Source organism: Mycoplasma sp. (ex Biomphalaria glabrata) (genome assembly GCF_001484045.1).
Lineage (GTDB): Bacteria > Bacillota_I > Bacilli_A > Mycoplasmatales.
Window position 1 is genome coordinate 68,783 of the sequence record NZ_CP013128.1, and the last position, 92,500, is coordinate 161,282.

Sequence of the window (92,500 nt, forward strand, 5' to 3'; positions counted from 1 at the left end):
TTAATAGAAGCAGGAGGAAGTGTTTGTATATGCGCAAGCATGTTTGCTTTTAGGTCAGCAAGAGATAACATTGAAGTTCCTTGGGGACCAAATCAAGTAGTTAAATTATTTAAATCATTACCGATTGCGTAACCATAATAATTATCAAAATAATTTTGCAAAATTGTGTCTATTGTGTTAGCTTTTTGTGTTTCAGATCAAATCTTATAATTTAATAGTTCACCAAGAGGTTCAACTACATCACCATTTTTTGAAAATAAACTTTTCAAATAAGAAGAAACAGTTGAATAATCTTTACCATCATTTATAATGATATCACTTTGAAGTAATTGTGTTTTGAACAAATTATATAATTCATCAACTGTTCCTGGTAAATCATTTGTAAAATTTCCATCATGATTAAAAAATAGCGCAATATGTTTAGCCCCCGCAAAAACTTCTGTTCCTGATGAAAAATCAATTTCATATCCAAAATAGAAGTTTTTTAATAGCGACAAAATATTAATTAAATCTAGCTTTGCCGATTCAATTTGTTTACCCATAAAGACATTTAAATCTCCATCAATAATCCCTTTTAAATATGTATAAATATGGTAAGCATTTTCTTCGCCATCTCGAGTTTCAGATTGAATAATTTTATCTATCGCATCATTACTAGATAAAGGTGTTTTCTCATCATTTTGAAAAAATCCATCTAGAATCGATTTTGGAACATCACTACTTCCGTAACCTCAATAACTAGTAATGATATCATTGATAATAGTATTTACATTATCTTCTAATTTATTGTTTTGTTCATCAATGAAATCATTCATATCTTGGGATGCGATTTCATCTAAATTTGAAAATCACTTGTTTAGTTCATACTGTAATGGAAAATTATCGATTCCTTGTTTTGCAACTACATTCCCTTTAAAATTAGTAAATAAAGTGCTAATATCTAACTTTTCGCCATCTGTTACACCACTTAAAATTGTTTTTGTGATTAATGAGGTGGTTTCGGATATATATCCATAATAATTTCTTTGAATTTTATTTAAAACAGATGTTCAAATAGTTTGTAAGTTATCATTTTGATCTTTTATAAAATCTTTTATTGCTTGAGAATCTTCAGTTATTTGTCCAATAAAAGTTTTAACTTCTCATTGCCCGGCTATGTTTATATCATTTGTTAGAAAATTGTTTTTAAAATATTCCAATAAAGTACTTGCATCTAATTCTTCATCCAAATTTTGTCCAGCTAAAAAATACTTGTATATATAATTATCAGTCATTGTTTCTGTTGCTGAGAAACCATATCAAGAATTGGAAATTAAATTAACAATTTTCTCAAAATCGTTATTTAATTGAATGCTTTGATCAAAAATAAAATTTTCAACATCGCCACCGTTAGCTGTTAAATTATCTATAAATTGAGATGTAAGATATTTTTCAGGGTATCCAGGTAAGCGATTTTCTATCGAATCCTTAAATTTTTGCAACATTACCGATTTATCGATTTGCGAACCAAAAACGTGCCCTTCAAAAAGTGTTTTAGCAAAAAAATTATTTGACAAGGAAGATGAAGGATTATAACCAAAATAACCTCAAATTAAATTAGATATTATTGTCCCAACAAAAGTATTAAAATGTGCCACTTGATCGTTTGCAAGTTCTTTCCCTTGGTCTATTATTTGTGATAAAAATGATGCTGTTGCATGCATTACTGGAAAATCAGTCTTTTTAGCAACAACTTCGGCTTTAAAATTAAGAACTAATTTTGCAATGTCAATCGATGTATTTGGAGAATGACCAGCTAGAATAAACTTTAAAATAACATTATTAGATAGCGAATCTGAAAAAGCAAAACCATAATATTCTGAAATAATTGGAGTCAAAATTCTAGTAAATTCAAGAGTAATATTACTATTTTGGTTATCTTTAAATTTTTGTATTTCTTGTTCGTTGATTGCTTCCAAAAGTGCTTGGATTTGATGTAATGAAGTAATTCCTGTCGGTAAACTAGATTTATTAATTGTAGAAATAATATTTGATGATGATAATTCTAAATTTTCAGAATAGTTAGTTAGTAATTCGTCTATTTTACTAATTGTCCCAGTTTCTCCTGATTTCGAAATTCAACCATAGTAATCATTTTTTACTTGACTAACAATCGATTCAATCTTATTTGTCAATTGAGTTAATTGATCATCCTTTCATGTGACAAAATTTTCATTATCTTCTTTTTTAAATTGTTCTAAAAACGTTTTTGTTGCTCAAATTCCAGGAAAATCTGATTCACTTAATGGCGGATTATCTTTAAAATTTTGAATTAAAATCGTTGCACTCATTTGATCACCGATATTTAAATTTCCAAGTATATCATTAGTTAGTTTATTTTGAATTGAACTTTTAAATCCGTAATAATACTGCTCTAAAAAACTAACTATTGTTTCAAAATCGCTTTGTAGTGATGTATATTGTAGTTTTGCAAAATCTGAAAAATGTTGATTTCTAGAAACAGAATATTTTGTTTCACTAGCAATTCACGTATAAAACGAATTAAAATAGTTGTAAAAAGATGCATCATGACTAAATTTTGCAATAAACTCGCTTCTCGTAATAATTTCAGAACTTCCTCTAAAAAATTGACTAACATCATATGTACTTTGTGTAGCTGAATCAGGATAACCTAAAAAATTCTGTTTCAAGAAAGTATCATAAAAGTCATCGACAACTGCATCAAATGAAAGCGTATTTATACCTTTAAAATGTTCAAATTCCGTTGTGTAATCAAAGGTAAAATTTTCATTTTTAGCATCTTTCCCAGCTCAACTTGAAACATCCATGCTATTTCATGTTCTTGCATTATACAAAAAGTTAAATACTGTTGTTTGATCGTATTTTGATTGTTTCATAATTTCGATTCAAGAAGATATCAGTTTATCAACATTATCAAAATTGTTACGGTTTGTTTGGTCTATAAATAAATTTCAATACTCGTCAAATTGTGCATTTGTATCTTTAAAACCATAATAAAATGTGCTAAATTCATTCTTGATTTTTTGATAGTATCAACTTAATTGATTTTTACCCCAGTCACGATATTCATTAAGTGTATTTTCAATATCACTACTAGGTGCTGGATTTAAATATTTTTCTAAAAATCTCGTTGGAGTTCCTGATCTCAATTCATTTCTTCATTCATCAATCGCTTTTTGTAGTCCTTGTAGCGGATTTGTAACATCATTGTCGTCTAATACATAAAATAAACCATTACTTCCTGATAATATGTATGCTGGAAACATGTTTTTTAAATTATTTTCGTTATATCAACCTCATTGATGACCGGTTGTAGTTTCCTCTATTGTAGAAATTCACTTCACATAAGTATCAGCAATAATTTTTTTAGCAGCATATTTTTGAATAGAAATAAAATTATTTATAGTTGTGAAATATTCTTGAATGTCAACACTCTCTGGTAAATTACTTTTTGCAGCACTCTCTAATTCTAAAATTGTCATTGGCGCAAAAGTATAATCTCCTTTTTTGCCAATTCATTCAGCTACTTTTTCAATAGATGTTTTTTGTTCAGTGGTTGCATCATTATTGTATACATCCGTCAAATCAATAAAAAATAAATTTTGAGTTAAAAAAGAAGAAAACTTATCTAAAATAGCTGCCTGAAAGGTTTGAAATCGCTCTTGTTTAAAATTATCTAAATTGTGACTATTAACAACCATCTCAACACCAGTTGTTACTACGTAATTTAATTTTCAATTAGTAAATTGATTTGATTTTTTAAATAGATATCCTTCAGTATTTCAATTGTAATAAGATAAATTAGTAACGTCTTTATTTACAACATTAAAAGCGAAGTAATTTGTTCTGTTTGGTAGTTGAGAGGCTGAAAATGCATCGTCTTTTTTTATGCCATTTGGAATCATGTAGTATGTTTCATTGAAACCTCTAAAAAAATTCAAAGTAACATTAACTCCGCCATAAAAATCAAATTGTGGATTGTCTTTTGGAAATTTTAAAACGTTCGAAATAGTTGCATTGTTATCGCTGTCTACAAAACCGATTTGCAATTTAGCATCATCTCCGCCATCATCACCTAAATTCACAAAAACTAGACCATCTGTGGTTTTAAATAATCAATAACCGCGGGCATAAGGTAGTGGTTCAAAATCAACTTTAATCGGTTTAATATCTCCTTTATCAAATAAATTTGTTCATCCTAATAATGGATATTCTTTCCCGCCTTTATTAAGGTACTCATGTTTCGGAGTGGCAAAACCATCACCAAAAACTAAATCCCTTGTTCCCGGATATCAACCTGGTTCAGATGAAGAAACATTTACATTATTAATTTCCGTTTTATGTCAAAATTGATTTAAAACGTCAAAGTTTGTCAATTCTCAAACGCGAAGATTAGCGTTATTATCATCAAGATAATCAAAAACACTTAAATAAACTTTCAAATTATCACCAGGAATAGTTGTTAAATGAATATTTCTAAAATTTGCAGTGCTGATCCCTCCTAGAGCATCATTAAGATTAAAAGTGGAAAAACTTCCACTTTTTATATTGGTAACACCAACAGTTCACTCACCAGTACCATATTGATGATCAGTATTTCATAATCTAGAAAAAGTGATTAAATTTTCTCCAATAATATGAGGTTTCAATAAAACACTTTCGCTAACATCATAACCAAGATTAATTTTTTCACTAATCAATGTTAAAACTTTTGTTTCTCGATTAATAGAATAAGATGTAAAAGTATTATAATGTGCTTTGCTTGTTGCAATGTTTCAATAAGGAACAATTAAATAATCTTCATTTTGAACACTAGTATAACCAGCATTATCATAAGTGGTTTCTGATGGATTATCGAAATTACTTTTAACATGACCAATAAATGGGTTGGTGTCATAATGCGTAATTGGATTTTGACCAGTTACATAATCATAACTACCTCCGGAAGATGTTGGACTCAATAAATTAGAATTAAATTTTTGAGAAAAATAATTTTCTTTTTCATCAGAAGTTGAAGGTGTATTTGCATTCCCGATCGGTTCTAAAGCGGAAGTTGTTATAGTCGATAATAGTGTTAATAATTTTAATTTTTTATTCATAAAATCCTCACTTGATATATGTAATTTACATTAAAATTAAACAAAAATGTGAGTATACACTTTATTTTTTTAAGATAAGCCTTTATATATCTACATTAATTATAGCAATTCAATAATTCTAATACTTATAACAAAAAAAATAACGCTTAGCGTTATTTTTATATTCACTACTTATCTAAATTTTTTGATAATTTGGCATTTTTTATTTTTTTAATGCGTTTAATTGATAAGAAGATAATTGGTCCGATAATAGTTATAGTTGATAATGCTACTAAAACTTTGACTCAAATTGGCGTTGAAGAAATGTTGTTTATTGTTTTGGCCAATGGTGCTTTAAATAATTTTTTTTCTTCTGGTTGATTTGCTAAACGGTTAATTACTTCATCTATTGTTTGAGTTGTTTTATCAAATTGTGGACTCATAATACTAATATTAGAACGAACTTCATGTCCAGTAATTAAATCATTACCCATTCCAATTTGAATAAATAAATCATTAACAACTTTTGTTGTTTGATGAAAAATGTTAACACTTTTTAATGTATTGATTCCTCATTCGACCGGTAATGGTAATGTGCTTGAACCGTCATAATCTAATGATAAATTAGAAAAACTAAACATTAATTCATCATAATTAATTACTGATACTGTGCTTTCAGAACTATCGTTGTTTGTAAAACTTTTATTAATAGTGATTTTTTGAGCCAAACTATAAGCTGGAGTTCCTGAAGAAATATCTGCTACTGCAAACAACATTTGGTCATAATTAGATTTACCATCAGATTTCATCATTTTATATGTAAATTGTTGCGTTCCTTTTGTTATAACAAGAGTCGGACCATATTCTTTATCATCATCTTTAGATGTTGCTGTAAATTTAATAGAATCAATATCCCCATTTAATATATATTCTCCCGTTTGTATATTAACGATAGAAGCCTTCATTTGAGAATTTGTTAAAAGTGACGGGGTAGATGGTTCAAAAAATAATTGTAACGGCATTCCGTATTCTGCAAAAAACATAAAATTATGTTTTGTAGTAACATCATTTCAATCTGCACCTTTGTCTCCTTGGAATGAAGAAAATCAATTCGATGTTATATCGTTTAAATCAGCTAATGAAGTTTGTTCCCCTGCTTGATTTAAGAACGCAGCAAGTGCTTGTTTTGCTAAGTTACTATCTTGATAATTAAAACGACTATTAGGTTTTGCTCCTCATGTAGTATCCCCTTCTTCTTCACTTAATAAATTAAAAATTTCTTCTTGGCGAGTAAATCCTGGTTTAGTTAGTGAAGCATCTTTATCAGACATTTCAGTTTGTTCACTTTCAAAATTTTTTAATTCGTCAGTGAAAAATTTTCAAGCATCATAGCTCAATCGGTACAACGCATCAATGCTCGGAATTGCCATTTTTGTGAAAGTTTGTTCATCAAGCAATGATATTGCTAGTTCGACATCAATTTCAAATTTATCTGGATTAATTTTTGTACCAGGGAAATTATTAAATTTTAAAGGTGAACCATTAAATGAAGTAAAATACCCTTTTCAAGAATTAGCATATTTATTTGCCAAATCTTCCAAGTAGTTACGGAAAATATTTGTTTGCTCAGTTTGAAAATTAGCTAAATTGGTTCTATAAATGGAAATTAAATTAGCTTCTCATGTTGGGGTTGTTGATGTATTACGAGATCCACTTAAAAATAATTTTAGAGCTTCTTTATCAAATACTTTAGAAGTTACTCCTTCTCAATTTTGAATAAGGACACCATTTTCAATGGCTTCATCTCCACCGAGAGATTTGTAAGACAATTTATTACCATTTACATCATTCGTAAAACCGCGAAATGATGTTTGATATTCAGTAATAATTTGATCTAAATCCGCTTCATAAGCATTTTTCTCTTTATTTATAAAACTATCGTTACCTACCGTCAATCGATCAGTAAGCATTCCAATTGCGCTATTTCGTAGCCATTTCCCGTTAACCGCACGATTAGGATCTTGATAGTGCCCAACATCGTCTTTTAAAGTTTTAACTGACTCATTTAATGACCAGTTAAAGTTATTATTTAATGTCTTCGTTAATCCTGGTAAAAACGTTTTATTAATTTCATCTTGTGATGTGTAACCGTAATATGCATCTTGATAATCACTAATTAATGAAAATATATCGTAAGTTAATTCATCTACTTGATATAATGCGAATTCAAAAGCTGGTGATTCAATATTTTGAGTAAAATATGGTTCTAAAATATTTTTAAAAGTTTTTCCAGATTGCAAATCACTAGCATGGTTTTCATCTAATGAACTAAAAATTTTATAAGTTGATGTATCTTTACTTGATCAATCATTATAAATTCAAGATGATGTGTCTCATATAGCATCAGGATTTTGACTATTTTGTCATGTTAAATATATTTTAGCATTAGTTGAAATCTCTAAATTAGTGTTATAACCAAAATAATTATTCTTTAAAAAATCATTAATTAAATTATCGTTAATATTAGCAATTAATGCATTCATTTGCTCGTTTTTAAAATTGGTTAATCCTGATTCGCCATATTTAGTTTGAATATGGTGTGCTTCTCAAATGTTAGTTTTACTATCTTTGACAATTGAATTAGTAATTTTATCACGCACTTCTATAAAATTTCAACCACGATTGAAAATTTGACTTGTTGTTTCTAGCTCAAGTTCTGAAGATATTTGATAACCCATATATCACTGGTTGTAATAATCTACAATTGATTGAAGAACTCTTAACATTTCACTATCTTGAAAGGTTTTGAAATCTATTAGATTCTTAGAACTTAACCCAAAATCACTAACATATTCACTTAGTAACTTTTGCGAATCATCAAATGCTTTTTGTCGCGCAGTGTTAAGATCTCTTGTTGTTATAATTTCATTTCAATTGTTATTAGCATCATTGTAAGTAACGAAAAATCAATTTCCTGTGTAACCCGTGAAACCTAAGTAATTATCTCTTCACAATTGATTAATTTCACTTATTTTTTGGGTTGCCATTTTAAAATCGCGACCCAATATTGTAGTTTCATCACTCGTTCCTAACTCTTTTAAAAATTCTTGAAGCGAAGAATTAATTTTTTTCAACGGCAATGTTTTAATATAATTATTTAAATTTGTTAAAATATCTTCTAATTTAATCATTCCGTTATTTGGTAAACCAAATCATAATTTTAATTTTAATAGGTCATCACCGTTTGAAAATCCTGAGTAATTATCAAAAAAGTCTTGAGCTAGAGAATTTAAAATGCTTGTCAATTTTGGTTCAGCTCAATTTTTGTAACTTTTTAATTCATTCTGCGCCTCATTTTCTCCGCTAGAATTACTATATAAACCACGCAAAAAATCTGCAACAGTATTGCGCTTTTCTTTGTCTTTAACTATTTCGCTATGCATAATTTGAGTTGTAAATAATGACACAAATTCCTCAAAATCCGTTGGTAATCCATCAGTTTGAGTATCTTTTTCATAAAAGAAGTAAGAAATTTTCATTGAACCCGCAAATACTTCACTCGGGGCGGTAAATGATGTCATTTCAAACCCAAAATAATATTTATTTAGCAATTGAAAAATTGCCAGCAAGTCGTTTCTCAATTGCTCTGTTTGCCCTGTTACAAATGATTTTAGTTCGACAGTCAATTGTTCTTCATTTAAGAATGAAAAAACACTATATATTCCTTTATCACTATCACATTTTTCTCGAATTATATCCATTGTTTCTTCAATTGTTAAATATTCCTGACGATCTTCAGAAAAAAATAAACTATAAAATGATTCCGGTATAGACACTTCTTTATAGCCTCAATTATTTTCTTTTACGGAATTTATAATTTTTGTAACATCGTCTTCAAATTTTTTGTTTTGTTCTTGTTCGAATTGATCAATTTTAGAAATGTCTCTATTAATATAAAGTTCAACTTCATATAATCTAGGAAATCAATTTCCACCAGATTGGATGACATTATCAATAAATTTTGCTAATAAACCATCCAAATCAATATTTTCTAAATTAGTTCCATTAGGTAAACCTAATAATATATAATTATTTGCTCAAAAATTTGTTTCACTAATATAACCTAAATAATATTTCTTAATTTTGGTGATAAGATCATTAAACATTGATTTAAGATCCTGTTTTTGGAAGTCAATAAGTGTAGTTACATGTTCACCTGATTGAGTTAAATTATCGAAAAATGCTTTAACATGATATCTTCCTCCGATATATTCTGCCATCGATCAACCGATATCTGTAATTTCTTCTGATATGTTTTCTAACATATATTTTGACAATACTACTGGATCTAATGCTTGACCTCACGTTCACCCCATCATAGCATAAACCCCAACTTCATTTCATTCATCAACAAGTACTCCTTCATTCATTAGAATCCTAGGGTTAAAACCATAAAATCAAGGGCTAATTCAAGAAAAAAGTGTTGTCATACGTTCAATAGTTTTATTCAATTGATCATTAAATAAAATTTTTGCAGAGGCATCCTTATCAAGGGTTTTTAAAAAATTATTAATTTTTCATGGTTGCGGTAGTTCGACATCCCCATTTTGATAATTCTCCTTGTATTTTTCGATAATATATTTAGAATCTAAATTTTCATTTTCTTGACGTCCATTAAAAATAAATCGTAAAAATTCATCACTTTCAATTACAGATTGCGATGGAGCAAAGCCAAAATAATTTTGTTTAAATAAATCTAAAATCTTATCAAGAGAAGTGTTAAATAAATTTTCTTGATCTATAAAGAATCATCGAATGTCCTCGGAATCTATACCTTCAACCAATGTTTTTAATTCTCATAATCCATTTAAAGTTTTAGGTAACTTCTCCTTAGAAATTGATGAGAAAATATTTTCAGCTGTAAGCTCGTCCCCTGAATTAAAGTTAAAAAGTAATTTACCCAGTAATGCTGGAAGAGCTTCTTCTAATTCTGACGAATTTGGAAATCCATAATAATAAAACCCTTTTGTACCATCAATAATTTTTTGTAAATCACTAATAATTTGATCTTTTTGATCTTTTTTTCATTCTTCTATTGAAGATGTATGCGTGTTTAAATTATATTTTATAGCGTAAGCATTGCCAGCAGAATTTTGAAAATAAAAATCTCTAATAGTATTGGCATCTAACTTAGTTTCTTCAGCAGAACCACCAAATAGTGATCGTATAAAGTCATTGTTAATAGTGCTTTTGTATCCGAAATAGTAATCTTCAACCGAATTGACAATTGATACAATATTAGCTCAGAACATATCATATTGCTTTTGCATCATTTCAACTAACGTATCTCCAACAGCTTGAACAGTACTATCTATATAGAATTTTCCTTCGAATTTTCCTTCGGATTTTTCTAAACAAAGTTTCCCAAAGTTGTTGTTAAAAAATTCAAAAGTCGCTTTCCCATTAACAAAATTTTTAATCATTCATTCACGGTTGTAAACAGGTTCGCCACTAGAATAATCTATAAATGAATCTATGTTAATTGACCCAATTTCGGCACCATATCCGAGGTAATTGTGTTGCAAAAACCATTCAAAAATATTCAACATTTGGTTAAATCAATCTAATACAAAATCCTTATAAAGATTTAATTTACTTGTATATTCGAAAATATACTGTTCTAAGGTCGCATCCTTACCAGCAATTTTACTTGCCGGAATGTTTTCTCAAACTTCTGCTTTTGATAATGATTCTAATACAGTCATATTTTCATACGATGCTTCACTCATCATATTGCTTCATTTATTTAAAAGCTCTTTTGAATCAGTAATAAGAAGTCCGTTGTTTAAAAATTTTTCTAAAATTAAATTATTCTCATATGGATCATCAACACCATAATAGAAGCCTTTGAATTCATCCAAAATTCTATTAGAATACCACTCAAATTGTTTAGTACCTAAAGTTTTATATTCATTATAAGTATTTTCAATATCACTACCCGATACAGGTTCTAAATATGCATCTAATAAGCTTTGAAATCTAATCGGTGTATTAGTTGCTAGCTTATTTTGAAATTCCGATACTAATTTTTGTAAACCTTCTTTAGGGTTTTCAAGATCGGTATCTGTTTTGTCATATATTAAACCTTTTTCGTTATCTATAACGTATGCTTGAAACATATTAGTTAAATTATTTTCGTTATATCAACCTCATTGATGACCTGTTCCATTTGCATAACCTTCAATAGATATAATTCATTTATTATAAGTTAATTGCAATAAGTTTTTGGTTAAGGTTGCTTGAACTACTGCAAAGTCTTTGATTATCTTATCAATATCAGCATCAGTTACATTCATCGATAAATTTCTTTCAACAGCATCTGTCATTTCTTCAATAGTCATCGGAGCAAATGAAAAATCACCATCTTTACCAAGTCATTTTGCTAAATTTTCGATGCTTGCTTTTTGTTCTTCAGTCGCTAAATTAGCGTAAAATGATGTCAAGTCTACAAAATATAAATTTTTTGATAAAAATGACGTTAGTTTGTCAATTAATGATTCTTGTTGAGTACGTCAATGCTTTTGCGAAGCAATACTAGCTGCGTAATCTGTGTCGACAGTTATCAAATCTGAACCAAATGATGCAATATAATTTAGTTTAGAATTTTTAAAACTATCACTATTCTTAAAAATATTATTACCAGCATTATAATCATAAGAATTTAAGTTTGAAATAACTCCATTAGCGTAATTAAAACCAAAGTAACGAGTTCCTTGTGATAAAGATTTTATATCCCCGCTATCATCCTTTACTCCGTTTGGGATTAAATAATAAGTACTTTTATAACCTTTCACCATAGTAAAAGTAATTGATGTCCCATCATAAAAATCATACTTGCCATTACCTTTAGTTCCTGTTAGAAATGAAAATTTTGCCGATGGAGTTGTTTTATTGTTACTATCAATAGTTCCTAATTTTAAACTAGCATTCCCTTTTCCATCATCACCTAAATTAACTGTTACTATCCCTTCATCTGATGGGAACAATCAATATCCCTTAGAATTACCATATTCGGCGTAATCAAAATCAATTGGTTTAATTTGGTTTTCTTCTAATAAATTTGTTCAACCAAATAAAGGTTTATTTTTATCTTCTTTGGTTGAATATTTGTGTTTTGGCGTAGCATAACCATTTCCAAAAATAAGATCAGTTGTCTCAGAAAGAATTCCTGCCTTTCCTGAGATATCCAATTCGTTTATTGATGATAAAGCATGACTAGTATTTCTAGGGTTAAAATTACTTATTTCAGATACTCGCAATTTTCCTAAATTTAATTCGTTATATTCATATAACGCTAAATAATAAGTAGGACTAGATAGATCTTCATTAGTCATAATGTAAAGATTACGGAAATTAATTGTACTTTCTCCGATAGAAGCAGCAAGAGAATATGTCGTAAAATCCCCTGTTTTAATGTTTGTCACCCCAACACTTCATTCTCCAAGACCGTATGGATTTTCAATATTTCAATCTCTAAAAAATGTTACAAGTTCCTCGCCAACTAATTGCGGAGGAAGAATTACTTTATTTGTAACATCATAACCTAATTTTGTATTACTACTTAAAGTAGATAATTGTTGAGTATTTGAATCAATTGAGTAAGCAGCAAAAGAATTGTAATAAGGTCGTTTCGTTGCAGTACTTCAATAAGGAACAACTACATAGCTATCGTTTTGAATAGTGTTAAAACTTCCATTATCGAAAATTTTTGCTTTGGTGTTGTCAAACGTAGATGGAACATACCCCGTGAAAGGTGAGGAAATTGTTTCTGTTGTTGGTGTTTCTGAAGAAATTAAATCGTATCCTCCACCAACTCATTCTTTTAAATTGCCATTTTTTGATTGCAATTGTGTATTTTCTTGTGATTTCTCGTTAATTTGAGTTTGAGCCAAATCGCTAATTGGTTCAGCTGCTGTTGTTGCTACTGTCGAAAAAACTGTTATTAATTTAATCTTCTTATTCATTTAATTCCTATTCTAATTCGCTAAATAATTTTCTTATGTTCAACTATCGTTAATTACACAAAAATGACAAATATTTTAGCTTTTTATTTACATATATTTATAATTATAGCAATTGTAATTTTTAATACTTTTTTTAAACAAAAATACTTTATTTTCTATTATTATCTATCTTTTAGTGGTTTTATTTTTAACTTGTGATTTTGTAGAGGGTTTTGATTTTGTATTTGACTTCCTGATTCTTTTTTTAACTTGTGATTTTATAGAGGATTTTGATTTTGTATTTAATTTTTTGATTCCTTTTTTAACTTGTGATTTTGTAGAGGATTTTGATTTTGTATTTGATTTTTTGATTCCTTTTTTAACTTGTGATTTTGATGCTTTTTTAAAATTTTTAGGTGCCGATACTTTTTTAAAGTTTTTAATTTTTACGATTTTATTTTTTTTATATTTGCGAATTAAAACGTAAACTAAAGGTATTCCAATAAAAGTTACAAATAAAACTATGGTGATAGGTATAACCCAAATTGGAAAACTAGATTGTGTATTGGTAATTGGATTGATTGGTGAAAGATTATTTGGCAACTTACTAATTAATTCATTAATTGAATAATTTTCATTGTTAAATTCTGAGTCAGAAATATTAACATTGCTACAAATTTTTTCTTTACTAATTTGATCGTAACCAACCATTATTTTAATAACAGAATCGTAAATAAATTTGGTAGCACTATGATATGCAAAAATATTTTCAATTTTATTTTCATTTTTAACATTCTTAACAAATTTATCCATAAAATTGGGTGAGATATTTGAAAAACTAAAATTTTCTAAATCATATTCGATGACCGCTAAAGAACTTTCAATACTATTTTCGGTTTCAGAATTTTTCATAATTGTAATTTTTTGAGCTTTAGTATAATTAGGAGTTCCGTTTGTAAGATCGGCAACTGCAAATAAAACTTGTTTAAATTGTCCACCTTCAGTTGAAGGAATTAATTTATAAATAAATTGTTGCTTATCTTTTGTGATTACTATAGTTTCATCATAAACAATATTGCCATCTTGTGAACTCGGCAAAAATGAAATATTATCGATCTTCCCTTTCAAAAGATATTCATTTGTATTAATATCCAAAATACTAGTTAACAGTTGTTTAGGTTTTAATGGGTCATAAAATAATTGCAAAGGGATGCCGTATTGCGCAAGAAAAGTAAAACTGTGATTTAAATTAATGTTTCCCCAATCAGCTCCATCCCCACCAGCCGTTGATGAATATCAATTTAGATCTATATTATTTAACCCTAACAAGTTTGGGTTAAATTGAGAAAAAAAATTCTTTAATGTGCTTTTTACAATTGAATCATCAGTGAAATTTCCACGATAAGTAGGATTTGTTGATCAAGATTTATTAATTTTTTCATTTTGTAAAAAATTGAAAATATCCAATTTTCGAACAAATCCCTGATCAATTATTCCAACATCTTGCTTTAATATCTCATATTGTTCTTTTTCGTAATTTAAGAGATTATTCATATATTTTTCTCAAACGTCGTAACTTAATCGATATTTTGCAGTAGGAATAGGAGTTTTTTGCTGATTATATGTTTCCTGATCAAAAATAATTGCCGCTTTATCTATATCAAATGTTGGTTTATTGCTTGTAAAAGTTCAAAATGGCAAGTTAGGGAAATTTAAAGATGTCCCGTTATTGGTTGCGACGTACCCTAAAGAGAATTTGTAATACTGATCGGATACCATTAGTAGAAAATTACGAAATATTTGCGTTTGTTCATTCTTAAATAAACTTATATTATTACGATAATTTTTAATAATATCAGCTTCTCATTTTATGTTTGGAATCCCACTATTACGATATTGCTTTACAAATGTTTTGAAAGAATCTTTATCAAAGATAGATGAACTAACATCAATCGCTTTAGAAATAAAAACTCCATTAGTTAAAGCGTCATCATCCCCAAGAGTTTTGTATGTTAATTTATTTCCATTAACGTCATTCATAAAACCGCGAAAAACACTTTTATACTCAGAAATTATTTTTGTCAAGTCGTTATCAAAAGCAATTTTTTCTTTTTGACTAAAATTATCCGTTTCACTAGTAAGTTTTGCTGTAATTGTAACTAATGCGTTATTATATAATCATCGACCATTACTTAAGCGATTATCATCTTGATAATAACCATCGTCCAATTTTAAAGTGTTAATTGTATCATTCAAATTTCAATCATATAAGTCATTAGATATCTTAACTAAACCAGGTAAATATGTTGAATTAACTACTACTGGGTTCGAATAACCTAAGTAAGCTTCTCGATATCTAGATATTAGTTTAGTTATATCAATAGATAAAGCTTGTAATTGAAAATTAATAAATTGTTGCCCTATGGAATCACTAGTAATAAGAATATACTCATCAATTGCGTTTTTAAACGTTCTCCCTTTTAATAAATTATTATTATGTTCTTCATCTATTGATGTGAAAATTTTGTATGTTGAAGTATTTTGATTTCCTCAATCACCGTCTATTCAATTGGTTATATTTCATATTGCATCTAGTTTATTGCTATTTTGTCAACTCAAAATTTTTTGAATATTTAACGGAATAGCCCCTCCAAAATTGTAACCAAAATAGTTATTCTTGAATAAACCACCAATTAGATTATCATTAATATCTAACACAAGAGCATTCATTTGTTCATCGCGAAAAGCATTTTGTTTGGTATTAGAACCATAATTCGAATCAATGTAGTTAAATTCTCACAATGAAGTGTTTTTATTTTTAATGATTGAACTAGTAATTTTGTTAAAGACTTCATCATATTCTCAGTTATAAGATTTTTGATTTAATTTTTCTAACCCATTGCCTAATGATATTTGATAACCCATATATCATTGGTTATAAAAATCTACAATCGGTTGCAATAGTTTTGATATTTCACTTAACTGATAATTTTTAAAATTTATTAAATTTTGAAATTCGTTTTTGTAACTTTGTAAGGTTTCTTTTAATGTTTGTGAATTATTAGTTACTAATTTTTTAATTTGATTAACATCCTCACGAGTTGTCGGATTTTTTCAATTATCAATTCGTTCATCATATGTTAAATTAAATCATTCTCCAGCATAATTTTTAACACCATAGTAATTGTTTCGTCACATTTGGTTAATGTTTTCAACATCTTTAATAATCAATATTAATTCTCTTCCTAAAATAGTATTGTTATTTGGTGTTTCATCAATAATTCCTAACTCCGTAGCAAAATTATCCACAGAATTTTTAATTAAACTAGCATTAACATTAGATAGTGCGTAGTTAAGCATATTAATTTTTAATTCATTAAAATCTATGACCTCATTATCTTTTACACCAAATCATAATGATAATTTAGCTAAATCTTCACTTGATGCATAACCATAGTAATTATCATAATACGCTTTAGCAATTGGTCCAATTTTATATTGCAGCTGTGAAATTGATCAATTTTTATATTTTTCTAAATCTTCACGTGGAGTTAAATTTTGACCATCATTAATGTATAAACTAGTAAGATAGTCGCTTATATATTGGTATTCTTCGCCTTCTGCTACTAATAAATCCAACTTTAATTCTGTTTTTAAATTTTCAAATATTTCATCAACTGATGAATTAAGTTGATTTGTCATATTTTTCGATTTATAAAAAAAAGAGGCAATTTTTTTAGCACCGGTAAAACTTTCGCGTGATAATGTAAAGTCATACTCATAACCAAAATAATACTTTTGCAACATCGTTAGAACATCAGTAATTTTACTTTTTATTGATTCACTTGTATTTGGTGATAAATTTCCATCATTTTTAGAAGTATTAACTACCAATTTTTCTTTTATTATCGAATTTTCAGACAATGATTGATGTTGAAAATCATTTTCGTCTTTTTGGATTGGAACATTCAATAGGTTCTCAATAGGGTCTAATGCTGTTGTAGTTAGTGTTGAAAATAATGCAAATAATTTCATTTTTCCACTCATCAAAACCTCCGTTTTTTAAATTTATAATTTAGATAAAATTAGTAAATTATGCTGCAAAATATCAATTTTTCCCTATAAGATTATTATAACAATTGTAATTTTTATATTTTTTTAAAGGAAATAAAAAAATAACGCTAAGCGTTATTTTTTATTTTTGAATAAAGATTTAGTAATTCCTTTTACTTTTGATTTAGTTATTCTTTTAGGATTTTTTACTTTAATATTTTCGGTAGAAAATCTTTTAACCGTTTTATTTGTAGCAGTTCTTAATCTTAACTTACGAATAATTAAATAAGCAAGTGGGCCAACAACTGTTAAAACACCCACAACAATAATAAGTGGCATAATTCAATTTAAAGGTCCAGATCCAGTTTCGATTGGAGGGGTTGGAGATGGTAAACGACTAATTACTTCATCTATTGATAACACCTTGTTTCTATTATCTGGGGACATAATTGCAATATTAGAGCGTAATTTTCTTTCACTTTCTAAATCGCTACCGATACCCATTTGAATATAAATATCACGAACAGCTTTAGTTGTTTGATGCAAAGTTGCCAAACTTTCTATCTTATTCACACCTGATTCAGATTGAGCTTGTAAATCAAAGGTGCCATCATAATTTGGAGAAAAATTAGATAAACTAAAAGTTGTTTTGTCATATGTTATATTAGCCAACGAACTTTCAATAGTTGTTGGAGTGTCTAGGTTTTTGGCTATTGTGATTTTTTGTGCTAAATCATAAACTGGTGTTCCTGTTGAAATATCCGCTATAGTAAATAATAATTCATCAAATGGGTTTCTATTGTTAGAGGAAATTATGCGATAGTTAAATTCTTGATTACCTCTTTTTATAATTAAGGTAGGTCCATAAATTTGATTTCCTTCTTGTGATGTTGGTAAAAATTCAATTGAATCAATTTCACCATTAATTAAATGTTGCCCTGAATTTAATTCAATTAGCGAAACACGCATTTTTCCAAGTGATTCACCTGGTTCATAAACAATTTGTAATGGCATTCCGTATTGTGCAAAGAATAAAAATGTATGACGAGCATTAGGATTATTTCAATCTGTACTATCAGGACCTTCAGTCAATGAATATCAATTTGACGTAATGCTATTTAAATCTGCAATCGATACTGGGTTCCCTGTCTTATTTAAAAATTGAACTAACGCTTCTTTTGAAGCATTAAGATGACTATAATCTCCACGATAAGTTGGTTGTGTTTTTCAATTTTTATTGCTTTCAGTTTCGTTTAAGAAATCGAATATTTCTGTTTGGCGAATAAAGGGGATTTCATTTGAAGCAAGATCTTGATTAATCAATTCAATTTGCTCATTAGCAAAATTTTGAACATTGTCATCATATTTTTTATATATTTCAGAACTCAAACGATATAGGGCTTTTGAAGCATTTGGAGTTTCCATGTTATTATAAGTTTCTTGATCTAGAATACCTATCGTTAAATTAAAGTCGATTTGCGTACCTGTCGGCCCCATTGTTCATCCCGGTAAATTTGGATATTGTAATGGTGTTCCATTAAATGTTGCAAAGTAACCTTTTGAAACTGCATTATATTTAGCCTGAACAGATTCCAAGGAGTTTCGTAAAATTTGCTCTTGCTCAGCTTTAAAATTATCGCGATCGTTGTCATATCCACTTAAAATATTAGCCTCTCATATTGTATTTGTAATTGATGTATTGCGCATTCCATGAAGATAATTTTCGAAAGCTTGTTTATTAAATATTTCAGTTGTTACATCGATTGCTTTAGATACAAATACTCCATTAGCAATAGCATCATCTCCACCTAATGTTTTATAGCTTAATTTATTTCCATTAACATCATTCATAAAACCACGGAAAATTTTTGTATAGTCCGATATGATTCTTGCAATTTCTGCATCATATGCTGCTTTTTCTTTTGCTACAAAATTATCCGGTTCTTGATCAATTTTTTTAGTTATTGAATCAACTGCAGTATTATGTAATCATTTCCCATTCGTGTGGCGATTAGCATCTTGATAATTTCCAGGATCACTTATTAAAATTTTTATTGCATCCTCAATACTTCAATTGTAATTACCATTAGAAGTTGGCACTAAACCTGGTAAATAATTAGAATTTATTACTTCAGCTGAAGTGTACCCAAAGTATGCTGTTTGATATCTTGAAATTAATGAAGTTAATTCTATTGACAATGCTTGCAATTGAAAGTTACTAAACTCTGCACTAATTGTTCCTATTTTCTTTGTGATATAGTCGTTAAAAACATCTTTAAAACTTTTTCCTTGTTGTAAATTAGAATGATGATTCGCATCTATAGAATTAAAAATTTTATAAGTTGAAGCTGTTGTGCTAGCTCATGCATCAGATCCTCAATATGTAGTATCTCATATTGCATTAATTTCTGTGCTATTTTGTCAATCTAATATCATTTGAATATTACTTGGGATGCCAGCTCCGAAATTATATCCAAAGTAATTATTTTTTAAGAAATTGTTAATAAAATCATCATTTATCGAAGTAATTAATGAATTCATTTGTTCTGAACGAAAACTATTTTGTTTAACGTTTCCATCATATATTGAACGAATATATTGCGCTTCTCAATTTTTAGTTTCGCTATCTTTTATAATGGAATTACTAATTTTAGCAAATACATCAGCATAATTTCAACCAGTCGATAATGATGGATCTGTTTTTTCTAATAAATACGTTTCAGTTGTATTATATCCCATATATCATTGATTATAGAAATCAACAATCGGTTGCAATAGTTTTGACATTTCCGATTCTTGATAAGCTCTAAAATCTAATAAATTTTGGTCGCCTATTCCGAAATCTGCAGCAAAATCCTTAATGAACTGAGATTTTTCAAGAGCCACTGTTCTTAGTGAAGCGAAACCGGCATGAGTTGTTATATCCTTTCAGTTATTTTCTTGTTCGTTAAAAGTTTCCTTGAATCAATTCCCTGTATATCCAGTTAAACCGTAGTAATTGTTACGTCACACACGACTAATGGCATTAATATCATCCATTGCAGCTTTAAAGTCTCTACCAAGAATCGTTCCATCTATTTCAGAATCCTGTCCTGTTCCTAATATTGTAGATAAATCACCAATCGCTGTACTAATTAATTTGACGTCTAATGTTTGAATATAAGACATAGCAACCACTAATATTTCATCAATTGTTAAAAATTTTTCTTGCGTACCAAATCAATTTTTTAAAGTTAACAAATCGTCACCAGTTGCATATCCATAATAATTATTAACATAATTTTCTGCAATCGATCTAAAAACTTCACCAAACTTTTCTTTCTGATAATTAATAAAATTTTCTACAAAACCTCCGCCGTCTAACATTGAATACAATTTAGCCATTACAGAAGTATAATTAGGTGATTCCTTACCATCATATGCAGAATCGTCTCAAGTGCTTCCTTGAATATTTTGAAGTCAAGTTGCTAGCATTTCATCTATTGAAGTAGGAAGTTCTAATGTTGTACCGCCAAAAGAATTAAAATCGTTTTTGAAAAACGCAAAAATGTATCTCGCTCCTTCGAAAACATCAGTGTCTTCATCATTCGGTTTTGAAATTTCTCAATTTTGAGTAAAATTAAAACCTCAGTAATACTTAATTAAATAACTAAAAATATTTTCAATTCTCGAACGAACTTGCGATATTCCCCCATCGATATATTGTTTTAAATCCTCTTTAAATTTCCCCGTATTTAATTTATTATAAATGTTATCTCCTTTAAATAAGGAATTAGATGCATCCACAGTACTACTTCACGCATCTTCAAACGATTTAGGGTTTAATACTGCTTCTCAATTTGAACTATAGTCTTCTGGAAAGTTAAATCACAGTTCTATGTATTCTTTACCAATATTATCCATAACTCTTCAATTATATTTAATAATTTCCTGCATTATTTGAGCAATAGTATCGATACCAGCATTATTTTGAATATCTATAAACATTTGAATTTCAGTAGTTAAATTAAGATAATTATCTAAAATTTCAGCTATTTTGAACATAGGTATTATTCCATTATTTCCACCTAACTCTGCCATATTCTTTTTAAAACGTTCAAATGATGAAACTGATTCTAATGCAGAACCAGACGGAAGACCTGTAAGTAAAAGAATACTTAGATTACCATTAGGCAATTTGATGTCATTAATTGAATATCCATATCAATATTGCTGAATTTTTGAGAAAAATGCATCTGAGTTTCAAATTTCTTGAAGTTTTTTCTCTTGAAAATCAGAAATAGATGTGAATATTTTTTCATCGTTAATAGTGTTTTTTAGATAAGGAGCAACATTTCAAATTCCTTCTAGCGTCGGGATGTCAGTTGGAAAATTTTTCAAAAAGTTATCTATAACAACTTTTGCTGATCAATCGTTAAGTTCATGATAAATTCCATATCTAATAAGAAAATTACTATTTAAGTCGCCTTCATTACTCATATCAAAGCCATAATAATTTAATTTCAATTTATTTATTGCATAATTGAAATCCGCTAATAATTGGTTATATTGATCATTAACATAATCATCTAAGTCTGAACTATTTAAAAGCTGAGTTAAAAACCTCCCTATTTGAACTTTTTTTGGGTAACCCGCTTTACCCTCTTCAAAACCATTTTTAAAATAAGATGACACTTCTGTTATATCTATCTTTGTACCTGGTTTATGACCATATAAAATTACTTGCACTATAGCACCATTTTTAACTGCCTCACCTTGAGGTAAATATCCAAAATATCCTTTTTCAATTTTGTTAATAATTTTTTCTAGACCTAGTTGAATTTGTTTAACTTGTTGAGAATTAAATAAATCAATATCTTTTTGACCTATATCATTAACATACGATTTTAATCCAAACAATCCAGACAAGTCCTTAGGTAATTGATCTATTTTAAATGTAGCAATAATAGCGTCCGCATCTAATTCTACTCCTAAAGGATAGTATCCTAACAAATAATCTATTTTTGAAGCTGAAGAATCGTCACTTGGTAAAATTCAGCCATAGTAACGATCTTTAACTGAATCAATTATATTTTGGATGAATGGTTTTAATTGATTTTTTTGATCATCTATTCATGCCTTTGTGTCTGGATTTTGCGGATCTTTAAATTTTTCAATTAATGATTTAGTTCCATAACGTCCTAAAAGTAAATTAAGTTCTATTGGTTGATCTGTTTGAAAATAGGCATCGGCTAAAACATTGGAATCTAAAGAAGAGTCAACAGCTAATGTTGGAAGCATATATTTGGTAATATTATTTCCAGCTAAACTAGCATATCCGTAATAATTATTTTCAATTAAATGAATAAATTCCGCAAAATCTGCAATTAATGAAGTTTTCTGACTAGTTACTCAATCATTAAATTGTGCTGTTCTTTGTATATCGTGTCTTCCAGACCCAGGTGTTCATGAATAAAATTTACTAAAATGAGTGTACACTGTTCCAGCGTTATGAGGAAACGATACAATAAAATCAGATTTTTTCATAATTAAAACTGGATCTCCTGAAAAATACATAGATACATCTAATTTTTCAGAAGTAGATTGATCGCCATAACCTAAATATTCTTTTTGTAAGAAGTTATCATATAAATCATCAATAACGGCATTAAAAGAATTAATGTTAATATTTTTAAAATCTAAAAATTCATTCGTGTACTCAAAAGCAATTTGTTCTACAGCAGCATCCTTACCTACAAGTTTGTCTATAGATAAATTTGCCCAAATTTTAGAATTAACAAAAAAATTAACAACTGATTTTCCATTAAAAGCGGCATCATTCATTACTACTTTTCATTTCTCAACCATTTGGTCAATCGAACCAAATAACTCGTGGCTAGTGTCTTGTAAAAAATAATTTCAAATAATATCATTTGTTTGATTTAAATCTGAAAAACCATAATAAAAAGTGTTAAATTCAGAATTAATTTTTTGTCTAAATCAATCTAATTGATTTTTATTAAATGATTTAAAATCAATTAAAACTTGTTCAATTATGCCTCCAGGAGTTGGATTAATGTATTGGTCTAAGAAATTAGTAAACGAAATTGGTGTTCCAGCTGCTAATTTTTTCTGAAATTCAGTTATTAATCTTTGTAATCCGACCCTTGGGTTTTTTAAATTTGTATCAGTATTATCAAATATCAAACCATTATCTGCATCAATAATATACGCCGGAAACATTAAAAATAAATTTTGTGGATTATATCAACCTCATTGATGACCAGTTCCATCTGTCGTTTCTTCGATTGTAACTGTTCAATTATTGTATGCATTTTTTAATGAGTTTTGGATTTGTAAAGATTGAACGTCAATGAAATCGTTCATAATTTGAGTTAATTCAAGATCTGTGATTGCTGTTGAAAAATTAGCAATTAATGCTGTTTTTATCTCATCTATAGTCATCGGAGAAAATGTATAGTTTCCACTTTTTCCTAATCACTGAGCCATTTTTTCAACTGCCAATTTTTGAGAATTGTTTGCAGAGTTGTTATATACATCCGTTAAATCGACAAAATATAGGTTTTGTGATAAAAACGAAGTTAATTTGTCAATTAGTGAATTTGCTTGTGTACGGAAATGTCTTTGAGTTATTGTAGATGATGCTAAACGAATATCCGATGTTAAAATATCTGATCCTGTGGAAGTTATATAATTAATACGAGAACTTGAAAAGTTTTGACTATCTTTAAATAAACCATTTGCATCATTATAGTTATAAGAATTTAAGTTAGTAATATTAGGGTTCTCTATATTAAAAGCAAAATATTGTGAACTAACTGGTAATGATGAGATATCTGGAGTATCAGATTTAACTCCACTAGGAACCAAATAATAAATATCATCATCTCCTTTAAAAAAGGAAAACGTAATAGCAGTTCCTTGATAAAAATCAAAATTTCCATCCGTTGTGGCAAAAGAAAAATTTGCTGTAGGTTTTGCTTTATTATTAGAATCAATAATTCCAAGTTGTAAATTAGCTTTACCTCCTAAATCGTTACCAAGATTTGCGAACATTAAACCTTTGTCTGTTTGAAACAATCAATAACCACGAGATTTTGTGTATGGTGTATAGTCAACTGTAATAGGTTTAACTCCATCAGCTTGAAGCAAATTATTTCAACCAAACAGTGGTTGTCCTTGCCCGGCGTCTACGTCATAGCTATGTTTTGGAACAGCAAAACCATTTCCAAACATTACATCGTATGTATTAGAATAATTAACAATGTAACTATTATGTGTAGAAGTTTCATAACTTTTAGTTCTTGGATTAAAATTATTTAATTTTAAAACCGTAATTTTACCTTCGGTAGTATACTCATAAGTTGCTAAGTAATAATTTGGCGTTAAAGAATCTGGATCATCTACCATTACATAAATATTTCTGAAATTTGCTGTACTATTTCCTATTGCATTAGTTAATAAATAACTTGTATAATCACCTGTTTTAATATTAGTAACTCCAACAGTTCATTCGCCCTTCCCGTATGGGTTTTTTGAATCTACATCTCGAAAAAAAGTTACTAGATCTTCGCCAACTAATTGCGGAGGCAATATAATTTTATTTTCTACATCATAACCTAAATTAACTTTGCTATTTATCGCAGTAACTTGTTTAGTAATAGAATCGATAGCATATGAAGCAAACGAATCAAAATGAGGTCTTTTTGTGGATGCCGCTCAAAAAGGTACAACTAAATAATTGTAATTTTTGATAGAAGTGAATGAACCATTATCAAAACTCGCTTCCCCATCAAATGTTGTAGGTACATAACCAACAAATGGTGAAGTGTTAGTATTTGTTATCTGATTTTCACCTTCAACTTTAAAGTAACTTCCTCCACTAGAACTCTTAAGAAAATTCTCAAATGTATTCAATTTAGAATCATTAGAACCATCTTTCATAGTTTGTGCGTTCGCTAGATCACTTATCGGCTCTAATCCAACTGTTGTCAATGTTGAAACAAGTGTTAATAATTTAATTTTTTTATTCAAAATATTTACCATTCCTTATAAATTTTACGATTAGAAAATATCCAATACTTTTGATAATCCTAATTCATACCATTATTATAGCAATTCAATTTTTAATATCACTTTTAAAGAATTATAATATTCTTATTAATTTATTTTTTAAATTTAATGACTACATAATTATTTTTCTCATTAGAAAATTGTTTTAAATTTTACAATTATTTATGCAATATTGATTGATAATAATGAGTAATTAAAATAATCACATAATTTCGTGTGAGAATATAAGTAATTTAATATGTTAAAGTTTTTTGAATCTAGTTCCTAATTTTACGATTATTTTTTAAAAACGTGAGTATTTTTAGAAGCCTTTTTTTTGCGTATTAATATAATTGCTAACGGTATACCTAAAACAGTTAAAACTGATATAGAAATAATTGCTGCTAGTAATCACGTTGGCATTCCTGTACTATCTTCAACAAATGGAGCTGGTAATCGTTGGAGAATTTCATTTAATGAAAAGGTTTTATTAATTAGATTAGCATTACTAATACTAATATTAGAACGGGTTTCAAATTTTGTTGCAATATCATTACCTACCCCGATTTGAATAAAAGCATTTCGATAAGTTTGGATAACATGATGTACACTACCAACCGTTTCAATTGTATTAGTCGTACCTAGTTCATTTTTTAATAGGGAAAATTCATTAGCATTTGGTGATTCTGCTCCATAGCTAAATGTGTCTTTATTATATGAGATAACTGAAACTGAATTTTCAGTAAAATCTACGTTATCGAAATTTTCAGTTACTGTGATTTTTTGAGCTAATTCATACGCTGGTAAACCTCATGTTGTATCAGCGACTGTGAATAATAATTGGTCGTATGGTGAAGTATCCACGGAAGAAGGAATCATTTTATATGTAACTTGCTTACTTCCTTGCGTGATGACAACTGTTGTTCCATAATTCATACTACCATCTTGAGAATTTGGAGAAATAACTATCGAATCTGGAATCCCCTGCATAATATATTCACCATTATTTAAATTAACTATAGCGATTGATAAATTGGTTGGATCTGCCGGGTCATAAAAAACTTGTAACGGCATTCCATATTGACCAAAAAACATAAAACTATGTTTTAATGAAGTGTTAGTTCAATCAGCATCTTCATCACCTTCAAAACCTGAATATCAATTTGAAGAAATATTATTTAAATCAGCTAAGGATGTTGGTTCATTATTAGGATTTAAAAATGGAGATAAAGCATCGTGTGCTGATTTTGAATCACCATAATTGCCACGATAATTTACAATTGTATTTCAACTCAGATCTGTTTCTTCATCCGATAGCATATCAATAATATCAATTCAACGTTCAAAACCGGGATGAATTATTGGAATATCCTTACTAAAAATATCTCTTTGCTCATTTTCATAATTTTGAACATTATCATCAAATTTCTTTCAAGCATCATAACTTAAACGATAGTTAGCAGAAGAATCAGGAGTTGTCATTTGATTATAAGTTTTACTGTCAAAAAAATTAATCGCAAAATTTAAATCTATTTCAGCGCCATTTTGCCCAATTTTTCAACCGGGTAAATTTAAATATTTAAGCGGTTCGCCTTCGAATGTTGCAAAATAACCTTCAGTAGCGGTAGCATATTTAGTACTCAATGAATCTAAATAATTATAAAAGATGCTAGTTTGTTCATCTTTAAAAGCGGTAATGTTTTTAGTATATTCTTCAATAACATTTACTTGTCATGTAGGATTAGCATTAGCATTACGTAAACTTGTAATATAAGTTTTTAAAGCGTCTTTGTTAAATATTTCAGATGTAACGTCAGTTGATGTGCGAATAAAAACACCATTTTCTAAAGTGTTATCCCCACCTAAAGTTTTAAATGTTAATCTATTACCATTTACATTATTTACAAATCCACGAAAAACCTTTTTATACTCAGAAATAATTTTATTTATATCATCTTCAAAAGCAGCTTCTTCAACAGATTTTAAATTATCCGTTCCATAATTAACTTTTGTAGCAAGAATGCCTAGAATGTTGTTGTGTAATCATTTACCGTTTATTAAACGATTAGCATCTTGAAATCCATTACCATCATTAGTTAAAGATGTTAATGTATCATTTAAATTTCAATTCAAATGACCATTACCTGCTGGGCTTATTCCAGGTAAGTATGTTGAATTAATTACAGATTCACTTGTATAACCCATATAGTTATTACGGTATGCTGTAATTAAAGTTGTAATTTCATTTGTTAATGATAATATTTGATAATTAACAAATTCAGCACCAATTCCGTTCGCTAAATCCATGTGATCATCTAAAATATTTTTAAATGTTTTACCATTTTTTAAATTATTTTCATGATCTAAATTTATGTCATTAAAAATTTTGTATGTTGATGCTGTATTGTTTGCTCATACGTCGTTATTTCAAGTAGTAGTATCTCAAATAGCATTCAATTCACTAGAATTTTGTCAATTTAAGATTTTTTTGACATTATTTGGAATATCCGCTCCAAAATTATATCCGAAGTAATTATTTTTAATAAAATTGCCAATAAAATTATCATTGATGTCATTTACAAGAGATGTCATTTGCTCTTTAAAAAAACCAATTTGCTTGCTGTTTGTATCATATGTATTTTTAACATATTGGTATTCTCAATTTTGAGTATCTTTTGTTTTTGAGATTATGTTTGTGATTTTACTTATTACATTATTGTAATTTCAACCAACCGTAATAACATCTTCGATTGTTTCTAATGCATATGCGGTAGATATTGAATATCCCATATAATTCTTGTTATAAGAATCAATGATAGGTTGTAATAATTTTAATAATTCAGTGTTTTGATATGATTTGAACGCAGTTAAAGCTATTTCATCGTTTTTAAAATAATTTAAAAAATCCTTCATTAATTTATTCTTTGCTACAGCTGCTAATTGAATAGTCGAAATGTCATTACGATTTGTTATATCTACTCAATTATAACTAGAGGAAGAATAAGTATATTGAAATCAATTCCCTATGTAACCCTCTGCTCCATAGTAATTATCACGTCATAATTGATTGATCAAATTTATCTCATCCATTGCACTTTTAAAATCTCTTCCAAGAATTGAATCTTCCGTTTGTAAATCCGTTCCTAATAATTGAGAAAATTGCTTCATTGCACTTTTATATTCGATTTGATTTAGAGAAATAAAATGGTCATGAAAATTTGACTTTAATTGTTCAAGAGCTAAATATGATGTTCCCAAAGTACCAAACCATAAATTTAGTGTTGTTGCGTCATTTCCTATTGCATAGCCATAATAATTATTTAAATAAATTTTAGCTATTGAATCTATATCTTCCGCTAGTTTTTGTTCTGATCATTTTTGATAATTCAGTAACTCCAAAATAGGTTCGTATTTTCCTGAATTATTTGAGTATAAACTTTTTAAATAAGTTGACACACCTGTATAATCTTTACCATCATTTTTTACTAAATCACTACCAATAATTTTTAATCTAAAATTGTTAAATAAACCTTCATATGTATCTGCAATACCATTTGTCATATTTCCGTTACTCATCAAGAATAAAGCTATATTTTTAGCACCGACAAATGGCTCTGAACCACTAAAATCATAATCATAACCATAATAATATTTATTAAAAATATCTAATATAATCATTAAATCTTGCTTTGCTGCATTCATTTGAGTATTTAAAAAATTGTTTAGATCATCATTCAATTTACCTGTGTTCAAATAAGCGCGAATTTGATAAAGTGATTGCGCATAATCTCTTACAAGATTATCTTTAATTTCTGATACATCTAAGGCAGTTTTTTGATCAAAAGAAAAAAATACATCTAAAAGTGATGACGGGATTGATAATCCACCATAACCTCAATAACTACTATATATTTCATCAATAATTCTTTTTATATCATCAAACAACAATTTTGGTTGATTTGTTGCTCAATCATCAAATTGAGTAGTGCGAGAAAATGTATATTTATCGGTACTTGGTGTTCAATTATAAAATTTACTTAAGTAAGTGTATCCTTTTGATGTCGAAGGAGAAAATGTACTAATAAAATCATTCTTTGAAATGATTTCTGGTAATCCTCCAGTAAATAATGAAAAATATGGACTAACATCTAATTTGTTTGTTGCACTAGGATCATCATAACCGAAATATTGAGTTTTCAAGAACGATTCATATAAATTATCTGAAGCATCATTAAATGTATTAACATTTATATCTTTAAATTTTTGTAATTCTGGAGTATATTCGAAAAGAAATTGTTGAATAACAGCATCTTTCCCACCAATTCTGTCAACAGTTAGATTGTTTCATATTTTAGAATTTGTTAAAAATTTTAAAACTGTAGTGTTATTAAATGAAGAATTAGATAAAATTTTTATTCACTTTGTAACCATATCGTCGATATTTGTTAATGTATTACGCGTCTCATCTTCTAAGAAATAGTTTCAATATGTATTATTTGATGAATTCATATCTAAAAATCCATAATAAAAAGTAGCAAATTCTTGAGTAATTTTTTGATGATATCATTCTAATTGGTTTTTACCATATGATTGATATTCATAAAAAGTTAATTCAATATCACTTCCAGCTTGTTGATTTAAATATCCATTAATTAAACTGTCAAATTTAATTGGTGTATTGTCTTGCATACCTGTTTTAAATTTATCGATTAATTTTTGCAACCCTTCCTTCGGATTATTTAAATCTAAATCTGTATTGTCATATGTCAAACCATTAGTTGAATCTAAAACATATGCAGGAAACATATAATCTAATTTTTTTTCGTTATATCATCCCCATTGATGAAATTTTCCTTCTAGTGTTTCTTCGATGGTAATTGTTCATTTATCGAAAGCCGCTTTTAATGATGTTTGAATAGAAGATGTTTGTGCACTAGTAAAATTAGTTGTAACTTCGTCAACCTCAGCTTGAGAAGTTTCTTGAGGGAAACTAGCTAAAACTGAAGTTTTTATGTTATTAATTGTCATAGCCTGGAAAGAATAATCTTTATCTTGACCCAATCAAAGTGCTACTTTCTCGATAGCAAATTTTTGTTCTTGCGTTGCAGATGTTGCATAGAAACTAGTTAAATCAACAAAATATAGGTTTTCCACTAAAAAGTTAATAAAATTATCCATTACAGATAAAAATGATGTTCTATAATGTTTATTTGTTATTGTTTTAGATGCTAAACGGATATCGTTGGCTATAATATCGGCTCCGGATGAGGTAATATAATTAATACGTGAACTAGTAAAAATATTGCTTCTAATAAATATATTATTAGCAACGTTATAATCATAAGCATTTAAATTATTAACTACCCCTTTTTCAATTTTAAAAGCAAAATAATGCGACCCATTAAGTAATGAACCCATATCAGGCGTATTACCGTCTATTCCGCTTGGAAATAGATAATAAGTATTATCGTTCCCTCTAAAAAAAGAAAATGTGATTGCCGTTCCTTGATAGAAATCAAAATTAGAATCTGATGCTTGAAAAGAATAATTTGCAGTAGGTGTCGCTTTATTTTCAGAATCAACCAAACCAATTTGTAGATTTGCTTTACCACCATCATCGTTACCTAAATTAACAAAAATTAAACCTGAATTTGTAGAAAATAATCAATATCCACGGGCATTTTTGTATACTTGATAGTTTACAATAATTGGTTTGGCTTCATTTTTAACAAATAAATTATTTCAACCGAACAAAGGGCGATCAGCTGTTGCTTCCTTTTGGTAACCATGTTTTGGAACAGCATAACCATTACCAAAGGTAACATCAAAAGTACCAGGGTATAAACCATTAGTTCCTACTATTTCCATATCATTAGTTAATTCCAAATTGTATGTTTGATTACGAGGGTTGAAAGAATTTAATTTCGATACAATAATTCGTCCACTAGTTCCAGTGTAGTTATATCGTGCTAAATAATATACAACATTTAACGGATCTGAATTATCAGTCATAATGTAAACACTTCTGTTATTAGCTGTACTCTCCCCTATCGCAGTTTTTAATGAATATGTAACATAATCACCAGTTTTCACATTAGTAACTCCAACATTTCATTCTCCTATTCCGTACGGACTAGTTTTATCTACTGCTCGGAAAAATGTAACAAAATCGTCTCCCACTAATTGTGGATATAAAACAACTTTATTATCAACATCATAACCTAAATTTACTTTGTTATTTAAAACGCTTAATTGTTTAGTAATGGGATCAATAGCATATGTAGCAAAAGAGTCAAAATGAGGTTTTTTAATCACTGCAGTTCAATATGGTACAATCAAGTAATTTTTATTTTGAATAGACGTAAAAGTTCCGTTTTCATAAGCAATATTACTTTTATCATCAAAATTGTTTGGGACATAACCAATAAAAGGATTATCATTAACGTTTGATATGTAATCTTCTCCAGATATTGAGTCGTACCCTCCACCCACTTGTTCTGTTAATTTTGATTTATTATTTCTCGTGTTTTGTTTTTTATTTTCAGTATTAATATTTTGCACTTCTGTTAATTGACTAACAGGCTCGATAGCCGTTGTTGTAATTGTTGAAAAAAGCGTTAATAATTTTAATTTTTTATTCAAGATACCACCCGATTTTCTTATATATTTATTTTGATTCTTACATAAAAAACTATTAATATATGAATCCGTATAATTATTATATCAATTCAAATTTTTAAAATTTTTTTTAAGAAAAAAAATAGTATGTAAAGTGTTTTTTACTAAATTGGAAAAAATATAAAAAAAAACTATACTAATATGGTTATGGAAAAACGACTACTTACCAAATTCAAAAAACAAATTGAAGAAATTTCTTTTATTTGAAAAGATAAATGTCAAAAAGAATCAAGAGATTTATTTTGAGGTTCAATCACAATGTTGTTTTTAACGGGTGGATGTTTTTTTACATTTTATACACTTATCGATATTTCATATAACTTAATGGATGGTGTTTATTTTGAATTATTTTTAATAGAGGCTGTTTTTACTGGTTTAATAATTAGTTGCTTAATAATTATAAGTTACAGATATAAAAACATTGGTAAATTTGGAAAAATTGAATCATCATACTGAATATATGGAATATTTTGAACAATATTTGCATTATTTATACTATTCAATATTTCTGATTTTTATTTTATTAATCAAGTGATAAATAATGATAAAGAAAATGCTGATTATTTTTTTATGCCGTCAGTTATTGCTTTATATGCAGATGCGTTTTATGTATTGAAAGGGATTATTGTTTTAATTTGTTTAATTTTGTTATTTAAAGGCGTTACTTTAAATCTAAAATTAAGTGATATTAAAAAAACAATATGATTATCATACAAAAGTGGTTATAAATTTATTGATTTTCAATTAATCCAAGAATTAAAAAATATGTCAAAAAATGATCGTGAATTTATGATTTTATGAAAAAAGAAAATTCGTGATTTTCAAAATAACAATTAAGAAAGATCTTGTCTTCTATTTGAATGAATAATTTCTTCGCCTTTGTTAATGTGAGTATTAGATTTTTTTATTGTTTTTGATTTTTTAGAGTGTGTTCTTCTAAATAAGAAAAAAGCACCTACCCCAAATATAACTAAAGCTGTTGGGACACTAATTAATGTAATGTACAATGCAGTTTTATTATCGTCACCAGGTAAACTATTTGGTAAATAATTTTTTATTGCTGCAATCATTTTATCAGCATCATTAGTTGTCATCACTTCATTCATTGATGAATTAGATGAGAAAGCGGCGTAATCTTGTGTAAACAATCCTAAATCAAAAAATTGATTTACAGTTAATTCTACTTTGTTTTTTTCAACTTGATCTTTTATATCATTAATCACAAATTTATTTATGTTATTCTCAACAACTTTATATCCATTAGTAACTGTGTTACATATATTTAAAATATTTGTGTAAATATCATTATATGAATTGGCATTGTTAATAGTACTAATCGAATTTCTAATATTATCTGAAACAGCATTATAATCTTTATTACTAAAAGGATTATCAATTTTTGGGGATGTTGCGTCATATATTTTTTGCAACATATTGATGTTAAGAGAATTGTTTATTCCAACAATCTCCGCTCCAGTTTTATCCTGAAATTTTCCAGAAGTTAAAATTAGGGCAAAAATTTGATCAATTTTTTGTGCAGGACTTAATGATTCATTAGAAAAAATTTGACCTTCCGGTAGGTAAGCGTTATCGCTACCAATAAATGATTGTTCTTGCGTACCAAAAGCGTTATTAAAAATATTAGTAATTGGGGTTCTTTCGGTCCCTTGTTTTAAATTACTACCAATGTATGTAAAAGTTGGAATAAAGTTTTCAATAGATGTTGCGGATTCATAATCTTTAGTAGCTAATTCTGGTGTATATTGATTCGGGTCAACTTTTGAAGCTTCAGTGTTTGGAATCAAATATTTAAAGTATGGACCAACATTATCATATCCGGGAGTTAGCAAACCTGTAACCATTGCCAGTATAGAACCTAGTGAACTAATTTTGGGTAATAATTTTAAAACAATAGAAATATCGACTTTTGTCGATAGTTCAAATTCAGCCATTAGAAATGGCGCAGCTTTTAATGGTGAAGATGTAAGATCATTTGTTGCAGCATAAAAAACATTTAGAATATCTACCAAGAATTGATCAATTGTATATGTTTGACCTGTTTTGATAGTTGGCATATAAATTTGATTTAATCAAGGGTATTCTTTAAAACTATTAGTTCAAGTAGGATAAACATCAGTAATTAATCTCATGCTACTAACATCTATGTTATCTTTCAATCGAGTTGTTGAATTAATTAAGCTCTGATTTGTGCCTTGATAGTTTAAAGTTTCATTTCATAAACTTGTTCATACTTTTTTAAAATCAACACCGCTAGTGTAATAAGTCTTAGTGTTATCTAACTGATCACTATAAAATTGATCTAATCCACCCTTATAAGTTCCACCGCTATCTGGTAAGTTTACAAGGTTATTAAATGTTTGCGAAAAACCGATCAAACCAGCTGAAATCATGAATAGTGCATTATCATTAAGATTAGTTGCTTTGAAATTATCATTTTTTAATTTTGATGATGATAATGTTAATAAGTTATTATTATTTGTTTTTGATAATTCAACAATTGATGGTGTTAACGTTGAAGTTAACAAACCAAGAACTGCTAGTTTTTTAATATTTTTTTTCATACAAAATAATTTTACATCAATGATTTTTTATTTCAAAATTACAAAATAAAAGTATTAAAAAAATATTAAAGTCTATTTTGTGTTATCAATTAAAGAATTTCGCATTTATTACTAACTAAATTTTAGTTTGTGTGATTTTTGTTTTACAGTGTGTTAAAGTGTTTTCTTCTTAATTTAACTAATTGAAATACTCCTGTTACAATCAAAGGAATTTCTAATTCAAGAGTAACTAATAGTTCCGCAATTAATGGGATATTAATTTCAGAAATAATAAAAATTAATTTACATCAATTTCTACAATAACTTAATTTTCTGGGGATAATAATTGCTATCTATTGATGTTTGCTTTTTTTATTTTTTAGTAGATTTTTTTTTCTTAACATGAAAAACGCTAACGGAATTCCGACAACTACAATTATTGAAATAGAAACAATTATTGCTAATAATCATGCTGGTAAACCTGATGAATCTTTGCTTGGGGTTGGTGGAGTTGGTAAATCATGAATAACATCATTTAACGGAATAATTTTGTTATTTAAACTTGCATTGCTAACACTAACATTTGCACGGTTTTCTAATTCTGACACAGCATCATTTCCAACGGCTATTTGAACGAATGTGTTACGGTGAGTTCTAGTAGCATGATGAATGACATTCACTGATTTAATCGTGTTACTTGCGTTATATTCACTTTTTAGTAAATTTTCTTCCTCAATAGAGAATGATTCATTTGAATAACTAAAAGTTGCTGTATCATAATCAATAATTGAAACTGTACTTTCGGTAGTGTTAACATCATCATTATTTTGAGTTATTGTAATTTTTTGCGCTAAACTATATTCTATTTTTTCGTTTGTTGTATCGGCAACTGTAAATAATAATTGATCATATGGTGAGTCATTATTTGCCGGTATCACTTTATAAGTAACTTGTTTTTTCCCTTGAGTGATTACTAAAGTTTCTTCGTAATTCATATCGCCATCTTTGGAATTTGGCGAAAATATCATCGAATCAGGAACTCCTTTTATAATGTACTCACCAGTATTAGCATCAATAACAGCAATTGAAAAAACATTTGGATTAGCTGGATCATAAAACACTTCTAGTGGTAAACCATATTGACCAAAAAACATAAAACTATGTTTTAATGATGTATTATTTCAATCATCATTTTCCCCACCCTCAAAACTAGAGTATCAATTAGAGGAAATATTATTCAAATCAGCCAAGGATGTAGTTTCTTTTTTTTGATTTAGAAATAAATCTAACGCTTTTTTAGCTTCTTCTGGATCTTTATAATTACCACGATAATTTGCGGTTTGATTTCATGTAGGAAATGTTTCTACATTAGCTAAAAAATCAAATATTTGTGTTTTTCGTTTGAAACCTTGATGATTAACAGGAATATTCTCATTTGCAATACTATTTTGTTCATTAGCATAATTTTGAAGATTATCATTAAATAATTTTATTGCATCATAACTTAAACGGTATTTTGCAGATTTATCTGGATTTTTCATTTGATTATAAGTTTGGACATCGAAGAAATCAATTGCTAAATTTAAATCAATTTCCGCTTTATCAATACCATATTTTCAACCAGGTAAGTTACTATATTTTAATGATTCAGATTTTAATGTAGTGTAGTACCCTTTTGATACAGCAAAATATTCATTAGATAAAGAGGTTAAATAATTAGAAAAAATAGCATTTTGTTCATTCTTAAAATTATCTTTATTTTTATCATATTCAGCAATAATGTTCGATTCTCACAGTATATTTTCCCCTGAAGCTAAATGAACATCTTTAACATATTTTTTAAAAGCATCACTATTAAAAATGTCAGCAGAAACATTCGTAGAATCTGAAATAAAAACACCATTTTTTATTGCATCATCTCCGCCAAGAGTTTTAAATGTCAACTTATTCCCGTTAACATCATTAAAAAATCCACGAAACGTTTTTTTATACTCAGAGACAATTTTTATTACATCTGCATCAAATGCTGCATCTTCAATAGATTTTAAATTATCATCACCTGATGTTGCTTTTTTTGCAAGTAAATCTAGTGCATTATTATGTATTCAATTTCCATTAACTAAACGATTAGAATCTTGAAAATTACCGCTAATTAATGACGAGATAGCATTATCTAAATTTCAATCGAAGTTTCCATTATTAGTTAAACTCATACCAGGTAAATATGACAAATTAATTGTAGATTCGTTTGTGTAACCCATATAAATACTGCGATAAGTAGCAATTAACGCTGTTACTTCGTTTTTTAATGATGAAATTTGATAATTGATAAATTCAGCACCAACACCATCAGTTGTACTAATATATGAATCAAGAAGGTTTTTAAAAGTTTTCCCAACTTTTAAATTATTTGTGTGATCTGAATTTATATCACTAAAAATTTTATAGGTTGATGCATTAGTATTTTCTCAAGTGTTATTATTTCATGTAGTAGTATCTCAAATCGCATTTAATTCAGATGAATTTTGTCAACTAAGAATTTTTTTAATATTGTCAGATACATCCATATTAAAATTGTAACCATAATAATTATTTGCAATAAATTGACCAATAAAATCATCATTAATATGTTTAGTTAATGCATTCATTTGCTCATCATAAAAACTTTGCTGTTTAATATTAGCATCATACGTGGTTTTAATATATTGGTATTCTCAACTATTAGTATCTTTTGTTTTTGAAATTATGCTTGTTATTTTACTAATTACATCGTCATAACTTCAACCGTTTGTAATAATATTATTATTCGTTTCTAAAATATATGATTCAGAAATTGAATAACCCATATAATTTAAGTTATAAAAATCAATAATAGGTTGTAATAATTTTAATAATTCTGTATTTTGATATGATTTGAAGGCGATTAAAGCTGTTCCGTCATTTTTAAAAGAATTCAAAAAATCTTTTACAAATTTAGCGTCCGATAAAGCTGCCGTTTGAATTGTTAAAATGTCGATGCGATTTGTTATATCTGTTCAATTATGACTGGAAGAAGAATAAGTATATTGAAATCAATTTCTTCCTGTATAATCTTCTACTCCGTAATAATTATCACGTCATAATTGATTGATTAAATTTATATCACTCATTGCGCTTTTAAAATCTCTTCCAAGAATCGAATCTTCCGTTTGTAAATCTGTTCCTAATAATTGAGAAAATTCCTTGATCGCATTTTTATATTCAATTCGATTTAAAGAAATGAAATGATTATAAAAATTTGATTCTAATTGTTCAATTGTCAAATATGATGTTTCTGAAGTGCCAAATCACAAATTAAGTGTCGTTGCATCATTTCCTAGCGCATAACCATAATAATTATTCAAATAAATTCAGGATATTGAATATATATCTTCTTTTAATTTTTGTTCTGATCATTTTTGATAATTCAGTAACTCCGAAATCGGTTCGTATTTTCCAGAATTATTTGAGTACAAACTTTTTAAATAAGTTGATACACCTGTGTAATCTTTACCATCATTTTTTGCTAAATCACTACCAATAATTTTTAATCTAAAATTGTTAAATAAATCTTCATATGTATTTGGAATACCGTTTGTCATATTTCCGTTACTTATAAGGAATAAAGCTATGTTTTTGGCACCAACAAATGGTTCTTGGCCGCTAAAATCATAATCATAACCATAATAATATTTATTAAAAATATCTAATATGATTATTAAATCTTGTTTTGCCGCATTCATTTGAGTATTTAAAAAATCATTTAGGTCATCATTAAATTTACCTGTATTTAGATAGCTAAAAATTTGATATTTTTTATCTGCTAAAATTTTAAAAATATTGTCTTTAATTTTTGATTCTTCTAAAACCGTTACCTTATCTGTATCAAAAAATAAATCTAAAATTGATGACGGGATCGATAATTCTCCATAACCTCAATAACTACTATATATTGTATTAACTATTTTATTAATGTTGTTATATAAAAATTGTTCTTGGTTTTTTTCTCATTCTAGAAAATGAATTGTACGAAATACAGAATATTCTTTGCCTATTAGTCTTCAGTTGTAAAATTTGTTTAAGTTAGCATAACCATTCATCGGTTGTGCTAAAAAAGTACTAATAATATCATCTTTAGAAAGAATTTCCGGCAATCCTTCACTAGACAATGTAAAGTAAGAACTTACATCTAATTTATCTGACAAACTTAGATCATCATATCCAAAATATTGGCTTTTTAGGAAATTATCATAAAAATCATCTATAGTATGATCAAATATATCTCTATTAGATTTTATAAAATCTACCACGGAAGAACTTGTTTCGGTAATTCCACCAAAAAAATTTTTAGTAGCTCATTTTCCAGGAAAGTTTTCATCATCTATTGGAAAATTAATAATAAAATTTTTTGCAATTAATGACGGTTCCAATTCTGTTCCTGTTTCAATAGGTATTTTATTAAAAAAGTATTTAGAAATTGTATTATCAGGAAAATAGGTAAATCCATAATACCCTTTTTTAATTCATGAGATTATATCACTAACTTGATTGGTTAGTGAATTTACTTGATCCTCTTTAAAACTATTAATAGCATCAATATCATTTATAACAGATAGTAAGTAATAATTTACTTGAAATGGTAAAGGAAAATTCGCAATTCCAGAATTTACGCCTTCAACAAAATTTTTTCTAATGTCGGAAAAAGATAATTGTTCACCTGTGAGTGTGTAATTTCATAATATTACACTAACAATTCTATTGTTTATTAAAGATTCTGAAGGGGCATAACCGAAATAACCATCGCTAATTGCATTCATCACATCTTTTATACTCAGATCTAATGAATTATTTTGGTTATTAACAAAATTATCGATATCATCAGAATCTATTTTTTCAATAAATTCTTTTATTTGGTAAGTATATGAAATACCTTCCGGTAAAGTTGTTTCATCAAAAAAAGATGCAAAAATAGAACCAACAAAATTATTCGATTTAAAATAGACCGGAAATAATAGTTTATCAATGGAAGTAACAACATTACCACCATAATCATAATTAGTAACTCAACCGTAATATTTCCCTTTTTTATTTATTTGGGAAATAAGATTATCTATCGCAATCGCCAATTGCGTTTTTTGATCATTTTTTCAGTCAACAAGATCTGAATAATCTGGATTTTTTAAGAAATCAAACAAATCTTTTGTCTTAGCAAGACTAGTAAAAAAATTATCTAATTTTGATAATGATTCATTATAAAAGTAATCAGTTAGGCTTGATGCATCTAATGATTGATCAGATTTCAGATTTGAAAATAAGTATTTTGATAATATATTTTGAGATTGAAATGTATAACCATAATAAGAATTACTAATTCTACTAATCAAATCTTCAAAATCTTTTTTCAAGGAATCTTTTTGAAATTTAACAAATTCTAGAAATTCTGTTTTACGAAGATCAATAAATCAAGGAAGTCCTCCATCATCAGGGAGAATAAACTTATCAGTAAAAGGAAAAATATCGTAATAATTATCATTAAAGAATTTAAAGAATGCAATAGAACCATCGAACGGAAATAATTCCAAAAATTTTTCTTTCGAAATTAATTTTTTTTCATGATCAAAAAAACGTTCAAAATTAAATTTTGGATCAAAATCATCACTAAAGTATCCAAAATATTCTTTAGATAAAAAATTGTCGTAAAAATCTTCAACAAATAATTTATACATTGATACATTTTCACTAATGATTGCTTGAACATCAGCGCTATCCTGTGAATATTCATTATCAAATCATTGTGCGAATTGATAGGGGCTTCCAGCTTTAAATAAAAAGTATTTATCTCTAGTATAAGGTGCATCTGAATCACGCATAATGAATTCAGCAGCCATATCTCTTGCATTTAATGCAATAGTTCCGTCAGGATGTTTTGGATCTCACCACACTATCTTTGCATCCATTCCTTCTGTCGGAGTAGTATTTAAACCAAATATATACCTTGAAACTTTATTATGGCCGCTAACTCGAAAAAAACCTATAAAGGTTGGTCTAATTCAACTAAGTATTTCCTCAAATCTATTCACTAATAGTTCAAATTGAATATTTTTGAATTTTAAAAATTCCTCAGAATCTTTGGCAACTAATGATAAAAGATCCTTTACTTCCGCGGTTTTGTATCCTTGAACATTTACTAATGCTTCATCTAAACTTTCTAACATAGTGTCAGATGTAATTTTGGCATATTTTTGATGGTTAAAAAGGAGAAATTTTCCAATTACATCATTATTTGCTCCAGAATATCCAGTATATCCATAATAAACACCATCTAAAAGATTCACAATTCTATCTATTTCTGAATTTTTGTGAACCACTTGATTGTCTAAAAATTCATTAATTTCATCACTAGTCACGGTCTCTAAAAAATTATATAATTGATATGAATTGTCGACGCCAGTTGGTAAACCTTTAGTTAAAATAGAATCAACAATATCATTAGCTATGAAATCTGTTGTTTCTGGATAATTAATTAAAAGTTTGTCTAAATTTGTAAAATAAAATCCATCTTCTTCTTTTCTTGCAAGTCAGCCATAATATTTTTTTTCGTTACTATTAATTAAATTAATTATTTCATCTATTCTATTTGTTAGACTACTCTTTTGGTCATTAATTCAATTATTAATTTCATTTGTATCATTTTTTAACGATGACATTGTTGAATTTATTAGATTTAATTTATTTAAATTTGCCATGTGTTCGTAAAAATTTTCGTATATTTTATCTAATTCAAAATTTTTACCCGGTTCCAAACTATATAATAAATTCGTAGTTATTATATTATCCTTTAAAGAATCGAAACCATAATATGAATTTTTTAATAAATTAATGATCTCACTAATATCAGAAATTAACGAATTTTTTTGATATAAAACTCCATTATTGAATCATTCAGTTCTCTCTAGGTTGTACTTTTTAACACCAGGTTTTCAATTATAATAATTACTTAAATTTCTATAAGTTTCACCTTTATGTGGAAATAAATTGATAAATTCATCTTCAGTAATTATTGTTAATGCTGGTTCAAGGAAATAACGATTAGAATCAAACGAAAAATTCGGATCAATATATCCAAAATATTGCGTTTTTAAGAACGAAGAATAAAAATCATTTGTAAAATCCGAGAAAGAATTTATATTAATATCTTTAAAATCTTGAAATTCCGTTGTATATGAAAATTCGTATTTTTCAGCGTTTGCATCCTTGCCAGCAATTTCATCTACTGCAAGACCATTTCATACTTTTGAGGCAATTAAAAATTCGACCACTGTATGATTGTCTCATGAAGAATCTTGCATAACATATTTTCATCTTTCAACAAGTTTATCAGGAGATTCTATCGGATCATAAAGTGTTTGATCTAAATAATAATTTCAAAATACATTATTATTAGAACTTTGATCTGGAAAACCATAGTAAAAAGTAGAAAATTGCAGTAAAATTTCTTGACTATAATAATCAAATTGTTTTTTACCAATTGATTTATAATTATTAAATGCTATTTCAATATCACTTCCTTGAACTGGATTCAAATATTTATCGATTAAATCAATCATTCTAATTGGATCAGTATTACCAAATCATGAATGAAATTCATTTATTAATCCTCTTAAATTATCTTTAGGATTTGCAAGATCAATATCACTTCTATCATATGTCAAACCATTTTCTCCAATAATATAAGTAGGAAACATGTTTTTTAAATCATTTTGATTATATCAACCTCATTGGTGGCCTAGCGGTGTTCCTTCAATTGTTGAAATTCATTTATCATAAGTTGATTGAATAACTTCTTTCATTGCAGTTGCTTGAACATCTACAAAATCACTAATAATAGTATTAATTTCATCAGTAGTAATGCTTGTCGGTAAATAAATTCCTACACTGTTATTAATATCAGATCATGACGTTGGAGTAAAAGTATAATCTCCTTCTTTACCGATTCATCTAGCTATTTTTTCAATTGCTTCTTTTTGAGAAGAAGTTGCTGATTTGTTATAAACTTCGGTTAAATCGACAAAAAATAAATTTTGCTGCAAAAAACGAAGAAATTCATCCTTAACCGGACTAACCGATCTACGGAAATGTGTTTGTGTTATTGTTGTTGATAATTGAGTAGTCACTAAATCAATTCCTATTGTACTAATGTAGTTTATTCTTGTAGAAAGAAATTGTAAACCCTCACTAAATAAATTATTTGCAATTTTATAGTCATATGAATTTAAATTAGTAACACCTTTGCTTTGAACATTAAAGGAAAAATATTTAGAACTAGTTGGTAATGAGGAAATGTTTGCGCTATCTGATTTTACTCCACTAGGAATTAAATAATAAACCTCATTATACCCTTTTGAAAAAGAAAATGTAATAGCAGTACCTTGATAAAAATCAAATTCTTGATCAGTTTTGGTAAAAGAAAATGTGGCGGTTGGTATTGCCTTATTATTTGCATCTACAATTCCCATCTGCAAATATGCTTCATCGCCCTTATTATCTCCCAAATTAGCAAACATTAATCCTTCTTTTATTTGAAACAATCAATAACCACGAATGTTAGCGTATGGTGAATAATCTATTATTATTGGTTTTACATCTCCAGCTTGAAATAAGTTATTTCACCCCAATAATAATTTTTCTTCGTCAGAATCGATATTATAGTCGCGTTTTGTTGTGGCAAAACCATTACCAAACATGACATCATATATATTTGGATAAATAACATCGAAACTATTATGAGTTGTAAAATCATAAGTTTTTAAAGTTGGGTCGAAATTATTTAATTTCAAAACTACAATTTTTCCTTGACTTGTGTATTCATAAGCAGCTAGATAATAATTTGGAGATGTTGAATCAAAATTTTCTACCATTAATGAAACATTACGAAAATTATTGGTACTAGTACTGATGGCTTCAGATAAAGAATAATTAGTAAATTCACCTGTTTTTATGTTAGTAACCCCTACATTTCATTCACCTTTACCATATGGATTTTGTAAATCCACATCACGATAAAAAGTGACAAGCTGTTCACCAACAATTTGCGGAGGTAACATAATTTTATTAGTTACATCATAACCTAATTTGATTTTGCTACTAATTACTGATAATTGTTGTGTATTTGAATCAATAGAATATGATGTAAATGAATCAAAATGAGGTCTTTTTATCGAAGCAGCTCAAAACGGTACAACTAGGTAATCTTTGTTTTTAATTGTTGTAAAAGAACCATTATCCAAACTAGATTCATTATTAAATGTAGTGGGAACATAACCTGTAGATCATGATGGATTATCGCCAGTGATTGGTTTTTCTTTTTCTAATTCCACATAGAAATCGTTGTTTGTTCCTTGAAGAGAACTGTCAATTAGATTATTTTCATCCAAACCATCTTTTGTAATTTGTGCATTTGCTAAATCACTAACCGGTTCCAATCCAGCCGTTGTTAATGTTGAAAAAATTGTTAATAATTTAATTTTATTATTCAAAATATTTACCCTCCCATATATATCTTTTTAGTAAGAAAAACCAAAAAAGATTTTCTTAAAATTTCAAAAATATATTATTATTATAGCATTCATTTTTTTATACAATTTTTCAAGATAGATATTATTATTCTCAAAATTTTTGTTTTAAGAAATTTTTTTAAATTAGTAAGATATTTATCAAAATTTTTAAAACGATTACAACCGATACAAAAACAATTGTAGCTAATAATCAAGTTAATAAACTAAAACTAAAAATTTCTTTAGATGATGGTGCTAAAAATTGACTAACGTTTTTTTAATGAAAAATTTTGAAAATATAAATGCGCATAGCTAGTGCTAACATTAGAACAACTTTAAATTGTAATGCAATATCATTTTTTACTTGAATTTAAATTAAAGCGTTTTAGTAAAGTAATAAGCGCTACCAACTAATGTAATTATATTTATACGATCGATCTGTTTTATAATGGGGTTAATTATTTGTTTTAGTGATTAAATAGAATAATTAAATTTTTAAGATTATAACCAATTATTAAAAGCAAAATTTTCGATTGTTATAGTGATATCAAGATTTTGCATAATCATATTTTTGAGTTTAATCATAACTGTGCACTTTTCTCACATCATATCAATCGCTCTAAATAATAATCGACATACAATAACAAATTTAAGGTTTTATGTGTAAATTATTTTTGCCTTTCACAATTGCAAAAATGACTCCGTATTTCAGTTCTAATTTTGAAAAGCTAAGAAAAAATCACCGAATTTAAAATACCTTTTATAACAAATAATGCATTATCTTAATGTAAATTGTTTGTTTATTTGTTTATTAAATTCTTTAATTTTTAAAATTAATATTGTAACTATTGAATCTAGAATAAATAATTTTTTGTGATTTTTTATACTTATAATTTTGCACCAATGATTTTTATTTAAAATTGCAAAAAAGTATTATTTATGTTGTAAATTAAAGAATTCCACGGTTATCACTATCTGAATTGTTAGTTTGAGTAACTTTTGTTTTACCATGCATTGAAGCACTTTTTCTTGATCTAACTAAGTAAAATGCACCTACTCCGATTAAAGGGATTCCTAATCCAAGACCAACCGATAGTCCCACAATTAATGGGATATTCATTTCGGAAATTGGTAAGAATGGATTCAATTCAGTAAACATTTTTTGTGTAACGGGGTCGCCAATTATAGTTTCCATTGATGAATAACTTTTAAATGGTGAATTGGTACCAGTATTTAGTAAATCATTAAAAAAGTTTTCCGTAGAAAGAGTTGCCACGTTCTTTTGTGAAGGATCTCCAATTTTTGCAATAATGTCTTCATTAATTAATTTTTGATCATCTGTATATTTTATAATTAAAGCATCACAAATATTATTAATGCCATCATCACCTTCACTAAAGAACGTTCCTGTATTCATGCTTTCGATTTGTTCATTAATTAATTGACTTACTTGTTGAGTTACTTTCCCAGAATCAAGTGGATTTGATTTATTAAATTTATCATACATTCTTTGTATTAAGTCAACATTCAAAGCTTGATTTATTCCAACTAAATTTTTATTAGCAGCAGCAGGTCCATTAATTACCCCGTTTTTCAAAATATAGGCAAAAATTTGTAATGTTTTTTCTTTATTAGCTACATCTGAACTAATATTTTTATTATTTAAAATATTAGCGATTGGTTGAAAATTTTGTGGCAAAAGGACTGATGATTCTTCTTGAACAAAAGCATTGTTGAATAATAATGAAGTCGTTGTAGCACTAACTGTTGTTAATCTAACTTGGACTAATGAAAAATAATTCATAAAGTAGCAAATTAATGCTCCATTTTGGTAATCAGTCATAGCCATTTCAGGAGTATAGGAATTTTTTGGCGTTGGAAAAGCGTTAGCATTATCAAAAAAGTTTGTAATGTATGGACCTGGTTGGTTATATCCGATGAATAGTAAGTTTGAAACTGAACCTACAATTGATAATAACTTTGTAAAATCAATTTTTGGATTTAGATCATCGCTTGTAGTGGTTAACTTTACTAAGGGAACTAAAAGAAGTAAAGCATTAACAGGGTTTTGAAAAATAGAACCGAATAGATTTAAAATATCCTCTTCAAATTGTGAGAATTTATAATTATCAGTATCAACTAACGCTTGATTTAAAGTTGGTAGTTCCATTTTAGCCAATCATGGATCTGCACTAAAATCAGCAGTCGTTCATGTTGAATACAACGACTGGTCTGTTACATTCTTAAAATCAGCCGTATTTGAATAAGATATATACTTTATTAAACGATCATGCGATTGAATAACAGCTGGATCTTTAGAAGTGGCTGCAAGCTCAAATAATGTTGCTCAAACTCCGATGCCACTACCATTAGTTCATCCGTCTTGGATTCTTGGATCATTTGAAGAATTTTCATAATAATTTTTAATTGATAAATCTTGCGCATCAAACAAGTCATCAGTTGGTGTTGTTGATGCTGGATCAAGTTGAAGTAATCCATAAAATAATTTTGAAATTGCAAACATCGTAACATCTGCTAAGAATAACGCATTATCATCAATATTTCGACCATCTTGTAAATTTTTAACATTTACCTGAGTTGTTTGATTGTGCAATGTGGTTTGTAATGTTTTTGTTGCTTCTGCTGTTGGCAAAAGTATTGTTGTAGTTAACCCAGCTAATGCTAGGATTTTTGTAAGTTTTTTCATATATAATTTCCTTTTTAAATAATTTTTTCTAATTGATAATTTATTTTTTAGAACGGCGGTTATTTTGTAACTTATATCCCATTAATAGGATTAATCCAAGAATTGAAACTATAGCAATAATTATTTCAATGATGTAGTATTTATTTTTAGATGTTTTTTCTGATGATGAAAAAAAATTATATTCGGTATTGTTATTGTTTGTAATTTTGTCTGACAAATATAATGGAGATGAAATTACACAAGTTATCAAATAATTATTAATATCATTAATGCTTTGTTCTAAGTTAAGTAAAGTTAAGTTATCTGTTATTGTTTGACGAATAATTGAGTTTGGAACATTGTATAAATTTTTTTGAGCATCATTTGCTGTTTGTTCTACAACATAATGTACATACTCTATAATTGGTGTTACAAACGAAGCATCATTTTTCTGTTGATTTTTAAAAGTAAAATTTTGAATTGAAGTACTATCATTTACTTGATCATAAGTATAAGTGATTTGTTTTGCTCAAAATGTTGCAGATGAACTATCAAATTGTGTTGATGCTAAATCTGCATGATTTCCTTCATGTTGTAATGTGTAACTATCGATGCTATTATTACGATCTTCAATAGTTGGTGTAAACAAAGTTGAAGCAGTCATCATTAACATTTCAATTTGAATAAACATTTCTTCGTTAGGAGAAATAGTAGTTACTTGATTAAATTGACTATCATTATTTGAATGGCTAATAAAATCTTTTTTTGGCACTGATACAAAAAATATCGATACAAAAGCAATTATTGCTACTAATGAAATTCTAATATTCTTAGATACGCTAAACATAATATGTATTCATTATACAAAAAAGTTTATAAGTTTAAAAATAGTTTAAAAATCAACAAGTCCAGAAAGCTATTTTTTCTTAATTTGTTGTTTCAGTTTTGATATTTTTTGCTTTGTTTTTTCGTGAGAAAAAATCCACATTAATGAACCAATAATAAATAACCCTAACATAATCATTAAAAAAACAAAATCAATACTATTCATTAATAATCCTTTCAATAATATTTTGAATTATTTTGGTGGCATGTGCCATATTCTCGCTATATTGGTTTGAGTTATTATCACTTTCAATATAGTCACTAATAATCTTTATTGCAATAAATGGAACTGTTAATTTTTCTGCAACATGAAAATAACTTGTCCCTTCCATATCAACAACATCAATTTTTATATTATGTTTTATTTTTAGTTCATTAAAATAATTATGTTTCTGCACAAATACGTCACCCGTCGCTAAGTTGCATGAATGTGGTTTTCATGAAGCTAATGATGCTCTTATTGTTTCGTGTAAATTACGTTCTGGTTCAAAAAATTGATGTGAACCAGGAACTTGGCCATATTTATATCCAAACATTGTTAAATCAAAATCATGATAATAAGCTTTATCAATCATAACGACATCACAAATTGATAGTTTTTTGTTGACCGACCCACAAACACCAATATTGATTATGCCTTTTAATGTATTACCTTCATTATATTTTGTTAAAAAATGAGTTAAAGCAAAAGCTGCATTAACTTTTCCTATTCCAGTAATTAGAAAATAGTGATTATTTTTTTTATATAAATTAAAATTTTTAGATTTGAATACTTCAGTTGGTTTGGATTTTTCTAGAAAAGTAATAATTTCACTTTCCATTGCACAAACAAATAAATACACTAAATGACCCCTAATTCTCATAATTTTTCAATTTGGTATTTATCACTTAACTCCTGAGTCATAACATGAACTAATATATCTTCTATTTCAAAGACAATTCAATTAGTGTTTTTACCTTCAGTTTTATAATTTGTAACTTCGTTATTGCGAGCAAATTCTTTCAATTTTTCGCCAACCGCATATATTGCACGATCATTATTTGCAATAATAATAACAATATACGAATAAAATGGATGTTTATCTTTCAAATTTACAACGCGAAAAGATTCCGAAACCGTTTCATGATGTATATAATTTTTTAAATCTTCAATATTAATACTCACTAAAATACTCCTAAATATGATTCATATACTTTTAATGATATATCATCAATTTCTTTTTTAGTTTTAAGCAAATAATTGTATTTATTCCTTAAAACTTCAATAAAGCCTGTATCTATATCATCTAAACATAAATTAAGCAATTTTTCTCTATTTTCAAATTTGCGATCATTTGCTAATGAGTCGGCACAAAACATAATTTTATCAAGCGATGTTGCTTTGATTGATGGTAATGTATGTGATTTAATAGCATCCATAACCTCATTATTACTAATATGTAGTACTCTTCTCGCAACGTCGGCTCCGATAATACCGTGTCATAAGTATTTTGGTTTAAAAGTTTCATGTGGTAAATATTTTTCAATATAGTGACGCTGTTTCAATTCAGTTCATTCTTTAGCAATATCGTGCAATATGCCGGCTTTGTAAGCTGGTATAACTGGCAAATTATGAACATATGATAATTGAACAGCTATTTTCATAACTTGTTCACTGTGCGAAAAACGTGATGGAGATAAATGCAGGCGAGCAAAATCATAAAAATATAAATTGTTTAATAAAATATAGCGATGAACTTTAGCCGGTAAATCATTTTGATTAAAATATTTAAAAAATGAACTACTACTTTCTAAAAAGTAATCATTCTTTAATGATTTGATGTTAAATCTTTTTTTAATGTATGCTAATTTAACAATATTAAAATTACCATGTCTTTTAAATGAGTAGATAGGAATTTTTTTTACTAATTCTTTTGCATTCTTTCATTTATTAAATTGAATAGTTTGATCATCACCAATTAATAAAACAAAATTATTATCAGGGAAAGTTTCGTGCAAATGATTAACTAAATCAATTGTATAGCTTTTTTGTTTACGGTTTATTTCTCAATCATACGTTTTTAAATATGGTATTTCCTCAATAGCAGCTTCAATCATTTTCAGACGATGAATTGGGTGAATGTAATATTTAATATTTTTAAGTGGTGATTCAAAACTCGGAATGAATCAAATTTCATCTAAATTTAATTTTTCTTTTGCAAAATTAGCACACTTCAAATGCCCATTATGAACGGGATTGAAGTAACCACCATATATACCAATTTTTTTACGCATATTTTTTAAACCTAAACTATTTAATTTTCCTACCAATAATAAAATTATATAAATTATTATTTAATACTATTTAATAAATATTAATTTTTTTGAATATTTTTTAACACAATGAGGTTAATTTTCAATTTTTTGTGTGGTCTAGAATAGTTCTAATCCTTTTAAAGAAGTTTTTCTACCATCTAATAAATAATATCATCAATAGTTGTTGATTAATGTATCAATAACTTTAAATAATATTTAATCAAACGACAAACTTATTTACAATTATTTTTAAACGTCACAAAATTTGTTAAAAAAATTTTTTTTCAAAATAAATACTTACATTTTCTGGAACTATAATAGAAAGATTTTGTACATTTCCTTTAAATTTTATAACAGCTAAACCATTAATAATTATTGTACCCTGCTCTATTGTTTCATCGGTTAAAGAAATCGTTGACAATTTCACTTCTTTTCAATTGCCGGAATAATTTGGGCGAAAATTAGGTTTTTTAGATAACTCTATTCAATTTGATAAGTCATTGTAATTTAAACGTAAACGTTCTATTCTAATTTTATTTGAAACAAAAACAACAAAATTAGTTTTTGAACCACTTATAAAATTAATTTTTGCAATTCCGCCAAGAGCTAAACAATTTTTTTCTGATAGTTGGTAAACTTTTGGTTTTATGTGATCAAGGGTTGTAAAAAATTTCCCATCTTTAATATTAATTGATTGATAAATACTCATATTATTATCTAATCCTGGTGTATCTATGATGGTAAATTCCTGACTGACTATTTCGATAAAATCTTTTGTTGTGTTTAACGATCTTGATGTAATTACTTTAGTATTTGGGATCAAAGCCTTTATTAAACTAGATTTTCCAACATTTGATAATCCAACAAAATAATTATTTTTATTTTTATTTAATTTATTAGCAAGTAACTTTAAATTATATTGATTTTGACTACTTACAAAATGAACATTAATTTGAAAACCAAATTTTTTCTCTAAAATGTTTTTAACTTTTTCAGTCATGTGTTGAAAGTTAATATTGTCATTACTTCATCAGTCAAATTTTGAAATAATAAAATCCACTTTATTAACGCTAGTGACTAGTTGAATTACTATAGGGTTATTAATGGTTTCGTGAAAATGGAATAAATCACTAATTATAAATAAGTTATCTTTAATGTCATAGAATTTGCTTAAATTAACTTCGAATTTTAATTGATTAAAAGTATCATCACCATAATGTTGTAAGCGATAACAATTTAAACAAACAACGTTTGCTAAATCATACTTTTCTAAAGGAACATAACCAAATTTATTTTTATCCTCTGATTGCAATACAATTCCACAACTTGCACATTTTTTGTAATTCATATTATTTATTCTCCTCAGTAGATGTTGAAGAAAATGTGATTGAATTTAATGGAATAATTTCAAATTGATCATCCTTAACAACAGATAAACTATTTTTTAAAGTTGCGCTATTAATTTTTGTTAAAAAAATAGTTGTCTTGGTAGATAAACCGACCAATCAATAACCTAAATAATGCTCGGTTGAGGTCAAAATAAACACAATTTTATTTTTAGGTTTGATATTAGGAATCTTAGATGCTGTATGTGATTTTTTACCTACTTCAAATGTATCAATCGGTAATACAATTAATTGACGATTATTTAAAACAATTCCAATAACCGGTTCATTACCTATTAAATGTGCCTGTACTATTCTCTCATCTAATTTAATATTAAAAGCCTTAACTCCGCTAGTTTTTAAATTTTGATATGGAATTTCATCAATAGAATAAATAATGTATTTTGAATGTGTAAATAAAACTATGTTTTTAGAAACTGGTGTCACTAATAATACTTTTAACAATGAATCTTCAGGTTTTAATTCATAACAACTCATGGCTTTAATTTTTGTCTCAGCAAATGACTTTAACGACATACGTTTAATTCGTCCATCTTTTGTTACTAAAACTAATGTTCTTTCTGGTAATTGTTCGTCAATAATATGGTTATGATTTATATTCATTGCAAAAATGATTTTTTCTGGACCATCTAATTTTCGCAAATCATGCAAGTGTGTTCCAAGATCGCGGATATTGTGGTTCCCAATTTCATGGACATTTATTAAAACATAATTACCACGGTTTGTAATTACTAAAAATTTATCTAAAGTGTTTGATTCGAATATAGATACAATAGCATCTCCATCTTTTTTAATAAGTTGTTGTGCTGATTCAGAAACGTTAATTTTTTCTTCTAAAACACGAACATAACCGTCGTATGTTGTTACACATGTTACTTGTTTTTCAAAAATCTGTGTTTTGTAAGTGGTAACTAATTCGTTATTATTTAATTTAGTTCTTCTGTTGATTCCAAATTTATCACGAAGCTTTGTTAAATAATTAGTAATAAATTCAATTAAAATGGTTTCATTATTAATGATATTGTTTAAACGTTTAATCTCTACTACAAGATGTTTTTGTTCTTCTTCTAATTTAGAAACATCTGTTGAGCTTAATCGATATAATCTTAGATCTGCAATAGCAGTAGCTTGTTTTTCGTTAAACGAAAATTTATCAATTAAATTTCTAATAATTTCTTGTCGATTTGATGCTTTTCTAACTAATGCAATAATTTCATCCAAAATACTTACTGATTTTATTAATCCTTCAACTAAATTTAAACGTTCTGTGTGTTTTACCAAATCAAATTTTGAACTACGGATTGTTATCTCTTTTTGAAAATTTATAAATGATTTAATTAAGTCTTTCAAAGTTAGCAAAGTCGGTTTATGATTATGAATTGCCACCATATTATATGAATATGGTTCGCGAATTGATGTACATGAACATAAAAATTCCAAAATTTGCTTAGTTTTTTCTTCGCTAACACAATCAGTAATAATAATAATTTTTAAACCATTCCTACCACTTTCATCAAGGATATCTTTTATTTCTTGAATGTTATTTTTTTCTTTTGCTTTATATATTGATTCGATAAAATTACTTTTAATAACATTAAATGGTAATTCATCAATTACAATCTGATAACCTTTTTTAGTAGCAATAATAGTTGTTTTTGCCTGATTAAATATTTTTCCTTTACCTGTTGAATAAATTTCTTTTAATTGTTCTTTAGTAGCAATTATTTCTCCTCCTGTTGGAAAATCAGGACCTTGAATAATATCTAAAACATTATCAATACTAAAATTTTGATGGTGTAAACAATAAATAATAGCGTTAATTACTTCTGTTAAATTATGTGGTGGAATGTCGGTGGCATATCCAGCCGCAATTCCGGTTGCTCCATTAACAAGAAGATTTGGAATAAAAGTTGGAAAAACAGTTGGTTCTTCTTCAGCATCATCAAAGTTATTTTGAAAAGTAGTAATTTTCTTATCAAGATGACCAACAATATATTCACTAATTTCTGATAATTTTGCTTCTGTATAACGCATCGCAGCAGGACTATCACCATCAATTGACCCATTATTCCCGTGAACAGAAATCAATTGTGCCGACATTTTTCAATTTTGTGATAAACGAACTAACGCTTCATAAACGGATGTATCACCGTGTGGGTGATATTTTCCAATAACTTCTCCGACGATTCTTGCACATTTTTTAAAATCCTTATCATAAGTTAAACCTAGATTATGCATGGCATAGATGATTCTTCTCTGAACAGGTTTTAGACCATCGCGAATATCTGGTAATGCGCGATCTTGAATAACGTATTTTGCATATCTTGCAAAACAAGTTGATAACACTGTATCAAAATTTGTATCAATGTACTCATTAATTCGTTCTACAACCTTGTTATCTTGATTATTAATTTTTGCCATACCTCACCCCCGCTAAATAAACCCTGAATCTTCATATGAAAAATCAATATTTTTTTGAATTCATTCTTTTTTCTCATCGACATGTTTTCCCATTAATAAATTCAACATTTGAAGAGCTTCAACTTCATCCTCGATTGTCACCTTAATTAATTGACGAGTGGTTGGATCCATCGTTGTTTCTCATAACTGATCTGCGTTCATTTCACCTAAACCTTTGTATCTTTGAATAGAGTAAATATTATTTTGCATGCTATTAACGTTGTGCTTTGTGCAAAATTCTTGATATTCTTCTTCGTTGTGTAAATATGTTTTTTGTTGATTAGTTTTATTAGAAACTTTAAATAATGGTGGCTTAGCAATAAATAAATATCCATTTGTTATTAGAGGACGCATATATTTAAAGAAAAATGTTAATAATAAAGTTTGAATATGTGCACCATCTACGTCAGCATCCGTCATAATAATAACTTTATGGTAATTTACTTTTTCCACATCGAAATCTTCCCCTATGCCAGCACCAATAGCGTTTGTTATTGTTAAAATTTCATCATTTTTTAATATCTCAACCAAGTTTGTTTTTAAAGAATTAATTACTTTTCCTTTTAGTGGTAAAATAGCTTGATGTTTGCTATCACGACCTTGTTTTGCGCTGCCTCCAGCAGAATCTCCTTCAACAAGAAATAATTCGTTTAAAGTTTCATCGCGAGAATTACACATCACTAATTTTCCTAAAAAATGCGAATGATCTTTTTTACCTTTTAATTTTAATTTAGCAACTTCCCGTTGTTTTTTAACTTCATTACGAATTTTGGCAGTTGTAACAATTTTTTTTAAAATTTTATCAGCTTCTTTGCGATTCTCAATTAAAAAATATTTCATTTTTTCATAAACAAAATTTTCTACAAAAGTTTTTATTTCTTGCGTCGCAAGTTTCCCTTTAGTTTGTCCTTCGTATTGTAAAAATTGTTCTGATACTCGGACATCAATAATTCCAACTAAACCTTCACGAACATCACGGCTTTCCACGACCAATTTACTAGCTGTATTATTTTCTCTAATAAATTCTAATATGGCACGACTAAGACCTGACTTAAATCCTGCTTCATGAGTCCCGCCGTTAATAGTTTTAACATTATTTGCAAAAGACATCACTTGTTCTTCATCTTCATCTTCTAAATAAGTTAATGCAAAATTTGCAACAAAATTATGATTTACTTTTGAATATGAAATAATTGAAGCAGCAAGTTCTTCACCCTTTACAATTTCATTTATCATGTCTACTAATCCGTTTTCTGAATAAAACGTTTCTGACATACCAGTATTTTCATTGAGTAAAGTTATTGATAGTTTTGAATTTAGATATGATTTTTCTTTTAAACTTTTTTTAATAAGTTCATAATGTCAATTTTTGGCTGTAAAATATTCTAATTCTGGTCAAAATCTTATTTTTGAACCAGTTGCATTTGTTTTAGATACCCTTCTTAAGGGTAAAGATATTTCTCCGTTTTTAAATTCTATCTCATACAAAAATCCGTCGCGAGACACTTCTGCGCGAAGTCTTTTGCTCAAAGCATTTACAACAGAAGAGCCAACTCCGTGCAAACCACCAGATGATTTGTAAGAATCTTCATTAAATTTCCCGCCAGAATGTAATGTTGTAAAAATAATTTCAATCGCTGGTTTATGAAATTTTGGATGATTATCAACAGGAATTCCTCTCCCGTTATCTTCAACACTAACTGAGCCATCTTTATGAATTGTTAATTTGATTTTGTTTCCAAAACCATTCATTATTTCGTCTATTGAATTATCTAATATTTCTCAAATTAAATGATGTAGTCCTGTTGAATCAGTGCTACCAATATACATTCCTGGGCGTTTACGTACAGCATCTAACCCTTCTAAAACTTGAATATTGGATGCATCATATTTTTTTTCCATCGTTTAATTTCCTTTTCACCTAATTTACATTTTATAGTTTTTTTTCAAAATATTTAGATGTGTAATAATGGAAAATCAAAATATTAAAAAAGTAAAATAAGAATATGATTGAAAATGCATTAATATTAAACTGTTTAATTGGCGGAATCTTTATAATAGTAGGATATTTAATAGGTAGTTTGTCCCCATCTATTTTAATAAGTAAGAGACTGTATAACGTAGATGTGAGAACACTTAATTCGCAAAATGCCGGAACTACAAATTTCGAAAGATCATTTGGAAAAAAATATAGTAGAGTTGTTTTCTCATTAGACGTAATAAAAAGTGTTGTTGCAATTGTTATATGTATGATTGCACAATACGTTATTTCTCATCACATTCAAATAAATAATAATAATTTAGGAATTAGTCCAATAGTTGCTGGAATAGGTGTGATTTTGGGTCATCGCTTTCCAATATGACATAGGTTTAAAGGCGGGAAAAGCGTTGCATGCTGTTACGGAGTTTTGATATGTATTCACCCTATATTTATATTCGTAACACCAATCTTATTTTCTATTTTACGAAAAGGATTAAATGTTGTTTCAACAGCTAGCATGTTAACAGTCTCATTTTTATTTATATCTGTAATGGTAGTTTTACTTGCTATCCCAGTCGTTGCTCCAAGTGAATGAAAAACATTATTTTTCCAAGGTGATTACAGCACAAGTGAAATTTCTTGATTAGCAAATAATATTGAAAACAATTCGTGATGAAGATTATTAATAACAGGTAACTACATTTATTATTTTGATATAAATAGTTATTTATCAAACGCAAGAAGCATTCTTACTAATTATTCAATTACACAAGAAACAATTTATATATGAAGTGAAGGTTTAACTTGTTTATTAATTCCAATTTTTATTATCTTATTTCACATTCCAAATATTAAAAAAATAATAAAAGGAACTGAAAGGTTATACATCGAACCAAACAAACTTGCCCCAAAAAACGAAAGTGTTATTGTTATAAGTAACAAAACTAATGAAGATACCATTAAAAATGAAATTAATAATCCATCCGATATCTAATTAAATATCAATATGATTTTGATATAAAACAATATTTTTATCATTCTTTTTAGATATATCAACAACTAGTCGATTATATTCTCGAATAAAATTAGGATCACTAATAAAATCAAAAGTTATATGAACATTATTAAACTGCGTTTCTGGATTAAAACGAGCTTCAATGATTTCCATTTTCTTTTCTGTTTCACTTGGGTATGCTAAAATACACAAAATACGAGGAGTTAACGCTGTAACGAACAATTCATCTTGCTCTTTCATCAAGAATTCAGTTTTAATTCGTTCGCTAAACTCCTTGCAATTTTTACTATATGAATTTATTGATAATGTTAAATTGTTAAATAAAAACGTCATATCTATGTCATCAGAAATTCATAAGAATTTAACGGCTTTAAAACTATACGAATAATAAAAATGTTGATTATATTTATTTAATAAATCATCCAATGTAGAAACATGATTATCACTAATATTAAAAGTATTTTCAATAGTTGGTATTTTGCCACTAAATGCTAATTTTTTACCCGATTCATACTTATATTTTGCTGATAATTTTAGCATTAATTCTAAATGCAACTTTAATTTTAATGAAAATAAATCAAAAAAATTTAATTGGCTTCCTTCATCAAAGGACATCATAGCAAACGGCGACTCTGGGTTTTTAAAAAATGATCTAATATATTCTGATCGATAAAAAGCTGAAAAAATTAGAGTTACAACAAAAAAAATATCAACAATTGATATTTCTTCTGAAGAAAAATTTGAAATAAAATAATTCTCAATTATCGAAATAGCTTTTGATGCTCCCGTTTCAATTCGTGACAATCCATGCTCTACACTATTTTCACGTGATAATGTATTTTCGTAAGTATAACAATCAAAAATAGATTCGTCATGCGATAAATGATTTTTAGTGGTAATTCGAATAACGAATGGTTCCTTAAAACCATCATTAATAGCGTATATTACTCTTTCGCCATTGACATTAGATTCTCATTTTTTAACTCAAAACTGAGGAATTAAATGTTGCTTTTTTGTAAATTGACTTTTATCCATTCTTAAATTCTACTTTAAGTTTTTATTCATTTGAGTTAAAATTGCTTTAATTTGTGCTTCTTTAGGTTTTCTACCCATTTGAGCATACATCATACGAATCATACCTTCATTAATTGGTGGGTTTTCACGTAATTGTTTTTTAATTAATTTTCTTGCTAAAAAAAATCCACCTGCTCCTCCAGCAATTAAACCAATAATTAACAATACAATACCTAATCAAACTTCCATGTTATAACTCCTTTTTAATATATTCTAAATTGAAAAGACTATTTTCCAAAATGCTGACTAACGCGTTTATAAATACTTTCAACATCAAAATGCATTTTCTTAGCAACATCGTTTCCTGGTGCTGAATGACCAAATTCAGTTAATTCAATAACTATATCTTTGTCTTTCTTTAAGCGATAATAATGAGAAGAATCTGCCGCTTCCAAGAAAATTATTTTTTTATTACCAAGAACTGAGTTAATAGTGTTTTCATCATTTCTCAAAAATAAATTTACAGACGGAACTGAAACTATACGAATATTTTCGCAAACCATATTAAAGCGTTGCTTCAATTGTTGGGCTAATTCCACCTCTGAACCGCTAGCTACAATTGTTAATAAATGAGGATTAATTTCTTTTTCAAGAATGTAACCACCTAACAATGTTCCTTCAACGCGAGCATTGTTTTGAAAAACAAGATTTTGTCTTGAACCGATAATAATTGTTGGTTGATGACGATTAATTCTAGCATATTCGAAGGCTCCGATAGTTTCATAAATATCACATGGTCTAAATAATGTTGTATTTGGGATTGAACGAAGCATTGTTAATTGTTCAATTGGTTGGTGAGTTGGTCCGTCTTCACCAGCAAATATTGAGTCGTGAGTAAAAATATATAAAACATGAGCATTCATTAAGGCAGCTAAACGAATTGACGCTTTCATATAATCAGAAAATGATAAAAATGTAGCACACATTGGTCAATAGTGTTTTTGCAAAGCAATTCCGGCTGAAATAGCACCCATTCCAAATTCGCGAACACCATACTTAATTCCATTAGGATTCTTATCCCTTCCTAAAATTCCTTTATGTCCTTCTACAAAAGTAGAACCAGATAAATCAGCTGACCCTGCAACTATGTGTTTTGGATAAACTTTTTCTAATTCTTTTAACACTTCACCAATACATTGTCTTGTAGCCATAGGTTTTTTATTTGGATTAATACGCTCAGCTAAATCATTCATATTTATTTTCCCAATTTCTGGAAAGGTGCATAAATTTTTTAATTCTGAGTGATGTTTTATTAATTCATTGAATTTTTGATTTCATTTTTTACAAGCAAGTTCTTTTGAATTCGTTATTTTTCTAAAAGAAGTATAAACGTCTGATGGTACTTCAAATGGTTGATAATTTCATCCTAAAGTTTCTCTAGTTTTTATTAAGGCATCAGCTGATAAAGGTGCTCCGTGAGCCTTTGGGCTATTAGCAACAGGAGAACCATATCCAATAATATTTTTAACTTCTATTAAAGTAGGTTTTGTACTTTTTTTAGCTTTTCTAATTGCTAAATCAATTGATCTTATATCATTTGCATCTTTTACTAAGATATAATTTCATGAATGTGCCTCAAATCTTTTTTTATGATCAACGCAAGTTACTTGATCGCACATCGTATCTAATTGAACATCATTTGAATCAAATAGAACAATTAATTTTTTAATTTATGGCAACCAGCTAAAGCAATAACTTCTTCCGAAATCCCTTCTTGTAAACAACCATCACCAACCATAACATATGTGTGGTAATTAATTAATTCATTAGCAATATGACCATATTCAGCCTCAAGCAAGACTTGATTCAATGCCATCCCTACAGCACCTGCTAAACCTTGACCTAGCGGTCCTGTCGTGAATTCTATTCCTTGAGTAACACCGTATTCAGGATGTCCAGGAGCTTTTGAATTTAACTGACGAAATTTTTTAATTTCTTCAATATTTAAATCCGGATTACCTATTAAATGTTGTATACCATAAAGTAACATTGAAGCATGTCCGTTTGATAGAACAAAGCGATCACGATTAATTCACGTTGGATTTTTAACAGAATAATTCAAATGATTTTTGAATAATGTGTAAATTATTGGAGAAGCACCAAGTATTGCTCCAGGATGACCTGAATTAGCTCTCGAAACTGCATCTATTCCTAGGAAACGCATTGCGTTAATATTTCTTAAATCTTGATTACTTTTCATAATTTCCTCACTGTAATTTATTGTATAAAGAATTTTTTGAATTATTTTATTTTTTTAACAAATAATTCTTTTAATTGTTCATCACTTACTTCTCCTGGCGCATTTAACATTGTATCTACACCAGCACTATTCTTTGGAAAAGCGATAACTTCTCTAATACTATTTAATTTTAGTAAAACCATTACTAATCGGTCTAGTCCTAATGCAATTCCACCATGCGGTGGCGTTCCGTATTGTAATGCATTAATGAATTTTCCAAATTTATTTTTAATCTCTTCCTTTGATAATTTAATAGCTTCAAACATTCTATTCTGCATCTCTGCATCATAAATTCTTAAAGATCCACCACCTATTTCATATCCATTGATTACAATGTCATAAGCTTCAGCCTTTGCATTTTTCAAATCATGGTCAAAATTGTTTTCTCACACTTTAGTTGGTCTTGTAAATGGGTGATGTGCCGTGCTAAATTGATTAGTTATTGGGTCGTGTTCAAATAATGGTCAATTAATAACTCAGCATAAAGCGAATTCTTGTTGGTATAAGTCAAAATCTTTAGCAACTTGTGTTCGAATTTGTCCAAGTGCATTTGAAGCTAATTCGTAATTATCTTTTATAAATAAAAATGTTCCTTCAGATACATTGACATTAGTTGCTTTTATTAAATCTTTTAAAATTTGTTGATTAACGTATTTCTTAATCGGAGATAAGGTAATTTGATTGTTTTCAATAATTAAATAAGCCAATCCATTGATACCAAATTTTTTAGCAGTTTCGGTATAAGTGTCTATATGCTTTTTTGATAATTTTATATTCGGAATAAAAATACTTCTAATTTCTTTATTTTCTTTTTTTGCATTAGCAAACACTTGAAATTCAGAATTTTCAAAAATATTTGTGATTGTGTATAACTCTAATTGATAACGTAAATCTGGCTTATCAGAACCATATTTATCGATTGCGTCATCATAATTAATTTTTTGAATTGGATAATTAATTTTAATACCCTTTATCTCATCAAAAATATTAATAATCATATTTTCAATTAATTGCATAATTGTTTCTTTACTTTCGAAAGACATTTCTAAGTCCAACTGAGTAAATTCTGGTTGACGATCACTTCTCAAATCTTCATCACGAAAACATTTAACAATTTGAAAATACCTTTCCACTCCACCTATCATTAATAGTTGTTTAAAAATCTGTGGTGATTGTGGCAATGCATAAAATGAACCTGGGTTCAATCTTGAAGGTACTAAAAAATCTCTTGCTCCCTCTGGAGTTGGTGTTGTCAAAACTGGAGTTTCGATTTCAATAAACCCTTTTTGATTTAAATAGTTACGAATGTAAATAAATAGTTGGTGACGGAATTGTAGAGATCTTAAAACATTTGGTCTTCTAATATCTAAATATCGATATTTAAAACGGGTTTCATCCAAAGCATCTGTTATTTCGTTAATTATCAATGGTGTTGTGATAGCTTCATTTAAAATATCTAATTTTTCAACTAAAACTTCATATTTACCAGTTACAATTTCTAAATTAGGAGTTTTTCTTAGTAAAACTTTACCACTTATTGATATAACAAATTCGTTTCGTAATTTTTTTGCTTCGTTTAGTAAATTTTCTGAGAACACTAACTGTGCTATTCCGGTTCTATCCCTTAAATCTACGAAAACAAGATTTCCCAATTTTCTAACTTTAGAAACTCATCCTTTTAATACTACTTGATTGTTTTCGTGATTAGTAATTGATAAGCATTCAACGCGAAAATTATTTGTCATTTTTTATTCCTTTGTAAAAATCATTAATGTTGATTTCTTTTTGCGTTTTTTGCTCTACATTTTTGATTGTTAATGTTTTATTTTTTAATTCCTGATCACCAATTAAAATAATATTTCTAGCATTAAATTTTTCAGCTAATCTAAATCCATTTTTTAAGTTTTCGCCATTTGAGTTAAAATCACAACTTAAATTATTTTCACGAATTTTTGTAAGAATATCAAAAAGAATACTACTATTTGATGTTAGGTTAATTATGAAATAATCTAATGTTTTAAATTCAAATTTTTCGTCATCCAATAGAAGCATTAATCTTTCAATACCGAAGGCGAAACCAATTGATGGTAAAGGTTTCCCGCCTAATATTTCAGAAAGTTTATTATATCTTCCTCCACCAACCAAAGTCGATTGGGCACCAATTCTTTCATCAGCTGATGTAATTTCAAAAATAGTATCGCAATAGTAATCTAATCCGCGAACCAATTTATTGTCAACGCTATATGAAATTTTTAATTCATTCAAGGTATTCAAAACTTCATAAAAATTATGCTTTGAAACTTCATTTAAATAATCTAATAAAATCGGTGCTGTTAATGTTGCCTCCTTGTAAGCGTCCATTTTACAATCTAAAATTCTTAACGGATTAGTTTGAAAACGTTTTTGACAATCTTCGCAATAGTGGTGAATTTGTGGAGCTAAATGCTTTTTTAATTCATTTAAATATAATTTGCGATCTTCAATTGTTCCTAATGAATTAATATTCACCAATAAATTTTTAATGCCCAATGACTCTAGCATTTTATATGCCAATAAAATTATTTCAACATCATGAATTGGTCGATTATAACCAAAAGTTTCTACTCCAAATTGGTTAAATTCACGCTGGCGACCTTTTTGTGGGCGTTCATATCGAAACATAGAACCATGATAAAAAAATTTTTGCGGTAAATTTGCATATAATTTATTTTCCAATAATGAACGCACAACAGAGGCTGTTCCCTCCGGGCGAAGTGTAATGTTCCTTTCTCCTCGATCTTGAAAGGAATACATTTCCTTCGATACAATATCTGTATCATTCCCGATGCTGCGATTAAATAAAACCGTTTCTTCTAAAACTGGCGTCTTAATATACTCAAATCCAAAATTTTTAGCTATGCTAGAAAATCTATCTACGATATATTCATACTTTCTACCATCTTTACCGTATAAATCTACCATCCCGCGGAGTTTTTGTATCATGTTTACCCTTTTTATTACAATAAAATTATTTTAGCATTCTTGAATATAATAAAATACTATTTTCTAAAAACTAATGAGATATTTGATTGTTCACGTAATGCAATAATAATTTTATTTAAATGTTCATGATTTTTAACACTAATTTTAATCAGTAAATTATAGTGACTAATATTATGTTTTTTACTACAAAAAGAATCTAATAACACTGATTCACAAGCAAAAATAATTTTCGATAACTGAGTAATAAATTCCTTATCTACTTTTTTACAATGTAAAACTAATTCAGTGATAAACTGTGCATTTTTGACAAATTCATTATTTCAATGAATGTCTGGAATAATTTGTGGATGGTTAAATGTTTTACAGTTATAACAATTCTTACGATGAACTTTAATTCCAGAATTTTTAGTTACATAACCAACTATTTGATCGAAAGGAATCGGCAAACAACAATGAGCTGGTTCTAAACGAATATTTGATAAATTTTTCATTAAGAACATTGATGTGCTATTTTTATGAATATCGATTGGTCGTTGTTTTTCGACTTGTATTATGCTTTTTTTGTAAGTTAAAAAAATATTACTTACTAATGATGGTGTCACTCCAACAGATTCATACAAACGATCTAAACTTTTAAAGTTAGTATTTTTTAAAAAATCTCGATTGGCAAAATAAATTTTATATTCATTATTTTTATCAATGTAATCCATGATAATTTTTTTGCCCTTTTCCATTTGTTCACGTTTGATCTCGCGTTCTTGGGCTTGCAAATATTTGCGGATTTTATCGCGGGATGATTTTAAGCTAACTTTGTCATATCAACTAATATTTGGTGTGACATCAGGATTTGTTTTAATTTCAATCACATCCCCCGATTTTAATATTGTATTTAATGGCATAATTCTTCCATTAATAATGGCGTGTTTTGCTTTTTCCCCAACGTTACTATGAATTCTAAAAGCAAAATCCAAAGCAGTCGGTTGCCCATTTAAACTTATAAAATCACCCTGAGGAGTTAGGACATATGTTTTTGATTTAAAAACCATTTCCTCTAGTGATTTCTTTTGTATTTCTTTTGATTCATCATCTTCTTCGTTATATTTTAAAACTGAACTTAACAAATGAATATTATGATCAACATCGTTTTTCTCGTTCGTTAATTTTTTAGATGAAATGTTTTCCTTATATGCCCAATGAGCAGCTAGTCCTTTAATTGCAACGTATTCCATTTCCTTAGTTCTTATTTGGACTTCAATATACTTCCCACCATAACAAACAACTAAATGAAGTGAACTATACGAATTTTCCTTAGGTCTAACAATGTAATCTTTAAAACGATCAGGGATGGTTTCATACTTAGATTGAATAATTCCAAAAACTTCATAACAATTAGGAATCGTTTTAACAACAATTTTAATAGATGATAAATCATAAATTTCTTCAAAAGATTTATTTTTTTGCAAAATCTTACGATGAATTGAAGAAATACTTTTAATTCGATAACTACATGAAGAAATTTCAACTTTACTTTTAAGAACATCTGTCAATTCCTCTAAAAAATTTGCCGTTAATGAAATAATACTTTTAGATTCCTTATTTCATTTAGTGTTCAATTCTTCGAATGCTTGAGGGTTCAAAACTTTAAATGTCAAATAATTAAGTGTATTAGTTAAAGTCTTAAATCCTAAACGAGATGCGATTGGTGTGTAAATTAAATCCGTTTCTTCGGCTTTTAAAAATTGCTTTTGCAGGGGCAAGTGTTTAATTGTTAACATGTTATGTAAACGATCTGCTAATTTAATCATTAAAACACGAATATCTTGAGTCATCGCAAGAATAATTTTTCTTAAATTGGATGTTTTTAAATTATCTTTTTGTTCAATGGTATAATGCTTTAATTTAGTCACTGCATCAACTAAATGTGCAACATCCTCATTAAATTCCATCGCTAGGTCTTCCCTAGTTACATTTTGATCCTCAATAACATCATGTAATAATCCAGCAACAATTACGTTGGGGTCAAGTTCTCAAACTGCTAAAAAATAAGCAGTTGAAAGTAAATGTGTAAAATATGGTTCACCACTCTTGCGTAATTGATTTTTATGTTTTTCATTTGCGTATTGATAACCTTTTTCAATGAATTCTAAAGTTGTTGGATTTTGAATGTAGCGTTTTATGCATTCAAACAATTCCTCTTTAGTATTGATTAGGTAATATTTTTTAATCATGCATTATATTATAAATTAAAAAGTGAGTGATAAAATTCATTTTTTATAGTTTCCACTTTAGGAACATTAATTAAATCAATCACAAAAAATGATTTTACTAATTCTTTGTTTTGTTGTTCTAAATAATTTTGAATTGCCACTAATGAACCACCCGTTGCAATTATGTCATCAATTAAAATAAATTTTTGATAATTATTTAGACTATCCTTTGCAACTTGTAATTTTGTTTCAGCATATTCTGAATTATAGGAAATTATTTTTTCATCTGGAGATGGCAGTTTTCCTTCTTTGCGAATTAACACAAGTGGCTTATTTAATTTATAAGCTAATGTTGTTGCGAATAATCAACCACGTGCTTCTAATGATAAAATAGCATCAAAATTATATTTTTTAATTTGTTTAATAAATGAATCTATAACCAAGCAAAAAGCCTCAGGATTTTCAAACAATTTAGAGATATCTTTAAAAATTATCCCTGATTTGGGAAAATTAGGAACATCAACAAACTCTTTAATTACATCATTTAGTTTCATTATTTATTAAAATCTTCTTCAATAAATGCTAATTCTTTTTGTGCATCTTTATCACGGAAAACTTCATACTTGGATTTGGTAATCTTGTTGATGTGCTCAAAGTTTTGTTCTTCGAATTTTTCTTTTCTTGAAATTGATTTAAAATTGAAATCACGTCAGAAGTTAATGCTTCTTGTTTGTGATCAAGCTCAAATTGGAATAAATACAAAAATAAAGAATAATCACATTACTAAATAACTAATAAAGAAATAAATTTCATTTGACAAGTGATAAGTAAAGGTAATTCACAATGGAACATTTTTATTAATGTCATCTATTACGATTCCAGTTGAATAAGTCAATAACGGAATTAAAATAATTAATAATTGTGAAATATAAAACAATTTACGTTTTCCCATAATTTGGCGAATAATGTTGTAAACTTTTCCAGCTCTTATTCCATGTTCGCGATAATCTGATTCCAAAACCTGTTTACGGTAGCGCATGAAATCAGGAACAATTCCTAAAAAGTTAATAATCATTAAAATAAATGTAAAGAATAAAATAATTATGGAAGTAGCACTTACCGCAATCGAAGAAGGTAATAACAATGCTCCAGACATAATTACGAATCCAAGTGTAGACAAGTACATCGCAATTCCGTTTCCCATTTTATGACGAATATTTAAATAAATAACACCGATTGTAGCTGCAACAATAAAACTAATAAATAAGGTTGTTAATTCACTAACCAAACTCATCCCAGCAGATTGTTCTTGTCACATAAAATAAAATTGATTGTTATTTGTCAAAATTCAATTTTTATAAAAAGTATCAGTATTAGATGTAATTCCTTTTTGCAGAGAGTCCCATTTTGGTGAATAAGGTTGTAAATCCTGTAAATTTGGTGGTGTTACATGCGTTGTCGGATCAAAATATTGAGCAATATGCGTTTGATAACTTTTCAATACGATGTTATTTAAAGCTTTAACATCTGTCTGTTTTAGTGTTGAACGTAAATCTGTTGCTGCATCGTTAATTCCAATATTTACACGAACAAAATAAAAATGAACCTGATTCTGTGGGTTTGGAATAGGGTTTTGATGTGGTAAAAATTGACTAATATCGGTTTGAGTATTTAAACCTAAAGCATATGGATTAACTCAAGAATTATCTATTGAATTTCAATTATCTTGATAAAGAATATGATTTTGTTCACAATATTCATTAACATCATCATGAACCTGAGCTATCGCTTTAATAAAATTCGCTTCAGAAGTGATTTGATACTGTTTTCACAACTCATCAGCGTTAGTAATTTTTTCATCCTTTAGAGCAGCATTATGATTTTTCGCTAAATTTTGTAAGTCCGCTTCATCAGTTATAGCAATTTGTGTTGTTCCAGAAAAGTCGTAATCAAAATTTACTAAACGGTGATTTTTTGAGTAACCAACCCCTAAGATTACACTACTTAAAACGGCAATCAATAATAATCACGTTAAAGCAGTTCAAATAATTTTTCGATATCTTCACGCTAAATATCTTTTATTGGTTAATTTTTCCTTTGAAATTTCTATTTTTTCATAAATATTTAAATAATTTAAATCATCATCTTGAGTATTGACGTTTTCATTGTTTAATTGTTCTTCTTTTTCTTCTAGTTCTTTTTTTTGTTCCGGAGTTAAAAAATCTTTATTTTCCATTATTGTTCACCTCCTGTGTTCATTTTTAAATTATTAACTTCCGCATGCGCACGCGCTGCTTGTTCTTCTTTTTCGGCAAAGATTTTTTCTGGATAATAATGAACATTGGCAACTTGCGATACTGATGATGTGTGTGCTTTTATTCCTAATAATTGCGCTTGTGCTCTTAGATGTGGAAAATTTTCAATTAATGATAATATTCCCATCAATAAAAATGAACTTAAAACAATAAAAATTGATACCAAGAATGCACAAACAATTAATGCCCCACCTTGAAATAATCCAAGAACTAAATTAAACGATAAATATAAAACAGCGAACAACAAGAAGTTAAATTCAAACATTCCATAAAAAATACGTTTAAAACGCTCAATCATCGTTTCAAATAATGTTTTCTCAGCAGGAACAACAAATGGTTTTGTAATTCTTTTTAGCATTAATAAAGCATTTGCAATATATAGAATCACTCCTGTTAAGAAAATAATTAAGGTAGCTGGTTGAAAAGAAATTTTAAAAATAACAAAAATCACAAACATTGACATAATAAAAACAATTAAACCAAGCCCACTAAATGCTCCGATTCAACGATATCTTCAAATTAAATATCCTAACGATAGCACGACAAATACTCCTAAACCAATTAAAAATATTAACAACATCGCTGAGTCGAATAATAACGGGTCTTGCATATTAATAGATAAAATATTTCAATATACACCACCCAAGCTACTACGAACAGCATTTGATAAATCCTGTGTTGCGCTAGATGATTCTTTTGGATCAGATGAATTATAGTCCTTGTGAATTGGATAAAAAAAGTTATTTAAAGCTAGAGAAGTACTTGATGCTGAATCAGATTTATTATCAAAGTTAATCGTGGAAGCGCTTAGACCACCTTTAAAATTAGAAGCATAATCTATTGTATAAATTGCAAACAATTTAGATGGTTCCCACATTTTATTGTCTTTATTATAAGTCATTCGATATTTTGAATTCGCTTCATTAAATGAATTAGCTCAATCTTGTAATTGATTATAATTATGATTATTACTTGAGAAAAATGTGTTATAAGCATTAACTCCAGTACTATTTCAAATACCTTCTAATAGGCGATAATCAGTAAATCTTGGAAATAATAAATTAAAGTAATCTTGACCTGGATCTTTTGGATCACTAGGGTTTTTTTGCAACATCGGTGCATCCCCGTATCACATAAATAAATAAAAATGCAATGAACTATTATAAACAACATTTTTATTGCTATCTTGATCGGGGTTTTGAGTACTTGTTCCATAGTAAGGATTCCCGTTGAAATCATAAACATTAAATTGAAGTGGTTTCATTAAATCATATAGAAATGATGTAAAAGCCTCTCATTTATTTGTATCTGACACTTGAAATGTCAAAATATAATCATTAGATTTACCTAATTGAGATTGAGAAGCATTTGAAAATAAATCAGAATTAATTACTTGATCTTTCATACTAGAACAATCTTTTTCTGCAAATGTTGAAACTTGATTTTGCAAATCAGTCAAACTAAAAGGTGCTAGAACTCCCGATGCATCTTTTTCCCACATTGTTCCATTGTCTTTGTAATGAAAAGTTAATCACTTATAATAATTCGCTAATCAACCTGTCGTTGGGTCTCCGGTTCCACAAGTAATTTGATCCCCAACTACATCCGTAATAGACATATTTTTTGTCGTTGTTCAACTTTTATAAATAGTAATTAATTGATCCATTAAACCAACAGGTCCTTGGATAGAAACCTCTTTGTCATTAATAGCTGTAACTTGTAGATCACGTGGTGAATAAACATTTGGATCAATTAATTTTTGGGTAAACAACATATTAAATTGTTGTTGTACATCAGTTACAATGGTTCTTTTATCTAGTTTTGTTGTGTTTCCTGGTTTATTATCAAAATGTAAAACTACTTGTTCGGTTTTTGAATAATACTTATCAAAATTTTGGCGAAATGATTGGTCATTAAAGCTATTAACAACAATGAACGAAGTTCCAGCTAACGCTAAAGTTCCTAAAATTACAAAAATAACAACAAATGTTAAACGAATTTGGCGAAACATCGTATTAATTCTAATACGGTGATTATAAATCTTACGAAAAGATGATGATGTTTCAAACGATTCCTTAATCGTCGTGTTACCTCAAATATTCGAAGCTTGATTCTTATTTTGAGAATTCTTGCGACCTCTAAAAAACTTCATTTTTTCCCCTTATATGTTTATTCATTTAAACATTTTTAATTATAATTTATTTTGTTGTAAATTAATTTACTAAATAAATTAAAATAAATTCGAAAAGTCTGATAATTTTTTATTACGATCTAGCACTGCACTTAATGTAATGTGTTCAATTATGGTCTTCGCGTCAATATTTAAAACATCCTGAAGCATCTCGTGAAGAAATTTTTCTTTTTTTCAACAAACATTAGTTAAATAACTAAAAACATCCTCAATAGTTATTTTTGATTTTTCGTGCTGAAGTTCAATCGTTTTTATTCAAATAATTTTTAAAATAATATTTGCTTTTCAATTTTTCATTTGTTATTAATATTATAAATTAAGTTGTTATAAAAAAACTTGATACTTAGTAATTATTTTTTGTATTTTTAAATCAGTATTAGTTAAGTTATTTAATAGAAAATTATTTACTAACTGAATTGCTGTTTTTGGCCCAATTCTTTTTATTAGCATTAATTCATCAAAAAGTAATTTAATTTCTAATTTATCAAAAGCATAATACTTAGTTTGGTAATTGATGTGATTAAAAAATGTAGATATGAAGTATTCATTTTTATTTAGTTCAAAATTGTTGCCAATTAATTCGACTTTGATAGAAAAGGCGGTAGTTTTTAATATATAAAAATCATTAACTTTTTCAAGTTTGCCATAAATACTAAAATAATTCATCAATTATTATTAGTCATTTAATTCGATGTTGTGATAAATTTCTTGAATGTCTTCATCATTTTCTAAAAGTTCTATTAATTGTGTATTATTTTTAACTTCGTTTAAATCAGATAATTTGATACGCTCTTTTGGATATCATCCAATTCCGATTTCAATGAAATCCGTAATATTATTTTTTTAAAAATTTCATTATTAAAATTAAAATCTTGTTCGTTGGTAATGATGATATACATCTCTTCTTCTTCAATTAATTCTTCAATTTTTAATTTTTCAGAAAGTACTAATAATGTATCTTCTGGCAAATCCTCTTTAGAAATCACAAAAAAAGCACCATTAATAAATTGAAAAGTGACACTACCTGGTGTAGCTAATTTCCCCTCTTTTTTTGAAAAATAACTACGAATGTTAGCGGCTGTTCGATTTTTATTATCTGTTAACGTTTTGACGATGAAATTTGTCCCACCTTTACCGTAACCCTCATAATAAATTGTTTCATAACTTGTTTTGCTATCCTGATGTCTTGTAAGCGCTCTCTCAATGTTATCTTTTGGCATATTATTGGCGCGAGCTTTTTCAACAACCATTCTTAAATTAGGATTTTGATTTAAATTAGGATTTATACGCGCTAAAATTGAAATTTCCTTGGAGAATTTTTGAAACAATACTGCGCGTTTTTTATCTCTCGCTTCTTTTTTATGTTTGATATTTGCAAATTGTGAATGACCTGCCATAATTATTAAAATAAGTCTTGATCGTCAACTTTATTTTCACGTTTTGTTGAACGCGTTTTATCAATGTTAGTTTTGATAGATTTTGTTCTATTAGCTATTTTTGGAATTACTCTAAAATAATAGATTACAAAAACTAATAAACAAATTCCTACAGCAACAGGAATTCCAATATACACAAATGCTGAATATCATTGTTGTCAAAAATTATATTCAGAATCTGGTCCGTTCGGAATTTGACCATCATTGTATGTATTAATAGTTGTAATAAATGTAAAAACTGAAGTGTAACTTGTGCCACTTATAGCTCCACCTACCTGCATCATTAACATCACATTATTATTTAAACCTTGTCAACTTGTCCCTAATGGACCAAATTCATCATTCATGGTCTTAACGTCGTTATTAACTGGTGTTGTATCTGTATGCTTTGCTGTACCATCTGAATTTTGTTCTTGAGATTTAAATAAAAAGTCGCCCCCATGTGATAATTGAATTGGAGTTTGATCTAAAATATATGGAAAAAACTTCATTCCATATGTTGCTAGATTCGGAATTATTAAATTTAAATAGGCATCAGGAGCTGTTTTAATAAAATCATACATAAATCCGTACGGGTGAGCTAACTTTGTATTACCTTGTTTATCAGTTGTTGTATCTGTATTGTAGTAATGCAAATAACTTCTTTCCATGATATATCACATATCAGCATTTGTTTTTGCACTTTGGCCAGCACCAGCTAATGCAACGTTATAAATTTGAGTTTGATCTAAAAATTGTTCAACATAGTTAGTTAAATAGTCAAATGCATAATAAGGAACTTGCCCTTTTGTGTCAACAATTGTTGTTGTGCTAACTGGTTTATCTAAAATGGATTGAATTACATCCATAAAATTACCATTCGGATACATTTCACCAGTTTTATATTGACTAGCAGTTACTAGCTGTCCAAAAAAATCACCATTAATTTTAGAAATATCAATAATTGCATACTTTAATTGAAAATTAGAAAAATCATCCTTAATTGTATTTATTTGTTTTGGTAATGTGTTTGTAAAATAGTCTTGCAAACCTAACAAAATAATTTGAGTATCAATTAATTGAATTCCTGTAATTTTAACACGTGGAAAAGCATCAGCTTTATCGTATTCAAAATTATCATTTTTATCATTAACCGTAAAACTACCAGAAATATTTTGATATTTTAACGGATTATCTTTTTTCATTTTTGATCATATCGAATTACATGAAGAACTTAAGTAATAAGTTAATGCACTAAAGAAATGTTGGTCAATCATTATTTTATTAGGGTCATTTTTCCCAGGCGAAAAGAAACTAAAATAATCGATAGCTGTTTTGCCGGTCGGTGTTGATTTCACGAGAGACGGTAAATAGTTTAAAATATTACTCATCACTAAACTTAATTGTTTAGCTGCATCATCTTTCGAAACATCAGATAAATTACCAAGCGCGTCTCTATAGCGTTGATCTTCTGTAGATGTATTGTTAGCACCGTTAAAAACATAAGGGCTTAAGGAATCACATAACGCATTAAAAGCACCAGCAATTAAAGCAAAATTTAATTGAGGAGTTGTTCATCCCGGAATTGGTGTGTCTGATAAATTAGTATCAAAATTTTCACTATTATTATTAGCGATTGTTCTAATCTCGCTATCTAAATTATGAGTTTGATTTTGATTTGGTTGAATTGAACATGTAAAAGATAGTAATGATGTAAATAATAATCCTAAGACTGCCGTTTTTTTAAATAATTTCATCCATTCCCCTTCGTCTATATTAAATAATATGAAACATCATAATTTTAACATAGTTAATTTAAAAAAATAGTTAAATAGTTTGTCTATTCTTGTTCTGAATTACGTTTTTTTCACATGTATTCATATTTAAAGTGACGACGAACAGCAAAAATAATATACGCAAGAACAGCAGCGCCCGCTAGTGAACCAAAAACGACTGATAAAATAAAACCTACATTAACTTCATCAAAACTACCTGTATTAAATTTATCTATAGTTTTTAAAAATAAACTAAAGTGCGCTCCAATATCAGAGTCTTTTTCTCTATAACTCAAACTTACCAAGTTAGCGTCATTTGAAATTTCAGAAGATAGAAATTTTTTTGCTGAACTATTTGGGTTAAGGCGAGTTAAAATGCGTGGTGTTAAATAAAATTTGTTAGGATTATAGTTTGAATAACTTTGACTAATTATAATTGAACTCAAAGCATCTGGAATTGTATTAGTTGGTAAAATTAAATTATTACCAATAAAATTTTCTAATTTGGAAATACGTGACATTGGATCATATGGATTATCTACTGTGTAGATTCATGCAATAAATTTGTTAACATAATCATTCATGTGTCCGCTTGTGTTATCCGGAGAACTTAAAGCTACATCGGAATTTTTTGAACCTGTAAATTTATATCCATTTGATAACGATGTGGATAACAAATTATGTAAATGTTCAGTTGTTGTTAAATCAACCTTACTTAAATCAACGGAATTTTGATTAATTAAAAATAAATTTTGAGTACTTGCTTGCGATGGAGTTAGTACATCTGGATTATTTGGTGCTTCTTTCATTCCTAAGACTTTAAATGATCCTAAAAAGGTTCCAACCAAGTTAGTTAATATTTGCGCTGACTCGTTTGCACTCATTGGTGTGTTTTGTGAACCTTTTTTAACAATGTTAAATAAAAAGTCTTGGATAAAATCTGTTACAAAAAAAATTTTTTGTGAATTAAATAAAACTTGGTTTCCGTTACCATCTAATCCAAATAATTCATTACTGCAAGTTAATTGAGTTTTTGTTAAGTCAGATGCTTGCCCTTCAGGTGATTGACATTCATTAAACATTTCAGTAGTTGGTCTATCGGCTGAAAAAGTCCCGTTAAACAAGAATGTTACAACGTTAGCAAACATTTGAACATAATATTTATCAAATTGTGGAAAATTACTATCTGCTGCAATTTCACTTTCAATATACTGAAGTGTTGATAAAAATATTCCATTAATAATAGTGTGAGCAATAGAATAATTCATTGCATTTTCATTTGGAGCCGGAGCAGCTCAAATCATTTTTGTTGGAACAGTTGAATCAATAATATTTATTTCAGATGGCGAACCTAAGTTAGGAGTTGATGATTGTACAATCTTAAAATCATTAGTTGATACATTAATTCCATTATTTACTAAATAATTTAACAATGATAAGTTGTTCGCCCCTCAACCTTGCATCAATTTATTAACAGTCACTTCGAATGCTGTTTTATCAGTTGGTGATTTAGCCGGATCATTTAAAAATGAAAAAGCGGTTGAATCTGTTTGGATGAAGCTTTGAAAAATATTTGCATATAGCGTGTATAATGAAACTCCAAAATTTTCATTAATTGATCAAGATGTTGGTAAAGTCGTTGCTTGAACTTTAGATGATGGTAAATTTAAAGTTCTTGTTTGTTTATCGTTTAGCGAATTAACGACACTATTTTTGATAACTATTCCTGTTGGTAAAAAAATTGATGTAGCAACTAGTGTCGTTAAAAATATTTTGTTAATTATTTTTTTCATTTGTTATCTCCTAAATGCTTTTTATGTTTTGCTATATAAACTTTTTTGCGGAAAAAATATAAGAAAAGCAAGGCAACAAATATTATTGCTAACAAGGAGACAATAGTTATTAAAACTAAATCTAACGAACTCATATCTAATATTGTAAACCATTTTTAATTGAATACTCACGAATACGTTTTGATGCCACAACTGAAACAGAAACAAATATGATTAAAACGACACCAGCAATAATTCCTAAAATAATGTATATTGTATAACTTTTTGTGGAAGTTAAAGCATTGTAGGCAGAAATATCATTTAAAACTGGTTGTAGGTATTGCACAACATCACCTTGATAACTTCTTCCCTGTTGATCAATATAATTTAAAGTTGGATTAACGGGAATGTTATCTAATGCTATTGTTGATTGATAAAAGTTTCATAAATCATTAGAAAGAGTTTTTAAAGCATCGTTTTCATCATCCATTGAAGCTGGCACTTTGTTTCTTTGAATATAACGATTATTTTTTCATTTATCATCTTTATTCATAAAATCGTATGATGGATCATCTGTTCATTTTGCCACTTTATCCGGTGTAGCACCATCGCCTCACAATTCATTACTTAACTTTCCTCATGTGAAGTTAGCAAAATCTTGCATACATATATTCCCTAAATAAATATAGCGTGAATTTTCAGGAGTTTTAAAATTTGTTGGTTGTTGTTCTGAATCTGATTCCGAAACTCAATTCATTATTTGTTTTTGGAAAGTGGCATAAAACGTATTAGTTGTATCCGCTATTTGCCCTTGGTCATCAGCTGGTTTTACAAAACGTTGCTTTAAATATTGATTTCCCAATGTAGATAATAATTGACGAGACACTCCTGTTAATGAAGTTGATGAATATTGATTCGCCCCTGGAATTCACGAAGCTATCGAGTTTCCAGCTAAGTTATAACCTAAATACAACATAAAAAATAAATATTGATAAACGTTTGAGTCTTTTAATGTTGGTAAATTAATCGCTTGTTGTGGGTTTGTACCAGTTCCTTGATCAAAATATGTAGTAATTGATTGTGTTGGAGCGGTATATGGTTTTCCAACATTTCCGATATATAAACTAGGTAAAATGTTTGATTGAGTGTTAGTAAATTCTTGTCAAAATACTGGGTCTGTGGTTGTACTTGTTTGTTGAATGCTACTTATTTGATTAGATTTCAATGTTGGTGACACATAGTAAATATCAACAGGTTCATTAGTGGGATTAGAAAAACTAACAGCATAATCAAATCACATCGCCGTTGGATACGAAGAAGAAGACGGATTAGCGCTTAAACCTGATGCTTGTTGCACTAAAAAATTAGCATGAAATTCCGGTAGTGCTTGTGGAGTTGTTGTTTGATTAATAGTTGTTTTTGTTCACACCATTGATGATCAAACAAAACTAGCAACTGTTGGCGTAACTGGAATTTGTTTTCATAAATTAATATATGATCTTACTTGGTCCTGTGTAAAACCATAAGCATTAACATAGTTTTGATTAATAACGTTATTAGCTCAATTTGCATCACCTTGATGAGTTGGATCGCTATCACCTTCTTTGTATTGGTTAAATCAAGGATTTGGGAATCATTCAGCACCTGAAAATGATAACTCTCTAAATAATTGATTAAAATAGTTCGACATTGGTCCGTTATTAGCATCTGTTGTTGAAGAACCTGCTTTTGAAGCAAATTCCTTTGTTAGAGCAGCAAAGAAATAATCAGTTAGTAAATATAGATTAAATTTCAAACATTCGCTATATGTATTTGCATCAATAGTTAATGTACGCGCTTTTGTATCTAAACCTGCTTGCTGAAATGAGTTTCCAAATATTCCTAACGGAACTGAACTGGCAAATTTATTTGATGATGTTTTAAAAGAAAGTAATCAGCTACAATCATCCCCATTTGTGATATCTTGACTATTAGGATCGAAGTTTCCGCCTGTTCGATCAAAATCTAAATTCTTTGGAGTTTGTGATTTATTAGGTGATTGTTGCGAGATGGTGTATGGAGACTCTGGTAATTGATTAACATTTGTTGCTGTTAAAGATGTTCAAGAAAATTTCTTATCTTGACTATTATTTCATGATTGCGAAGTTGGATTATAGTTTCCGATATCACCCATAATAGATGAAACAAAGTCACTTGCATTCCCCATTTTTGGGTCATAATCATAAATCGTTTGAGCTATTCTTTTAGTTGTAGGGATTATGGCATATCATAAAAATAAATTTAATTCTTTTTGAATAGGATAAAATGATGGATCAATATTGCTACTTTGAAAATCATATGTTGGTGCTGGTTCTTTTGGATCGTTAACAACTTGCTGGTTGTAATCACCAAAAATATTGCTTAATTGATTTTGATAAACTGCGTTTGATACTTGCTTAATTGCATCATTAGTGTCAATTATTGCGGTTGGCAATAAAGATGACAATGCAATTCCTAAAGAAATTAGTGTCTTTTTCATTTTTCCCCCTACTTTGTTATAAACAATTTTTATTTTAACAAAAAAGGAGTATCAAACTACATTAAATCTTCTTCGTCTAAAGTTTCTTCCTGATCGTTTTGTTCGTTATTTTCATCTAGTCAATCAAAGTCATCATTTGAGTCATAATCATCATTTGAATCATCACTTATTTTTGTTTCTAACTCATCTAATTTAAAATCGATAACTGAACTCGGTCTAAAAGGTTTCTCGAGTTCTAATTCTTCTTCGTTGTCATCATCCGTAAAATCATCATCTTTATCTTCAACATCTAAAATAATTTCATCTGTTTTTTCAAATTCATCAATCAAAGCATCTAATTCGTCTTTAGATTCTGATTTGTTTTCAGTAAAAGATTTTTCACTTAGAGGATTGTATGTGCTAACAGAATCTTTATCCTCATCATCATTAATTTCATTAGTACTATCAAGAGATAAAACTTTTTTAGCAGTATTGCTAAATAAAGACTCTTCTGCATATTTTGCATAAACGTCATCATTTGGTTCTTCTTTTTTAACGTTATAAGATTGCTGATTTAAATTATTAGCATAAGCTAGTGGGGGTTGGTTGATGTTGTGTTGGAATTGTTCTGTACGAACAACTTCTTCAGGTGCAGGTTCTAGTTCTTGTTTGTCAATTTTTTTTCGGTTAAAAAGTGATGGTTTTGGAGTTTGAGAAACGAAAGGGGTTTGTTTTGGTTGGTTTATTTTCTTTTCAATTAAGGATATTTTCGCTTTCAAAATTTTCTCTTGTTCATCAATTAGTTTAGTATTGTGTTCTTTATGTTTTGCTAATTCTGTTAATTGCGCGTTTAAATATAATAATAAATTATCATCAGAAAAATTTTTTGGTCTTTCAGTGTTATAGTCATAATTTGATATTCAACTTTCCATTTCTTTACGAGAATTTAAAAGATTATTTTTCTTTGCTGACTTTGAAGATAATCTATGCGCTAAAACAAAAGTACCTACTAAAATAAAAAATACCATTACACCAACAAACACTACAATTGCTTTCTGTGTATCATTGCTTGTTGCAACTAAAAATTCTAAATTTGTCATGTAGGTCACCTTTAGTTTAATTTTAATTTAAAAAAATAGTAACTTGTTTAAAATAAGATGTTTTTTTATAAATTACATTAAAAATAGTCGAATATTATCGACTATTTTTAGTTAAATTATCATTGTTAACATGAATGTTTGTGGAAAATTCTGGAAAAATAATGCCTCTACGTTTATGTTCACTTTTCTGATGTAATGCTTCAATTTTTTTAATAGTAGATGGTGATAAGTCTACTAAATGATTTTTCATATACATTTCTAATTCTTGATAAGAAAATCCCATTTCTTTTTCATCTGTTTGATTTGGTCATAACCCCGCTGTTGGAGTTCGATCAATAATTTCATTTGGCACATTAATAATTTTTCCTAATTCATAAACTTCACTTTTGTATAAATGAATTATTGGAGCAATGTCCACACCTCCATCGCCATACTTAGTAAAATAACCTGTAAATCATTCACAAGCGTTATCAGTTCCCACAACCATATAATTATGTTCATTAGCTAAAGCATATAATGTGGTCATTCTTAAACGCGGTTTAATGTTATTAAAAGAAAAATTTTTCGTTACGCATGTACCAATGTTGCTTTTTAAATGATCAAATGTGCTCGTTAAATCAACACGTGTTGTGTTTAATTTATGCATGTTAATTAGTTTTTGACTACACTCTAGATCAAATTTATCACTATGACATGGCATTTCTACCACTAAATGATTATGCGGAAAAGCTTCTTTTGCTAACAACGCACAAACAGCTGAATCAATTCCACCACTAATGCCGACTATTAATCCATTCATTTTTGCTTTTTTAACTTCTGATCTTAAAAAATCTACTAGTTCATTTTTATATAGCAATAAATCTTTTTTTTGAATTTTGGTACTCATTAATTTTCACTTTCTCATTCAAATTCATATCCGTATATATGAATATGGTCCCCAACTTTTACGCCTTTTTCTAGTAAAGCTTTAAAAACACCTTTCGCTTTCAAAATTGAATTAACGCGCAGACGATTTTGAGTTGAAATCATTGGAATTTTTTCAAAAATTTCCTTAATTGTTTCACCAGTTACATGTCATGCTTTCTTTTTTTTCTCTATGTAAAATGTTTCATCTTTTTTTTCTAACGTAATAACTTCATCGTATTCATCTTGAATACTTGCCATAACAGCGCTACGATTTTTCTCAACATAGTCATAACATAACTTCAACAATTCATCATTTTTCTTAAAATTTATAGCAGAAATGAAGAATAGTTTACTTACTTTCACTTTTTTAAATAGATTTGTAATTTCTTCAATTTGCTTGTCATCCAACATATCTTTTTTATTAATAATGATGATTTGATCTTTGGCAATAAGTTTTTTGCCGTACTTAGCTAATTCGTTATTAATAATTTTATAATTTTTAATAACTTCATTAGGTTCATTAAATCCATCTATCATATGGAGTAAAACTGAACATTTGTTAATATGTTTTAAAAACTCTATTCCTAAACCTTTTCCTTCGCTAGCTCCCTCAATTAATCCAGGGATATCTGCAAAAACCATTTGGTTACCATAAAAATCAACTACCCCAAGCACCGGAGAAAGTGTCGTGAACGGATAATCAGCAACTTTCGGAGTGGCTGAGGAGATTTTAGAAATAAATGTTGATTTTCCTGCATTTGGAAATCCGATTAATCCAACATCTGCTAATAATTGCAACTCTAGAAAAACATCTTTTCTTTCTCCTTTATCACCGTTTTCACAAAGTGATGGAGCATTATTATTGTGAGTTTTAAAACTAGCATTTCCTCGTCCACCTTTTCCGCCCTCGCAAATTAAATATTTTTCTTTATTTTTTGAGACATTAGCGATAACTCTGTTAGAAGGTAATTCATAAACAATAGTTCCAATAGGAACATATATATAAGTGTCTTTCCCAGACTTCCCTGTTTGGTTTTTTATTCCACCTTTTTCGCCACCTTCTGCCTTAATTTTTTTATTATTTTGGAAGTATAAAAGTGTGTTGGTATTAGTGTCACCTACGAAGTATACACTTCCACCTTTTCCTCCGTTTCCACCAGCCGGACCGCCGTTATCTCGATAAAGTTCACGCAAAAAGGCGATGATTCCATCGCCTCCTTTTCCAGCTTCAATCTCGATTTTAATATTATCTATAAATTTCATAAATTAATTTTACTATTTAAATCATATGAGGGAAATAAAAAAATGCCTTTCGGCATTCTTTTTATTATTGTTAGTTATTTGTTGATTCGATAACTGAAACTTGTTTACGGTCTTTACCTAAACGATGAAATTTTACAATTCCGTCTTTTAAAGCAAATAAAGTATCGTCACTTCCACGAGCTACATTTACACCTGGGTGAATTTTTGTACCACGTTGACGGTAAATGACGCTTCCTGTTTGAACTTTTTGTCCATCGCCAACTTTTGCACCTAATCTTTTTGAAGCAGAATCTCTTCCATTACGAGTTGAACCCACTCCTTTTTTAGAAGCAAAGAATTGAATATCTAATTTAAATTTAAACATCATATTACACCACCTTTTCTATTTTTATATTTTTTGTGTATGACTGTGCGATCGTTTCTAATTGATCAACGATTACATTAATCGCAATTTGTAATTCTTTGGAATTTCTAATTACAATCAACTTTGCTATATTATCATCAATACTTAAAGAAACGCATTCTTTAAAATTTCGATTCAAAGAATTGAATCCGCCAATAACAACACTACTTATCCCAGCACATACAACATCTTTTCCTTTTTTATCATACAAGGCATGACCTTGGACAGTAATTTCTGAAATATCGTTGTGACAGTAATAAATTTTAACTGAAGTCATTATGCATTTATTTCTAGAATTTTCACTCTAGTGTATGGTTGACGATGACCTTGAGAACGACGTAAGTTTGATTTCGGTCTGTAACGAATTACATTAATTTTAGCTTGTTTACCTTGTTTTTCGATTAAACCTTTTACTGAAGCTCCTTCAATATATGGTTTTCCGAAATTACCGTTAGCAAATAAAACTTTATCAAAAATAACTTCTTGTCCTTCAGGTTGGTCTAATTTTTCAACATAAATAATATCATCTTTATTTACGCTAATTTGTTTTCCACCTGTTTCGATAACTGCGAACATATTTGTAACCTCCTAAGACTCACTATGATGGCAAAGAAATTAATCTTTTTAATAGCCATTTTTATGTGGTTGTAGATGTTTTGAGCTACAACATGAAAAATTATACAAAAAAACGCTCCTTAAAGCAAATTTTAAAGAGCGTTTAATGAGCAACAAAACCAGGCATATAATGATTAGTATCATATTCTATTGGATTTTGATATTGTTTATAATTAGCTGCTTCTTGTTTTTCTAAATCACTAAAAAAATTATACATTTTTCAAAAAAAATTTAAAATTTCAATTGGCATCATCGGACTTAGTCCAGGAGTTATTTTTGTTAATTGTTCATCATCTAATAGTTTCATATCTACTATTAGAAATATTTTAATTATCTTACTTCTTTGATTGTTATTTTATAAGGGTGTGAAATTCCTTGAACTTCGATAGTATCTCCTATACGAGCTCCCAAGATTGCTTTAGCAACAGGTGAAGTGCTAGAAATTTTAATTGGACTTGCTAACGGATCAGCTTCTACAACATTTACTATTTGTAAAGTTTTTGGCATTTTATGAGTTGTTTCCAATTCCACAATTGAACCTATTCCAACTGTGTGACTTTTTGTTGAATGTTCAATAATTTTCGCAGCATCTAAAATCGCTTCTAATCTTGCAATTTCTGCTTCTAATTCAGCTTGTTTATTTTTTGCTGCATCGTAATCTGAATTTTCCGATAGGTCTCCTTGTGAACGAGCTTCTTTTAATTCCTCAATTACTTTTGGACGAGCAACTTTGATTAAATTTTCGTGTTTTTTAAAAATTTCTTCATAACCTTCTTTAGTTAAAACAATGTTTTCCATGTACATATATTCATCCCTTCAAGGCATAAGACTAAAATATGCCTAAATTAAAATTTATTATACTACAAAAAATTATTCTTGATGCAAATAAACATCAAGAATGAACATCGCTGAAATGGCATCTTTTTTATCTCGCATTTGTTTTTCGTTCAATCCTAAGGAATGTCCTAAATCAATCGATGATTTAGTTGTTAAACGTTCATCCACTCGAATAACTATTATTTCAGGATAATTTTCATTTAACAAATTAATTACTTCTAAAACATTTTTCTGCGAGTCTGAAATTTTTGAATCCGTTGATTGATTCATATGAAAAGGATAGCCAATAATTAAAGCTTTGATTGGATATTTAATGCTAGAGAGAATAAGTTCGAGTTTTTTTGTTGCTGAAACTTCCCCATGATTTACGACTCAACTATTTGAAACTAATTTATTGTCAAAACTAGCTAGTGCAACTCCGCTCCTTTTTGTTCCGATATCGATACCGATGAAACGTGGAGTTTCTTTAAACACGATTAAAGACTTCCCTTAACTTTAAAATATTAAGATTTTGTTCAGTAGTTCCTTGAGCTATCATGTTAGAACCCCCACCTTTGCCACCAAAATTAGTAAAAATAGTTTTTAAATGGTTGTTGGCATTTTTGTTATTTTTATCACCAACAACAACAAAATTATTTTTGTTGAATAAAATAACTAATTTTTTTTGATAATATTCTATTACTTTTTCGAAAGCTTGACGCAATAAAGTATTTTCTAAAATATTAGTTTCCACGATAATTAACTTGTCATCTACATACTTATTTTTAATTGGTTCGTTATCTAAGTCATTAATTATATAATTCATAATTGAACTTATATATCAATTAACCAATTTGAATTCTTGTTCTTTTAGATAATCTTTATATAGCTTATTTAAAGTTGCAATATTTTCACGTTTTTTAGTAACTTCTTCATAAGAAGAAGCATCTTTAATTTGGTCCATACATTTCACAAGATCAGCATTTTTTTGGATTTTGTTCTTTTCTATCAATGATTCAATATCTTTTTTTAACGTACTTCACGTTTCATTAATTTTTGCATTTAATTCCGTGTAGTAATTAGCAATGATTTCTTTACCAGTAATAGCTTCAATACGATATGTGTTGGCAGCCACCAATTTATAATTTGTTATATCAAACTGTTCGATATCTTTTGTTTGTTTGACATGCGAACCTCCACATAATTGTTGAGAATAATCGTCAAATTTAACAACACGAACAACACTACCATAGCGGTCTTCAAAATTCATATGAATATTCAATTTTTTAGCAACATCTAAAGACATTTCTTCAATCTTTAACTTCAGATTTTGATGAATAATATTATTTGTTTTTTCAATCAGCTTATTTATAAAAATATGGTCTATTTTTTTCTGAGTTGTGAAATCGAAACGTAATCTGTTGCCATCCAAATAACTTCCAGATTGAGGAACTTTTTCATTCAATAAATCGCAAATCACTTCGTGTGCTAGATGTGTAACAGAATGATTAGCAGCAATGCGTTTTTTTAATTCTTTAGAATATTCTAAACGGACAACATCGCCACACTTAAACGTTCCCTTAATAATTTTCGCATAGTGTAAATGTGTATTATTTGGTCCTTTTTGCACATTATAAATTTCACCAATATTTTCACCATCTTTTGATTTTACTTCTCCAATATCGTATATTTGTCCACCACTCTCTGCATAAAATGGTGTTATGTCGAATATTATGACAACATTTTCGTCTTCTTGAGCGTATGTTAATTTTTCATTATTTTCAAACATATAAATAATTTTGGCATCACAAAAAGCATGTTGTTCACCAATATATTGATTCGATAATTTTTTAATATCTTCAACTAAATCGTTTTGTTCATCCATTGCTAAACCAAAGTTTTGATTTTTACGAGATAATTCAACGTGTTCTTCCATGCATTTTTCAAATTCACTATCAATAAATTTTAAATTAGCTTCCAAAGCTCATTCTTTTAAGAGTTCAATTGGCATTCCATATGTGTCATACATTTTAAATGCTATCTTCATATTTCAGTTTTGTTTGGCTTTTTCAAATTCATTCAAAGCTTTTGTCATTGCTTGAGCAAACTTCTCTTCTTCTTGTTTTAAGCAATCAAGAATAATATCTTTTTTAATTTGTAAAAATGGGTATGCTGGTTTCATTAAAATAATGAATGGTTCAACCAATAAACTTAGTAAACAATTTTGATTTAAATCTTGTGCTAAATATTTTTTAAACATAGAGATTGAACGACGAATTAATCTTCTAACGATGTAACCTCTTGATTTATTGGATGGTAAAGCGCCATCAGCAACTGCAAAAGCAATGGCACGAATGTGGTCAGCAATAATACGATATGTTGCTAATTCTTTACCTTTGGCATTTTCATAATTTACTTTGGCATACTTCTCGATTTCATGAATAATAGGCATAAATAAATCAGTTTCAAAATTCGTCGGAGCATTTTGTAAAATTGCTAATATTCGTTCAAGACCCATCCCTGTATCAATATTTTTTTGAGGTAATGGTTGATAGTTATTTTTACCATCATTATTAAATTCACTAAAAACAACATTTCAAATTTCAATATAGCGATCATTTTCAATATCTTCTTTTAATAATTTGATTCCTAATTTATTTGGGTCAAATTTTTCGCCACGATCAAAGTAAATTTCGGTATTTGGACCACACGGTCCTTGACCCATATCTCAAAAATTAGTTTTTCGTGTGCCATATATTATGTGTTCTTCAGTTACTTTAATTTTTTCTTTTCAGATGCGAATAGCTTCATGATCCTCTTCAAAAACAGTAATATATAATTTATTCTTATCCAATCCTATTCATCTTTTGGATGTTAAAAATTCTCAAGCTCACTCAAGAGCTTCAACTTTAAAATAATCACCAATTGAAAAATTTCCCAACATTTCAAATAAGGTGTGGTGACGGCTAGTAAAACCAACATTCTCAATATCGTTTGTGCGAATTGAACGTTGAGAACTAGTTAATCTCTTGCATGGTGGCGTTTCGATTCCAGAAAAATATTTTTTTAATGTGGCAACTCCAGAATTAATTCACAATAAGGAAGTATCATTTATTGGTACTAACGACATTCCTTCTAAAATTAGATGTTCTTTTGATGCAAAAAAATCCAAAAATTTTTTTCTCAATTCCAAATGTGTTATCATCTTTAAATTCTCCAATTTTTATTAAAAACGTTGTTTGCCACCGATTTTACAGTTGTTAAAATCGGTACAGCAAAAAACGTTCCTCCGAATCCAAAAAGTCCAGCAAAAACACCTATTCCGACAAGAACAGTTACTGGGTGTAATCTCGTAAACTTACTAAAAATAATTGGGCCAATTACAAATCCTTGTAGTAATAAACCGATAGCGATGAATAATGTAATAATAATAAGTGGTCAAAAATTATTATTCGTTGAAATGTCAGTTAATCCAGCAATTAATATTGGCGCATAACCGATGATGGTACCAATATACGGAATAATAGCGAAAATAGCAAAAAATAGCGGAAAGAATACAATCCCGTTTTTGAAAAATTGTGAATTAAACCCATACGCCGCAATAATCGTTCCAATAAGGACTAAAATAAATAATAATAATGTGTTAACAGAAACTGCTCTAGCTCATGTAAAAACTGAATTCTTAAAAGCATTAGCGACCTTCACCGATGTTTCTTTGTTATCAAATGGTAAGTTACTTGCCATTCATGATGTTAATGTTTTATATTTACCAGAAACATAAAATGAAATAAAAATTGTATAAACTAACACAATAAAAATAGTGAAAATAATATTAATATTTGAAAAAACAAGACTAATTATTTTTGTAGTTGAAAAGGTGTTTGAAACATCTTGTAAAACGTTGTGAATAGTAATCACGTCAAATGAACTCTTAAATCATGAAAAAAAATGTAAGATACCCACAAATAACGAACCTAAGTTATTTAAGGTAACTTCTATCATTTTATTCGTGGTTGGATCGAAAAATCAAATACCATTCTTGTCGATATGATCTATTTTAGCATTTGAATTTAGAGCATTGATAGCGTTTAAAAAACTATCTCGACTAGCTTGATCACCAAGAAAACTCGATACTAAACCAGATAGTTCTATAATTAAGAAATACAATATTGCAGCAATCATTGATAACAATATCAAAACAGCAATCGATGTAAAAATAACTTTTCAAAACAAGGAATATCAATTAGTAATGCGTTGGAAAAATAAAATAATCGGATTTATTACGCTCCCGATTCCGATGGCTAAAAAAAGTGGTAAAAATCCTAAAAAAACTCCAGCAACTTTTGAACGTTCACTTTCTAAAAAGAAAAAGAAAACCAAAGCAAATAGAAATATTGAAAAAGTTCATTTTGCTTTATTTCCTCATTTTTCAAAAGGATGTTCTCACATCGGAATTTTTTTCTTAGGAGTGATTGGTTGTTTTTCTTGTGTGTCCATAATTTTTGTTAACGTTTTTGATTATAACATTTTAAATAACTACAAATAAGTTAATTCTTTATCTTGTGAATATACTTTTGCAATTATTCCTGTTCCCAAACATCTATCATCGTCGTAAAATACACAAAACTGTCCAGGAGTTACTGAATAAGATTTATCGTACGTTACCTTTGCATGATGATGTTCTAAAAAATGTATAGTTGCCGGGATCGTTGCCTGACGATAACGAAATTTTACCTCTACTCGCATTTTTTCTAATTTTCTATGGTTTATTAACGAAACATTTTCCAGCAATACGGCATCACTTTTTAAATATTTATTAAAAGTTCCTTTAGCAACATATAGAATTTTTTCTTCTATTTTTTTCCCAACAACAAAATAAGCGCTAGCATTACCGTGTAATCCTAACCCTTTTCTTTGGCCAATAGTGTAATACATTACACCTTCATGTTGCCCAACTATTTCATTAGTTTCAATGTCCACAATGCTTCCTGGTTGAGATGGAACATAATTTTTCAAAAATTTACTAAAATCCCTTTCACCAATAAAACAAACTCCTGTTGAATCTTTACGAAATGCAGTTGGCAATTGATATTCCTTCGCTAAAACTCGAACTTCTTGTTTGTGATAATTAGCTAAAGGAAATAGGCATCGACAAATTTGTTCTTCACTTAAACCTGCTAAAAAATAAGTTTGATCCTTATTTGCGTCTTTCGGTTTGACAAGATAAGTACGACCGTCTTCATGAATTGTTTTAGCGTAATGACCCATCGCAATATAATCTGCTTGTAAATTATTAAATGCATAGTGCGCAAAATGGTTAAACTTTATATATTTGTTACATAAAACATCTGGGTTTGGTGTTCGCCCTTTTTTGTATTCATGAATAAAATATTGGAAAACTTCATTTCAATATTCCTTTACAAAATCCACACGATGTAATTTAATATTTAATTTTTCTGCAACAAGTTGTGCATAACGATAATCTTCTTCTTGTGGGCAAACAAAATCATCTAAATGACTATTTCCTAGAATGTCGTTATTTACAATTGAATCTCAATTGCGCATAAATAATCCTTCAACGTTATAACCAGCCTGTATCAAAAGCATCGCAGCGACGCTTGAATCAACTCCACCACTTAAACCAACAATTACTTTTTTAAGTTTCATTATTAATTCGCCTCTTTCGTTTTTTCTTGCAATAATTTTGGATTTTTAGTAACTCTTACCCTTAATCATTTATCACCCACAACTAAACTAATTACTGCGATAATAATAAAAATAATAGCAATTAATAACATAATTCCTACATTTTCACCTCAAGAAGTTCAATCGAAGTTAGATATTAATTCACGATATGCTCGAACAAAATAAGTTCACGGAGTTACATATGATAATCCTCTGAATAATAGTGGTTCTGTAAAAACTGGATATGTACCATCTGATGCTAAATACTGTAAAATTAGAGTGACAATAATTAAAGTTTGTGTTATTTTAGAGTTTCTAATAAAATAAGCCATTGCGTATACAATTGCACTAAAGGCAATTCCAGCAACAATTTCTGTTAACAATAAAATGATAGTTTCGCCAAAACCAAAACGTACTCCCAAAGCAGTTAAGCACAACCATAATACTAAAATTTGTAAAGTTAGGATGGCAATAAAGAATGAATAATTTTTAAAGTAATTACGCAATTTTTCTTTCAAATTGGCGCGACGCTTATTAACAAATTCATATCGATCATGTTGAAAAGCGCAAGCCATTCAAATTCCTAAAGCTATAAAGAAAGGCGCCAAACCTATCCCAGTTACTCCAAAATATTGTTTTCCAGTAATATCAAAGTTAACGAATGTCAATCCCTCGTCAGTCATTTTGTCTTTAGCGAACTGCGTCATTAATGCGCGGAGTGAATTGATAATATCTTGTATTTCATTAATTGTTTTTGTTCCAAAAGCGGCATCCAAAATCGCTTTAATTTCAGTAGCATAACTCGGCCCGAAAATATGTTCAAAAAAATTCTGAAAATCAGCTTTTATTTTATTAATATCTGTACCAAAATTTTTAGAAATATAATCTAATGCGTCATTAACTACAATAATTGCAGCAAAATTATTAAAACCAGTTACAACGGTATATAGTAATTGACTTAAAATAAAATTATTTTTCAATGAACATTCAAATTGCAATTGAGGAATCGTGGAAGATGTTCCATTATAAACATTAACTATGTCTTCATTGAAACTTGGTGGAATTACTAACGAACCATCCGTTTTTTCAGAATTTCATTGATGATTAGGATCATTAATCGCATGGAAATGTAATGATAATTTTTGAAGACCGGTGTCTACATTCATTAAATAAGAACCATCATTTTCATGCTGAATAATTTTTTCATTTTCTGCATCTTGCAACACTTTTTCTAAATTAGTTCCAGTAGTTGGATTGGTATCTTGATTTACAATGTAGTAATTTCCATTCCCTATCTTTTCTAGTGGGTTTCAAAAAGCATATAAGTACAAAAATGAATATAACATCGGTACGATAAGCAAAATCACAAATCCAATTCTTTTTAACTTTGTATCAAAATGAAATCGGCAAAATTCTTTAAATCAATTTATCTTCTCAGTTTTTTTACTCATAATTATTTCCTTTTATTGTGGAAAAAAAATCAATAAATTACACTTGACACTACAATCAAAGCAGTAATTGCAAAAACTATCCCTAACACTAGCATGAGATGATCAAAATGATCATTACTATTCACTTGATTAATAAAATTTTGTTTAATAATATTTAGCAAAAAAATCATTTGAAACCTTTCACGCCAACTAATAACATTTTACAACATAATTAAATAAAAAAACTACCTCCAAGGAAGTAGTGCTTTTATTTAATTATTTTGGTGATCGATAATGAATTATCAATCAAATTAAGGATATCATTAGCAACAACTAAAATAAAATTCAATTGACTAACCGAGTAATTCCTAACAGAAAGAAATACTTATTTAAATAGAATTTAAATAAGATGAAATAAAAATAAAAAATAAAAAAGCCCTGGCACCGTGCTATTTTTGCAATTAAGCTATCGTAGCCGCAGTAATGCTTAACTTCTGTGTTCGGGATGGGAACAGGTGTGTCCATTACGCCATAGGCACCAAGGCAGACAACGTTGTTGTATATTCGTTGAAAACCGAAATGAATTCATCAATTCTAAAAAGTAATTTTCTCAAAAAGTAAAATTCACAATTCATGAATTTAAAAAAGTAAAGTCCTCGTTCTATTAGTAATGGTTAGCTCAATGCCTCACGGCACTTACACACCCATCCTATCAACCTTGTTGTCTACAAGGGAACTTATCCAATAAATTGGTGGGAAAACTCATCTTGATGTTAGTTTCGCGCTTAGATGCTTTCAGCGCTTATCTATTCCACACATAGCTACCTAGCTGTGCCACTGGCGTGACAACTAGAGCACTAGCGGTGTGTCCATTCCGGTCCTCTCGTACTAAGAACAGATCATCTCAATTTTCCTACGCCCACAACAGATAGGGACCGAACTGTCTCACGACGTTCTGAACCCAGCTCACGTACCACTTTAATTGGCGAACAGCCAAACCCTTGGCACCTACTACAGCGCCAGGATGTGATGAGCCGACATCGAGGTGCCAAACCTCCTCGTCGATATGAACTCTTGGAGGAGATTAGCCTGTTATCCCCAGAGTAGCTTTTATCCATTGAGCGACGGCCTTTCCATACAGCACCGCCGGATCACTAAACCCAACTTTCGTTCCTGTTCGGCTTGTAGGCCTCACAGTCAAGCATTCTTCTACTTTTACGCTCTACACATGATTTCCGACCATGTTGAGAATACCTTTGGGTGCCTCCGTTACATTTTAGGAGGCGACCGCCCCAGTCAAACTACCCACCTGACACTGTCCTCTTCCCAGATAATGGGAACAAGTTAGTATTTCAATAATATAAGAGTGATATTCCAAGGTTGACTCCATGCAAGCTGGCGCTCACACTTCAAAGTCTCTCACTTATCCTATACAAATATTACTAAAACACAATATCAAGCTGTAGTAAAGCTTCATGGGGTCTTTCCGTCTAGTTGCGGGTAACCTGCATCTTCACAGGTACTAAAATTTCACCGAGTCTATAGCCGAGACAGCGCCGGGATGATTACGCCATTCGTGCGGGTCAGAACTTACCTGACAAGGAATTTCGCTACCTTAGGACCGTTATAGTTACGGCCGCCGTTCATCGGGGCTTCAGGTCAATGCTTCGCGGCAAAACCGCTGACATCTCGCTTTAACCTTCCGACACTGGGCAGGCGTCACCCTGTATACATTGTCTTACGACTTAGCACAGAGCTGTGTTTTTGGTAAACAGTTCCCCCGGCCTCTTTACTGAGGCTCATAGTTATGAGCACCCCTTCTTGCGAACGTACGGGGTGATTTTGCAGAGTTCCTTAGCTATAGTTATCTCGCTCACCTTAGAATTTTCTTCTTGACCACGTGTGTTCGTTATCGGTACGGGTTAGATATTGATTAGCGATAGAAGTTTTTCTTGAAAGCGTGATATTTGTCACTTTCCTACTCCCCGAGGGTTTCGGTATCTTTTACACCTCAATGTTACGCCATGCGGATTTGCCTACATGACCACCTTGATGCTTAGGCCGGTACTACCAATGACCGGCTGACATAACCTTCTCTGTCACTCCATTTCTCAATATCCAAGTACAGGAATATAAACCTGTTGTCCATCGGCTACTCCTTTCGGCCTGGCCTTAGGTCCCGACTAACCCTGGGTGGACGAACCTGGCCCAGGAAACCTTAGTCAATAGGTGTGAAGGATTCTCACCTTCATTCGTTACTCATGCCGGCATTCTCACTTCTCATCGCTCCAACTGTCCTCACGGTCAATCTTCAGCGCAATAAGAACGCTCCCCTACCGCGTATAAACATAGTTTATACACCCACAAATTCGGTATTATGCTTTAGCCCCGGTACATTTTCGGCGCATTACCACTAGACTAGTGAGCTGTTACGCACTCTTTAAACGATTGCTGCTTCTAAGCAAACATTCTAGCTGTATTAGTAGTGACACTTCCTTTTCCACTTAGCATAAATTTTGGGACCTTATTTGGTGATCATCGGCTGTTTCCGTTACGTACATGAACCTTATCGCACACGTACTGACTGCCTGGTATGGTTAGAACGACATTCGTAGTTTAATTATACTCAGTACCTCTAGATGAGGCCATCGTATATTCAGAGCTCTACCTTCGTTCTCCTTTAATCCAGACGCTAGCCCTAAAGCTATATCGGGGAGAACCAGCTATCACCCAGTTCGATTGGAATTTCACCACTAGTCACAACTCATCCGCGGTCTTTTCAACGAACGTCGGTTCGGTCCTCCAGTGTATTTTACTACACCTTCAACCTGGTCATGACTAGATCACTGGGTTTCGGGTCTATGGCTACATACTAGCGCCCTCTTAAGGCTCGCTTTCACTACGGCTCCGTCTTTACGACTTAACCTTGCATGCAAACATAACTCGCCGGCTCATTCTTCAATAGGCACGCCATCAGGCATTAACGCCCTCTGACTTCTTGTAAGTTTATAGTTTCAGGATACTTTTTCACTCCCCTCTCGGGGTACTTTTCACCTTTCCCTCACGGTA

At 28.7% G+C, this 92,500-nt stretch carries 45 protein-coding genes, 2 rRNA genes, 1 pseudogene and 1 other annotated feature (1 of these 49 only partly in view); of the genes and pseudogenes, 2 read left to right on the forward strand and 46 right to left on the reverse strand.

What is annotated here, in order from left to right:
- Positions 1–5,287 precede the first annotated feature (5,287 nt).
- From ASO20_RS00260 to ASO20_RS00275, 4 genes are all read right to left on the reverse strand, one after another.
- Positions 5,288–13,123, reverse strand: a complete 7,836-nt coding sequence (locus tag ASO20_RS00260; protein WP_085055921.1) for a hypothetical protein — start codon at positions 13,121–13,123, stop codon at positions 5,288–5,290.
- Positions 13,124–13,288: 165 nt separating this feature from the next.
- The gene (locus tag ASO20_RS00265) at positions 13,289–17,149 is read right to left on the reverse strand and encodes a hypothetical protein (RefSeq protein ID WP_085055922.1); all 3,861 of its coding nucleotides are present in this window, start codon (positions 17,147–17,149) and stop codon (positions 13,289–13,291) included.
- Positions 17,150–17,290: 141 nt separating this feature from the next.
- Complete coding sequence (locus tag ASO20_RS00270; RefSeq protein ID WP_157061688.1) at positions 17,291–25,189, reverse strand: hypothetical protein; 7,899 nt, start codon at positions 25,187–25,189, stop codon at positions 17,291–17,293.
- 315 nt (positions 25,190–25,504) lie between these two features.
- Positions 25,505–31,849 carry a hypothetical protein gene (locus ASO20_RS00275; RefSeq protein WP_085055924.1) on the reverse strand — a complete coding sequence of 2,115 codons (6,345 nt, stop codon included), beginning with the start codon at positions 31,847–31,849 and terminating at the stop codon, positions 25,505–25,507.
- A gap of 183 nt (positions 31,850–32,032) precedes the next feature.
- Between ASO20_RS00275 and ASO20_RS00280 the strand changes: the two genes are divergently transcribed.
- Entirely contained in the window at positions 32,033–32,722 is a 690-nt protein-coding gene (locus tag ASO20_RS00280) for a hypothetical protein (RefSeq protein ID WP_085055925.1), read from the forward strand.
- On the opposite strand, the gene ASO20_RS00285 is transcribed toward ASO20_RS00280, so the two are convergent.
- From ASO20_RS00285 to ASO20_RS00330, 11 genes are all read right to left on the reverse strand, one after another.
- Positions 32,719–34,467, reverse strand: a complete 1,749-nt coding sequence (locus ASO20_RS00285) for a hypothetical protein (RefSeq protein ID WP_085055926.1) — start codon at positions 34,465–34,467, stop codon at positions 32,719–32,721. The two genes, ASO20_RS00280 and ASO20_RS00285, sit on opposite strands and share 4 nt — an antisense overlap.
- A 332-nt stretch (positions 34,468–34,799) precedes the next feature.
- Complete coding sequence (locus ASO20_RS00290) at positions 34,800–44,000, reverse strand: hypothetical protein (RefSeq protein ID WP_085055927.1); 9,201 nt, start codon at positions 43,998–44,000, stop codon at positions 34,800–34,802.
- 967 nt (positions 44,001–44,967) lie between these two features.
- Positions 44,968–46,725, reverse strand: coding sequence for a hypothetical protein (locus ASO20_RS00295; RefSeq protein WP_085055928.1), 1,758 nt, complete (start codon positions 46,723–46,725; stop codon positions 44,968–44,970).
- 40 nt (positions 46,726–46,765) lie between these two features.
- The gene (locus ASO20_RS00300; RefSeq protein ID WP_085055929.1) at positions 46,766–47,551 is read right to left on the reverse strand and encodes a hypothetical protein; all 786 of its coding nucleotides are present in this window, start codon (positions 47,549–47,551) and stop codon (positions 46,766–46,768) included.
- Positions 47,552–47,620: 69 nt separating this feature from the next.
- Positions 47,621–47,755, reverse strand: a complete 135-nt coding sequence (locus tag ASO20_RS03130; RefSeq protein WP_257720216.1) for a hypothetical protein — start codon at positions 47,753–47,755, stop codon at positions 47,621–47,623.
- Entirely contained in the window at positions 47,748–48,431 is a 684-nt protein-coding gene (gene mtnN / locus ASO20_RS00305) for a 5'-methylthioadenosine/S-adenosylhomocysteine nucleosidase (protein ID WP_198140235.1), read from the reverse strand. The genes ASO20_RS03130 and mtnN overlap by 8 nt, the downstream gene beginning before the upstream one ends.
- The gene (gene rsfS / locus ASO20_RS00310) at positions 48,431–48,754 is read right to left on the reverse strand and encodes a ribosome silencing factor (RefSeq protein ID WP_085055931.1); all 324 of its coding nucleotides are present in this window, start codon (positions 48,752–48,754) and stop codon (positions 48,431–48,433) included. Before rsfS ends, mtnN begins: the two co-directional genes overlap by 1 nt.
- Positions 48,754–49,863, reverse strand: coding sequence for a nicotinate-nucleotide adenylyltransferase (locus ASO20_RS00315; protein WP_157061690.1), 1,110 nt, complete (start codon positions 49,861–49,863; stop codon positions 48,754–48,756). The genes rsfS and ASO20_RS00315 overlap by 1 nt, the downstream gene beginning before the upstream one ends.
- 289 nt (positions 49,864–50,152) lie before the next feature.
- Positions 50,153–51,232, reverse strand: coding sequence for a GTPase (locus ASO20_RS00320; RefSeq protein ID WP_085055933.1), 1,080 nt, complete (start codon positions 51,230–51,232; stop codon positions 50,153–50,155).
- A 1-nt stretch (position 51,233) separates the two neighbouring features.
- Positions 51,234–53,711: a DNA gyrase/topoisomerase IV subunit A gene (locus tag ASO20_RS00325; RefSeq protein ID WP_085055934.1), complete on the reverse strand. Its 2,478-nt coding sequence runs from the start codon at positions 53,709–53,711 to the stop codon at positions 51,234–51,236.
- Between the two features lie 12 nt (positions 53,712–53,723).
- Complete coding sequence (locus tag ASO20_RS00330; RefSeq protein ID WP_085055935.1) at positions 53,724–55,652, reverse strand: DNA gyrase/topoisomerase IV subunit B; 1,929 nt, start codon at positions 55,650–55,652, stop codon at positions 53,724–53,726.
- Positions 55,653–55,756: 104 nt separating this feature from the next.
- On the opposite strand from ASO20_RS00330, the gene ASO20_RS00335 reads away from it, so the two are divergent.
- Positions 55,757–56,725, forward strand: a complete 969-nt coding sequence (locus ASO20_RS00335; RefSeq protein WP_085055936.1) for a glycerol-3-phosphate acyltransferase — start codon at positions 55,757–55,759, stop codon at positions 56,723–56,725.
- Here the strand turns inward: ASO20_RS00335 and ASO20_RS00340 are convergent, their stop codons facing one another.
- The 31 genes and pseudogenes from ASO20_RS00340 to ASO20_RS00490 all read right to left on the reverse strand — a co-directional run.
- Positions 56,726–57,781 (reverse strand): DUF4238 domain-containing protein, encoded by a 1,056-nt coding sequence (locus tag ASO20_RS00340; RefSeq protein ID WP_085055937.1) that lies wholly within the window; start codon positions 57,779–57,781, stop codon positions 56,726–56,728.
- A 9-nt stretch (positions 57,782–57,790) separates the two neighbouring features.
- Entirely contained in the window at positions 57,791–58,009 is a 219-nt protein-coding gene (locus ASO20_RS00345; RefSeq protein ID WP_085055938.1) for a YneF family protein, read from the reverse strand.
- A 38-nt stretch (positions 58,010–58,047) separates the two neighbouring features.
- Positions 58,048–59,013: a transketolase-like TK C-terminal-containing protein gene (locus ASO20_RS00350; RefSeq protein WP_442928650.1), complete on the reverse strand. Its 966-nt coding sequence runs from the start codon at positions 59,011–59,013 to the stop codon at positions 58,048–58,050.
- A gap of 102 nt (positions 59,014–59,115) precedes the next feature.
- Positions 59,116–60,020, reverse strand: a pseudogene (locus ASO20_RS03145) (transketolase); the annotation flags it as partial.
- A 41-nt stretch (positions 60,021–60,061) separates the two neighbouring features.
- Positions 60,062–61,804, reverse strand: a complete 1,743-nt coding sequence (gene aspS, locus ASO20_RS00360; protein ID WP_085055941.1) for an aspartate--tRNA ligase — start codon at positions 61,802–61,804, stop codon at positions 60,062–60,064.
- Positions 61,794–63,041, reverse strand: a complete 1,248-nt coding sequence (hisS, locus tag ASO20_RS00365; RefSeq protein WP_085055942.1) for a histidine--tRNA ligase — start codon at positions 63,039–63,041, stop codon at positions 61,794–61,796. Before hisS ends, aspS begins: the two co-directional genes overlap by 11 nt.
- 56 nt (positions 63,042–63,097) lie before the next feature.
- Entirely contained in the window at positions 63,098–65,269 is a 2,172-nt protein-coding gene (locus tag ASO20_RS00370) for a RelA/SpoT family protein (RefSeq protein WP_085055943.1), read from the reverse strand.
- An 8-nt stretch (positions 65,270–65,277) separates the two neighbouring features.
- The gene (locus tag ASO20_RS00375; protein WP_085055944.1) at positions 65,278–65,802 is read right to left on the reverse strand and encodes an adenine phosphoribosyltransferase; all 525 of its coding nucleotides are present in this window, start codon (positions 65,800–65,802) and stop codon (positions 65,278–65,280) included.
- A complete protein-coding gene (locus tag ASO20_RS00380; RefSeq protein ID WP_085055945.1) occupies positions 65,802–67,484 on the reverse strand; it encodes a hypothetical protein in 1,683 nt (560 codons plus the stop codon). The genes ASO20_RS00375 and ASO20_RS00380 overlap by 1 nt, the downstream gene beginning before the upstream one ends.
- The gene (locus ASO20_RS00385; RefSeq protein ID WP_085055946.1) at positions 67,484–69,715 is read right to left on the reverse strand and encodes a hypothetical protein; all 2,232 of its coding nucleotides are present in this window, start codon (positions 69,713–69,715) and stop codon (positions 67,484–67,486) included. Before ASO20_RS00385 ends, ASO20_RS00380 begins: the two co-directional genes overlap by 1 nt.
- A 78-nt stretch (positions 69,716–69,793) precedes the next feature.
- On the reverse strand, positions 69,794–70,051 hold the full coding sequence (locus ASO20_RS00390; protein WP_085055947.1) for a post-transcriptional regulator: 258 nt from the start codon (positions 70,049–70,051) through the stop codon (positions 69,794–69,796).
- A gap of 27 nt (positions 70,052–70,078) precedes the next feature.
- Positions 70,079–70,420, reverse strand: a complete 342-nt coding sequence (locus ASO20_RS00395) for a hypothetical protein (protein WP_085055948.1) — start codon at positions 70,418–70,420, stop codon at positions 70,079–70,081.
- A gap of 101 nt (positions 70,421–70,521) precedes the next feature.
- Positions 70,522–71,151 carry a YebC/PmpR family DNA-binding transcriptional regulator gene (locus tag ASO20_RS00400; protein WP_085055949.1) on the reverse strand — a complete coding sequence of 210 codons (630 nt, stop codon included), beginning with the start codon at positions 71,149–71,151 and terminating at the stop codon, positions 70,522–70,524.
- 5 nt (positions 71,152–71,156) lie between these two features.
- Positions 71,157–72,926, reverse strand: a complete 1,770-nt coding sequence (locus tag ASO20_RS00405) for a hypothetical protein (protein ID WP_085055950.1) — start codon at positions 72,924–72,926, stop codon at positions 71,157–71,159.
- 83 nt (positions 72,927–73,009) lie between these two features.
- Positions 73,010–74,737: a hypothetical protein gene (locus ASO20_RS00410; RefSeq protein ID WP_085055951.1), complete on the reverse strand. Its 1,728-nt coding sequence runs from the start codon at positions 74,735–74,737 to the stop codon at positions 73,010–73,012.
- Between the two features lie 136 nt (positions 74,738–74,873).
- Entirely contained in the window at positions 74,874–77,234 is a 2,361-nt protein-coding gene (locus tag ASO20_RS00415) for a hypothetical protein (RefSeq protein ID WP_085055952.1), read from the reverse strand.
- Between the two features lie 56 nt (positions 77,235–77,290).
- Complete coding sequence (locus ASO20_RS00420) at positions 77,291–78,313, reverse strand: hypothetical protein (protein WP_085055953.1); 1,023 nt, start codon at positions 78,311–78,313, stop codon at positions 77,291–77,293.
- Positions 78,314–78,407: 94 nt separating this feature from the next.
- A complete protein-coding gene (gene nadE / locus ASO20_RS00425; protein WP_085055954.1) occupies positions 78,408–79,199 on the reverse strand; it encodes an NAD(+) synthase in 792 nt (263 codons plus the stop codon).
- A complete protein-coding gene (gene obgE / locus ASO20_RS00430; protein ID WP_085055955.1) occupies positions 79,199–80,482 on the reverse strand; it encodes a GTPase ObgE in 1,284 nt (427 codons plus the stop codon). Before obgE ends, nadE begins: the two co-directional genes overlap by 1 nt.
- Before the next feature lie 70 nt (positions 80,483–80,552).
- Positions 80,553–80,846, reverse strand: a complete 294-nt coding sequence (rpmA, locus tag ASO20_RS00435) for a 50S ribosomal protein L27 (protein ID WP_198140254.1) — start codon at positions 80,844–80,846, stop codon at positions 80,553–80,555.
- 4 nt (positions 80,847–80,850) lie between these two features.
- Complete coding sequence (locus tag ASO20_RS00440) at positions 80,851–81,162, reverse strand: ribosomal-processing cysteine protease Prp (RefSeq protein ID WP_085055957.1); 312 nt, start codon at positions 81,160–81,162, stop codon at positions 80,851–80,853.
- Positions 81,162–81,461 carry a 50S ribosomal protein L21 gene (gene rplU / locus ASO20_RS00445; RefSeq protein WP_085055958.1) on the reverse strand — a complete coding sequence of 100 codons (300 nt, stop codon included), beginning with the start codon at positions 81,459–81,461 and terminating at the stop codon, positions 81,162–81,164. Before rplU ends, ASO20_RS00440 begins: the two co-directional genes overlap by 1 nt.
- Positions 81,462–81,466: 5 nt before the next feature.
- Positions 81,467–81,542, reverse strand: a sequence feature (ribosomal protein L21 leader region).
- Between the two features lie 61 nt (positions 81,543–81,603).
- Positions 81,604–81,807 (reverse strand): hypothetical protein, encoded by a 204-nt coding sequence (locus ASO20_RS00450; protein WP_085055959.1) that lies wholly within the window; start codon positions 81,805–81,807, stop codon positions 81,604–81,606.
- Between the two features lie 23 nt (positions 81,808–81,830).
- On the reverse strand, positions 81,831–82,298 hold the full coding sequence (gene greA, locus ASO20_RS00455; protein ID WP_198140236.1) for a transcription elongation factor GreA: 468 nt from the start codon (positions 82,296–82,298) through the stop codon (positions 81,831–81,833).
- A 72-nt stretch (positions 82,299–82,370) separates the two neighbouring features.
- On the reverse strand, positions 82,371–82,811 hold the full coding sequence (locus ASO20_RS00460; protein ID WP_085055961.1) for a RuvX/YqgF family protein: 441 nt from the start codon (positions 82,809–82,811) through the stop codon (positions 82,371–82,373).
- Complete coding sequence (gene alaS, locus ASO20_RS00465) at positions 82,804–85,521, reverse strand: alanine--tRNA ligase (RefSeq protein WP_085055962.1); 2,718 nt, start codon at positions 85,519–85,521, stop codon at positions 82,804–82,806. The genes ASO20_RS00460 and alaS overlap by 8 nt, the downstream gene beginning before the upstream one ends.
- A 2-nt stretch (positions 85,522–85,523) precedes the next feature.
- Entirely contained in the window at positions 85,524–86,813 is a 1,290-nt protein-coding gene (locus ASO20_RS00470; protein ID WP_085055963.1) for an AI-2E family transporter, read from the reverse strand.
- 39 nt (positions 86,814–86,852) lie between these two features.
- Positions 86,853–87,983, reverse strand: coding sequence for a tRNA 2-thiouridine(34) synthase MnmA (gene mnmA, locus ASO20_RS00475; RefSeq protein ID WP_085055964.1), 1,131 nt, complete (start codon positions 87,981–87,983; stop codon positions 86,853–86,855).
- Positions 87,984–87,985: 2 nt separating this feature from the next.
- Positions 87,986–89,452, reverse strand: a complete 1,467-nt coding sequence (locus ASO20_RS00480) for an ABC transporter permease (protein WP_085055965.1) — start codon at positions 89,450–89,452, stop codon at positions 87,986–87,988.
- A gap of 415 nt (positions 89,453–89,867) precedes the next feature.
- A 5S ribosomal RNA gene (rrf, locus tag ASO20_RS00485) occupies positions 89,868–89,974 on the reverse strand.
- Positions 89,975–90,075: 101 nt separating this feature from the next.
- Positions 90,076–92,500 (reverse strand): 23S ribosomal RNA (locus ASO20_RS00490) (it continues 498 nt past the right edge of the window).